81 protein-coding genes, 1 pseudogene and 1 riboswitch (1 of these 83 only partly in view) are annotated in these 115,343 nt (G+C 44.6%); of the genes and pseudogenes, 20 read left to right on the forward strand and 62 right to left on the reverse strand.

The genetic code is table 11. The annotated features are described in order from the left end of the window. From ccsA to FN831_RS20370, 6 genes are all read right to left on the reverse strand, one after another. On the reverse strand, positions 1-1,152 hold the start of the coding sequence (gene ccsA, locus FN831_RS20345) for a cytochrome c biogenesis protein (protein WP_246101647.1). 2,181 nt of this gene lie to the left of the window's left edge; the window shows 1,152 of its 3,333 coding nt (coding positions 1-1,152); it begins with the start codon at positions 1,150-1,152; its stop codon lies off the left edge, out of view. A gap of 131 nt (positions 1,153-1,283) precedes the next feature. Next, positions 1,284-2,459 carry an efflux RND transporter periplasmic adaptor subunit gene (locus FN831_RS20350; RefSeq protein ID WP_221931367.1) on the reverse strand — a complete coding sequence of 392 codons (1,176 nt, stop codon included), beginning with the start codon at positions 2,457-2,459 and terminating at the stop codon, positions 1,284-1,286. Positions 2,460-2,467: 8 nt separating this feature from the next. Next, complete coding sequence (locus FN831_RS20355; protein WP_142530041.1) at positions 2,468-6,907, reverse strand: CusA/CzcA family heavy metal efflux RND transporter; 4,440 nt, start codon at positions 6,905-6,907, stop codon at positions 2,468-2,470. A gap of 74 nt (positions 6,908-6,981) precedes the next feature. After that, on the reverse strand, positions 6,982-7,296 hold the full coding sequence (locus FN831_RS20360; RefSeq protein WP_142530042.1) for a DUF6660 family protein: 315 nt from the start codon (positions 7,294-7,296) through the stop codon (positions 6,982-6,984). Between the two features lie 61 nt (positions 7,297-7,357). After that, complete coding sequence (locus FN831_RS20365) at positions 7,358-8,257, reverse strand: EamA family transporter (RefSeq protein WP_142530043.1); 900 nt, start codon at positions 8,255-8,257, stop codon at positions 7,358-7,360. Positions 8,258-8,399: 142 nt separating this feature from the next. Next, complete coding sequence (locus FN831_RS20370) at positions 8,400-9,764, reverse strand: sensor histidine kinase (RefSeq protein WP_142530044.1); 1,365 nt, start codon at positions 9,762-9,764, stop codon at positions 8,400-8,402. Positions 9,765-9,898: 134 nt separating this feature from the next. On the opposite strand from FN831_RS20370, the gene FN831_RS20375 reads away from it, so the two are divergent. Then, positions 9,899-10,759, forward strand: coding sequence for an EamA family transporter (locus tag FN831_RS20375; protein ID WP_142530045.1), 861 nt, complete (start codon positions 9,899-9,901; stop codon positions 10,757-10,759). Positions 10,760-10,786: 27 nt separating this feature from the next. Here the strand turns inward: FN831_RS20375 and FN831_RS20380 are convergent, their stop codons facing one another. Next, positions 10,787-11,011, reverse strand: a complete 225-nt coding sequence (locus FN831_RS20380; RefSeq protein ID WP_142530046.1) for a hypothetical protein — start codon at positions 11,009-11,011, stop codon at positions 10,787-10,789. Positions 11,012-11,168: 157 nt separating this feature from the next. On the opposite strand from FN831_RS20380, the gene FN831_RS20385 reads away from it, so the two are divergent. After that, a complete protein-coding gene (locus tag FN831_RS20385; RefSeq protein WP_142530047.1) occupies positions 11,169-12,743 on the forward strand; it encodes a Na+/H+ antiporter in 1,575 nt (524 codons plus the stop codon). A gap of 83 nt (positions 12,744-12,826) precedes the next feature. Beyond that, on the forward strand, positions 12,827-14,029 hold the full coding sequence (locus tag FN831_RS20390; protein WP_142530048.1) for a sensor histidine kinase: 1,203 nt from the start codon (positions 12,827-12,829) through the stop codon (positions 14,027-14,029). A gap of 10 nt (positions 14,030-14,039) precedes the next feature. Here the strand turns inward: FN831_RS20390 and FN831_RS20395 are convergent, their stop codons facing one another. The 3 genes from FN831_RS20395 to FN831_RS27780 form a co-directional block, all read right to left on the reverse strand. Continuing rightward, positions 14,040-15,041 carry a family 43 glycosylhydrolase gene (locus FN831_RS20395; RefSeq protein WP_142530049.1) on the reverse strand — a complete coding sequence of 334 codons (1,002 nt, stop codon included), beginning with the start codon at positions 15,039-15,041 and terminating at the stop codon, positions 14,040-14,042. Positions 15,042-15,059: 18 nt separating this feature from the next. Further along, positions 15,060-17,528: a beta-galactosidase GalB gene (gene galB, locus FN831_RS20400; protein WP_142530050.1), complete on the reverse strand. Its 2,469-nt coding sequence runs from the start codon at positions 17,526-17,528 to the stop codon at positions 15,060-15,062. Positions 17,529-17,658: 130 nt separating this feature from the next. After that, positions 17,659-17,829 carry a hypothetical protein gene (locus FN831_RS27780; protein ID WP_185960554.1) on the reverse strand — a complete coding sequence of 57 codons (171 nt, stop codon included), beginning with the start codon at positions 17,827-17,829 and terminating at the stop codon, positions 17,659-17,661. Between the two features lie 373 nt (positions 17,830-18,202). Here FN831_RS27780 and FN831_RS20405 point away from each other — a divergent pair, with 373 nt between their 5' ends. Beyond that, the gene (locus tag FN831_RS20405; protein WP_221931368.1) at positions 18,203-19,570 is read left to right on the forward strand and encodes a sulfatase-like hydrolase/transferase; all 1,368 of its coding nucleotides are present in this window, start codon (positions 18,203-18,205) and stop codon (positions 19,568-19,570) included. A 165-nt stretch (positions 19,571-19,735) separates the two neighbouring features. Continuing rightward, entirely contained in the window at positions 19,736-20,554 is an 819-nt protein-coding gene (locus tag FN831_RS20410; RefSeq protein WP_142530052.1) for an alpha/beta fold hydrolase, read from the forward strand. 339 nt (positions 20,555-20,893) lie between these two features. On the opposite strand, the gene FN831_RS20415 is transcribed toward FN831_RS20410, so the two are convergent. From FN831_RS20415 to FN831_RS20435, 5 genes are all read right to left on the reverse strand, one after another. Continuing rightward, on the reverse strand, positions 20,894-22,129 hold the full coding sequence (locus FN831_RS20415; RefSeq protein ID WP_246101649.1) for a hypothetical protein: 1,236 nt from the start codon (positions 22,127-22,129) through the stop codon (positions 20,894-20,896). Positions 22,130-22,190: 61 nt separating this feature from the next. Beyond that, entirely contained in the window at positions 22,191-22,661 is a 471-nt protein-coding gene (locus FN831_RS20420; protein ID WP_142530054.1) for a DUF4625 domain-containing protein, read from the reverse strand. Between the two features lie 11 nt (positions 22,662-22,672). Further along, on the reverse strand, positions 22,673-23,161 hold the full coding sequence (locus FN831_RS20425; protein ID WP_142530055.1) for a DUF4625 domain-containing protein: 489 nt from the start codon (positions 23,159-23,161) through the stop codon (positions 22,673-22,675). 3 nt (positions 23,162-23,164) lie between these two features. Beyond that, entirely contained in the window at positions 23,165-25,594 is a 2,430-nt protein-coding gene (locus FN831_RS20430) for a TonB-dependent receptor (RefSeq protein WP_221931369.1), read from the reverse strand. Positions 25,595-25,755: 161 nt separating this feature from the next. Next, entirely contained in the window at positions 25,756-26,106 is a 351-nt protein-coding gene (locus FN831_RS20435) for a hypothetical protein (RefSeq protein WP_142530056.1), read from the reverse strand. Between the two features lie 204 nt (positions 26,107-26,310). On the opposite strand from FN831_RS20435, the gene FN831_RS20440 reads away from it, so the two are divergent. After that, positions 26,311-26,997 (forward strand): ATP-dependent Clp protease proteolytic subunit, encoded by a 687-nt coding sequence (locus FN831_RS20440; RefSeq protein WP_142530057.1) that lies wholly within the window; start codon positions 26,311-26,313, stop codon positions 26,995-26,997. Positions 26,998-27,653: 656 nt separating this feature from the next. Here the strand turns inward: FN831_RS20440 and FN831_RS20445 are convergent. The 6 genes from FN831_RS20445 to FN831_RS20470 all read right to left on the reverse strand — a co-directional run bounded on the left by FN831_RS20445 (position 27,654) and on the right by FN831_RS20470 (position 38,107). After that, a complete protein-coding gene (locus FN831_RS20445) occupies positions 27,654-28,847 on the reverse strand; it encodes an acyltransferase family protein (protein WP_246101651.1) in 1,194 nt (397 codons plus the stop codon). 10 nt (positions 28,848-28,857) lie between these two features. After that, positions 28,858-31,056, reverse strand: a complete 2,199-nt coding sequence (locus tag FN831_RS20450) for an alpha-N-acetylglucosaminidase (RefSeq protein WP_142530058.1) — start codon at positions 31,054-31,056, stop codon at positions 28,858-28,860. A 140-nt stretch (positions 31,057-31,196) separates the two neighbouring features. Then, positions 31,197-32,789 (reverse strand): RagB/SusD family nutrient uptake outer membrane protein, encoded by a 1,593-nt coding sequence (locus tag FN831_RS20455; protein WP_142530059.1) that lies wholly within the window; start codon positions 32,787-32,789, stop codon positions 31,197-31,199. A gap of 24 nt (positions 32,790-32,813) precedes the next feature. Next, entirely contained in the window at positions 32,814-36,032 is a 3,219-nt protein-coding gene (locus FN831_RS20460) for a TonB-dependent receptor (RefSeq protein ID WP_185960556.1), read from the reverse strand. A 282-nt stretch (positions 36,033-36,314) separates the two neighbouring features. Continuing rightward, entirely contained in the window at positions 36,315-37,451 is a 1,137-nt protein-coding gene (locus FN831_RS20465; protein WP_142530061.1) for a FecR family protein, read from the reverse strand. 77 nt (positions 37,452-37,528) lie between these two features. After that, the gene (locus FN831_RS20470; protein WP_142530062.1) at positions 37,529-38,107 is read right to left on the reverse strand and encodes an RNA polymerase sigma factor; all 579 of its coding nucleotides are present in this window, start codon (positions 38,105-38,107) and stop codon (positions 37,529-37,531) included. Between the two features lie 321 nt (positions 38,108-38,428). Between FN831_RS20470 and FN831_RS20475 the strand changes: the two genes are divergently transcribed. Next, positions 38,429-39,811, forward strand: coding sequence for an MFS transporter (locus tag FN831_RS20475; protein ID WP_142530063.1), 1,383 nt, complete (start codon positions 38,429-38,431; stop codon positions 39,809-39,811). Between the two features lie 231 nt (positions 39,812-40,042). Here FN831_RS20475 and FN831_RS20480 read toward each other — a convergent pair whose 3' ends face one another. From FN831_RS20480 to FN831_RS20490, 3 genes are all read right to left on the reverse strand, one after another. After that, complete coding sequence (locus FN831_RS20480) at positions 40,043-42,211, reverse strand: family 43 glycosylhydrolase (RefSeq protein WP_142530064.1); 2,169 nt, start codon at positions 42,209-42,211, stop codon at positions 40,043-40,045. Between the two features lie 33 nt (positions 42,212-42,244). Continuing rightward, a complete protein-coding gene (locus tag FN831_RS20485) occupies positions 42,245-44,170 on the reverse strand; it encodes a glycoside hydrolase family 97 protein (protein WP_142530065.1) in 1,926 nt (641 codons plus the stop codon). 345 nt (positions 44,171-44,515) lie between these two features. After that, on the reverse strand, positions 44,516-46,153 hold the full coding sequence (locus tag FN831_RS20490; RefSeq protein WP_142530066.1) for an ABC-F family ATP-binding cassette domain-containing protein: 1,638 nt from the start codon (positions 46,151-46,153) through the stop codon (positions 44,516-44,518). Positions 46,154-46,358: 205 nt separating this feature from the next. On the opposite strand from FN831_RS20490, the gene FN831_RS20495 reads away from it, so the two are divergent. From FN831_RS20495 to FN831_RS20515, 6 genes and pseudogenes are all read left to right on the forward strand, one after another. Further along, positions 46,359-48,059 (forward strand): GH39 family glycosyl hydrolase, encoded by a 1,701-nt coding sequence (locus tag FN831_RS20495; RefSeq protein ID WP_142530067.1) that lies wholly within the window; start codon positions 46,359-46,361, stop codon positions 48,057-48,059. 56 nt (positions 48,060-48,115) lie between these two features. Beyond that, positions 48,116-48,286 carry a hypothetical protein gene (locus FN831_RS27785; RefSeq protein WP_185960557.1) on the forward strand — a complete coding sequence of 57 codons (171 nt, stop codon included), beginning with the start codon at positions 48,116-48,118 and terminating at the stop codon, positions 48,284-48,286. 24 nt (positions 48,287-48,310) lie between these two features. Continuing rightward, positions 48,311-48,562: pseudogene (locus FN831_RS20500) on the forward strand (rhodanese-like domain-containing protein); the annotation flags it as partial. Next, positions 48,543-49,082, forward strand: coding sequence for a GNAT family N-acetyltransferase (locus FN831_RS20505; RefSeq protein ID WP_221931370.1), 540 nt, complete (start codon positions 48,543-48,545; stop codon positions 49,080-49,082). The pseudogene FN831_RS20500 and the gene FN831_RS20505, both read left to right, overlap by 20 nt. 171 nt (positions 49,083-49,253) lie before the next feature. After that, complete coding sequence (locus FN831_RS20510) at positions 49,254-50,219, forward strand: FKBP-type peptidyl-prolyl cis-trans isomerase (RefSeq protein WP_142530069.1); 966 nt, start codon at positions 49,254-49,256, stop codon at positions 50,217-50,219. A 34-nt stretch (positions 50,220-50,253) separates the two neighbouring features. Further along, the gene (locus FN831_RS20515) at positions 50,254-50,640 is read left to right on the forward strand and encodes a helix-turn-helix domain-containing protein (RefSeq protein WP_142530070.1); all 387 of its coding nucleotides are present in this window, start codon (positions 50,254-50,256) and stop codon (positions 50,638-50,640) included. A 38-nt stretch (positions 50,641-50,678) separates the two neighbouring features. On the opposite strand, the gene FN831_RS20520 is transcribed toward FN831_RS20515, so the two are convergent. Continuing rightward, positions 50,679-51,509 (reverse strand): sulfurtransferase, encoded by an 831-nt coding sequence (locus FN831_RS20520; protein WP_142530071.1) that lies wholly within the window; start codon positions 51,507-51,509, stop codon positions 50,679-50,681. Positions 51,510-51,835: 326 nt separating this feature from the next. Between FN831_RS20520 and FN831_RS20525 the strand changes: the two genes are divergently transcribed. Together FN831_RS20525 and FN831_RS20530 are read left to right on the forward strand one after the other, a co-directional pair. Then, a complete protein-coding gene (locus FN831_RS20525) occupies positions 51,836-54,319 on the forward strand; it encodes a TonB-dependent receptor (RefSeq protein ID WP_246101653.1) in 2,484 nt (827 codons plus the stop codon). 347 nt (positions 54,320-54,666) lie between these two features. After that, positions 54,667-56,583 carry an ATP-dependent DNA helicase gene (locus FN831_RS20530; RefSeq protein ID WP_142530072.1) on the forward strand — a complete coding sequence of 639 codons (1,917 nt, stop codon included), beginning with the start codon at positions 54,667-54,669 and terminating at the stop codon, positions 56,581-56,583. A 4-nt stretch (positions 56,584-56,587) separates the two neighbouring features. Here FN831_RS20530 and FN831_RS20535 read toward each other — a convergent pair whose 3' ends face one another. The 7 genes from FN831_RS20535 to FN831_RS20565 form a co-directional block, all read right to left on the reverse strand. Continuing rightward, a complete protein-coding gene (locus FN831_RS20535) occupies positions 56,588-58,846 on the reverse strand; it encodes a TonB-dependent receptor (protein ID WP_142530073.1) in 2,259 nt (752 codons plus the stop codon). Between the two features lie 177 nt (positions 58,847-59,023). Beyond that, positions 59,024-59,153: riboswitch (cobalamin riboswitch) on the reverse strand. Positions 59,154-59,339: 186 nt separating this feature from the next. Continuing rightward, complete coding sequence (locus tag FN831_RS20540) at positions 59,340-60,833, reverse strand: RagB/SusD family nutrient uptake outer membrane protein (RefSeq protein WP_142530074.1); 1,494 nt, start codon at positions 60,831-60,833, stop codon at positions 59,340-59,342. 16 nt (positions 60,834-60,849) lie between these two features. Beyond that, positions 60,850-64,371 (reverse strand): TonB-dependent receptor, encoded by a 3,522-nt coding sequence (locus FN831_RS20545; protein WP_246101655.1) that lies wholly within the window; start codon positions 64,369-64,371, stop codon positions 60,850-60,852. Positions 64,372-64,478: 107 nt separating this feature from the next. Further along, positions 64,479-65,423: a FecR family protein gene (locus tag FN831_RS20550; RefSeq protein ID WP_185960559.1), complete on the reverse strand. Its 945-nt coding sequence runs from the start codon at positions 65,421-65,423 to the stop codon at positions 64,479-64,481. Positions 65,424-65,508: 85 nt separating this feature from the next. Continuing rightward, positions 65,509-66,087 (reverse strand): RNA polymerase sigma factor, encoded by a 579-nt coding sequence (locus tag FN831_RS20555; protein ID WP_142530076.1) that lies wholly within the window; start codon positions 66,085-66,087, stop codon positions 65,509-65,511. A gap of 96 nt (positions 66,088-66,183) precedes the next feature. After that, complete coding sequence (locus tag FN831_RS20560) at positions 66,184-67,158, reverse strand: sulfite exporter TauE/SafE family protein (protein ID WP_246101657.1); 975 nt, start codon at positions 67,156-67,158, stop codon at positions 66,184-66,186. Between the two features lie 67 nt (positions 67,159-67,225). Further along, positions 67,226-67,936, reverse strand: coding sequence for a hypothetical protein (locus tag FN831_RS20565; RefSeq protein WP_142530077.1), 711 nt, complete (start codon positions 67,934-67,936; stop codon positions 67,226-67,228). Positions 67,937-68,478: 542 nt separating this feature from the next. On the opposite strand from FN831_RS20565, the gene FN831_RS20570 reads away from it, so the two are divergent. Continuing rightward, positions 68,479-68,826, forward strand: a complete 348-nt coding sequence (locus tag FN831_RS20570; RefSeq protein ID WP_185960560.1) for a helix-turn-helix domain-containing protein — start codon at positions 68,479-68,481, stop codon at positions 68,824-68,826. Between the two features lie 8 nt (positions 68,827-68,834). Here the strand turns inward: FN831_RS20570 and FN831_RS20575 are convergent, their stop codons facing one another. Next, complete coding sequence (locus tag FN831_RS20575; protein ID WP_142530079.1) at positions 68,835-69,350, reverse strand: DUF892 family protein; 516 nt, start codon at positions 69,348-69,350, stop codon at positions 68,835-68,837. 109 nt (positions 69,351-69,459) lie between these two features. Here FN831_RS20575 and FN831_RS20580 point away from each other — a divergent pair, with 109 nt between their 5' ends. Further along, positions 69,460-69,705: a hypothetical protein gene (locus FN831_RS20580; protein ID WP_142530080.1), complete on the forward strand. Its 246-nt coding sequence runs from the start codon at positions 69,460-69,462 to the stop codon at positions 69,703-69,705. Between the two features lie 97 nt (positions 69,706-69,802). Here FN831_RS20580 and FN831_RS20585 read toward each other — a convergent pair whose 3' ends face one another. The 5 genes from FN831_RS20585 to FN831_RS20605 all read right to left on the reverse strand — a co-directional run bounded on the left by FN831_RS20585 (position 69,803) and on the right by FN831_RS20605 (position 74,744). Then, the gene (locus tag FN831_RS20585) at positions 69,803-70,468 is read right to left on the reverse strand and encodes an HAD family hydrolase (RefSeq protein WP_142530081.1); all 666 of its coding nucleotides are present in this window, start codon (positions 70,466-70,468) and stop codon (positions 69,803-69,805) included. Positions 70,469-70,557: 89 nt separating this feature from the next. After that, the gene (locus FN831_RS20590; RefSeq protein WP_142530209.1) at positions 70,558-71,871 is read right to left on the reverse strand and encodes a DUF3887 domain-containing protein; all 1,314 of its coding nucleotides are present in this window, start codon (positions 71,869-71,871) and stop codon (positions 70,558-70,560) included. A gap of 415 nt (positions 71,872-72,286) precedes the next feature. Further along, a complete protein-coding gene (locus FN831_RS20595) occupies positions 72,287-73,162 on the reverse strand; it encodes a PfkB family carbohydrate kinase (protein WP_142530082.1) in 876 nt (291 codons plus the stop codon). A gap of 97 nt (positions 73,163-73,259) precedes the next feature. Next, positions 73,260-73,721 carry a DUF4268 domain-containing protein gene (locus FN831_RS20600; RefSeq protein WP_142530083.1) on the reverse strand — a complete coding sequence of 154 codons (462 nt, stop codon included), beginning with the start codon at positions 73,719-73,721 and terminating at the stop codon, positions 73,260-73,262. A 6-nt stretch (positions 73,722-73,727) separates the two neighbouring features. After that, positions 73,728-74,744, reverse strand: a complete 1,017-nt coding sequence (locus FN831_RS20605; protein ID WP_142530084.1) for a fatty acid desaturase — start codon at positions 74,742-74,744, stop codon at positions 73,728-73,730. A gap of 207 nt (positions 74,745-74,951) precedes the next feature. Between FN831_RS20605 and FN831_RS20610 the strand changes: the two genes are divergently transcribed. Continuing rightward, a complete protein-coding gene (locus FN831_RS20610) occupies positions 74,952-77,237 on the forward strand; it encodes an NADP-dependent malic enzyme (RefSeq protein ID WP_142530085.1) in 2,286 nt (761 codons plus the stop codon). 136 nt (positions 77,238-77,373) lie between these two features. On the opposite strand, the gene cysM is transcribed toward FN831_RS20610, so the two are convergent. The 21 genes from cysM to FN831_RS20715 all read right to left on the reverse strand — a co-directional run bounded on the left by cysM (position 77,374) and on the right by FN831_RS20715 (position 107,915). Then, positions 77,374-78,249, reverse strand: coding sequence for a cysteine synthase CysM (gene cysM / locus FN831_RS20615; protein WP_142530086.1), 876 nt, complete (start codon positions 78,247-78,249; stop codon positions 77,374-77,376). 2 nt (positions 78,250-78,251) lie between these two features. Then, positions 78,252-79,064 carry a serine O-acetyltransferase EpsC gene (epsC, locus tag FN831_RS20620; protein ID WP_142530087.1) on the reverse strand — a complete coding sequence of 271 codons (813 nt, stop codon included), beginning with the start codon at positions 79,062-79,064 and terminating at the stop codon, positions 78,252-78,254. Positions 79,065-79,081: 17 nt separating this feature from the next. Then, entirely contained in the window at positions 79,082-79,909 is an 828-nt protein-coding gene (locus FN831_RS20625; RefSeq protein WP_142530088.1) for a mechanosensitive ion channel family protein, read from the reverse strand. Between the two features lie 126 nt (positions 79,910-80,035). Beyond that, positions 80,036-80,728: a hypothetical protein gene (locus tag FN831_RS20630; RefSeq protein ID WP_142530089.1), complete on the reverse strand. Its 693-nt coding sequence runs from the start codon at positions 80,726-80,728 to the stop codon at positions 80,036-80,038. A gap of 94 nt (positions 80,729-80,822) precedes the next feature. Continuing rightward, entirely contained in the window at positions 80,823-82,730 is a 1,908-nt protein-coding gene (locus tag FN831_RS20635; protein WP_142530090.1) for an AAA domain-containing protein, read from the reverse strand. A 29-nt stretch (positions 82,731-82,759) separates the two neighbouring features. After that, positions 82,760-83,791, reverse strand: a complete 1,032-nt coding sequence (locus FN831_RS20640) for a GntR family transcriptional regulator (RefSeq protein ID WP_142530091.1) — start codon at positions 83,789-83,791, stop codon at positions 82,760-82,762. 155 nt (positions 83,792-83,946) lie between these two features. Then, positions 83,947-86,724, reverse strand: coding sequence for a glycosyl hydrolase (locus tag FN831_RS20645; protein ID WP_142530092.1), 2,778 nt, complete (start codon positions 86,722-86,724; stop codon positions 83,947-83,949). 9 nt (positions 86,725-86,733) lie between these two features. Continuing rightward, positions 86,734-87,042 (reverse strand): L-rhamnose mutarotase, encoded by a 309-nt coding sequence (gene rhaM, locus FN831_RS20650; RefSeq protein WP_142530093.1) that lies wholly within the window; start codon positions 87,040-87,042, stop codon positions 86,734-86,736. 3 nt (positions 87,043-87,045) lie between these two features. Then, entirely contained in the window at positions 87,046-88,182 is a 1,137-nt protein-coding gene (locus FN831_RS20655; protein WP_142530094.1) for a glycoside hydrolase family 88/105 protein, read from the reverse strand. Positions 88,183-88,216: 34 nt separating this feature from the next. After that, positions 88,217-91,162 (reverse strand): exo-beta-1,4-galactosidase, encoded by a 2,946-nt coding sequence (locus FN831_RS20660; protein ID WP_246101659.1) that lies wholly within the window; start codon positions 91,160-91,162, stop codon positions 88,217-88,219. Continuing rightward, entirely contained in the window at positions 91,123-93,201 is a 2,079-nt protein-coding gene (locus tag FN831_RS20665) for a hypothetical protein (RefSeq protein ID WP_221931371.1), read from the reverse strand. The genes FN831_RS20660 and FN831_RS20665 overlap by 40 nt, the downstream gene beginning before the upstream one ends. Positions 93,202-93,254: 53 nt before the next feature. Then, positions 93,255-94,325, reverse strand: coding sequence for a glycoside hydrolase family protein (locus FN831_RS20670; protein ID WP_142530095.1), 1,071 nt, complete (start codon positions 94,323-94,325; stop codon positions 93,255-93,257). A 27-nt stretch (positions 94,326-94,352) separates the two neighbouring features. Then, positions 94,353-95,144 (reverse strand): rhamnogalacturonan acetylesterase, encoded by a 792-nt coding sequence (locus tag FN831_RS20675; protein WP_142530096.1) that lies wholly within the window; start codon positions 95,142-95,144, stop codon positions 94,353-94,355. A 7-nt stretch (positions 95,145-95,151) separates the two neighbouring features. Then, positions 95,152-96,567 (reverse strand): glycoside hydrolase family 28 protein, encoded by a 1,416-nt coding sequence (locus FN831_RS20680; RefSeq protein ID WP_246101661.1) that lies wholly within the window; start codon positions 96,565-96,567, stop codon positions 95,152-95,154. Positions 96,568-96,569: 2 nt separating this feature from the next. After that, positions 96,570-100,193: a DUF4450 domain-containing protein gene (locus FN831_RS20685; protein WP_142530097.1), complete on the reverse strand. Its 3,624-nt coding sequence runs from the start codon at positions 100,191-100,193 to the stop codon at positions 96,570-96,572. A gap of 3 nt (positions 100,194-100,196) precedes the next feature. Next, positions 100,197-101,729, reverse strand: coding sequence for a RagB/SusD family nutrient uptake outer membrane protein (locus FN831_RS20690; protein ID WP_142530098.1), 1,533 nt, complete (start codon positions 101,727-101,729; stop codon positions 100,197-100,199). Between the two features lie 11 nt (positions 101,730-101,740). Next, entirely contained in the window at positions 101,741-104,941 is a 3,201-nt protein-coding gene (locus FN831_RS20695) for a SusC/RagA family TonB-linked outer membrane protein (protein WP_142530099.1), read from the reverse strand. Positions 104,942-105,017: 76 nt separating this feature from the next. Beyond that, positions 105,018-105,983 carry a Gfo/Idh/MocA family protein gene (locus tag FN831_RS20700; RefSeq protein ID WP_142530100.1) on the reverse strand — a complete coding sequence of 322 codons (966 nt, stop codon included), beginning with the start codon at positions 105,981-105,983 and terminating at the stop codon, positions 105,018-105,020. A gap of 59 nt (positions 105,984-106,042) precedes the next feature. Continuing rightward, positions 106,043-106,414 (reverse strand): hypothetical protein, encoded by a 372-nt coding sequence (locus FN831_RS20705; protein WP_142530101.1) that lies wholly within the window; start codon positions 106,412-106,414, stop codon positions 106,043-106,045. Positions 106,415-106,637: 223 nt separating this feature from the next. Continuing rightward, positions 106,638-107,567, reverse strand: coding sequence for a DUF6515 family protein (locus tag FN831_RS20710; RefSeq protein ID WP_142530102.1), 930 nt, complete (start codon positions 107,565-107,567; stop codon positions 106,638-106,640). Positions 107,568-107,666: 99 nt separating this feature from the next. Continuing rightward, the gene (locus FN831_RS20715) at positions 107,667-107,915 is read right to left on the reverse strand and encodes a hypothetical protein (protein ID WP_142530103.1); all 249 of its coding nucleotides are present in this window, start codon (positions 107,913-107,915) and stop codon (positions 107,667-107,669) included. A 197-nt stretch (positions 107,916-108,112) separates the two neighbouring features. Here FN831_RS20715 and FN831_RS20720 point away from each other — a divergent pair, with 197 nt between their 5' ends. After that, positions 108,113-109,972 (forward strand): alpha-L-fucosidase, encoded by a 1,860-nt coding sequence (locus FN831_RS20720; protein ID WP_142530104.1) that lies wholly within the window; start codon positions 108,113-108,115, stop codon positions 109,970-109,972. Positions 109,973-110,003: 31 nt separating this feature from the next. On the opposite strand, the gene FN831_RS20725 is transcribed toward FN831_RS20720, so the two are convergent. Continuing rightward, a complete protein-coding gene (locus tag FN831_RS20725) occupies positions 110,004-110,603 on the reverse strand; it encodes an RNA polymerase sigma factor (protein ID WP_221931372.1) in 600 nt (199 codons plus the stop codon). Positions 110,604-110,954: 351 nt separating this feature from the next. Between FN831_RS20725 and FN831_RS20730 the strand changes: the two genes are divergently transcribed. Then, the gene (locus FN831_RS20730) at positions 110,955-112,511 is read left to right on the forward strand and encodes a protein adenylyltransferase SelO (protein ID WP_142530105.1); all 1,557 of its coding nucleotides are present in this window, start codon (positions 110,955-110,957) and stop codon (positions 112,509-112,511) included. A 16-nt stretch (positions 112,512-112,527) separates the two neighbouring features. Here FN831_RS20730 and FN831_RS20735 read toward each other — a convergent pair whose 3' ends face one another. After that, positions 112,528-113,508, reverse strand: a complete 981-nt coding sequence (locus FN831_RS20735; protein WP_142530106.1) for a 2-hydroxyacid dehydrogenase — start codon at positions 113,506-113,508, stop codon at positions 112,528-112,530. Positions 113,509-113,588: 80 nt separating this feature from the next. Next, positions 113,589-115,019, reverse strand: coding sequence for a chromosomal replication initiator protein DnaA (gene dnaA / locus FN831_RS20740; protein ID WP_142530107.1), 1,431 nt, complete (start codon positions 115,017-115,019; stop codon positions 113,589-113,591). Between the last annotated feature and the right edge of the window lie 324 nt (positions 115,020-115,343).

Consider the following 115,343-nt stretch of genomic DNA (forward strand, 5'->3'; position numbering starts at 1 on the left):
AGACGAATATGCTGCAGGGCTGTTACTGCCCGGATATTTCTCCATTTTAAAGTACACAAGTTTTAGCGAAAACGGTGCTTTGTAAATCTTGGAGCCATAGGCCATTGCAATTGGCAGGCCACCTACTTCGCTCTGAAACTGGAAATTGGTCATCCCTTTGCCTCCGTAAAAAGATACAGTATCAACAGCATCCGGGGTAGTTACTTCTACTTTTACCAGATCCAGATCGTGTTCATGTGTACGCTTGTCGCCCTCATAATACATGATATGTCCATTGCGGGCAGGCTCCGGAACTACAAATGCGAGCGCCCCGTAGGTGTACAGGCTTCGGAGATGAAAATCCTGCTCCTGGTTGTCTGCAGTGACAGCTTTCCTTTCCTGAGTAGCCATGATCATGTAATTACCTTCATAGGGTGACGAGATCTTGTAACCTCCAAAACCATCGGCAAGATTGATCGCGCCCTGAGTAGGTTTGTTATAGCTGATGATCATATTGTTAATCAGCTTTACATTACCGCTCTCTATATATTTATTAACGCGTTTACCATTTTCAAGTACCACCAGATGCAACACAGGCTTTCCTGACTGGATAAGCACCAGGGAATCCTGCGCACGGGCATAGAAGTCTACTACTTTCATTTTTACCCTTTTGCCCTTGTAATCATATTGCTGGATAAATGTTTTTTTGAAAGATTTAAGATACCATGGAACGTTATTGGAAATCAGGATCGCAGGTTTGTCGTCGTAGGCCAGTGCCTGGTCATTCTGACCTATCTGTACCTTAAAAAACGTAGCGTCAGAAACCACATCATTGCTGCTCTCTCCCTCCCTGATATGCATCGAACCTTCAAAGCTGATATAGCGGGTCACATAACCACCGATAAATATGATGATAAATGCCAGGTGAAAAACCAGTAGCGGCAGTTTCTTCAACGATATCAATTGATACCTTTTGATATTCCCGATAAAATTGAGGATCAGGAAAAACATCACCAGCTCAAACCACCAGCAATTGTAGATCAGGGCTTTGGCAACAGCTGTTCCGTAGTCGTTTTCAACGAAAGTGGCCAGCGCCATTGAGAAAGCATAAACTAGTAAAAGGGTACCCATTGTACGGGTAGAGAAGAGAATCCTGCCTAATTGTGAAATCATTTGATGAACTTATTGTGCCTGTTTTTTTGAGACGGCCACATATTAGATATTTTTATGCAGTGGAAGGAAAATATCTAAAAAAAAGATAATGAGATGATATTTTCAATGCATCGCCATCTGGCTAAAATTGGTTAATCCTCATCCCCGGTGTTTATCATTTTAGCCAGTACAAAAAAGGTTTTACGGGTAACAATTGCTGCACCAGGTTTAAGATCCTGCACAGGTGTGATCTCCGTAAATCCCACATCTGATACTCCCCTGGCAATAGCTATACGCTCAAACACGGTCTCTTTGGAATCTTGTTTTTTAATGCTGAAAATGTAATCCTGACCGCCACTGCTCACTATTGCCTCAGTTGGAACGGCCGGCAGAACTGAATTACCTATGCTGATGATTGCTGTGATGTTCATCCCTTCGATCAAGCCTGCCTTATCACCCATTACAACAGCATGTACAGGGATCGTTTTGCTCTGATTGGCAAAGGCGGTGCCTATGGAGTAAATTTTTGCATCATACTCTTTGCCTGCACTATTGGTTAGCGTAAAATGGATCAGCTGCCCGGGTTTAACCTTGGGGAGGTCTTTTTCATAAACAAACAGGTCCAGGTGTAACTGCGAGTTGTTGACAATCTGCGCAATGGGCGTTGAAGCATCTACATTGGAACCAATCTGTGCAGATACTTCACTGATCGTACCGCTGATAGGGGCAACCACCGGAATACTGGTCACAATCTGGCCCCCACTTGCTGCACGGAGCGAGATACCGAGTGCACTGAGCTGTATTTGCTGAGATTTATAGGAGGCGGTTAAAGCCGCCAGTTCAGCCTCTGCTTTCTGCAGGTTCTTTAATGGTGCGGCATTACCCGCCACCAGCTCTTTTTGTCGCTGATATTCCTGTCTGGCAAGGTGCAGCTGCGCCTGGGTAGTTTGCGATTCCTGCTGTAACTGCGCAATTTGTGGATTGAATATAGTTGCAATAACCTGTCCTTTTTTAACATAATTTCCCGGTTGCACGGTAAGCGAACGAATTGTTCCGCTCGACACTGATGTCACCAGTGCTTTGTTCTGATTGGGCACCGATAACAAACCATTGGCTTTTATTGCGGTAGCAAGGTTCTTCATTTCAATCGTGCCAAATTGAATACCGGCAGTTTTTATCTGACTGGCGGTAAGGCTCACCTCGTTGCCAAGGGGAGCTGCAGCTTCTTTTTCTTCTGTATCTTCTTTGGGAGCAGACTGTTTACAGGAAGCCGCGGAAATGATAACGATGATCACTATAGATGCAAGAGGCTTGAAAATAAATTTCATGGATAACTTTATTTGGTAGTTGTATAATAATTTAGTTGGATAGCAGACTGGTTAAATTCATTCAGGACATCAAGATAATTGCGTTGAATATCAATAGCCTGTGTAAGGTATTGTGAAAGCTCGGCAAAACCGAGCTCACCAGAACGGTATGCCAGATTTGCGGCCTTGATTATGGCATCTGCCTGTTTTAAACCAGTACCTGTGTAGTAGGCTAACAGATCACTGTTTTTCTCCAGTTTTTCCATTTCCTGGCGATATGATGTGCTGAGCAGGAGCTGCTGATCCCTAAGCAGTGTTTGCTGGTAACTTTGTTCAAGCTGTGCGGCCCTGGAATTATGCCGGTACTGTCCCCGCCCAAACAGCGGTATCCCTACAGATACTGAAAATCCAGAGAAAGGCGGGCTGATCCCATATAAACGCTGAGAGAAAAAACGCCCTTCAAAGGTCGGCATTTGGCTCTGCCCCGCCACTTTGGCCTCTGCTCCTGCGATGCTAACATTTTGCTGCTGGATTTTTAAAAGCGGATGGCCGTCGGTTTCAAATTCCTTTCTGTCAAGCGGTACTTTTTGCAAAGGTAAACTGTCAGGCAATACATTCAGCTCTGTATTTAACAGACGTTTCATAGTTTCCTGCTCAGTACGAATATCTTTGAAGATCAAACGCAACTGTACCTCGGTTTCTTTAGCCCTGGCCTGTGCAGCAATACTGTCAAGACCAGCATTTTCGCCCGTCTTAACCTGCAGTACAGCAGCTTTGGCGAGTGTACCATAAATACTATCCAGCCTCTGCCACAAACGCTGTTTGCTTTGGTGATACCATAACCTGTAATAAGCACCAGCGATGTTCTTTTTAAGTTCGAGACCCTGTGCCTGCTTTGAATATTCCGCAGCACGTGTTTTTTGTTCCAGCAATCCTTTTCGGGCACTGTACAAGCCTGGCCAGTCCAGGCTTTGTGATACGCCAATCTTCAATATGCCTTTTCGATCTTCTGGATTGAGATCTTCATTCTCCACAAAAACACCGGTTTTTGGAAGTGTAAACGCAGTTTTCTCCAGCTCTTTTTGCTGGCTGATCTTAATCTCTGAAGATCGTAGCTGCAGATTATTCTGCACACCTATTTCATAAGCCTCACTGAGCGCAATGCGTTTTGAGGCAGGACTGGTTTGTGCAACAGATGAAGAAATACCAGAGCCCGCTAACACTAGCACGAGAAGGACTGGATTGATATTCCCTGAAGATTTTCCTGTCCCTGAGGAATCTGGTGTTCCAGGCGTATTTCTCATCGTAGCAGCCTCTGCACTGCCTGAAAGTCCCTCTTTATCTGAAGATGCTAAACTTCCTGAAGTTTTGTTTTTGTCAAAGATCAGATAGAGCAATGGCAAAACCACTAATGTGAGTAATGTTGCAGTGAGCAGTCCGCCAATCACTACAGTGGCCAGCGGCTTTTGCACCTCTGCCCCTGCACTCGTTGAAACCGCCATTGGAAGAAAGCCCAGCGACGCCACGGTTGCAGTCATCAGTACTGGCCTCAGTCTGTCTTTTGTACCCTGATAAACCCGTTCCAGGATGTCTTCTACCCCATCTTTGGCTAACTGGTTAAACGTTCCTATCAGGACAATCCCATTTAAAACTGCTACACCAAACAAAGCGATAAAGCCGACACCTGCCGAAATACTGAAAGGCATCCCTCTGAGCAGTAGTGCCAGTATGCCGCCTATGGCCGACATTGGTATTGCCGTAAAGATCAGTAAAGCCTGTTTGATGGATTTGAATGTGATATAGAGCAACATAAAGATGAGCAGCAGTGCTGCCGGAACGGCGATCATCAAGCGCTGGCTGGCCTGTCGTAAATTCTCAAATGTACCCCCGTAGGTGTAGTAGTAACCGGTTGGCAGGGGAACTTTTGCGTTCAGCTTTAACTGCACTTCCTTCACCACACTCTCTACATCTCTTCCAGTGACATTGAAGCTCACCACAATACGCCTTCGGGCATTTTCCCTGCTGATCTGCGCCGGCCCGGTTTCATAAGCTACAGTAGCGACCTGTGACAGCGGCACCTGGTTGCCATCGGGTGTAGGGATAAACAGTTCACTTACATTATCAATATTGCTCCTGTGGACAGAGTCAAGCCTGACAACCAGATCAAACCTGCGTTCATTCTCGTAAATGGAACCGGTACTGTTCCCTGCGAAGGCAGTGCTGATCACCTGGTTAACGTCTTCTATATTCAGCCCATAATTAGCCATTCTTGCACGGTCATACTTTATTGTAATTTGTGGTAAACCGCTCACGCGCTCAACCTGCGGCTGGGTCACTCCCTCAACTGGTTTGATAGCCTGTGCTACTTTTGCGGCCAACAGGTTAAGGGTATCCAGGTTTTCTCCAAAAATCTTGACGGCTACATCTTGTTTAACACCAGTCATCAATTCATTAAAGCGCATTTGGATAGGCTGACTGGGTTCAGCAATCACTCCCGGGATATCTGCAAGAGTTTTACGCATATCATCCGCCAGTTCATAAAAACCTTTGTCGTCCGGCCATTCTGATTTATCCTTGAGGATCACAATCAAATCAGATGCCTCAGGCGGCATCGGGTCGGTGGCCACGTCAGCACTTCCGGTTTTGCCCACCACCATTTTGACTTCAGGATATTTACGTAACATGCGTTCGGCCTGCATGATGGTTTCTGTAGTTTGCGACAAAGATGTTCCCTGGGGCAGTACAAATTCTATAGCGTAATCACCCTCCTCCAGCTGAGGAATAAACTCACCTCCCATTTGGGAGAAAACAAAACCGCTGGTTATAAGCAGAACGGCTGCCACAGTAACTACCTGGTATTTATAACGTATTGCGGCTTTTAGTACAGGCTCATATTTGCGCTGAAGAAAACCAACCATCCGGTCAGAGAGTGTTTTTTTTGGTTCGGCATTTTTGGAAAGGAACAGTGCAGATATCATTGGAATATAAGTTAATGACAAGATCAGGGCGCCCAAAATCGCAAAAGCTACCGTCTGTGCCATAGGCCTGAACATTTTACCTTCGGTTCCCGTCAGTGTAAGAATCGGGATGTAAACAACCAGAATGATAATTTCGCCAAATGCCGCACTACTTCTGATACGCGATGCAGACAGAAAAACCTCATCGTCCATTTCCTCCTGGGTAAAGCGACCAGCTGTTTTACGTTGTACCAGGTGGTGCATGGTAGCTTCAACAATAATAACTGCACCATCTACTATGAGACCAAAATCAATCGCTCCCAAAGACATCAGATTGGCAGAAACACCAAACAGGTTCATCAGGGAAAGCGCAAAAAGCAGGGATAAAGGTATTGCTGAGGCGACGACCAAACCTGCCCGCCAGTTACCGAGAAATAGCACCAATACAAATATGACGATCAGCGCACCTTCTGTTAAGTTACGTTCTACCGTGCTGATCGCTCTTTTTATTAAATTGGTACGGTCCAGAAAAGGCTCTATAATAACGTCCGCGGGAAGCGATTGCTGTACAATTTTCATCCGCTCTTTAACCAGGGCAACCACCTCTGCACTATTTGCGCCCTTGGTCATCAGTACAATTCCCCCCACCACTTCCTTTTCCCCATTGTAGGTCATTGCACCATAGCGTGGCGGCGAGCCCAGCTGAATCTTTGCCACATTTTTTATCAATATAGGGACGCCATTGGCCTGCCTTTTAATGATCGTATTTTCAATATCCGGGATACCGGACATCAAACCAACGCCTCTGATAAAATAGGCGTTCGGTTTTTTATCGATATACGCCCCACCGGTATTCTGATTGTTTTTTTCCAGCGCAGTAAAAACTTCGGGAATGGTCACTTCCATCGCTTTCAGCTTGTCGGGGTCCAGCGCTACTTCAAATTGTTTAGTGACGCCACCAAATGCAGTCACTTCGGCAACACCAGCTATGCCGTAGAGCTGCCTGATAACAATCCAGTCCTGAATTGTCCGCAGGTCCATTGCGGTATATTTTTTTTCACTGCCCTTTTTGGGATGGAGAATATACTGGTATATTTCACCGAGGCCCGTCGTAACAGGTGCCATTTCCGGTTTGCCTGTCCCCTTTGGGATTTGTTCCTGAACCTCGTTCAGCTTCTCGGAAATCAGCTGCCTGGCGAAGTATACATCAACCGACTCCTTGAACACGACCGTAATCACGCTGAGCCCAAATCTGGACATCGAACGCATTTCAATGATATTTGGCACATTAGACAGGGAACGTTCTACGGGATACGTGATGAACTGTTCAACTTCCTGCGCGGCTAATGTGGGTGCTTTGGTAATCACCTGCACCTGATTATTGGTGATATCTGGTAAAGCATCCACGGCGATCTGAGTTGTGCTCCATATCCCCCACACTACCAGTGCAAGGGTGAAAAAACCGATCACCAGTTTATTACGGATACTATACCGTATAATGGCATCTAACATAAAATTTCTGAATAAATAGATAAAGCATAAACCGCCTGATCAGGGGAAATGCACAATTAAAAAATCAGGAAAACTTATGCGGCCCGGGGAGGCTGCCAGATCTTTATCGGCTGTTCCAGCACAGGAAATACCACAACATCCGGGTACAGCAGCATAACGGGTTTTGAAAACACAGTTACGGTTAATTTCGAAGCAATATGCCTCACAGTAGAGCAGCAATAGCAGGAACAAAATGGAGGGCAACTTTCCTGCTCCTTTTGCTGATGAGAAGATTGATTTTTATAAATGGAGGTTACCACTTCGCTTGCGGGCGCATCATCTTTATCCTGGCAAGGCATGAGTGCCAGGAATGCAAAATAGATACCTATTACAAAAGCAAAGTATTTCATTAATTTCAAAAGTAAAGAATATAAACTACATATAAAAACCTGCCCTTGTTAACGCATAAGCTTATACCTGATAAGTGGTTTTCCTGCTAAATATCAACTGCGAATTGAAAACCAGAATGGCAAAGAAAATAATCCCGTAGGCGGCCATTTGGATATGGTCCAAATGTTCATGGTATACAAATGCCGCCAGGCAAAAAGCAATCAGTGGATTAATATTCAGCAGCATGCCCACAGTAGAAGAATTAATTCTTTTCAGCGCAAACAGATTGAGCAGCAGCGGAATGATCGTAAATGCGACGGCAATCAGTTCTATATAAAAATAGAATTTAAACGATACTGGCACAGGGCCGCTGTATACCGGGTAAAACGGCAGCAATATCAGCGCCGAAAGTACAATCTGAAAAGTTAAGCTGATAAACTTATCAAATCCTTTATTCTCTTTCTGGCTCACCAGGTACATTGCATATGACAACCCAATAATCATGCTGTAAGACATATCCAGGATACTGCTGTATGAAAGCAGCACACAACCGATGATGCTCAGCGCAACCGAAGCCCATTGTGCTTTGCTCAGTTTCTCCTTCAGTATAAAAAAAGCGAGTAAGGTAGTAAGTATCGGGCAAACCAGATAGGCCAGTGAAGTAGCCTTTACACTGATGTGGTTTAAAACGTAGATGAAAGAAAACCAGTTTGCGGTTAACAGCAGTCCGCCGCCAATATTCAGCCCCAGGGTTTTCAGCTTTCCCTTTACCGGCAAGGCCCTGAAAACTGCGGCATTTTCCATCAGTATGCTGCGCTTGAAAAGCAATACGATCAGCAGCATCAGCACTGCACAGGAGAAAACCCGATAGAACAGGATATCAATAGACGGATAGCTATGTATCGGCTTTAAAACAAGGCTGAAAAAGCCCCAGACAGTAAATGAAATAATAGCGGCGAGGTAATATTTAGTGTCTTTCAAGCGTACGGGTGTTTATTTGGTCAGTTTTAGGAAATCCTGTCAAATTTGACTGAGCTAATCTTCTCCAAAAATATAACATTGCGCAATATTGTTAAACATTTGCGCCATTAATTTTTTCAACTGGAAACAACTGAGGAATGATCTAAACTGATGCTGATGGTATGAAGATAAAAAAACTTGACCCAATTCCGATGCTGGTTTCAAATCCTATTCTCCCGCCCTGCCGCTCTGTAAATTCTTTGCACAGCACCAAACCTAAACCTACACCTTTTTCATTTCCCGTACCATATGCGGGCTCAGATTTAATGGAGAAGATATTAGCCTGTTTATCTTCTGGAACGCCATTCCCGTTATCGCTCACACTGATCCTGCATTCCTCATCCAGCAGATCTGCAGCTACCTTGATGGTGCCGCCGGGCGCAGTAAATTTTACCGCATTGCTGATCAGATTTCTGACTACCAGCTGCAGCATATTTGCATCGGCAATTACAGTCAATTGTGGTGAAATCTCGTAAATAAGGGAAATATCTTTTTTTGAAGCATGCATTTTCTCCATTTCGAGCGTGCCCAAAAGCACAGTAAGGAGATTAAGTTCTGCCAGGTTTACAGAAGGCCCTTCCATTTGCGATTTAGACCAGTACAATAAATTGGAAAGCATTTCCATAGCATTGTTTGTAGCTTTGAGCAGATATTTTTCCAGTTCTGGCCGTTCTGCACTGCTGAGCTCTTTCTGGTTAAGCAGTTCCAGATAGTTTTGTACATTCATCAGTGGCGTACGCAGATCATGTGATATGATAGACATGAGCTTGTTCTTTTCTACATTGCTTTTTTCCAGCTGATCCTTGTGCAGCAGGATTTGCTCTTTGCTGAGTTCCACAGCGATGGCCTTTTCCTCTGCCACTGTTTTCTCTTTATCGTAGCTGCGCCTGATAAACTTAATAATGATGTATATCGCTATCGCAGGGATAGGAAATGCCGTCACCCTGTCAATAAACTGCCCCCTGCCTACGGTAAAGGGGTATTTGACCAGCCATGGATAATATAATTCGGCAAGATGGACCCCCAGAAAGCACAACAGATAAACAATCAGCCATTTTACATGCTGGTTATATGGTGATATGGCAAAAACCAGCAAAAGATAAACCGGCCAGATCAGGTCTGTAGAACCGTTGATGCCTGAATTGGTAAAATAGTTAACCGAAAAAATCAGGATGCCGGTAAGGCCAAACAGCGTATTGCTATGTTGCCTGCCCTGAAACCTTGAATAATAGTATTGGTAAGAGAAGAACAAAGCGATGAGACAGGCAGAAAGGGAGCCTATATAGAGTCCTTCAAAAAAATTATAGGGGATATAAACACCGGCCAGAACAATCAGCCCAAGACTAATGGAATGAAATATCCTGGTCTCAAGAGGGAACATTGCAGAACTTCCTATTAAATCCGACCATAAAGTACCGGTCTTTTTTAAGGAAGAATAACTGATATTACTGAAATCGAATTTTAACATGGAGCGATTTAAAGGCCGGCAGACCGCGTAGCAAACTTAATACTTTAGTATAAAAATTCATCAACATTTCGAAACTAATTAAGACCGCCAGTCGAAGAAATTTATTATCTTTACAGTATTGTTTCCTGTTACTGATGTCTAAATTTAAATTAACTGTCCCTCCCTTTCCTGCCGTTATCCTTGCTATCCTCAGTGTACAGGTGGGTGCTGCATTTGCGAAAAGTCTTTTTCCCGTATTAGGAGCCACAGGAACCAGTACGGTACGAATCGGAATCTCTGCCCTCATCCTGATTATTTTTAACCGGCCAGATATCAGAAAACTATCTGCGGTACAGTGGAAAGCCGTTATTCCCTACGGCCTTTGCCTGGGGGCAATGAACGGAATATTTTACCTGGCCCTAACACGCATCCCCCTCGGGCTTGCGGTAGCCCTGGAATTTATCGGCCCGCTGATGCTCTCGGTGTTAACTTCAAAACGAAGGATAGATTATTTGTGGCCCCTGCTGGCAATCGCAGGTATTGGCCTCATTACGCCATGGAACGGAACAGGAGTTGATCTTTACGGCACAGTCCTTGCCTTACTGGCAGGAGTGTTCTGGGCAGGCTATATTGTTCTTGGACAGCGTACTTCTGTGGTGATCGACGGGGCACAGGCCGTAAGTATAGGGATGATCTTTGCCCTCCTTATTGTCCTGCCTTTTGGCATTGCCGAGGGCAACCTTACAAATTTTACGTTCGCAATGATTCCCGCTGCGATTGCACTGGGCCTGTTATGCAGCGCCATCCCTTTCTCGCTTGAAATAGGTGCGCTGAAACATATCCCGGCGAAAACGTTTAGTATCCTGATGAGCCTGGAACCCGCCGTTGCTGCCGTATGCGGCCTGATTTTCCTTAAAGAAGTGTTGTCCCTGCTGGAATGGCTGGCTATCGTACTGGTAGTTGCGGCAAGCCTCGGCGCTACGCTTACCGGTAAACCAGAGAAACATATTGCATGATAACGAAGCCTCTTATTCAGAGATTGGTTATGCGGTTTGTTTATTTTCGTAAACCAGCTCGTTTACGATGCTCCAATACAGATTATATTTCAGGCACTCAAACAGTGTCCTTTTGTGCTGGTAATCGTAAATGCAGATAATGATATATTTTGCAGAGGCAATCTCAAAAGCTGAGCGCTCCATCTCCATGGGGGTACCGGCATTTGAAATATTGAAGTTTCCGGCTAAGTCTTGGTAAAGGATGCGGTACATAATAGGTCGTTAAGTAATAATATACGAGAGTTTAAACATGCAGGATCATCCAAAACTATTTACTATCAAATAATTACACCGATAAGTGTACTGTCTTGAAATAAGCTGCCAGAAACATTAATACAATTGTATCTTAGTAACACCTAAATAACGATTAATGCTGCACGACTTTCCATTTTACCTCGGCCTGATAGTAGCCATTGTATTTCTCATCATGCTGGGCAACAGGATCAGGGTAGCCTATCCAGTGCTTCTTGTACTGTTTGGGTTAGCCATGAGTTTTGTTCCCGGTATTCCTTCGGTGCGCATTAACCCCGAGCTGATCTTTATCATATTTTTACCGCCCTTATTGTACGAGGCATCATGGGCTATATCGGGCAAGGAGTTGTGGCGCTGGCGGCGTATCATTGGCAGTTTTGCCTTTGTGGTTGTATTTCTCACCGCATTGGCCATTGCATTTGCCGCGAACCACTTTATCCCCGGTTTCTCACTGGCACTGGGCTTTTTACTTGGCGGAATAGTTTCGCCGCCTGATGCGGTAAGCGCTGGTGCGATTTTAAAGTTTGTAAAAGTACCAAAGCGAATGTCGTCCATCCTGGAGGGCGAAAGCCTGCTGAACGATGCATCCTCGCTGATTATTTTTCGTTTTGCGCTGATCGCTGTTGCCACCGGCCAGTTTATCTGGTATGACGCCACCTTAACTTTTTTCTGGATGCTCAGCGGCGGCGTAGCGATTGGGCTGGCCGTGGGATGGATATTTATCCTGATCCATAAACATCTCCCTACAGATACCAATATCGATATGGCACTGAGTATTGTAACACCCTATATGATGTACATGGCTGCGGAAGAAGCGCATACGTCGGGTGTGCTGGCCGTAGTGAGCGGGGGATTGTTGTTATCCAGCAAAAGACATGTTTTTCTCAGCAGCAGTTCGCGACTGCGTGGGATAAATGTCTGGGAAAGCCTGTGTTTTGTTTTAAATGGCCTGGTATTTACACTGATCGGATTAGACCTGCCAGAAATCACATCCGGGCTTGGCGATGTAAGTATCTCTGCCGCCATTGGATATGGTCTGCTGATTTCTGCGGTACTGATCCTGGGAAGACTTTTATCAGCCTATGGTGCAGTAGTAGTTACATTGATCGCAAGGAATTTTATCACTGTGGCAGACCGCAGCAACCCGGGGATGAAAGTGCCCTTTGTGCTGGGATGGACAGGAATGCGCGGAGTAGTTTCACTTGCTGCAGCATTATCCATCCCCGTACAGCTTGCAGACGGTACTCCCTTTCCGCAGCGCGATCTCATTCTGTTTATTACCTTCATTGTCATATTGGTAACGCTCCTGGTGCAGGGGCTTACATTGCCTTTCGTGATCAGGAAAATTGGCTTGCCGGATTTTGATCATCCGATCACAGAAGAACAGGCAGAAAGTGAGATCAGAAAGCAGCTGGCCGATCATGCGCTGCTGCATCTAAAAAACAATTACAGCGAAGAAGTAAGGAACCAGCCTTTTCTGCGGCAGATGGCAAACAAATGGGAGGAAAAAATCCTGTTAAAAGATGAAACCATGCTGCCAGACGATGTTAAAATTGTTTACCTCGATATCCTTGATCAGCAAAGACAATGGTTGCTGACAAAAAATAGTGAAGAGGAAACCCTTAACGAAGAAATTATCCGTAAACATCTAAAATATCTTGATCTGGAAGAGGAAAAATTATTGTTTATATAAAGCATCCGTGTAATAGTCTTGATGTTTAACCGTTTAATCACACAAATGAGTTATCTTTGCTACTACCTGAGTAAATCAATTTAATGAGCAATTCCACGCTGGATCTTCACGAACTTCAAAGACAAAATGCCTTAGAGTCCTATCATATTTTTGATACTGAAAGTGAAAAGGAATTTGATGAACTGGCTTCCCTGGCATCAACAATCTGTAATGTTCCTATCGCACTGATCACTTTTATCGATGCCGACAGGCAGGCATTTAAATCGCATCACGGAACAGACATGACAGAAAACAGAAGGGAACTGTCTTTTTGTACCCACGCGATTGCTTCGTCTGATGAGATCATGATCGTTGATGATGCCCGGTTAGATGCGCGGTTTTCTGACAACCCCGTGGTAACCGGCCCTGCACACATCACATTTTATGCAGGAGTGCCGCTGATCAATGAAGACGGTTATGCCCTTGGAACAATCTGCGTGTTTGATCAAAAGGCAAACAGCATATCACAAAATCAGATCAGTGCCCTAAAAACTCTTGCTAAACAGGTGATTGATAAACTTGAACTGCGCAGGAAAGTACGCCAGCTGGAGAAAACAAATCAGGACCTGCTCAATTCCAATGTCCTGATCCAGAAATTTGCTTCGATGGCCGCACATGACATCAAGAACCCGCTGAGCAATATTTTATTAAGCTCGCAGGCATTAAAGATGCGCCATGAAAAACAGCAGTATGAAGGATGTTTAAAGTTAATAGACTTGAGCATATCTTCTACACACGGCCTGCTTGACCTGGTAAACGAAATGCTGGAATATTCAAAATCGCCCACCTCCCTGCTGGCCAACAAGCAGCGCTTTAGCCTCAACAGCCTGATCAAAAAGATCAAAGACATGCTGCTGATCCCGAAAGGGATCAGGATTAAATTTCCGGATGAACGCTACGAGATGTATACATCTTTAATTGCGGTAGATCAGATTATCCTTAACCTTCTGAACAATGCCATCAGATATAATGACAAAGATGAAGGATTGGTAGAGATCCGCTTTCAACAGGATGATACGCATTACAGGTTTGAAGTTGAAGACAACGGTATTGGAATAGCAGAAGAGCATTTCGAAAAGATATTTGTAAGCAACTTCACACTCGGACATACAGACCGGACCAATACCAAGGGAACCGGCATCGGGCTGTCTATAGTGAAAGACCTGGTGACTGCACTTGATGGAACAATAACTATAAAATCTGCTGTAGGTATTGGCACCACATTCTTTGTGTCTTTAAAGAAATAGGATCCTGCAATTATTTTGTTCCCTGCCCTAGCGGCCTGATACCCTTTGTGCTTACTTTCAATATATTTCCCTTTTTGTCAAAATTAAGGCTGTCCAGGCACAGTTGCCTCAGCACATAAGCCTTATCCTGCGGTAAAATCCTGTGGTATAAAATATAATCCTGGTTTTTTTCGCGGAAGGTAGTATGATGCCCCGGTCCGTATACAACACTATCTGCGGATGTATTCAGGATCACCCGGTGTGCATCTTCTTTGAATGGCCCCATCGGGCTGCTGCCAACTGCATACCCCACCTGATACGTAGGATCAATTGCCTTTCCTTCTGAGAACATCAGGTAGTATTTTCTGTTTCTTTTGAGCATATGTGCCCCTTCAAAAAAATGAGGCGTAGTTACTTCTACAGGTTTACCATCAAAGCTGTGCATATCCTTTTTCAGTTTTACCACCATGCAATGCCCATTGATCCAGTGAAAACCAGATCCCCAGTACAGATAGGCTTGTCCGTCTTCATCAATAAAACAGTCAGGATCGATATTATGGACGCCCGGGTATTCATCGCCTTTAATCAGCGGGCTCTGGTCTGCCTTGATATTTTTCCATGGTCCCAGCGGTGTTTCTCCCACTCCTGCCCACACTTCGCTGCCTACCGCTACATACATATAAAATTTATTGTCCCGGCCTTTAACCACTGACGGTGCCCATACCATAGAATTTTTTGAAGTGGGACTGGTACAGTCTTTCTTGGTAGGCCAGTTAAGGTGTTTCTGCTCAAAGCTGATAAAATCTTTGGTCTCAAAAACGGCCAGTTCTTCTTTGCCCCAGGGATCTATTGTTGCATAAATATACCAGGTGTCTTTGTCTTTAACGATTGCAGGATCAGCATAATAACCGGGAAGTATTGGATTGCTGATGGTTTTTTTTGTCTGCTGTGCACTGGATTGCAGCAGCATTGAGCAGGTAAACAATAAACTAAGGGCTATTTTTATCCCTGAAGCGCGCAGTTGGTTCATCATGATATGCTTTGGTTCAGTCTATTTGGTCTGTATGGTCAGGCTGTTCTTCTTTAATTTTTTGCCGGTAACGCCCAGTGTCAGTTCTCCTGCTTTAAGGGACGACTGAACGGTAACCACCAGCATTCCGTGAAAGGCTTTCATATGGTTAAGGTGGAACATCTCCAGGCTGGTAGCATCGCCATTGGCTACTACTTTATAGCTGCCTGCACCAGAAACATTGAAAGTTAGCTCATTTTCTGCATCCGGACAAAGGTTTCCGTCTTTATCAACGATTTTTGCAGTGATATAACTCAAATCCCTGCCATCTGCAGTCAGCTCCCTTCTGTCGGCCTCCAAAACAAGGTGATCTGGTTTGCCCGCTGTATGAACAGTTTCTTCAGCTGCTGCTTTTCCGTTCTGGTCATAGGCTATCACCTTTATTGTACCAGCCTCGTATTTTACATCCTTCCACATCAGTCTGTATTTGCTGGTATTGGAACTTTTATTCTTGCTCAGCCTGCCCATGCTTTTGCCATTGATAAAAAGTTCTGCTGAGGGATAGCTGGTATAGGCAAAAACGGGTGTCACCTGCCCTTCCCTGCCCGGAAATGTCCAGTGTGGCAGGATATGAAGGGTAGGTTTTTCTGTATTCCATTTGCTTCTGTACAGGTAATACCTGTCTTTGGGCAAGCCTGCAAGGTCCAGGATCCCAAAGTAAGAACTGTGTGAAGGCCAGACCTCATCGTAAGGGGTAGGTTCTCCAAGATAATCAAAGCCCGTCCATACAAATTCGCCGGTTACAAATTCCAGTGAATCCTGTTTTGCAAATTCATCATCAGGAACCTGAGACCATTCGCAAAACTCAAAATCGTAAGAGGAGCTCTGGCGATCCGGATACAGTTTCATGGCAGCAAACGCAACAGGAAATTTGTATACGCCTCTTGAACTTACAGTTGATACAGTCTCTGTACCCAATAAAAATCCCTGCGGTAAGCGGGTATTTGCACTTTCGTACAGGTTGGGTTTATAGTTGAACCCCGGAATATCTACCGCCGAGGCAAAGTTGTTGTTCATTACATTGTCGTAATGGTTCATGCCCATGGTTACCTGGCGCGTAGGATCTTCACGGTGACAGATGTCCTGCAGGAAAGTAATGAGCTTATTCCCATTAACTGCATCCTGGTCGCGGACTTCGTTGCCAATGCTCCACATGATTACCGATGGATTGTTCCTGTCGCGGTGCACCATATTAACGATATCTTTCTCTGCCCATTCGTCAAAGAGTACATGATAACCGTTTTTCACCTTTGGCGTTTTCCATTCGTCGAATGATTCGATCATCACCATAAAGCCCATTTCGTCACATAGCTTTACCAGTTCCGGTGCAGGCATGTTGTGCGACGTGCGGATGGCATCGCAGCCCATATCCTTAAGAATGGTAAGCTGTCTGCGCAGGGCGGATACATTCATTGCAGCGCCCAGAGGACCAAGGTCATGGTGGTTGCACACGCCTTTAAACTTGCGGTATTTGCCGTTCAGCGAAAAGCCTTTTACAGGTTCAAATTTTATCGTGCGGAAACCAAAAGTAGTTTCATACTGGTCTTTTAAATCGTTGCCCGCATAGAGCCTGGAAACTGCGGTGTACAAAACCGGTGTCTCGGGCGACCACAAGGCCGGGGTTTTCACAATCAACTGCTGCTCAAACTGTGACTGATCTGTTTCTGCAAGGACTGAACTCATAGTACTAACGATTTTTCCCGAAGCATCTTTAATGTCTGTAACGAGCTTTAAACCTGCCAGCGCAGCGGTAGAACTTTCCACTTTTGTTTTGATGTTTACTTTGGCAAAAGCGTCATTGATCACAGGTGTAGTCACATAGGTTCCCCAAACAGGAATGTGCACATCATCTGTTACAATCAGATGCACATTTCTGTACAAGCCTGCTCCAGGGTACCATCTTGAGGCTTCGGGCAGGTTTTCTAAGCGTACAGCAAGGCTGTTATCCTCACCGGGTTTAAGAAAGGATGTGATATCTATTGAAAAAGAGCTGTAGCCATAAGCCCAGTGCCCGGCTTCTTTACCGTTAACAAATACTTTTGGATAACTCATTGCTCCGTCAAAAAGCAATACGGCACGCTGACCGGCCTTAAAATATGAGGCGCTAAGGTTTCTGCGGTACCAGGCTGTGCCGATAAAGGGCAACCCGCCGGTACGCCCCAGTTTTTTATGCATGGTTTTTTCCAGGTTCTCTATAACCTGTACATACTGGACATCATTGTTCCCATCAAAGGGGCCTTTTATTGCCCAGTCGTGGGGAATGCTGATGTTCTCCCATGCTTTAGCATTAAATTCAGGGTTTGCTGCATTCGCAGGATCTCCCTTTGTGAATTTCCAGTTGTCCTGTAAAAGGTATTCTTTACGGGTTTGTGAAGATGTTTGAAGAGTAAACAGCAGAACAGAAACAGAGCTGATGAATAGCGTTTTTTTGAGAGCGCGCAGTATATACATAAGGTGATTGGTATTTTGTAAGTATAATAAAATAAAGCCGGTACCGTATGTCTAAACGAATTAATTGCCGGCCTTTGCTTTTATAAAAGTAAGACGGTTCAGCAAAAGAGGTTAGGGATATCAAATTAAATTAAAAGGAATTTCTTTCTGAGATTCTAATGGCCGCATGGCCAACGGCCAGCTCGATATCCTTGATGGCCAGTTTACCTGGCATTTCGGGATTATCCATTGCTGCCCGCCGGATGCAAATGATCTGCTCCCCCAGGCCTGATTTCAAGACATCAATTGCCTGTGAACTCAAAGCAAGATCATGAAAATCAATGAAATTTTAATATAAGTTAAGACAAATATCAGCGGAAAAGGTCGCAACTATATTGATCGACGCAGGCCCATCGTCCAACGTGGAAATTATTACAGGAATTTGTTTACGATTACGTCCTATTGAGGCTGCATCATTGTGATATTGAGCCTCTGAGAATTGAATATTTGAAAGTGCTCCCTTAGGGGGGTACAAGTAAAAATAGCAAAAAAGAAGCTGATCACGATTTGTGATACAGCCTCATCATACTCTCCAATTATGGCTATATTTGGGGGATAGGTATCAGTTACTAGCGCGATATTTATTAAAGTTATGTTTCTCATGCGAATTGCAGCGGAAGCTATATAGATATATGATGAAAAAGTATAAAAAAATACTGGCAGTGGCAATAGCGGCGCTTATAGCCAACAGCGCTGATGCGCAGACCAAAGGCGAACCAACGAAAAAGCCTAATGTTATCGTTATCTATTCAGATGACCAGGGTTCTCTGGATTTGAATATTTATGGTGCAAAAGATCTGATGACCCCCAACCTGGACCGTTTGGCACACAGCGGCACGCGATTTAGTAATTTTCATGCCGCATCTCCCGTTTGTTCACCCTCAAGGGCATCGTTACTGACCGGCCGCTATCCGCAAAGAGCGGGACTGGATAATAACGCGCCCAGTGTTTATGGCGGTAGTGGCGGGATGCCCGGCAGCCAGTTTACAATGGCAGAACTGTTTAAAAGCGGCGGATATAAAACCGCGCATATCGGTAAATGGCATATCGGTTATTCGCCAGAAAACATGCCTAATCAACAAGGTTTCGACTATTCTTTTGGCTTTATGGGCGGCTGCATCGACAGCTACTCGCACTTCTTTTACTGGAACGGGCCAAACAGACACGACCTCTGGAGAAACGGTACCGAAATATGGGAAGACGGCAAGTACTTTCCTGACCTGATGGTTGACGAAGCAGGTAAGTTCCTCGAAGAAAACAAGAGCAGTCCTTTCTTTATGTACTTCGCGGTGAATATGCCGCACTACCCTCTGCAGGGCGAACAGAAATGGCGCGACTACTACAAAGACCTCCCGGCACCCAGAAGAATGTATGCTGCGGCGGTTTCTACCATGGATGAAAAGATTGGTTTACTATTAAAAAAAGTTGATGAACTGGGACTTACCGATAATACCATCATTATTTTCCAGGCCGATCAGGGACATTCAAAGGAAGAGCGCACATTTGGCGGCGGCGGATATGCCGGTGCACACCGGGGTTCAAAATTCAGTGTATTCGAAGGCGGCATCCTGGCGCCGGCAGTGATCAGCTGGCCGGGCCATATCCCTGCAGATGCTGTTCGGGATCAGTTCTCCACGAATATAGACTGGTTCCCTACCCTGGCTGAGTATTGCCATATCAGTTTGCCTCAGCGCAAGATTGACGGGCAAAGCCTGGTAAAGGTGATTGCGTCTGCAAAAGCTAAACCAGCACATCAGGAGTTTTACTGGCAGTTTGAAGGAACAAAGGATAATCCTCAGTGGGCTGTCATGGAGGGCGACTGGAAACTGCTGCACAGCCCGCGGGAATCAAAACCTGAGGACCTGGATGCAAATCAGTTTATGCTGGTGAATATGAAAACCGGCAGTGATGAAAGCAAAAACGTTGCAGCAGCGCATCCGGATATTGTGCAGCGTCTGAAAACTAAGTACCAGAAATGGATCAGCGAGGTGTTCACACAGTAATCAAAACTAAGGTACCACTCACAACTTCTTGCAGACTTGTTATATCCTCCTGGATCTATTTGGGACATACAATTATACAGCCTTGCTATTAAATTCATCTAGTTGTAAATTAAGTAATGAGAATATTAAATAAGAGTTTTTAAAAGATCATGGTCATACCTTTACGTGAAAAAGAAAATGGCTGAACGCGTCACTACTATATTGAATGAAGTTAATGTAATCAGAACTGGCCCGCGTGGCGGAACACCAGTTGTATTCCTGCATGGTGTTGGCTTAGACCTTACCTCATGGTCAGATCAAATTGAAAAACTACACCATGAATTTGACGTCATTGCCTTTGATTTTCCAGCGCACGGACTGTCAAAGCCTCTTGAAGGTGAACTGACATTTGTGAAATTTGCAAATGTTCTTTTCCAGCTGATTGAAGAATTGTCACTTGGCCCAGTCCATCTGGTAGGTATCTCTTTCGGTGGTATGGTCGCTCAGACAGCGGCCGGCATGCGTCCAGATCTGGTACGTTCCATTGCACTGCTGGGCAGTGCATGTGACTTTGCTGAGAACGTAAGGGGAATTTTAAGAGAGCGGGCAGAATTTGTAAAAAATCAAGGAATGCTGCCCTTACTACCGATTTCTCTTGAGCGCTATTTTACTGCAGATTTTCATCAGAAACGCCCCGATGTGATAGACCGGATTAAAAAATTGATCTACCAGCAGGACCCGCTCGTTCACGCGGCAATGTGGAATATGATTTCTATACTGGATACAAAACGGGAATTGCAGGAGATCTCTCTGCCAGCACTCATCATTGTAGGAAGTGAGGATACAAGTACACCAGTAGCTGCTGCACAGGACTTAGCTGAGGCTCTTCGTACTGAATTGTTGCATGTGGTACCAAATGTATCACATATGTTAAACCTTGAAGCACCGGAGGCAATTAATAATTTACTGCTGGACTTTTTAAGATCCCACAGAAAAGCCTTTTAACCTGCGCCTACCGTCTGCTCGCTGACAAAAAGTTCAACATCAACGAAGTATCTTACCTGGGATTTACAGATACTGATTACTTCAGGAAATGTTTTAAAGCAGAGTTTGGGCTGTCTCCTACTGAGAATGTTAAAAGTGCCGAGCAGGTACACAATATCTTTCCATAGATCAATGTGCGGATTTATTTAAACAAAAACGGCTTCTATGTATATTTAGAAGCCGTTTTGAGGATGGATCATTTACCGGAAAGCGCTAAATACCCTGGTGCCGGTTGTTGTGCCCGCTATGGATCAAAATGGTCAATACGGGAGGAGAGCGCCATAAAACGGGCCAGTGGGTTTAATCGTTATGCCCTTCACTACTTTCAAATCCCAGCAAGGCCAGCCTCACAGGTCTGGAAGAAACTTTATGCTTAATCACTTTATTAAAATCATCGAGACTGATCTGATGCACTTCTCCAGCTGCCGGAACGGCAACATAAGCAAACCTGGCAGTAGATTCGAGCACTGGCTTATATGTATCGGTTGAAGCTACAGCAGAAATCACTGTACCTTCTTTCTTCAAGGTCCCTGTTACCAGGTCATAGATACGCAATTTACCATCCAGGGTAAGAACCATCAGGTTTTTACCTGCATAATCAACTTTGCACTGATAAGCATCAGTTCCGCTATAAATCGTGGTGATTTTATTCCCGGTAACATCTATGAGGTAAGCACCCTTGGTAGCTACATAACCAATAAACTTTTTAGCTGATTCCGCATAGTAAATACTGGCCAAACGAAATGCACCAAATCCATCAGGGTTAGGGATCAGGCGTTGCTCACCGGAAGCATTAACCACCAGCACGCCGCCTGCAGTTGCAGCTCCAGAGGTAAAACCACCGAACACAGCTACATTGCCATCACCGGCATTACCATGGATAGCGCCAATTTCTAAAGTAGAAGCATGTACCAGCCCGCCTGTTTTACTAATTACCTTTACCCGGTTTGGGGAGGCTCCGCTGGTTGCTGCAACCGTTACAGCATAGTTGCCGTTTGCAAACTGTGCCATGGCACCGTGGTGAGGCAATAAACCCGCATTAACTACGCCGAATTTTGTACCTAGCACGTTAAAATTGGCTTCCTCTCCTACGCTTAAGGTTCCATCACCATCGTTAAAAATCAACGATTCTGTGCCTTTGCTTTTGAAATGGGTTGGTTTGGTGCCAGTAGCAGTAATCACAGACCATTGCGCTGCACGATCTACATCAACATGGTCTTCATGTGAAAGCAGACCGGAGTCAAATACTTCTGCCAGGTTCTGGCTGCCGTACAGTACCGCGGCGTACCGTCCTGATGCTGTAGGGTAAAGATTTGCTAAAGGATATTTTGCATTAAAGGAGGTGATGCTGGCTGCAAAGGGATCCAACAAGTTAAGCTGTGTACTCAATTCATCAGCCACCATCACGCGTACGTATTTGTATTCCTTTGCTGCCTCATCCTCTTCCGGAGCAACAACGTCATTGTCTTTTTTACAGGCTGTAAACGCCAGACCAAGGGTTAATAGCAGGGCTAATTTCTTTAAGTTGTGTTTCATGTTCATAATTGTTTGAATGTTTAAATTGGCCCCTTTAGAGCCGGCTGAGTGATATGGAATTTTATATGATTTTGATGCTTAAGCCTTTGATAGTTTGCCAGCCTTCCTTATCGGTGAGGCGGATCATAAAATGATAATCACCCGGATCAACACTCGCGGGTACGGCGATTTCCTGTTGCACTTCATAGCTGCTCAGGCCTGCAGCTATAGGATAACTTTGTATCAGCAAAAAGGGTGTAACAGGTGTTTTTACAGTTTCCATATCGCATGTGGCCAATTCAGTACTATGCGTATGATGATCAAAGTTGTGATGAATGTCTATGCTGACAGATCCAAGAGTTGTATTATCGCTCATTTGAGCACGGAAGATGAACGTTTCGCCACGCTTAACCGTGCTGCATTGTTTAGGGAAGGCAGTTGCGCTTTCAATATTGATGACCGGGTATTCGGTGTCGATTTCTGAGGTACTGTCTTTCTTACAACCGGTAAAAAACAATAGGATCAGTGAGATAAAGAGTAATGGCTTTTTCATTGCAGGAATTATTAATGGGAAATTATCGTGTTAACCGGGACATTGGCTTCGGCATAAATGGTGATGCTCTTTTTTACTTCCAGCTTGCTGCCGTTCTGGTCGTTAACAACCACCACAAAATCATATTTACCCTCAGCAGCATCCGTAGGGATATAAAAGTGCTTATGAACGGTGGTATTCTTTGCATCTTTGTAGGTATCCCATGTAATTTCATGGCTCCATGCTTTCACATAGGTTTCGCCGGTACGGGGTAAAATTTTAACCTGTACATTTTCGATCTTCCCGCTTACCAGTACGTCGGCATTTAAATGGAAGTCTTTGCCAATTACGCCTATCTCGTTATTGTTTATTCCTATCTCCAGGTTTTGGATAGTAGGCTGTACCCGTTCAGGTTCGTCGCCGGCATCCTTCTTACATGCCGTAATGCCAATGGCGATAAAAAAGCATACGAACATCGTGCTTCTCATTTTCATGAATTTTGAGTGTTGAGATTTCATCATTGATTAATTGTTTTGTTGTTTATGCGTTTGTGACTGAACGTTAAATGGCACTTTGAGCGATAGAACAATGTTCCTCCCCGCTTCTGGCAATTCTATCAGCCGGTAGAAACTGGTATGATTGAGATATCTGGTATTGAGCAGGTTCTGCGCCTGCAGACTGATCATCACAGCTTGTTTATGAATACGAACCTTTGATCCCGCCTGCAGATTGATTATCTGGTAACCAGGTGTTTTCTTTTCTGGTGGTACGATATTATTCTGCGCAGCAGTAATGCAGTAATCAATGGAGAAGTAGCTGTCCTCAAAACGGCCTTTCAGTTTAGGGGACCATGTTAAATTAAACAAGGCCGAAGCCGGAGGCGAGAAAGGCAGCGTATATCCCTTTTTCTCACCGGATAACTGCTTTGCATACAGGTATTCTGCCAGTACTTCTGTAGTCAGGTTTTTAAGCAGCTGATATTTCAGCTGCAGCTCCCCGCCGTAACGCTCCACCCGGCTCTGTGCATATTGAAATACCTGATTCCCTGCGCCATAAAAGTAGTCGTGTGCTGCTGTTGGGTTTAGATAGATATAATTTGGAAAGTAGTTATAGAAAGGGCTGAGCTGTACAGACCAGCCTGGGGCAGCCCAGGCTAAACTTAAATCTGCCTGGTAGGATTGCTCCGGAGATAATGCCGGGTTGCCGCGCTCATAACTGAAATAATGATAGTTCACACCATTGGCGGCCAGCTCTTTTGCAATCGGCATCCTAAAACTTTTGCCCACATTGGCTTTTAAGCTAAAGCCACCCGCCGGGTTGTAATTCAATCCGGCAGACCATACCAGGCTATTAAATACCCGGCTAAGATCTTCCGCCCGGGTTAACTTCTCCATAGCAGTTACCCCATCAGTAGTTACTGTAGAGTTAAACCAATCCTGGTAGGCAAACATATTGATCTGCCCGTAATCATACCTCAGAGCTCCGTGCAGCAATACTGTTTCGCTCAGTTTATACTTGTCATAAACAAAAGCGCCGGTACTGCTCTGTTTGAAGGAAGGGACCAAAAAACTCCAGCCATATATATCATTGTTTTGCCGTTCCAGATTGGCACCCAGTTTAACTTCATGCCTGCCCAATGAGATATTGTCCCGCAGGTTAATGCTATATACCCGCTTATCAAACTCCCTTTCAAGACTGGCGGGAATTTGCAGGTCTGCGGGATAAACCGGCGGCATGTATCCATGATTTACATACGGGCTAAATTCCTGTCTGAAATTATGCTGATAGCCCAGTTCCATTTCCAGGCGGTTCCCTGGCAATTGGTACTCCGTATGGTTGATTAACTTCAGATGATTTACCTTTTGGTTGGGCATAAGAAGATCTCTGCTGGATGCATCATGTAATACTTCGTCTACGCGCCTGGGCTCAAGGCCGTGGGCATTGGCGAAAAAACCACTTTTGCTATATGTATTGCTTAAATAAAATATTGAACGAAAACGATCATTTATATAACCTGTGTTCAGGTGTAAGCCTGTTTCTGTACCTGCTGTGTTCCTCAGCTGGTTATTGTGCAGATTAACCGCATAATCATACACATAGACTTTATCATTAGGTACACGGTAATCGCCATAATCCTGGTAAGTAACCCTGGCATCAAAAAACCAATCCCGTTTTCTTCCATACAGATTTACCGAAGTGCCATAGAGATTATTGTTGGTTTTGCCGATCAGGTCTACTGATCCGCCCAAAGTATAGGGCGCCGGTACCCTCGCCGGCTCGATATCTATAGCACCGCCAATCGCATCAGATCCATACACAAAAGATGCCGCCCCTTTAATCAGTTCTACCTCTCCCGCAGCAAACTGGTCGATCTCTAATCCATGATCGGCACCCCATTGCTGTCCCTCGTGCTTTACCCCTTTATCCACTACGACTACCCGGTTAAAGCCCAGTCCCCTGATTAATGGTTTAGACTGCCCCGAACCAATACCTATAGTTTTGATACCCGGTAAACGTTCAAGCGTTTTCATCAGACTGCCCCCCAGGTTCCGCTGGATAAAGTCGGCCGTTACCACTTCTACATTGAGTGACTCCTCCTGCCTGCGTGAGGCGATATGTTTGTCTTTCACTGTTACTTCGGCCAACTGATGCGGTAAACGATGTAAGATGAATGGGAAATGTAGATTTCCGGAGCGCAGCTCAGATTTAAATTGTAGCGCTTTGAAACTTTCGTGACCCGTTTGGATTTCGAATGCACCGGCACTGAGGTTGTTAAAAACAAAATAACCCTTCACATCTGTGGTGGCTTGCCTGGATGCAGGATATAGATAAATTACTATACCTTTTAGCGGTTGGCCCTGTTCATCTTTGATAATACCAGACAAACGAAGATTTTGCGCCTGCATTTCTATAGATGGCAGGACGAATGATAATACAATAAATAGTTTCTTCACGTAGAATGAAGTTTAGCGCATGGGAACTAACATGGGCGATAACTGCGTAATAAAACGCAATAAAGCCAATGATAACCCCTTAGATGAATAGCTGGAAAATAATCGTAAAAGAAGCTACGCCAGTAGAGCGCAGCGCGAGCAATCAATCAGGAAAAGATTGATTAAGCAAACAGTACCGGGGGACCTTTATTGGTAAAACCCTGCAGGGTGAATTTATAGTTACCGACAAATACCCCTGTTGAATACCTGATCGGCTCAGGCAGCGAAAATATGATAACCGGCGGATAAGAAAAGAACAGGTGCTTCCCCTGTTTATGCATCAGATAGTCACATATTTTACAGTCGTCTGTGCTGGAGATTGTATCCTCATCGCTGGAAGTTTGCTCAGTTTTAACTACCTGGCTATGCCTGTGGAAAATCTGAACGACAGTGATGGAAAGAAAAAGCAAGACCAGCAAGACTGCGCCCAACTGGTGAAATTTCTGAATGATATATTTGCCCTGGTTTTTCAATTCGCATCAAAGTTGCATTAAAACATTTAATAAATCAAATATTTTATGCCACAATATTTACACCACCGGCGATGGTGATATCAAGGCGCCAGGAATGCCATGATTGTGCATCGATGCGTTAAATACACGTAAGCGTGGTAGTTTTTAAAATTGATGGGTGATAATTCCTGTTTTTGAAACACATAATTTTAAAAAGGATTAGCAATGAAGATCAATCAAAACGAATTTAGAACGTACGCCGTAAAACATCATCGCATAGGTAGCCTGCATGTTGATGGATACATAGGCCGTGCCAGTGGCATTATCAAAAACATGACACCCTACATCACAGAAGAACGCCAGCTCAATGTGGCACAAATGGACGTTTTTTCCCGTCTGATGATGGACCGGATCATTTTTTTAGGTGAGCCTGTCGCAGCGCCAATGGCAAATATTATTCAGGCACAATTACTGTTCCTACAATCTGTGGATGCAAAAAAGGATATTCAGCTTTACATCAATTCACCTGGCGGAGACGTTTATTCAGGCATGGGCATTTATGACACTATGCACCTGATCACACCTGATGTTGGAACAATCTGCATTGGCATGGCTGCATCCATGAGTGCCACATTGCTTTGCGCAGGCGCCGCAGGAAAGCGTGCCGCGCTACAGCATTCACGGGTGATGATCCATCAGCCTTCAGGTGGTGTACAAGGTGTTTCAGCAGATATCGAAATCACCGCGCAACAGGTAATAAAGGTTAGGGAGGATCTGTATAATATCATCGCCAAACATAGCGGACAAACTTACGACTGGGTGCATAAGGCATCTGACCGGGACTATTGGATGACCGGGCAGGAAGCAAAAGCACATGGAATGGTAGATGAGGTACTGGGACAAACAGATTAACATCCATTTTAACTACAGCAATCATACTTAAACTGTAATAGCACCATCATAAGCTAATGTGGTGCTATTATCTTCATAAATCAATGCTCAGTTTTTCTCCAAAGAGATCGGATTCGATCAAGTATCATATTCCACCCACTACTGTACACAATTTTTCAGAATGCTGGAGGGACTGATATACATTTGTTGCGTCTCCTGATCAGCTAGCTTTGAGCTACCCTTCAGCTACCTTTCGCCTAGCTCCATCCTGTCCTTTGGGTATCTTTCTACTACCTCATCCCCAACTGAAAATTAAGCGACTGAAACGATATCCCAAGCCCCATGTATTGCGCTAATTCTATTACTGCTGTGCGGGGGAAGAGTAAATATTTGTTGCGCCGATGGCCGACTAATTGGGCTTTTAGGTCCTGGTAATTGGATTACGGCAGATTTAAGTTGTTAGCAGTATATCATGAATTCTTCTTGCTTTTTAAGGCCATTAGCCTAGAAACATAAAGCCGTACCACAAACCGTGATACGTCTTTTACTGCAGAAACATTAACAATAATCCCCTATAGGATCCAAACGAAAAAAGTGTCGGTTTAAGTTTGGATGGTCGCCTTTGCATGAAGCCAGCTATTTGATGTTCAGTTCTCGTTGAAATCACGGACTCTATTTTAAATTTTCAGGAAGATTTTATTTTTATACAAGAGGTATAATAATGCAAGCTGGGTTAATACAACACCAATAGCCGCCAAAGTTTCCTGCCAGTTGACCGAGGCAAGGTGGATCAATCCACCAAAAACAAAATTGCTGGTATATTTAAAATCTACTATTCCTTCTGCTGCCAGATAGATTAATATAGAATTTACACCAATGAGCATAAAAGGATACGTCCACTTTTTATATCCCGCTACATCGATGATCAGGTAAAAGACCGATAAAAATAATAAGCTCCAACCGCCTACAAACAGCACAAAGGAACTGCTCCATAAACGCTTGTTAATCGGAAAATTAAGATCCCATAAACTGCCCAGGGCAATCAGTACAAGTCCGGTTGCAAACAATGCAATACCTTTTTTATACATCGGCCATTTGTCTGAATTAAGTTTAAGAAACTGGCCGGTAAATACCCCCAGTAAAGCAGAGCCGATCGCAGGTATGGTAGACAAAATGCCTTCCGGATCATGACCGGGATCGTGCAGCCTGCCGGGCAACAATAACTGGTCTACATATGATTCCAGGCTGCCCTGCATTGTGAGTACACCCGCGCCATATCCCGGAACCGGGATGAACATCATTGCTGCCCAGTAACCAATCAATATTCCTGCAAAACACCATAACTGTCCGCGCAGGTCAAAGTTCAGAAAAATAATTCCTGCAAAGAACCATGCCAGGCCAATTCTGCCCAGCACGCTGGCAAAACGGGTATGCTCATAGCCATCAAATCTGAACAGGCCATTAACTACTACTCCCAGGAAAAGCAGGATCAGTGTGCGCCGGATCATTGAAATATAAATCTTTTTTTTCTCTGCTCCCGGCAAGTCCATGGGATTGCTCACTCCTGCTTTCTCCATTTTATTATGGAAAGAATAAGGCATGGATACTCCGGCTATAAAGAGAAAAAGCGGGAAGATCATATCGTAAAAAGTGATTCCGTTCCATTCTGTATGGTGCAGCTGGCCCGACATCCATAACAGTACCGGCCAACCCGTTGCTTTGGCCATTGCATGAATCACGTGTTCGCCGCTCATGATCCAGAACATGTCAAAGCCACGCAGGGCATCCAGTGATAAAAGGCGTGCAGGTTTAGCGGGAAGTACTTTACCCCCTGCTGCTGCCTGCTGCATTGGTGTGCTAATCTTTTCCAATATACAGTGGTTATAAATTCTGTCCGATTGTGGTTCTGTATTTTCTATAGAATTGCTGTGCAACAGCTACGCTGTTTCCTTTCGCTTCAACAGGATATGCTTTTTTTGTTTTTACCCAGTTCCATTCCCATTTGCTGATCGTTTGCTCAAAAGCTTTCAGGTCCATTTCTTTATTAGCTTTTAGAGCTATCGAAGCTGAACTGAAGAATTTCTGCCAGCGTACTTTGTAAAAATCATTGAGTAATCCGCTCCATTGACGGCATGAATATTCGCGCAGCGGGCTGTTCTCGCCGCCCCATAAGGTTACCAGGTCACGCGCATTCTGCTCATACAAGGCTTTTTCTGCCGCCGTTGTACCACATTTACGCGCATCCGCAATCCATGGCCCTAACAGAAAGTCTTTTCTCGTGGCCAGCAGGGCATCCATATCGGAGATTAGTTGCAGATATTCTGCTGAGTACTTTGTAAAGTCTGCAGCGTTTTTATCATGGTAAGCCTTAACCCATTTCTTCTGTAAAGGACCAGCATAATTCGCCATCGCCTGCCTGGTCACATCTACCAGATCATACTGGAACCCATCGCTTTTAGCATTTGAGGGAGCCGCTTTGATCAGCTCATCCCAAGCAGGGAGAAAATCTTTACGCTCGTAATTCAAACGCGTTTTTGTCCATACTGTAGCAGAATCGAAAGTCGGCCTTCCGGTGATGATTGATTCTGCTCCGTCACGAATGGTTTTACCATTGAAGGCTGTTTTCTTAAGCACATCCCAGGCTTTAACAGCGTGGGGATTTACGTTGCCGTATCGGTTAAGGATATATTTTTTGAGCCACTGGTCAAGATTGATCTCTTTATCCTGCCAAACATTCTCCATCATTAGTTCATACAATACAGGAGTTTGTTCAATCGCTTCCATCGTGAGGCCAATTCCTTTCAGTTTTCCGGCATTAGGATCATGTAAAGCCTGTGCGGGACCAGAGGCCACTCCTTCTATCCGGCCGAACATCGAGATATTACCTCCAAAGTTATGCAGCATATTCCAAATCCAGGGCTTACCGTAATAGGCCTCGGTGCGTTTCCATACCGGCTCAATTTCCGAAGCCAGGTCCAGCATAATCATATGATCATTTGGAACTGCATCCAGCAGGGCTTTAATCTGTGGCGTTTTCCAAAATTTACGGTCGCTGTAAAACAACCAGCCCTGCATCACCCACACGGCTTTTGGATCAGCTTTGCTCATTGCCTGATAAATCCTAGCACTCAGCGCTGTTAAATAGGCAGGATCATCAGTTGGCGGCTCATTTTCATTAAAAGTATCGGCTGAATAGAGATGATCCGTGCCATATAGTTTGGTTTGAACTTCGAGAAACTTGCGCCCGATCTGTTCAAACATTGGGTCTTCCGTGTCGAGGATATAAGTATCATCAAAGCCGTTAGTCCAGTTGGTTTGTTTAAGTTTAGATGTTGGGAAGCGCTGTTTAAAAGCAGAAGGTACGTGGCCGGTAAAAGATTGTAAAACAGGCTTCATACCCAGTTCGCGTTCTCTTTTTAAAATCTGCTGCTGCAGATCGCGGTGGCTGGTCATCCAGCTCATAGGCAGAGGACCGCCCCAGCCATCCAGGTTGCCCATCCAGAACCAGCCAAAATAAGCAGGTCCGCAGAAAAATGTGCTCAGGTCCTGATCAGTAAAGCCCATGCCTTTGTATACCTCATACCAGGTATATTCCTGTCCTGTAAGTGCCAGTGGCATGTTGATCCCGTGAAGGGCCATCCAGTCGATCTCTTTTTCCCAGCGTTTCCAGTCCCACCAGCTCATGCTATAATTATAGGTGCAGTAGTTCAGGTAATAACGATATTCGTATGGGGTTGTTTTGTGTACTTTCTCTTTAACAACAGGAAGCACAGCAGGTATATTTAAATTGGTACCATTCCAGGTGATCTGGCAATGGACATATTCGGTAAGGTAATGATACAATGCCGAGGCTACGGCTACGCCGTTGTTGCCACGCAGGATAATTTTCCCTTTAGCGCTTTCAACTTCAAAAACATCCTTTGGTGCATCAGCGGGCAGTTCTTCTACAATAAAAGAACCTGCGCGTGCAGGGACAACGCGCTTGATCAGGGCGTAGGATGTAGCGGTTTTAAATTGTGCGAATGCCAGTACCGGTAAAAAACAAACCAGTAAAAACACCAACTTCTTTACTTCTTTCATATGGATATATTGGTTGATTGGGCAAAAAAGACCGTCCAGTTTCAACTGTGGTTCATTCCGAAACAGGTGTCCTGCCGGAATGTAATTTAGGCAGTAAAAGCATCCTCTGCAAATATGTTTTGCAGAGGATGGAGTTTATTTTAATATCCTGGGTTTTGCACCAGTTTTGGATTGAGCTGAATTTCACTTTTTGGAATCGGAAAAATACGGCGCTGAGGATCAGCATTAGTTTTTATACCCCATGGCTTTTCATACTGACCAAATCTGATCAGATCGTTCCTGCGCCACATTTCCATAGCTAACTCACGGCCTCTTTCGTCTAAAATATCAGCAAGGGTGACTGTTGTAAATGGCGAAGCCTGCGCACGTGCGCGTACCAGATTAACCAGCGACAAGGCCGTTGCGCCGTTTGTTGCCGTTGCGCCGCGCAGAATGGCTTCAGCTTTTGTGAGCAGGATATCTGCATAGCGGAACATTGGAAGGTCGTTACTCTGATCTCTCACTGTAGAAGTACTATCAGGATAAAATTTAATATTTCTGTACCCCTGCTCATTGGCTAACTCATCATTTCCGATGTCAAAGGTGGCGTTGTTTCTCCAGATAATATCAGGAGTAAACTCTAGTTGATGGACAACTGATCCTGTAGGATTACTGCCGGTATAGTTATCATCAAGCCCCTTATTGGTTGTGGTTATCATGATCGGCACACCGGTGTGAGTATACTGCTTACCTGTTAAATATTGTCTTCGTCTGATATCTTTGGTATCATTGTATAGCGCATAATAACTTGCGTAAGAATAAATTGGTCCGGCAGGAGAATAAGGCATACTATACTTGGCACGCAGGGCCGGATGCATCGTAAACCTCGCATAATATTGGCCCAGAGCCTGCACATTGTCAAAAGGTACCGCAAAGATAAAGTCTTTGATCTGCGGACCATTATTGGGCTTAAACATGCCAATATAATCTGCATCCAGCGCATACTTGCCAGCATTGATAATATTATCACACATCTTTACTGCATCGGCATTTCTGTCTGTACCGATATAATATGACGCATTAATGTACATTTTAGCAAGTATTGCATACGCCAGGTATTTTGTAGGCCTTCCGTAAGTAGTTGCATCAACAGTTGTACTCAGGTTTGGAATCTGCTCCAGCAGTTCAGTCTCGATGAAGGCAAATACCTGGGCGCGTGGCTGTGTAGCAAGATTAGTAGTGTCGCCAAAAGTTTTAGAGACAGGAATGTTTCCATATAAATCCATCATATAGAAGTAGGACATCGCCCTCATGGTTTTGATCTCTGCCACGGTTTGAGCTTTAGCCGTACTTTCAGCCACAGCGCTGAAGAGAGATAAAACCTGGTTGCAGGTACTGATGGTGCCAAATCCCCAGGTCCAGTTGTTCAGTACCAGGGAATTGTCCTGATTGTAGGTATGCAGGTTCATGGCGGCATAAATACCGCCGTCAAACCAGTTACCACCTCTGGCAACCATCACGTTTTCATCCGCCGCGATATTTGCTGTTATCCAGTAAGACCGGTCCGGTCCACCGCGGAATTTTGTATAAATGGGTCCTGTAGCAGCTATAAACTGGGCAGGTGTTTCAGGAAAGGTTGCCGGCGTGAGTGAAGAAACCGGGGTAACGTCAAGCTTAGTACATCCTGTAATACCTGATATTCCTGCTGTGAGGGCTAAAATCCCTATAACTATATGTTTTTTGAAACGAGTCATTGTGTTTAATTTTAAAAGATTCAACTATAAATCCAACTGAATACCTGCTAAGAAACTTCTGGTTTTTGGATAGAAGTTATTGCTGTCCACCCCGATAAACTGCCCGCTGGCCTGGTTATTCAGGCTCAGATTAAGTTCAGGATCTACGCCTTTATACTTCGTGATCAGGAATAAATTAGTACCCGTCAGATAAAAACGAATGCCATGGACATAATTTCCAGCGAGCTTAAATTTATAGGCAAGCGTTGCATTACTTAAACGCACAAATGCGCCATTTTCCAGGTATCTTGTAGAATAAAGGTGTGCATTGATATCGGTTACAGGTTCAGACAATGTTAACACGGGCACATTATGGGTAGTTACCTGGGTAGGCTGATTATAACTTGCCAGTGAAGCATTCATAATCTTATTGCCACCCTGCCCGCGGAAGAAGAAATTAAGGCTGAAGTTCTTATAAGTGAAATTATTTCCCCAACCAAAGATATAGGTGGGCTGTGCATTTCCTGCGTAGGTCTGGTCTGTACTTTTCGGAGTAGTAGTAGGATTACCATCTGCGCCTAAATACGTAGACACACCATTAGTTAAACCTAAATATTGAAGTGTGTAAAATTGGCCGAGAGGATAACCTGCTTCAATGATAGAGACAGTTACACCGCTTTGCCCGGGGCCTTCAGGAACGCCGGCATAGATTTTTGAGAGGTTAGTTCCCAATGAAGTAATCTTGTTTTTATTGAAAGAGATATTTCCATAAGTTTCCCAGGCAAAATTGGCAGCTTTCACAGGCGTTGCATTCAAACTGATTTCCACGCCTTTATTATCCATACTACCTACATTAGCTGTTAGTGTAGACACCAGGTTTGTTACTGTAGAAACCGGGATAACGGAGATCATATCGGTAGTTTTCTTCTGGTATACATCTACCGAGCCACCTAATCTTCCTTTCAGGAACGAGAAATCAACTCCGGCATTTACTGTACCTGTAGTTTCCCATTTCAAGTCTGGATTGGGGTTCTGAGTTGGGCCAATGGCACCGATAAATGCGCTGTTGTAATAAAAATTTCCTGTTGTACCATACTGTGTGAGCGGGGTGTATGCAGGAAATCCTTGTGAGTTACCAGTTTTACCATAACCGATACGCAGCTTCAGGTCGTCAAAAATAGTTTGCGATTTCATGAAAGACTCATCAATAATTCTCCAGGCTGCAGAACCTGCAGGGAAATAGCCCCACCTGTTATTTGCACCAAAGGCATTTGATCCGTCACGACGTACCGAAGCCTGGAAGATATACTTGCCTTTGTAGCTATAGTTCAGGCGCGAATAAAAGGATATCAGGCGTAATGTTTCTACCTGCACTGTACCGTAATTTACACGATATCCTGATGGCGCAGTACCTAAAGCAAGGTTATTGTAGCTGGTTTCATCAGAAATAAAATTCTGGTTTGTTGACTGGAAGCCATTACCGGTAGTGGTTTCATCATAAGAATAACCCGCTAATGCTTTAAAGTCATGATCACTGCCCCATTTATGCGAATAGCTCAGATAGTTTTCAAATAATTTCTTGGTATCCTGATAGGTAGAACGGATGGCCGAACCATTAAGGTTTTGCGCAATTTCTGATTTCGAATTGTAATAGGTATCGTTAAAAGTAGTCCTGTTTTGATAAGCAAGATTAAAATTATAGAATATGCCAGCGGGTAAGGTGAGTTCTCCCTTTACGTTGCCCAGCAGCAAATTAATCTTTTGCTTATAGGTATCATTTGTAATCAGACCCAATGGGTTATAACCTAATACGAGCGTAGGATCTACATATAGTGAACCATCCGCATTATAGACGGTCCGCGTAGGAAGGTACTGAATAATGGATTTGAAAAATCCGGGGTCCTTACCGTTAACACTTGTCAAAGGAATATCGTTCACCAGCAAGTCAGAGTTGGTCACAGAGTTACTTAACGAAAAGTCCAGCTTCAATTTATCATTCAATGTCTTTTGAGATAGATTTAAACGGCCTACAAAGCGGTCGAACCCGGTATTTTTAATAATCCCCCTGTTCTCGAGGTAATTCAGACTTCCTCCAAAAACTGTTTTTTCTGTACCGCCGCCAAAGGAAAGGTTATGGTTTTGGGCAAAGCCACTGTTACGCTGTGTTACTTTCTGCCAGTCGGTATTACCACCATTGTCATTCTCCGGAGTAAAACTTTGTCCTGTTGCTGCAGCATAAGTCCTCAGCTGATCAGCAGTTGCCAGCTCAAACTGGTTGGCGATTTTTTCCATTGAAGCATAGGCGTCGTAATTCATCCTCAGCTGACCAGGTTTTGCTTTTTTTGTGGTAACGATAATTACTCCATTTGTAGCCCTTGTACCATAAATAGCTGATGCGGAAGCATCTTTTAACACATCAATCGATGCGATGTCTGATGGTGCTACAAGATTGAAATCTGCTCCTGGTACTCCGTCAATGATATAAAACGGTGAAGATGCTGCACCAGCCCTCAATGAGGAAGGGCCTCTCAGTGTAACAGTTGCCGTTCCGTTCGGATTTCCATCACTGGTAATATTCAGACCTGCAACTTTACCTTCCAGCAATGCTGCAGGACTGGTTACCACACCCGCATTAAAATCTTCCGCTTTTATTGTAGTAATAGCACTGGTCAGTTCCTTCTTTGTAGAGGTGCCGTATCCCACTACAACCACCTCGTTCAAAGCCTTTTGATCTTCTCTCAGTGTTACCTTAATATTATTCTCAGTGCCAATTACAACTTCCTTTGCCTCAAATCCGATATAACGAAAAACTAATGTTGCACCTTTATCTGCGTTAATGGAAAAAGTTCCAGTGCCGGAAGTAGCTACGGTTTTGGCTGTGCCTTTTACCTGAACAGATACACCTGGTAAAGGCACACCTTTTTCATCTACAACTGTTCCCGTAATGGTAACCGCATTCATATATTCTTTTATACGGTCAAAAATGGTTTTCTCTTTCTCTTTGATGACGACACTCTTATCATCTATAGAGTATTCCAATGGCTGATCTTTAAAGCAAATCTGCAACGCTTCTTCCAAAGAGGCATTTTTAAGGCTGACCGTAACTGGCTTAGCCTTCTCCAGTGTTTTCGCATCCACCAGGAAGTCATAACCGGTTTGCTTAGCCAGCTCGTTGAACACAGCCTTTAACGGTGCGTTTTTTTTATCGAGATTAACTTTCTGTGCCAGTGAAGCGGCACTTACATGAAATAAAGCAATGGTCATTATGAGCATGGTTATCTTCATAATTCGCAATAATTGTTTGGGACAGCAGATATTATATCTACTACCTTGATGGTTGTAAAATTTCATTACCTTTGATTGGTTTTGGGTTGAGATTGAGTTAGTTCACATCATAATTTTATACGCCCGGACTTTTACCGGATTGCTTCGACTCAATCCGGTATTCATTTTTCAGGAGCGTATTCCGGTGGCAATTATGAACCCTTTTTGTAGATTTTCTTCATGTTGGTTAGGTTTGGTTGATAATTCTGTAAATTGGTTAGTTTATGGTTGTTTAAGGACGGTTATTTTTTTGCCCTCTATTTTAAAATGCACCTTTCCGGTACGCTCCATTAATTTGAGTACTCCTGAGATATTTCTTGTGCTGGATACCACACCTACAAACTGGACATCTGCGGGTTCTCCTTCATATACGACCTCAACATCATACCATCTGGCCAATCTGCGCATCACTACCTGAAGGTCTTCGTCATTGAGGATAAACTGTTTGTTTTTCCAGTCCAGTTCTTCATCTACATCTACCTGCTTCACATTGAGGCTGTTTCCTTTGCTCAGGCCCTGCTGACCGGGTTTAAGGATTGTTGAGCCATTCAGCCGTACACTGCCTTCCAGTAAAGTTGTTTTGGTAACGGGTTCGTCTGCATAAGATTTTACGTCAAAATGTGTCCCCAATACTTCTACATCCTGTCTGTTGGTTTTCACAATAAAGGGCTGCTGTTTGTTGTGTGCAACTTCAAAGTAAGCCTCGCCCTCCAGTTCAACCTTACGCTGTTTGCTGTTGCTGAAAGAAACCGGGAATTTAAGTGATGACGCCGCATTGAGCCATACCTCAGTACCATCTGGTAGCCGCACCTGATACTGGCCACCTTTAGGTGTTGAAATTGTGTTAAAGGCAAATGCATTTTTAGATTTTGAATCTGACACGGTATAAATGAGTTGCCCGTCTGCAGCTTTGGTAATGGTTATTCCGGTTTCCTGTGCAAGGGCACCATTTTTGGCACCGTCTAAAGTAATCTTGCGGCCATCAGCCAGGGTTAAGGTTGCTTTTACGCCACCCGGGGCGATATCATTTTTGTAAATGGATGTTTTGGCAAGTTTAGGCATTGAAGGGGCTTGATCAGCTTTGTAAAAGAATAAGCCTGTACCAAGTACAAGCAGTACCGACGCCGCAGCGGCAATCCTGGGCCATAATTTTGTGGAAGTGATTTCATGGGTTTGATTTTCAACCGCTGCCCAGATGGCTGATCGTTCTTCATCCAGCTCAGTTCTGGATAAGCTGGCTTTGTCTTTTTCATTCAACTGCAGATACCATGATTCAAGCCAGGCGATCTCTTCCTGAGTGCATATACCCTGGTTATATTTTTGCAGTAAAGCCCTGAATTTTTTTTCGTCCCGTTCCATTAATTACCTGGTCTATAGAAGTAAGACTTTTCAGGAAAACAGATCGGGGATAGGAAAGTAAAAAATAATAATCGTTTTTATCTGATGAAATGAAGGGCAACAAATAGAACCAGACCTATACGTAATCTGAGTACCCGCAACGCCTTTTTTATCTGGTCTGCCACAGTAAATTCCGACAGGCCCAGTCTCTCGGCAATTTGCCTGTTGCTGAGGTTTTCTTTTCTGCTCAGCTCAAACACTTCACGCATTCGGGGAGGAAGGGCTGCAATTTCAGTTTCGATTATTGCTGCCAGCTGTTTTTCTCTGACCAGATGATCAGTTATCGGCTCTCCATTGTATTTGAACTGGTTGAATGATGTTGCATACTGGTTAACCACATTTTTATGGCTGATCAGGGAAAAAATGCTGTTTCTTACCATTACATATAAGTAACCTGAAAGGTTGCTTTTTAATTCTATCTGCTCACGCTTGTTCCAGAATCTGACGAATACATCCTGCACAATATCCCGTGCTTCTTCTTTATTTCGCAGTTTGTTATAAGCATGTGCAAATAACACGTCGTTATAGCGCTCAAAAATCTCTGCAAAAGCATCTCTATCGCCTTCTTTGAAGAAAACAGCAAGTTCCGCATCACTAAATGAACTATGAGATGACATGTTTAACAGATTTTATCTACAGAAGATGTAATTATAGTAATAATCTTATGACATACTTAGAAAAAATGAAATAAAATTCGCGATTTAATGAAAAAGAGTGAAATTAAAGTGAGCATTTATTCGGATTTGCGCAATAAATTAAAATAATTGACCGCATATTCATCAATATGACTTCATCCTTATAGATAAAGGTATACCAGTGGATCAACGCTGCTCGAAAGTTATCATCACTACGAAGTCAAAATCCAGGCGATTTCACAATGCTGGTTGAGGGTCTGGATAATTATGCACAATTTGGCTTCATCAGTAATTCAGACGTCAATGACATTATCCGCCCCTGCAGCAAAATCCAGTGAATCCACAAGTTTCGGCTGGATTGTCACTGTGACCAGTCTTGCCTTTGTAATGGCTCAATTGGATGTATCAATTGTCAACATTGCAATGCCCCAGATCGCGCAAACCTACCAGATTACAATCAGTACACTGCAATGGGTGATCGATGCATATACACTGGCCTTTGCTGTACTGATGTTGTCAGCAGGAAGTTTAAGCGATATGCTTGGTGCAAAGCGGATCTTCCAGATCGGCATTGGTATTTTCTGCATCGCTTCGATAGGTTGCGGACTGGCGCAAAGCGCTACCATGCTGATTTGCTTCCGCGCATTACAGGGCCTTGGTGCGGCCACGATGATCCCCAGTTCCCTGGCGATACTTAACCAGTCTTTTGCCCATGATACGGCTAAAAGGGTACGTGCCGTGGGGCTCTGGACCGCGGCAGGAAGTTCAGCGATTGCAGCCGGGCCGATTATTGGCGGGCTGCTCATCCAGGTCAGCAGTTGGCGCTATATCTTTTATGTGAATGTGCCGCTTTGCCTGGCAGCCCTGATCTTTAGTCTCAGATTAAAAAAGGATCAGGCTGCAGGAAATAGAAACTTTGACATTCCCGGACAAGTTACCTGGATGTTATGCATCACCACGATCATTTGGGCTATTATAGAATGGCCACAGCTGGGAGCTAACAGTCCGGTTATTCTGATCAGTATCATTTTTAGTCTGATCATGTTATGCTTGTTTCTGCTGACTGAAAGTAAGGTTAAATTTCCCATGCTGCCCCTGCATCTCTTCAAATCGGCGGACTTTAATGTCCTGCTTCTGCTGGGAGGACTGCTAAATGGCGCATATTACGGCACTATCTTTATCCTGAGCCTTTATCTGCAGAATGTCCTGCACTATTCGTCACTCAATGCCGGACTGGCTTTTCTTCCTTTAACTGTAGGCTTTGTCATTTCAAATGTTGCCAGCGGTAAAATCATCAATAAGTATGGTATCCGCCTTCCCATTATGATTGGTTTGGTCATGTTTGCACTTGGTTTCGCAGGTTTATACCTTGCCGGCGAGCATACGCAGTACTGGAAATTGTTTTTACCTTTCCTGACTATCTCTATGGGGATGGGGCTTGCCGTACCCTCTATGATTAATGGCATACTCGCGAGCGTGGACAAGTCCCTGTCCGGAACAGCATCCGCGGCATTAAATACAGTAAGACAGTCGGCCGGGGCCATTGGTGTTGCCATAATTGGAACAATTGCATCTGGTGGAAACCTCAGGATCATCCATGCTATCAGTGTCAGTGCAACCTTTACTGTGATATTTACAGCGATTACCTTAATTTTAATTTTGAAACTGCTGAAATTGAAAGTATAAGCGCTCGAAAGGACGGCTGTATTCAGCAAATAATTTTAAATATGCTGAGCAAATTGTGTTAAAATATGCTCAGCGATTTTTCAAAAAATAAACTTGTACAATTACTTATGCTGAGCATAATTGTTAAAATATGCTCAGCGATTTTTTAAAAAATAAACTGGTACAATTATTTTATGCTGAGCAAATTGTGTTAAAATATGCTCAGCGATTTTTTAACATACTTAGTACAATTTACTTCAGTTTTACAGGTGAAATACCTTCATGCGTCGGGATCACTTCTCTGATACTGCCATCTTCATTAAAGGTTAACCGATCAATACAGATCTCCCGGTTGTAGCCCGCTGCCTCGCCCATTGAGATCCCGGCAGGATAATTAAACCGGTGATAGACAATGTACCATTCATCAGTTCCGGGGATCTGAATGACCGAATGATGCCCCGTACCGTAGATGCCAGCCTTTGGGTTCTTTGCAATAACCACATTATTCTTTGGTACGCTGATTTCTCCAAGCGCTGAATCTGATGTACCGTAATGTACCGTATAGTTGGGATTTCTGGTGTCGCTTTCTGACCACATGAAATAATAGATCCCTTTCCTGAAGGCTACATATGTTCCCTCTTTAAAATTATCCTTTGGAGTCAGTACTTTGGTCGTACCGGATTTTAATGAGATCATGTCCTCATTCAGCTCTGCTCCTGCCATATACCCGTTACCCCAGTAGAGGTAAGTTTTTCCTGTCTTTGGGTCACTGAATACATCCGGGTCGATCTGTTGTCCACCTTTGATACCATCCGGAAATTTATCAATCAGGGCTTTGCCAGAATCTACAAAAGGTCCTGCAGGATTATCCGAAATGGCTACTCCAATTTTCGCACCTGCTGTGAAATAAAAGAAATATTTGTAGCTGCCATTGATTTTTTTCTCGATGATACAGGGGGCCCAGGCATTTTTCTTTGCCCAGCTTACATCTTTCGGCAGATCAAGGATCACGCCTTCATCTTTCCAGTTGACCAGATCGGCAGAAGAGAAAGTTTTAAAATAGTTGCCCGACCAGTTATTGTATCCGTCACTGGTTGGATAGATATAGAATTTACCAGTTTTTTCAGCATATAGGATATCAGGATCGGCATAATAGCCGGGAATAGCTGCATTATGGTTTTCCTGTAGAAATACATCATAACTTTGCTTTTTACCATTGATGTCTACAGTATATTTTACCGGTCCATGAGTAAAATCCTGTGCTTTTCCAGGGCTGATGATGATACCCGGAAATGTTGTAAACTGAGGATCAAAAGCATTCAATTTTGTGCCTGGCATTACAGGTATGTAAGCCTTTTTACTGGCCGTATCAAAAGATATATTGATTTTCTTCACCTCTTTTGCCTGAGCAGCAAGGATCATATCATCCGGGTTCATCCACTGGGCGGCAAGCTTTTTAGCTTCGTCTGTGGTGACCGGCATGATTGTACCATGTCTGGGACGGAAGTTCATTGCAATTTCATCATCTATAGCTTTGAAATTTACCAGGTCTTTGCTTCTTGTAAATTGATATTTGCCCTCGGTATATCTGTCGTACATCAAGATATAGTCATCACTGTTATTCAGTTTATAAGTACCTGAACCTTCAACAGGTGATGTGGTTTGCTGCACATATTTATCCAGCAGCACATAGCCTTTTGTTAACTGATCTGAAACAGCAATCTTAATACCGGCACCTGAACCTTCGGTTTTGAAAAACAGATGATACCTGCCGTCTTTATACACGATGTCACCATCTATACAAGCACCACCATCCGCTTTATAAAAAAGCTGTTTAGGTGCAGAATCCAGCCCTGTGAAGTCCTTGTTCGCATAGGCATAATAAATTTTATCTGCATCTTTCCCTGTGCGCATCGACCAGTAGATCATGTATTTCTTCTGCTGTGGGTCGTAAATCGTCTGTGGCGCCCACACTCTGTTCACACCGGCAAATTCCTTAAACAAGGCAGGTATGTTCACTACATGCGATGACCAGTTGATCAGGTCTCTCGACTTCATCAGTACCATGCCCGAATCAGGGGTGTCCCATCCGTATTTTTCTGTGTTCATATCGGTAGCTACCATATAAAACGTCTTGCCATCGGCACCGCGCAGGATGTGAGGATCGCGAACGCCGCCGGTAGCACTCGTTTTTGCAGGATTAAGCACCGGCTTGTTCTGGTTTAAAGCCCGGTAATGATAACCGTCATTGCTCAGTGCAAAGCGGATGCTCTCGCCGCCTTTACCGCCTACGAAATAGGTAAACAAGTATGCAGTATTATCCTTCCCAGGATTTTGTATGTTCTGGGCATCAGCTGTACTGAGGCTGCACAGCGCAACAGACAAACAGGCAATTGGCCTTAGCCACTCTTTTTTAAACATCGTATCTATATTATTATTTGATCAGTTGGATGACTATTCTATTACGATTACAAAGCCTCCCTGCGGCGGCATCATTATCTTTTGCGCATTGCTTGTTTTGCCCGTTTCTTTACGGAAGTCCAGCTGCCCGTCGCCATTGGCAATCAGCGTCGCTTTTTTTCCAAAAGGAAGGGTATTGAAAGTAACAGATTTTTCTGCGCTTTCGCTGTTGATACCTGCGATGTACCATTTGCTGCCAGACCTGCGCGCCAATACCAGGTATTTTCCTGGATAGCCATCAATGAACTTTACGTCATCCCACCTTGCGGGCAGGACGCGAAGGAATTGCTGTACATTTTCAGGTACATGAGCCATGCCTTCGGCCGACTCAGCATAATGCTGGATACCACTCACAAAAAGCACCGAAAGTGCCAGTTCAAAGGCACTGCTGGTTTTCCGTTTGATCTTGTTGTTAATTTTATACAGGTTCATTGGTGTATAATCCATGGGATCGAAAAGGTTCCGCGCGAAAGGAACCGTTGCACATATTTCTGCTTCACGGTCGGCCTCTGCCTGCTGAAAACTCACATTCTCGAAACCACGTACGGCCTCTGTGGTCATCAGATGGGGATAAGTACGTGCCCAGCCCCTCGGCAGGGTAGCGCCATGGAAGTTTACCATCAGCTCATACTTTGCCGCATCCTGCAGGATGTCAATATAATACTGCATCACAGACTGTCCGTCACCTCCAAAGAAATCAATCTTTACACCTTTGATCCCCATCTCATGAATTCTTGAAAATTCCTTTCTGCGGCTTTCCTGTGTAAGCAGCAGGTTTTTGGGTGTGTATTTCACTGTGTTCCAGTCGCCCGCAGAGTTGTACCACAACAGGACGCCTACATTTTTAGACTTCGCATAATCCGCCAGTTCTTTTATTTTTTCATATCCGATCTTACGGTCCCAGTCGGCATCAATCAGACAATATTCCCAGTGCATGTCCGCAGCAAAATCTATATATTTTTTCTGCTCGTCGTAAACAATGTAGTCATCTTTGGACATGATCCAGCTCCATGAAGCTTTCCCTGGTTTAATAAACCCCGTATTTGCAATTGCTGCTTTTGCTGAAAAATCTGTACCCGCAGTTGATTCCATGATGGTTTTCAGGCTTCCCAGCGCGATCACCCGCCAGGGAGTAGAAAAAGGCATTTTGCCAGTGGGCAGGTATCCCCGTCCGGTAAATATCTCCCTCGGATCCGGAAAGCCTACGCTAAATTTGCTTTCTGTCGGATGAGCAATCAAACGGGTGGCACAGTATGTTCCATCGATACCGGCTTCGGTAATCGCCAGCCAGTTCTCCCCCGTTTTTAGTAAAGCCGGGTAAACCCATCCCCTGTTTACCGAATCTGGAATATCTTTGATCATAACTTCCTGACGATAATGTTCCTCATAGGCCGGATTACTTTTCTCCCAGCCAGATTTTGCTTCCTGCATTGGTTGCAGCCAACTGAGGGTATTTACAGGTAACTTATATTCAGTTTTTTCTTCATTGATGGTAATCGTTTCCGAAGCCTTTCCCAGTAAGTCATATTTAAAAGCCACGGCATCGTTGCTGATGCGGAAAGTAATAACGAGCGGTTGCTGCTGCTTGTTAACGAGCTGTACTACACCTGTATTTTGTACCGAACTGATATCAGATTTTTTACCGGAGTAAAGCGTATATTGTATCTTTTGTCCTTTGATTTCCGTGTGCGTACTGATCTTCATACTTTCATAAAAATCACCCTTGCTGGTACTCAAGCCTAAAAGTGAAGGGAGCACAACAGGTTTTTTATTCCTGGAAATCTCATAAAAAAATTTTCCTTTGTCGGAAAAGACTTTTACAGCAAGCTTCCCGTCAGGACTATCAAACACAACCTGCGCAGCGGCCTTTTCAAACAATGGCCCAAGCAGCACAAAAATCACCAGCATTTTTTTTATCATACCTATATCTTATTATACGTCAATAAGACGTTTAAGATAGGTGGATTAGGGATATAAAACAAAAATAAATAATTTGATTAGAGGAGATTTTGAATAATGGACATGTAATTTCTTTATATGGCCTCAGAGGAGAAAATATTTAAGGCTTTTTTAGCCGGGGTTTATTCGGAATGACTGGGCAATAATAGCACATTGCCTGCGGTATGTGAGCGCTGAATTTAACTAGTTAAACCAAGCGCTCAGATATCGCAGGCATACGGCATGCAAAACGCATTCATACCGAGCAAACCCGCCCCTGAGCTTGTTTAAGCCAGCATTATCAATCCTTTTGTTACGGGGTCACTATCAGGAAGATTGCTCAATATCTTTCAGACTGGCCATTTTCTTGTACGCAAGAAAACCTTTGATATCTTCAAAATGCTCACGCACCCGTTTATTCCCAAATTCAAATACCTTTTTAGCCAGTCCGTCAAGGAAATCCCTGTCGTGAGAAACTAAAATCAATGTGCCGTCAAAATCCTGCAATGCGTCTTTGATGATATCCTTTGTCTTCATGTCCAAATGGTTGGTCGGCTCATCCAGGATCAATACATTTACCGGCTCCAGCAATAGTTTAATCATTGCCAGACGGGTTTTCTCACCGCCTGATAGCACCTTCACCTTTTTAGTCGTATCATCACCGCTAAACATAAAAGCACCCAGAAGGTCTTTTATCTTTATACTTCCATCGGTTAATGGAATCTGATCAATAGTTTCAAACACGGTTAAGCTCTCATCCAGCAATGCAGCCTGATTTTGCGCAAAATAGCCGATTTTGGCATTATGGCCCACTTTTAAACCTCCTTCAATATCAATCTCGCCCATAATGGCTTTGATCATTGTGGATTTACCTTCACCATTTTTCCCTACAAAGGCTACCTTTTCTCCCCTTTCGATTACCATTGACGCTTTTTCGAATACCACATGGTCGCCATAAGCTTTGGTCATCTCTTCTACAATCACAGGATACTGGCCTGAGCGCGGAGACGGTGGAAACTTGAGGCGCAAGGCCGAGGTATCCACTTCATCGATTTCGATAATAGGCAGTTTTTCGAGCATCTTAACTCGCGACTGCACCTGTAATGTTTTTGAATATGTGCCTCTGAAGCGATCAATAAATTCTTGATTGTCTGCAATAAAGCGCTGCTGTTCTTCATAAGCTTTTAGCTGATGTACCCGGCGGTCGGCACGCAGCTGCAGGTAATGGGTATATTTTGCTTTATAATCATAGATCCTGCCCATCGTCACCTCAATCGTACGGTTAGTAATGTTATCTACGAAGGTACGGTCGTGCGAAATCACAATCACTGCCTTAGCTGAACTGATCAGAAAATCTTCCAGCCATTGGATACTTTCGATATCCATGTGGTTGGTAGGCTCATCCAGCAAAATCAGATCAGGTTTTTTGAGGAGGATTTTTGCCAGCTCAATCCGCATACGCCATCCGCCCGAGAATTCTGAAGTTGGGCGGTTAAAGTCTTTACGTTCAAAGCCGAGTCCTTTAAGTACCTTTTCTACCTCAGCATCGTAATTGACTTCTTCTACCGAATAGAATGTTTCGCTCAGCTCAGACACACGCTCAATCAGCTTCATGTAATCATCGCTTTCGTAGTCGGTTCTTATAGTCAGTTGCTCATTCAGCTCGTCCAGTTCCTTTTGCATGTGCTGCATTTCCTGAAAAGCTTTTGAGGTTTCTTCGAATACGGTAACGTTGTCCTGGGTAAGCAAGTGCTGTGGCAAATAGGCGATCACAGCATCTTTTGGGCCGCTCACACTGCCAGAAGTAGGCTTTGTTGCACCAGCTATGATTTTTAACATGGTAGACTTGCCGGCACCATTTTTACCCATCAGGGCTATTTTGTCATTTTCGTTGATCGAAAAGGTTACATCACTAAACAGGTTGGTTCCACCAAAAGAAACGGAGATATTATTTACATTAAACACGAAATGCGGATATTAGGTTAAGCTGCAAAGATAGTTGAATTTGATAAAATTTTGTTTGAATTTGCCAACAGCCTTGTCTGCAGGCCGGGCCTTAAAACCTGTCTCAACAAAATTACAGCTGATTTAGGTACCTATATGATAATCAGTAGCTAAACAATATTATATTAGTATACCCCTATTACTGACCGTACCTTAAAAAAACCAAATGAAATCTCCCGCTATCCGAATTTTCACTGCAATCCTTTTGATATCATGCGCTGTCCACTATAGCTTTGGACAAAGTACAAACCCGCAACCTGCAAAGATTACGGTAGATCTGGCCCGGAAGAAAGCACCGATGAAACCTGTATGGGCCTGGTTTGGATATGATGAACCCAATTATACCTATATGAAAGATGGAAAAAAGCTGCTGACAGAGATTGCCGCTTTAAGCGAGGGGCCGAAATATGTACGCGCGCACAGTCTTTTGGTTACTGGAGATGGTGAAGCCGCGTTAAAATGGGGATCTACAAATGCCTATACAGAAGATGTTCATGGAAATCCCATTTATAACTGGAAGATTATAGACAGTATTTTTGATACTTATGTAAAACGCGGAATGAAGCCTTTTGCACAAATTGGGTTTATGCCACAGGCATTGTCCACTCATCCGGAGCCCTATAAGCATCACTGGAAGCCAGGCGACAATTACGACCTGATTATGACCGGCTGGGCCTACCCTCCAAAAGATTACAACAAATGGGGCGAGCTGGTTTACCAGTGGGTAAAACACAGCGTGGAGCGTTATGGAAAAGCAGAAGTGGAAAGCTGGTACTGGGAGGTATGGAATGAGCCTGCCTATTACTTTAAAGGTACACGGGAGGAGTTTTTTAAACTGTACGACTATGCTGCTGCTGGCCTGAAAAGGGCGCTGCCTACCGCTAAAATTGGCGGGATGAATGTTGCCGGCACTAAATCCAAAAAATCGCAGGAGTACTTAAATGAATTTATACAGCATTGCTTAACAGGAACCAACTATGCGACTGGTAAAACCGGATCCCCGCTGGAACTCCTTAGCTTTCATGCCAAAGGCGAACCTAAGCTGATCAATGGTGTTGTACTGATGGACCCCGCCCCGCAGCTGAGAGATATTGCTACAGGGTTCAGGATTGCAGCCTCCTATCCGGAGACTAAAAACCTTCCCCTGATCATCGGAGAATCTGATCCGGAGGGCTGTGCGGCATGCGGCATGGCTACGAACCCGGAGAATGCTTACCGTAACGGCACCATGTATTCCAGTTATACAGCGGCAACCTTTGCCCGCAAATATGAACTGGAAGACCAATATGGTATCAACTTTAAAGGTGCAGTTTCCTGGTCATTTGAATTTGAGAACCAGCCCTGGTTTTATGGCTTCCGTGACCTGGCAACCAATGGTGTAGACAAGCCTGTGCTGAATGTTTTCAGGATGTTCGGTAAGATGAGCGGCGACCGGGTTGCAGTTCAAAGTAACCGAATGTATTCGCTAAAAACCGTCATGGATTCCAGTATCCGCGGGCCGCAAACTGATATCGGAGCTTTAGCGTCAAAAGATAATGAGACCGCAGCTGTGATGATCTGGAATTATCATGACGAGGACAAACAAGGTCCTGCAGAGGCTGTTAACTTAGTCATAGAACATGTTCCAGCTAAACTGGTAACCATGACCCATTACCGGATCGACAGCAATCATAGTAACTCATACGAGGTATGGAAGAAAATGGGATCACCTCAAAGTCCATCAAAAACCCAAATAGCAACACTGGAGAAGGCAGGTCAACTGGAAACGATGGGTAAAGACCAAAAGCTTACAGTGAAAGAAAACCAGCTTTCCATCAATATCAATCTGCCCAGGCAAGGGGTCTCATTAATCAAACTGGACTGGTAAATCACGGAAGCAAGGTTTGATCCTGTAGGTGTATAATCAAAGATAAATACGATGATGTGGGCAGTGTGGTTAGTCCTTCTTCTGCGTTTTCCCTGGTTGCCCAAGATGAAAGCACATTGCGCGGGCTGATCGCGAAAACCGGAAAATCGGCTACGAAGCCCAATATCAAAGGGGCATTCGTGTATGATGCAACCAATGGCAAACAATTTGCGCAATGTAAACCATAGGATTTCAATCCCGAGGAAGGCAGGTATACCATCATTGATGTGCGGAGAGAGGCCGAAGTAAAGAACGAAGCTATCTTTAAAAATGCGATCAACATTCCGCTGCAGGACCTGTCCGGCAGAATAGCTGAAATTCCCACAGATAAACCGATACTGATTAACTGCGCATCTGGCTACAGATCGGCCACTGGAAGCAGTATCCTGAAGAGATATTTGCCTGAAGCGGAGAATCTGGACCCTGGTGCTGCGGTGACAAAATATGAGAAGACAAAACATTGACCGCGGGGGGTACAAATTTCAGATTCCGGCAAAAAGTAATGATCATCTGAGTACATTTGTATGGATGAAAACAATAACTCTGCGACGAACCAACAGTGACAATCCTGATTTCAGGGCGTTGATTACCGAACTTGATGCTGATCTTCGTTTACGTAACGGTGATTTGATGAATATATATGATCAGCACAATGTGATTGAAAAAATTGATACAGTAGTAGTTGCATACATTGATGAAGTCCCTGCCGGCTGCGGCTGTTTCAAGACTTACGACAACGAAACCGTAGAAATTAAAAGAATGTTTGTGCGGCCACAGGCCAGGGGAAACGGCATCAGCAGAAAAGTTCTCACTGAACTTGAAGCCTGGGCCAGGGAATTAAAGACTACCTATGCTGTGCTTGAAACAGGTTCCAAACAGCTGGAAGCATTGAGCTTATATCCCAAAGCCGGCTATCTGCCCATTCCCAAGTATGGCCCTTACATAGATCTGCCTGAAAGCATCTGTTTCAAAAAAGTTTTATAATCTCCCCTTCGCACCGGCAAATAGAAAAGTTTAACAATTTTTAACAGGATATGAGCCTTTAAAGAAATAACTTGAGCCTCTCATGAAAACAAGAGGACAAAATAAGCGCCAACTTTGTACAATCGCTACGATTATTTAATCGTAAAAAAAGACAAAGGGAGGAAACAAGTTATGTTAAAGCAACTATCCGGATACATACTTGCACTGGCAAGCCTGGTCATGAATGTATCATGCAGGAAAGACTATGAATCAGTTAAAGATGCGGAGGCCAGAAGGATTACGGAATATATTGTCCGCAATAACCTGAGTCTGATGGTTGAAGATGGTGATCATACGGGCTATTATTACCAGGTATTAAATCCGGGCTTGGGTGAAGCCCTGAAAAACACAGATTCGGTGCTCTATAATATTCAGATGAAGGGTATAGATAATGGAATTATCTATTATGATTTGCCGGCATTTACAAACCGGGGTACCTATGTAGGTTACACGGATGTAGTATCACATGAATATGTGATCAATACAATTCCCAAAAAAGTAATATCCGAAGCCAGGTCTATCCCGGCAATCCGTAATACCATCCTGAAATTAAAAAGAGGAGGTGCTGCAAGGATACTGCTGCCTTCATCCCTGGCTTTTGGCAGAAACGAAGTTGGAGAGATCCCTGCAAAACAGGATATGGATGTGATGATTACCATTCATCCTGATACAACACAACAGCAGCGCGACGACCGGCTGATACAGGATTTTATGATCAGCAAAGGGCTGGTGATGACTAAAGATCCCTCAGGAGTTTGGTATAGCATATCAAATCCCGGAAACGATACATCGCCAATTGCTGAAACCTCAACCATACAGACATCCTACACGGGCAGATTCCTGAACGGAGCTGTATTTCAAATTGGTACGGGGACATCTTTTGACCTCAGCCCTAATACCCGCAACCTGCATTCCTGGATCAATGGCTGGCGAAAAGTTATACCCGGGAAATTGCGCAAAGGTGGTAAGATGCGGATGATTATCCCCTCCCGGCTCGGCACCGGCAAATCGGAATTGAGGAACGAATTTAACTACATCCTTCTTCCCGGAAATGCTGTACTGGACTTTGATATAGAAATCCAGTCTGTACAACTTTAGTAAAACATATTTGAGGGCATCATCAGATTAGCTTATGAAAACAGAAGAATTGTGGTTTAAAAAACCCCGCCTTAACCAGGCCGGGAAAGCAGACCTTGAGAATTTTATGCAGGAAAACTTCCGGCTAAACCTGGAGGTAAAAGAACTGGCATTATTAACAGGCCGTAGCCTGGCTACATTCAAAAGGGATTTTGAAAAAACCTTTCGTACTTCCCCAAAGCGATGGATACAGCAAAGACGGCTTGAAGAGGCATTTATTATGATAAAAGAACAGGGCAAACGGCCTTCGGAAGTTTATGATGAATTAGGCTTTGAATCCTTTTCTCACTTTTCATTTTCATTTAAACAATACTTCGGGACCAACCCTTCCAATATACAATCTTCGCGCTTTATACCTGTCATGTTAAACCAAAACAAATAATCTTTAGCTAATAACTGCCATCGATAGCACTTTTTCCTTCAGGCTATTGGCCTGCTTTTGTCCGCGATCCACTCACTCCAGGAACCCGCGTACAGTTTTGGGAAAACTTTGCGCGAATGGACAAAAAGCAGGATGTTAAATGCAGCTGTAACGCCCGAACCGCAATAAAACACGGCTTCTCCTGGTGTATCCTTAAAGTAATCTCCTAATTTAGCATCGTCACCAATCATCCCTTCCGGATTCAGGAGGCTGTTAAATGGCTTTGAAATTGCCGTAGGAATATGGCCGGCAACAGGATCTATGCTTTCATTCTGCCCCTGATAACGGTCATTTGTCCGGGAATCGATGATGCAGCTGCCGGTCTGTTCGATCTCCTTCAGCACATCGTCAGACTGAACAAGAAAATCGTCATTAAAACTGGCTTTATATTGTTTTGGAGTTCTTTCCGTTTGTAAGCCGGCAAGTGGAAATCCCTTTTTTTCCCAGTAACTTTTACCTCCTGAAAGGACGGCTACATTTTGATGACCGCTCCATTGTAAAAGCCACCACAGCCTTGCTGCTGCCATTGCGCCCGACTGCATATCATAAGCTACTACCTGAGTATTTTCATCAATACCAAGCTTTGAAAAGGTAGCAGTTAAGCTTTCCTTTGAGGGAAGCGGGTGACGGCCGGTCGTTCCGGAAATAATTGTTCCTGACAGATCATCATGCAAATCTGCATATACTGCATTTGGTATATGGCTTTTCTCATACTCTGCTCTTCCCCACTGCGGGTCAGCTAATGCGTAGGAACACTCAATAAAAAGAAAACCACTATTATTCAGATTTTGTGAGGCTTCTTCTGCCGTAATGAAAGTTGCGTATTTCATCGTCATTTATGATTTACCTGTTTGTTAATCTATACTTTGTAAACGGTTTGAAAGCAAATTTAATATTTAGCAAGGCATCGGCAACAGAAAACATGTATTGTCTTTTTAAGTATACACAAGTTATCCTTTCGCAGTGCAATTAACTAATAACATATATATATTTTAACATCACATCATATATTATGAAAAATAAAACAACAAAAACCAATTAAACAGCTAAAGAGTATCCTAAAAGTAAAGGTTACAACATTAAGATGTTGTAACTCCAATTATTTTTATTTAGTATTGCGGCTCACAATTTAGACTGATTAAGAATAACGATGAGAATGAGAACCGTATTTATGAAGCTCCTCACCATTGCAGGGATTATCTTTGGAATGTTGAGTGAAAACGCACAGGCACAGGTGACAGAGGATTTTGTCATTGAAGGCAGAATTGAAGACGAACAGGGAAAACCAATCCCAAATGTATCCGTAAAGGTAGACGATCTGAAGATCAGTACCTCAACAGATGCAAACGGACATTATATATTAAAATTAAAACCAGGAAAATACGCAGTCAGGTTTAGTTTTATCGGTTATCAGTTTCTGGTAAAGAAAGCCGATCTGACAGGCGGGAGTTTACACAACTTTAATGCAGAGCTGACTGAAGATAGCGGTCAGCTTCAAAACGTAGAGATTACAGGGAGAAAAGAGAGATCTTACAGAGCAGCCGGTACCTTTTCAGGATCAAAAACCGAAACTGCACTGAGGGATATCCCACAAGCCATCAGTTATGTAACTAAGGAGGTAATCGAAGACCAGCAGGCCTTCAGAACGATTGACCTGATCAAAAACATGAGCGGAGTAAATGCATTCTCCACCTATGACAACGACATCGTAATCAGAGGATTCCGGGCATCGAATTCATTGATAAATGGACTGAGAACAATCTCAAGCGGATGGAGTTCTTCGCTCCTGCCTTATGTAGAAAAGATGGAAGTGATCAAGGGACCGGCATCAGCATTATTTGCCAATACCGATCCGGGCGGTACTGTAAATATCATTACTAAAAAACCGCTGAATGAAGACAGAAAATCGGTGATGCTTTCTACAGGAAGTTACAATACGACAAGGATCGCGACCGACTTCACCGGCCCCATAGACAGTGCTAAAACATTCCTGTACCGGTTAAACGTGGCCTACCAGAATGCAGGTTCATTCCGTGTGTTACAGGGCAGTGAAGATATTGTGATCGCACCATCATTCTCGTTTATACCAGACGATAAAACCAAGGTGAATTTTGAGCTCGTTTATTCCAGAACCAACGGCAGGCTGGATCGCGGCCAACCGATCTTTGGTGCTGCTGCAGGATCAGGAGCAGAATTACTATACAGCACTCCCATTTCTTTTGCTATCGGAAAAGACAATGATTTCCTGAAACAGACAAATTTATTCTCCACGATCTCTGTACAGCGAAAAATTTCGGATAAGCTTAGCCTGAATGCTTCATACATGAAGTTTATGTATAAGGAAGATTTACTGGAGCACAGAACATCCAACAATTATGCTGTAGATGCTGATGGTGTTTCTATACCAACTTTAATGGAAATGCGCACTACCCGCCGTAACACACAAAATAATACGGATAACCTGACGCTCTATGGGGCTTATGATTTAAAAACGGGCGCTGTTACACATAAAGTACTGCTGGGATATGATTATATTCAAAGTGTATTTCCAAAGGATAATAATTCGGCTTTTAATGCCAGAGGGTACCGTAATGCGGCAAATGACGGTACAATCAACAGCTATAATCCGGCAAACCGCGACAGGTACCTGATCGTAAATAACAGGCCCGTTCCTAACGTACCGCATTTCGATCTGACCAATCCTGATTATTCCTTCTCCGAAATCAGTGAATATTTCAGCAAATCAGAAGCCAATGAAAATACGCCGAGCAAATATTATGTTAACGGTGTATATGTACAGGATCAGATGAAATGGAAGAACTTCCAGGTTTTACTGGCCCTGCGCAAGGAGTATTATGTTGATCTGATCAACGCAGGAGAGAGTGATGAACAAAAAGTAGATCAGTCGGCCCTGTTGCCAAGGGTTGGTTTAGTTTATACTCCTATAGCGCCACTGAGCATTTATGGAACGTATACGGAAAGCTATCAGCCTCAGGGGGCTTCAACAGTAGGCAACGTTGCAGTTTATGGCGGACCATTTGATCCTTTGCAGGGAAAGATGATTGAAGGTGGCGTAAAAATGGAATTGTTTGAAAAACGACTGGCGATCAATATTGCGGCATACCGCATTGAAGAAAAAAATATTTTGATCAATGCCAATAATGGCGAAAATCCCGATCTGTTGCGTCAGGTTGGTGAACAGCGCTCTACAGGAGTTGAAACAGACATCTACGGTTCAGTAAATCCAAACTTAAGTATCATCGCAAACTTTTCTTACAATAAAGCAGTTATTACAGAGAGCGACATTACTTCAGAGATTGGGACATTAGTGCCAAACGCTCCACGCTCCCAGGGAAACATTTGGGCCAAGTATGTATTTACAGGCGGAGAAGCTAAAGGTTTGGGTATCGCCCTTGGCAGTAACTACGTAACCAAACGCAATACCCTGAACCAGGCCTTGCAGCTGCCGGGTTATACCTTGGTGAATGCTGCATTATCTTATACCGTTAAAAAATTCAAGATGGCCGTTAACTTTAATAATATCTTTGACAAAACACACTGGATTGGAGGATATGATTTTAACAGGTTATTCCCCGGTACTCCAAGGAACTACATGACCAGTATTGGATATATGTTCTAGTAGACAACGCATATGGCTTCGTTCGGGCTTTGCTCTGGATGTCTGCGGTACATTCAGTGTTTATGTTTAGTACTCGTAGTGTTTTTGCTCAATATACAAGGGCAGTTTGCAAGACATCGGCAGGGGGTTGACAGGCAAAAAAAGGCATTTGAGCCTGTCAACCCCCTGTCAACAGCCTGTTAACAGCCTGTTAATACCTAATGGAAACTAAAGGAAAACTATACCAAGGGTTGACATGCCAAGTACACTACCCAAATCAGTCCCGAACATATGATGATGGGCCAAAAGGCATTGGAATAAAAGCAATGTTTCAGGAATATGAAGGTCAAATTCCTTAAATTTGCAGTATGAGTACTGCGACTACTGCCACTTCTATATTTGACAAAATACTAAATTTTATTGACTATACCAATCAAAATATTTTTCTTACAGGAAAGGCAGGAACTGGAAAAACCACGCTTTTAAAGAAGATAAAAGAGACAAGTTCAAAAAAAATGGTAATCGTGGCTCCTACCGGAGTAGCAGCGATGAACGCCAAAGGCACTACGATCAACTCATTTTTCCAGCTGCCGACGGGCTCTTTCTTTCCCGGCGATATTAGTCTGCAAAATCTGCAGGCAGGCTTTATGTCCATTCAGTCACTGGTTTCAGATTCTAGCTATAACAGGGAAAAGATGAACCTTTTTCTGGAACTTGAGCTGCTGGTCATTGATGAAGTATCGATGGTACGCTGTGACCTGATGGATGTGATCGATTCAATATTGCGTTTTGTAAGGAAGAACAATGCTCCTTTCGGGGGTGTCCAGCTCTTATTAATCGGGGATCTGTATCAGTTGCCCCCGGTGATCAGAAGAGAAGAATGGTCATTCCTGAAAACGGCTTATCGTTCGCCTTATTTCTTTGACAGCCATGTCATCAGCAGGCATCCCCTTTTGCAGGTTGAGCTCACTACCGTATTCCGCCAGACTGAACCGGAATTTATCAATATCCTGAATTCAATCAGGAATAACCAGATCGATGAAAGCACGCTCAGGTTGTTAAATCAGCGTTTTGATCCTCAGTTTACAGCTTCTGAAGAATTAAACCCCATTATTATCACTTCGCACAATGCGGAAGCAACAGCGATCAACAAAGAAAAACTGGATGCCCTCCCGGGAGAAGAATATACCTTTAATGGTGAACTGAGCGGTGAATTCAGGGAAGCGGGACTGCAGGCTGAGCAGGTCCTGAAACTTAAAGAAGGTGCGCAGGTCATGTTCATCAAGAACGACACAGGCGATGACCGGAAATTCTATAACGGAAAGATCGGTAAGGTAAAATCCATCCGGGATGGCGAGATCTGTATCTCCTTTCCTGATGATGAAGATCTGATGCTGGAACGGACCTCCTGGCAGTCTTTTGAGTACAAAACTGACCCGGAACAAACCATTGTACAGCAACAGGTGGGAGAGTTCTCTCAGTACCCTATTAAACTGGCCTGGGCGGTGACCATACATAAAAGCCAGGGTTTAACATTCGACAGCGCTATTATTGACGCAGGAAAATCCTTTGTTGCCGGTCAGGTCTATGTGGCCTTGAGTCGTGTAAGAACACTTAACGGACTGATCCTCCGCTCCAAAATCAATACTGAAAGCTTAAGGTCTAATCCGGAAGTAATCGCTTATATGAACCCTGCAACTGAGGAAGATATGAATGGGATTATGGTGATTGAGCAGGAAAAGTTTATTCTGCAGCTGGTGCTGCACCATTTTACCTTCAACCAGATGCTGATCGGGCTGGAGGCTATCCTTTCGAATGCCGAAATTGTAAAAACCAATCTTCCCGAATTCAGGACTTTACTGGCACAGCTTAAAAAATCAGTAACAGATCTGATGGGCCTGTCGGAACGTTTCCAGAATCAGGTAAAGAATTTGCACAGGGAAAGTGGCTTTGCAGACCAGGAAGCCTTGCAAACCAGGATTGAATCTGCCGTGACTTATTTCAGCAAAGAAATCAATTCCTTACTGCTCACGCATGTCAATAAGAATATCCGGATCAAACCAAAAAACAAGTCGGAACAGCAGATCCAGCATTCCTTTCAGAAGTACAGGCAAATTATCGAAAACAGGATCAACCTTTTGCAGGTAGCTTCGGGTTTGCTGAAAATGCCGGTTAAGCCTGAAGATTATACTGCCTGGATCAGTAAACATAAATCACAATTACTGATCAAACCGGATTCATCCAGAGGAGGTCAGCAGGCGGCAAATAATCTTCAGTTGTTTTAAGAGCTTACTTAAAGAAGTAGCTCACATGAAACAGTGAAGCGAATTTAGTTCCGGGGGTAAATGCAATGCCATCAACAGCGGCCTGTCCTTTTAACCGCGTTACAGTCTCAAACTGCGTTTCTTTCCATTTCACGTTAAAAAGGTTGCTTACCGTTAATCCAATTTCATATCTCGCTTTGGTATAGTTCAGCACCAGATCGTTGATAAAATATCCTTTTGCCACCAGGCTGTTATCTTCATTTGCCGGTCGGTGTGCCAGGTAACGGTAACGCAGGCTGCCGTTAAAGCCCTTTTTCAGAATATACGTTAGTCCGCCCGTACTGCTCCATACCGGTGCCAGTGGAATATAGTTTTCTCCTTTGGGATCATCCATTGATCTGCCATGTGCATAGTTAAGATCTACATCAAAATATAAAGTACTGGCCGGCTGATAACGCGTAGATAAATCAAAGCCCACACGGCGGGTACGCCCGCTGAAATCTACCGTACCGCCATCGCCGGAATACACGTACTCTTTTTCCAGATAACTATACCATACCGCAGCATTTACGATCAGGTTTTTTACAGGTTTGAATACTGTTCCCAGATCCGCACCATATAATGCAGGCAGCTTTTTGTAGCCTGTCTCTGCTACAACCACACGGGCATCGTTGGAATGGAAGCCTTTGCCCAGTGACAGATAAAACTGGCTTTTATCAGATGCCTGGTAATAAAAATTAACCTTGGGGCTTACTGTATTATTGTTTGCTTTATAGAGCCCTGCTCCATTCAGCGTAATGTCTGAAGCAAGTTTGTTGTTATACTGATAATAAAACTGATCAAACCTCAGCCCCGCATTGACAGTAAATTTTTCTGTAAACCTGAAAGTTTCACTGATATAGGCGCCAGCGCTCAGCTCTTTGATATCGCCCAGTTTAACAGGGTTGATCAGGGTATAACGGTTGATCGTATGTGAAAGTTCTGAATCGGTTGTTTCGTCCAGTCGGGCGTTGAGTCCAAAGTCGGTACTTACTTTGATACTTCCGAGGTAACTTTCATGCTGGTAACTGCCTTTGTAGCCATATAAATTGCGTGCTTCACGCTGCCTGATTTCATCTCCGTTTAAACTATCTACGAGGAAAAACGTAAAGTTTGTATGCAGGTCGAACTTGTACTTTGAATAATACAGCTGATTCTTAATGATATCATGATTGGCCAGTGTAGTTAACAACTGTGCATTTACATTGCTGCGCGATGTTACGCCGCCTTCATTGGGATCCAGCGCCCCGTAATAGGGTACCACTCCGGCATCAACGGCACTTTCAGGGATTTGTCCTGATGCATCCCATTTGCTGTACATCGTGGATGCTGAAACAGTTAACCAGGTTCTTTCAGATAAAGCCCCGTGATATTTCGTAAAGAAATTGAAACGGTTGAAATGCTGCGGATTTACAAAATAACTGTCACTGTAACGGTACTCAGAAGCAGCATACCAGGACTGGCCACTGGTCTTTGCCTTTTCACTCAGCAGGTCCATCATTCCCAAGATGCGATAGGTATTAAACTGACCGCCCTCAACTTTCAGCACATTGTTACTGATAGCATTTGCGGTATGGAAGTCGACAAAGCCTGTGGTAGCGAAATCTGCTTTTTCTGCATCGTAAGGGCCTTTTTTATAGGTAGTACCGGCGATAGTTTCGGGAATAATAAAATGGCTGTCGGCATACCCCTGCCCATGTGCATGTGAGACCATATTAACAGGCATACCGTCAACATTTAAACTGATGTCGGTACCATGATCGTTGTCAAAGCCCCGCAAAAAAATCTGCTCTGCCTTTCCTCCACCCTGGTGCTGACCGATGAATAAGCCTGGCACAATGCGCAGTACTTCCTGCGAGTTGGAGATATTCCTCATTTTAATATCTGATTCACTGATCATTTTATAAGGATTGGTAGAATTTGCAGTAATGATTACGTCAGAAAGCTGGGTTTGCTTCGGAACGAGGCTAAATAACTGTCCGTTCATGAAATTAGTGGTTACCAGCTTTTGATAACCTACTCCTGTGATGACGACCGACTTCACAACACCAGGAATATTTTTAAACTGAAACTTCCCGTTTTCATCTGTAATGTCTGTGCGGTTTGAGGGAAACAGCAGCACGGTAACCCCATTAACTGGCAGATGCGACGCACTATCTGTCACTTTACCGGAGAAATCTTTTTGTTGTGCAAGCAGCGGGCTGAAAGGTAAGATCAGAAATAAAAATGGTAACAGTTTGTTCATGTATTCTTCGCGGTTTGTTTTTAAAGCTGCATTTCAAATGCAGCGCAATCATTTTGATCAGCGCTCCGCTAAAACCAGATGCAAACACAGGAAAAACGGGTATGATGTACAGGACGCAGGTATCCGGCTGGATTGCGTTCTTAATATAACCTGACCCAAGCTTCAAACCGCGAAAGCATTGTCAATTCAGTAAGGGCAGGTATCTGACTTATAACTTTACAGTTACTTACAGTTGCGCGACAGCCCATGATTTACACATGGTTCCCTTTGGTATACAGCTATGTATACCCCTACTGGTTGAATAATTTTAGTGAAGAACTCATCATGTTCAAGCATCAGCCTGAACAATATGCCGCGAATGTACAATAAAATATGATACTTAGAGAGATTTCTATTTCCTGGTCAGTCTCTTCGCTTGACTACACTTTCCTGCAAACAAAAAAACCGTACCAGGAAAACTGATACGGCTTGAATAAGGTATTCCACGAAATTCCTATTGATAACCCGGATTCTGGATATACAATCCTGCCGTAGTCTGCAATTCTGCAGCCGGCACCGGATAGATCACATAATTAGGAACAATCTCATTGATTTTGGTGATTGCATCAGCTGTACGCCATGTATTCATTTGCGTAACAGCCAACCCTTCTCTAACCAGGTCGTTCCAGCGAAGCCCTTCACCAAGGAACTCGCGCTGACGCTCCGCCATCAGTGTAGCCAGCGTAACATTTGATAAAGAACCCACACCTGCCCTTGTGCGTACTTTGTTCACGATAGCATCCACATCCGCCTGCGAACCTGCTGCCCCGTGAAGGATACATTCCGCTTTCATCATCAGCACATCAGTATACCGCAGCACAATAAAGTTGATCGGCCAGTCTGTACCTGCAGTTCCCTTTTTAGTAACATCAATATATTTTTTAATAAAGGGGCTGGCCGTGTAAGTTGTTGCCACGTTAAACGGATAACGCAGATCAGTACCACTCACGGTGTTGGTCGTATACGAATTCTTCAGGCTCGTAGTTACCGGAAAAGTACTTGTACCATAGCCGTTACCAAATGTATTAGAGATTCCCAAGCTCACCCAGTACGCTACAGGTACAAGGTGCGACGGAAAACTTGCGCCATTCAGACTACTTGCAAACTGAACATCAAATACTACCTCGCTGTTGTTCTCATTGGTATAGGAGAAGATTGAGCTGTAGCTGCTGCCAAAGCTGTAAGGACTACCTGTGATGATCTCATCAAACAGCGCCGATGCTTTACTGTACTCATTACTGTTTAATCCCGGACCCTCAACACCATAGGTTGGTCCGGATTTAGTCAGGTATACTAAGCCAAGAATACCTTTTGCTGCATAGGATGTTGCCCGTCCGAGATCAGTACCGGTAAAACTGGCGGGCAGGTTTGCCGCAGCGTAAGTAAGATCAGACTCTATCAGCGCATATATATCGGCAACGGGACTTCTCGGAATAGTATTTACCTCAGTTGCTGTTTTCGGCGTAGAGATCAAAGGCACTTTTCCATAGAAACGTACCAGCTGGAAATAATAGAAAGCGCGCAGGAACCTGCATTCTGCGGTATAGCGCGTTACCAGTGCGGCACTGCCGATGACACTGCCCTTGGTTTCAAGGGCCTGCAGCACACTGTTTACATTGAATATTCCGTTGAAATTATTCTTCCAGGCATTGGTGATGAAACCAACTGTGGTAATGTTAGGTGAAAAGTTATTGATCCCGTCCCAGTCCCTGTTACCATCAGAGGTAGCATTGATGTTATCGCTTCTCATCTCCCCCAGCCATAAAGCCTGGCTCGGATAAGCGCTGAGCTGTGAATAGGCACCATTTACGGCCTGCAGAAAATCGTTATTGTTGGTATAGAAATTTTCAGTAGTTACACTTGATACCGGAGTTTGATCCAGTTGTTTTTCGCAGCTGCCCAAAAGGATGAGCAGTGGAAGTAAGAGTAAGTATATTTTCGTTTTCATGTTCTTGTTTTTAATATTAGAAGCCAAAGTTTACACCGATGGAGGCTGTTTTACTCAATGGCATAGAGCCATAATCTCCGGCAACGGCATAACTGGTATTCCCGCTCACATTGGTATTCTGTGCTTCTGGGTTTGCCCCACCGGTATATTTATCATGTGAGAAATAGTTTTCCAGTGAGATGTAAATCCTGGCAGAGCCTATAGATGGCGTTTTAAATAACTTTTTAAGGTTATAACCCAGTGTAATATTCTGTACACGGAAGAAATCGGTAGAGTAAATCCAGTCTGACGTTACATTGGGATAGGTATATGCAGCACCTAGCTTACCTCTGGCAGCATCTGCATCAGGATTAGCTGTAGTCCAGCGGTCCCTGTAAACCCCCAGGATATTTGCAGTGGTACTTCCCGAAACATCTACTGCGCGGCCTAAGTACGACAGGATTGAACCACCATGCTGTCCATACAATTGTACGCCCAGGTCAAAGTCCTTGTATTTAAAAGTGTTTGTCCATCCCCAGGTGTATTTGGGAGTAGGCTGGCCACCGATGACCCTGTCGGCCGCAGTGATTTTTCCATCGCCATTGGCATCGTAATATTTTTCATCACCCACCGTTTGGCCACTCACCTTGGCTACTTTCGCATCTGCAATGTCTGCTGCTGTCAGGATCCCTGTAACTTTGGTTACATAGTAACTGAATGCAGGCAAACCTTCTCTCAGCAGGTATGGCGCATTACTGCCGCTATATGCCGAAGCAATTTCGATATCAGCATGTGTAGGGCCAAGATCAGTAACGGTATTTTTATTAAAAGCGATATTGGCATTCATCGACCACTGGAAATCCGGGGTCCTTACGTTGACCGTATTTAAGCTGAATTCCAGTCCTTTATTCACTACAGCACCTATATTCTGAAGACTGGTACTAAATCCACTCGCGGTAAGCACAGGAAGGTTTAACAACAGGTCTGTGTTCTTTTTATGGTACGCATCAAAGGTAAAATTGACACGGTTTCCGAACAAGCCCAAGTCTAGGCCTGCGTCATAGGTACTTGAGGTTTCCCATTTCAATCCTTTGTTCGCTAAACCAGAGACTACCTGTCCTGTAGCGCTCGTTGGCGTATTTCCGCCAAACACATAGCCTGTACTGGTTAAAGTAGGAATGGAGGCATAATCGCCGATGTTGTTGTTACCGGATTTACCCCAGCTTAATCTGAGCTTTAAATCACTGATCTGTCTGATGTTTTTCAGGAAGGACTCTTCCGACACTTTCCATCCTGCAGAAACCGAAGGGAAAGTACCCCAACGATTGTCTGAACCAAATTTGGAAGAGGCGTCTCTTCTGATCGTACCCGACAACAGGTATTTGTCTTTGAAGGCATATTGTAACCTGCTGTAATACGAAAACAGGGTATTGTTGGTTTCTGATGATGTACCTGTAGTGGTAACCCCTGCGGCATTGGCTATCGCATTGTTTAAGGTAGTAACCAGGTCGTTGGCAAAGCCTCCGGCCGTTGCCAGACTCACGCCTTCTGTGTGAACGATGTTGTATGATACACCGGCTACTGCAGAGATCGTATGATCATTTGCAATGGTTGTGGTATAGTTTACAGTATTCTCGTTTAAGAAATTCTGTTTTTTCTGTACAAGGTACGCTCCTGTAGAGTACAGGCCGGGATTGGTGGCTAAAGCCGCAGCAGCACCTACGGTAGCCTGGTCTGAAGTATATTGTTTGGTGTTCCTGTCTACATTATCATAGTTGACCGTTGATTTAACTGATAATCCTTTCAAAATCTGATAATCTGCATAAACAGAAGTAAGCAGCCTTGATGTTTTTACCGTGTTGATTGCCGTCTCCAGGTAAGCATATGGGCTGATCAGTTTCGGACTGGCCCAGGTATAAGTGCTGGTACCGTACGCACCTGAATTGATCCCTGTAGAACTTTCTACAATTGGTACCATCTGGGCGAGTTTCATCAGCTGGTTATCCTTACCTTCTGCCGGGGGAGCATTATTAATTGAATACGAAGGCGCAAGATTTATACCGAATTTCAGCTTTTTAGTGGCATTGGCCTCGATGTTTGCACGTATCCCATAGTTTTTAAAGTTGGAATTGATCAGCGTTCCATTTTGGTTGAGGTAATTACCGGAGATAAAGTAATGTACATTTTCTGAACCCCCACTGGCAGACATTTCGTAGTTCTGATATACTGCAGCGCGGTAAACCTCATCCTGCCAGTCTACATAATCCAGTCCGGGGTGACCTGCTATGGCCCATCTCGGATCTGTCATATAGGTTGTATTGATTATTCCGGGAGTACCCAGGATTGCTGCCCGCTCTGCATTGGTTTGCGTGGCAGTTCTGCCGGTACCCGAGGCTACCCATGCAGAATTTGCCAGTTCTGTTGCCTGGGCCACCCATTCGTCTGCACTTAACAAATCCAGTTTCCTGGAAACTTCTGCCACACCGGTATTGGCGTTGAAGCTGATTTTGGCTTTTCCGGCAACGCCTCGTTTGGTGGTGATGATCACCACACCATTTGCCGCGCGTGATCCATAGATTGCACCGGCAGCGGCATCTTTTAAGACCTGTACACTTTCAATATCATTAGGGTTCAGGTTGTCCAGCGGACTGTTGGTGATGCCTCCGGATGAGGACTGACTGGCGACATCCAGCGGAAATCCATCCAGCACGTACAGCGGTTCATTTCCTGCCGTGATGGAACCTGTTCCGCGCACCTGGATACTCAATCCGGCACCCGGCATTCCACTTTGCTGTCTTACCTGCACACCTGCCATCTGGCCGATCAGTGCCTGTTCTACTCTTGCTATTGGTTTTTCTTCAACATTTTTAGCGTCGAAAGAGGCAACTGATCCTAATACATTCCCTTTCTTCTGCGTACCATAGCCCACTACCACCACCTCATTGAGATCGCTCTGATCCGGTGCCAGCTTAACCGCCAGGGGCTGCCCGCTGTATACTACTTCTTTAGTTTTGTAACCAATATAAGTAAATACCAATGTTGGCTGATCCTCGGCAGAAACGATCTGGAACTCCCCGTTACTGTTGGTAGAAACTACCTGTTTGGCACCTTTAACACGGATACTTACGCCCGGCAGCGGAAGGTTTTTCTCATCGGTTACCGTTCCCTGAATGGTTACTGCGCTGCTTGCACTTGTTTTGGAGATGGCTACCAGGTTTCCTTCCATCACCCTGAAAGTAAAACTGTGGGGTGCCAGAATAGTATTCAGCACTTCTTCCAATGAAGCATCTGTAACATTGATATTAATCTTTTGGGCTGTAGGAAAGAGGTTATTACTATAAACAAATTTATAGTCTGATTTTTTCTCAATAGCTCTCAGCACGATATCAGGACTGGCATTCTTTAGTGCAATGCTGATCCTGTTCACCTGAGCGGTAACGTTTGCCGAAACCTGGACCAATGAAGTAAGTGTAAATATTGTGGTAAGCCTGAGCAAAAGAAAAGTTTTTGACAGCGTCAGGCCATAGTGGTCCTTACCGGACTTTCCGGTTATTTTCATAAATTTAACATGATTAAGTGAATTATTATTCCGGATGCAACGCCAATTGATCTCCGGTTATATGATCGAAATCGGGGAAATACTATAGTATTTCCCTTTTTTGAAGGTTAATAGATAATGATCGTTTCTTCCCCCTCCTTTCTGTACTCAAATTCATTGCTGAACTGAAGTGCATTTAGTACTGTGCTGATGCTGGCATTATCAAAAGTGCCTGTAAACCTTTCGTCCTTATATGCTGGATTCTGAATGATAATTTTAATACCGTAAACTTTTTCAAGTTTGGTGGTGATAGACTGCAGGCTTTCATTTCTGAAACTGAAGGCCTGTTTTGTCCAGGCTGTTTCTGCAATAAATGCCTGATGTTCTTCATGGGCTATGCGCTCAACTGTAATTTCTTGTTTTGCATCAGGCCCATTCCTGTCGGCTGTGATCAGTTTTTGGAAAGGTTTAAGTATAACTTTCTTTTTTGCCCCCTGATTGACTGTTACTTCTACCGAACCTTTGAGCAGGGAAGCTTCAGTTTTATCATTGGGATAGGCTTTCAGGTTAAAAACAGTACCTAATACTTTAACATCAATATGATGGGTATGCACGATGAAAGGCCTGCCTGAATCGTGTTTCACTTCGAAATACCCTTCGCCGCTAAGCCAAAGTTCCCTTTTGCTGCTGCTGAACAGGGCAGGATATTCCAGTTTACTTTCTGCATTGAGCCACACAAGGCTGCCATCGGGCAGTGTAACATGGTGCTTTTTATCTTTTTGGGTAACGATGCTCAGCAGTTGAGCTGCAGGGCCGGCAGCCTCTTTTTTTAAGATCAGCCATGTGCTCAGCAAGATAAATACCAGGGCTGCAGCAATGCCAGGCCAATAAAAATAGGTCTTGATGGGGCTTGATGCGGTACTGATCTGAGCATTAATCTTCTGCAGCAATTCAGCATTTCCCGGAGCGCTAAGTTGCCCGTCTTCAATGGATTTTTGCTGAAAAGAATCATACCAATCAAAGAGTTCCTGCTCTTCTTCCGGGCTGGCTGATCCATTAAGGTGCTTATCCATCAATTTATTAAATTGTTGCTTAGTCATTAGTAGTAAGTGTTGAAAAGAGAACGTTGCCCCCAAAGGGTGATGCTAATAAATCAGCCTATTTGCAACAACAGAGAAAGACAATAAAAAAGACAGGTAAAAAATCGCTGAGGCCGGTACGAAGTTTACGTATGGCGATGGTAATCTGATTTTCCACTGTTTTTGGAGAAATTGATAACTGCAGGCTGATCTCACGGTTAGTGAGGCATTCTACACGGCTTAAAGTAAAAATTGTTCTGCACTTTTCCGGCAGTTCAGAAAGACCCGAAAAAAAAGCAGTGGAGACTTCCCTTTCTGCCAGTGCATATTCAGTATTCCTGCATAAAGGAAGTTCGTGTTCAACCTCAAATATATCCGTATGATTTTTGCCTGAGCGCAATACTTTAAACACCTGAAATCTGGTAATGGCATAGAGATATGCATTTAAAGATTCGATTTGCTGGGTGCCGCGCTTGCTCCAGAGCTGAAGAAAAACTTCCTGGATAACGTCCTTACTCTGAACATCGTCCTTCAGCATTTTAAAGGCCTGTAAATACAGGCGGTTTGCGTACTTATGATACAATTCGCCAAAGGCGGCTTTATCATCCTCTCTTAGCAATCCGAGCAGCTCCTGATCTGTACGAGTTGCAGTTTCCATATCTTATTTTGTTTGTCTGCGCCAAATATACAATAAGTTCTATATAATTAGTAGACTTTACAAAAATGTTTAAATATTTCTGCTAAATTGTATTAGCTAAATTGCTCCCAGCGTTTTGAGCAGGGTTCCGGCGCTCGAAATAATAACCAGTATACCCACAGCGATCAGAATTGTTTTTGTATTGAGTTTGCCGGCAAGTTTCGCAGCGATGGGCGCGGCAAGCACTCCGCCAATGATCAGGCCTGCAATTGTTTGAATATGGCTGGTGCCTAAAATGATGAAAAATGTGACTGCGCTTCCCAATGTCACAAAAAATTCCGTGAGGCTTACTGTTCCGATAATATACCGCGGGGTTTTCCCTTTCGCAATGAGCGTACTGGTAACCAATGGGCCCCAGCCTCCGCCTCCAAAAGAATCAAGAAAACCGCCCGCTCCGGCAAGCCAGCCGGCATGTTTAACCTTTCGCGATTCATTCTTCTTTTTAAAAGCATTCAATAAGATCCTTGCCCCCAGCAATAAGGTGTATACCGATAAGACAGGCCTGAGCCAGCTTCCATATGCTTCGCCGAGATAACACAGCAATACTGCTCCTATGATTGCGCCAAGGACACCCGGTAAGAGCAGGGTTTTAAAAAGTTTCTTATTGATATTGCCAAACCTGTAATGACTAAAACCGGAAGCTCCGCTTGAAAACATTTCGGCAGTATGAATGCTGCCGCTGATGGCGGCGGGATTTAATCCGGTGGACAGCAGGACAGTTGTTGAGATCACACCATATCCCATTCCCAGTGCCCCGTCTACCAGTTGTGCAATAAAGCCGGCAAGCAACATCCAGCCAAAAGCCTGCTCCAATCCTAAAGTTTTCCCAAACGCACTGAAAGCATTGATCAGGCTGGTCATCGGGTAAAATGAAGCAATCAGGTGCCCGATAATCATGAATGCGAGCGCAAATAAACATCTTCCGGCAACAATTCGCCAGTACTTTTCATCCTTGCGGACATCATTTCCTATTACAGGTCCCTGTTGTTCCTTTATAATTTTATCCTGAGCCGCGCCTTTATGATCCTGCATATTTTACCGGTAAATCCTGGGAGCAAATATAAAAGAATTAATTAAAGACTACTGATTTAGTAGTGTATTAATGTGAATTGCCCGGTTGTTGCCTGAAGCGCACTGTGTATTGTATCCTCAGCACCCTTTCCAAAGATTTCCAGTAGAATGTAGACATGATCTCTTCCACCCTGTGTATCACTTCATTGAGATCATGGCCTTGCACGATATAGTTTTCTCTTCTGAAAAACCTGAAGAATAATCTTTGTTTGCGTTCATTCAATTTGCGTGTTCCCTGGTCACTGGTCAGCATATTGTGCATTGCATAATTCTCCACCAGATCAGCAGTGATCTTGCCGGAAACCGGATCTTTCAGCACCAGGATCTCCCTTGAATTCATCAGGGACGAAAAGCAGAAATAACTATACAGATTGGGCTGTAATCTTGCCTGATATTTAGACAGGAACGCGCTGAGATCGATAGACAGCTCAAAATCCCCCTCAGGGAAATACTTTACAAATTCCTCTTTAAAGCAGACAAATAAATTTTCGGCAAGCCTTTCTTCACGAAAGATAGATAAGCAAATCGTTAATGCGGTGGTGAACAATCTGTTTCCCCCCTGCTCTCCCCAGCCAAATGCACATTCATAGAATGGCCGCAGCCCGAAGCCCATTTCAGGAAGGATTTCAATTCCATTTACCCAGAGCCTCCCGATGGTCTCAGTGCCTGAATGTGCAGGGCTGACTGTAAAGAGACGGCCTGTAATTAAATGTATATTGGTAAGGCAGGCTTTTTGCATAGCGCAACTACTTCGCATTTAAGATTACTAAAAGGCTGGCAGCCGGCAAGAGATGATTAATCGCCAAGTTTCCGAGCCGACCGCTCAGCCAGTTTTTATTGGTGTGTGATACCTGTTTGCGAGCGGATGGCTGATAAGAAATATAGGGCCGGCCACTTGCTTGTTTAATGTAACAGAGGTTCTGGTAAACCTACATGCTTTTTTCAAAGCATGCCCCTACAATAAACATAAGCAAGCAACCGACCCTATATTTATAGGGTCCAGCTGCCTGACTTATCTCGCAGGGTATTGAAATTTACCAGATTTCTGTTACGAGGTTCGTCAAGCTTAATCATTCAATCTGAAAAAGCTAAATTATAAATTTTGATTCAATCGTTAATTCATTACATATCTATTTGGTTAGTTATCTTAATTAATGTAGAGTTATTTAATGCACAAATCATCACAATTCTACATAATAAAAACAAATATCTACATTTATGTAGATTAATAAAAATAAAATGTAGAAAATTTTCAAACATTAAACTTTTACCTTGTTTATAGTGAAAAACGAGGATTTTAAGAAACACAAAGGCGAATATCTAAATGAGCTGGTCCGTAAAAAAGGGATCAAGATTAAAGTATTGACCGAGGCCGCAGGCTTCGACCGGTCTACTTTTTACAATCATATCAAAAGGCGGAACCTTCCGTTTGGGATACTTTCAAAGTACGGCCAGGTGCTTAACCATGATTTTGCCGAACTATTTCCGGAAATGGATACTGAAGCAAATACCACCCTTCAGCCGGCGATGAGCTATGACGAGGTGGTACAGGACAGGGATATCTGGAAAGAAAAGTATTTTCAGGTGGCCGAACTTTACCATGAGTGCATGCGGCAGCAGAAGCGTTGATCCTGAGGTTAGACGGATTCTTTTTTTGCTGCCGGATTAATCACATTCATAGCAAGCCGGGCAAGACTGGCATCTGTATGTTTTTCTTCTGCCAAACACCTTTCAAGCAGCACCTGGGCGCTGTCCTGCTCAATTTCTTCCAGCAGGGAGATCAAGCTTCCGTAACAGGCAATCTTGTAATGTGCAATAAGCTGTACCGCATAGATTATCGCGGCATCGCGTAAAGCAGTCCCGGTTTCAACTGTTTTTACAATGTCGGCAGATTTATCGCTCAGGATCTCTATGATTTTACATTTTCCCTCCCCGGGTTTTAGTCCGAGGAGTTTAAATACCGTTTCCAGACGTTCCAGATGTGTTTCCGACTCATGCGACTGAGAGAGCAAAGCAGCCTGGAGCTCCCCGGTATAGGCAGCAATTGATAAAGCCGCCGCACATTTTACAAATTTCTTCTCAGCGTTATACAAATCCTGTAAACATTCTGTGAAGAATTTAAACAATCCCCCCTCATTCAATTGATCTGCCATAAACTTAAATTTAATGAACAATCCAATAATCAATGTGATATAAACAATTGGTCTGCATAAAAGTTTAGCTAAACAAATAAGTGTAACTTTACAGGATTAAAGAATCATCATGGCAGTATTGCATAAAAAAGAAGAGAAGATAGAAGTTGTGCTGAGCAAGCTTCCGAAAGATTATACCGATAAACAGTTTGTAGAAACTTTCATACAGTTATATTCAAAAGACTGGGGAAAGATTAAAGCAAACTACATTAAACAATCACAGGATAAAGAGCCTGGTACAGTGATCAATATGCCTAAGCCGGAGCTCTATTTAAAAAGTATTTTAACAGTATACCTGGAAAATCTGAAAAAATAATCAGCACTAGTATAATAAACTGATCAAATCAGCGTCTTTATATGGAGAGCGTTAATTTAGATGACGGGGATAGGCTTCAGGCTTATCCCCGTTTCTTTTAGATCAGCTCATTCTCCACCAGGAATTCTTTTACGATCTGGAAATCAAGGAAAATTTTATCCGCAGCATATAGCTTGGTATGGTCATCTGTATTGGCCTGTATAGCGAAACAGGTTAAGCCTGCAGCTTTAGCGGCACGCAAACCGTTTAGCGTATCTTCGAAGACCAGGCATTCAGATTTCTGCAAGCCCAGTTTCTCCACCGCAAGGTTGTAAGATTCCGGATCGGGCTTACTGTTAACCACATCGCTCCGGGTAATCAGTAAACTGAAATATTTATCCAGTCCGTTCTTTTTAAACATTTCATCCACATCAGGCCTTTTACTCGCTGTAACCAGCGCCATGGTGACACCTTTGCTTTTAAAAAAATCGAGCGTATCCTGAACATGGGGCATCAGGTCAATCACGCTGGTTTTCAAGCGCTCAACTGTTAGATCTTCTTTACGCGAAATCAGCAGTTCAAGCGGCGATTCGATCTGATACAGTTCTTTTAATCTTGCCGCATTACCAGGCAAGGGAATACCGGCGTAATTTTTAAGGAAGTCTGAGTATTCCAGCTGAATATCAGATTCGGCCAGAAGCTCATTCCAGGTATTGAAATGAAAGTGTTCTGAGTCAACCAGAGTGCCATCAAGATCGAATAGCAGTGCTTTAAATTTTGTCATCGGTACAAAGTAAAAAAAAATGAGGGCCTGCCCTCATTTGTCGTGTATATTTTACACCATCCTGATTTAGTCGGGATGGTTTTATCGTTTTATTTCTGTTTGATCCAGGCTACGATATCGTTGATCAGTGGCTGCGACACGCTGGCTGCCTGCTGGTACTGGGCAACAGTGCCTTTTTCGAGTTGTGAACTGAGCAAATGGTTGAGATCAGGATAGGATTTTAGTGTAACATTGTTTTTTTTGCCCAGAGCAGCCGTCCAGATATCGAAATCTGCCTGAGAAACCTGAAAGTCGTTGCCGCCCTGTATGATCAGCATACGTTTATTTAATTTTTTTGCTGCATCAACCTGATTGTAATTATTCAGGTCTACCCAGTAAGATACGGGAATTCCCAGGATACTTGAGTCTGGCTTCATGGTTCCGGCCTGCGTGATTCTTGTCCTGTCCAGTTCTTTAATCACATCAGCCAGCTGTTTTTTTCCAGCCTGTGTAGTATCTTTTGCAGCAGCGAACATATAGTTATTCTGTTCAACCATCAGGTCTGTGAATTTTCTTGCCGGAGCTTCTGCAAGGATCAAACCCTTTAAAGATGGTGTTAGTGCAGCAATCTTGGGGGTCAGCATACCGCCAAGGCTGTGTCCAAAAAGATAGATTTGTTTCTTGTCTGCTCCCGGTACAGTTTCTGCAAGGGCAACTGCAGCCTGTGCATCGTCTATAGTCTCTTCCTTTACGGTAAATGCGCCGCCGAACTCACCCGAATAAATCATCGTTCTTTTTACATAGCGGATGCTGGCAATTCCATTTGCTGCCAAACCTGCTGCGAGATCTTTAAAAGGCTTGTTGGGGCCAACTGTTTCATCCATATCACTTGGCCCGGAACCATGTACCAGCACTACGATAGGGTAATTGGCAGCCTTCTTTGGTGTGGTCAGCAATCCAACCAGGCTATGGCCGGGAGTTTTCACATAAATTTCTTTCTCGCTGTACAGGGTTGTATCGGCATAGGCCGGGTTGAGGTATACCGCTGCAGTAGATTTAGGCCTGAGGAAAAAGCCTGCTATCTTCTCCGTTTTGTCGAAACCCATGATAAATGATTGGGTATCATTTGCAAATTTGGCATCTATAACCACTGTAAAATATTCACCCTGGGCTTTTCCCTGTACCGTTGCCGCAGATTCAAACTTGCCGTATCTCGAGTTTAATTCTCCCCAGAGCTTTTGCAGTTCTGTGGCAGGAACTTTTGTCTGTAAGTTAGCATCAAAAAAAGCATGGGCTTCTGCAAACTTTTGCTTGTCCATGAGGTCAAAAAAATCATTTGCACGGCCAAAGAGATTTAACATCCCCTGTGAAAATGATGCTGTGGTAATGAACAGCAAAAATATTAGTAGCGTAGCTTTCTTCATATTAATCATGTGCTAAATTATATAGCGTATGACCAAAGTTAATATTAATTCATTCAGATAAAATTGTTGTAATGGGATTCTGATAAAAAAAATTCCGGAAAAATGATTGTGATGTCTGGGGAGAAGAGAATTTGGGATGGGTATAAAAAAAAGAAAGGGTTGATCCATCCAGACTCATCCCTATTCTAACCAAATATAAACCTGTATGAACGGGTTTTCTCTTAAATTTCAAAGTTACTAAAATGTTTTAGCAACAAATTGAAAGTGTTTATCTCTTGTTGTTGATACAAATATACAAACTATTTAATAGTGTACAAACTACACTATAGATTTTTTTTCAAAAAAACATTTCCATGACGAATGAAAGAGCTGAAAATCTCTAAAAACCAGCCTTAAAAGGCTCAGAACGCAGTTTTTAATCTTTATTGACAAATAATTTTTTTTTCACATCTTCTTCAGTTCCGTTGAAAGGACCAGAAGATTCAATTTTAAGACTGGCCATGGCGGCACCAAACTCTCCGGCTTCCTGGATACCGGCTCCTTTTACGCGCTGATATAAATAACCAGCGATATAAGTATCACCGCAGCCGGTGGCGTCGGTCTCCACAGCAGGTTTGTAGGCTGGGATATCATAAAAAATACCATCCGCATAGATCATCGAGCCCAGACTGGCTAAGGTGACCACTACTTCCTTTACTCCCCAGCTGGCAAGTTCCATGGCACCTTCTTCTATACCTTTAATACCTGTGAGCACTTCCAGTTCAGCATCATCCGCTTTTACGGTATGTACATACTGGAGGGCTTCCTTCTTCTCAAACCAGTCTACCGCGCAAACCCTCTGGCCACTTACTTCCCGCAAATAACCCTGTACATCCAGGGAAACTTTGCCACGGTTGGAAAGGTCACGGATCAGTTCAACCGGAATATCGTTTGCCAAAAGTGGCCCCAGATGAAATATTTTTGCATTAATGTCACTCAGCTGTTCAACTGTAAAAGCATCTGCTTCCTGTAACACCCGTTGCGTCCGGTGATCAAGGTTTGCTGAATATATGTTTTCGAAATAAACGGTTTTAGCACTTGGAAAGACAATCACATCGGTACCATTGCTGCGCAGTTCGTTTACGAAAGGCATTTCAGTTTCCGCAATCGCTGTCACCAGGCCATAGTCTACATCCATCTGGCGGAGTGCGTTCGAAAAATAAAAAGAAGTCCCGCCGGCCATATGTTTTTCGGCAATGCTGGTTACTATTCTGTCTAATGTAATGTGTCCTATGCAGCAAATATCGTACATCTGTCCTTGTTTATAGTTTAACAGCTGAATAATAGAGCTGAGCTGCAAAGGTAGATAATAGCTGCTTTATCGCAAGTTTTATCTGAAGAGGCCAAAATTATCTGAACAGGTCGAAACTGTGACTGGCGTCGTTCCAGAAGTCATCAAGTGCAATGATCCTGGGTTTAAAAAACGAAATCATCGCCGGCCAGTCTTCTTCTTTAAATATACTTACGCCTTCCAGTGTTTTATAGATCCGGCTGATTGTTCTGTGGTTTTCGTCCGTTGTATGCAACTGCCATTCCCATTCTTCATGAAGGTAAGATGAAAGAATCTTCGTGAATTCCCTGAACTGTTCGAAAATCAGCTCCTGAATTCCCGGATCAGAATGTGACAGCTCTACCGCTATAGAAGCGGACCGGTGATCAGCCTGCATTTTAAAGTGCAGGTACCTGATACCGGTCTTGTAGTTTATCCAGTTTATTTTGAGCCCTTCGGCCGATGGATGAGGGGCGATATATTGTCCGAATGTGGTCCAGAAAGCTTCCTTTAATTTCGAAGCCTGCTCCTTAGAATACATAGAGATTTATTTTTTATTGTAGTGATGCTCAAGAAACTCTTCTTTGGAATCCTTGAAACTTTTAACGGGTCCTAAGGTGTACATTAAACGAATATAACACCAGGCAAGGTCAAACTGATGAGGCAGGAAGCCTGTTCTTGCGCTCACAGGATACAAATGGTGGTTATTGTGCCATTCACCTGCAACATAGCCCGGCCATAACTGGTTGATAGACATGTCCTCCCGGCTAAAATCGTAGTTGTCCCTGCGCATGTCTTTACCTTTTCCGTGTCCTTCATAGTTAAAGGTCCTTACCCCTACTGCCCAAACACCTGCTGCACCAAATACCGCGCAAACCATTCCGAAACCGCCAATCAGGAAGAATACTGCAGCCCAGAATCCCCAGTTAAGCAACCAGGAAAGCAATGTGCGGTATGGGTTGGCAATAGAGCCCCATTTCTGATATTGTTCGTAGGTATTGGGCGTTATACCCGTGTTTACCATTAGCTTAACGGCCCGCTGATAATCAGCTTCGCTTAGGTCTTTGGCTATCGGCTGATGGTTTACATCTGCCAGAAAACAGTACAGGAAGCCGCCTGAAGCATTATAGGGATCGCCCGGCATATCTGATTTCTCATGATGCACATGGTGCGAAACTACATAGATCTCTTCAGGGATCATGGATATCGTAAGGTTCTGGGTAAAAAAGCGCCAGAATTTATTTCTGAAAGTGTATGAATTGTGCGTACAGTACCTGTGGTGCCAGATAGTGCCATGTGTACCCATGATGATCATACTGTAAACAAATGCTACAGCAAGCAAACTCCAGCTGAAATACTGAAAGATGAAAAGCATCAGAAAAGGAACGGATATCAGCACCTTGGACCAGCTGTAGAAAGGCAGCCAGTTTTTCTTGTTTTTGAAGATATTGAGTCTGCTGAAAAACTCAGTAAAGATCTGTTTAGGAGTGGGTTTAGAGAGATTACCATTTGTGTCTGACCAGCCGTAAGCAGGAGGATCTAACACCACATTTAGGAATGTCATAAAAATGCAATTATTTGAATGTGTGAAAGTACGATAGTTTATTGATATATCGTGTACTATTTGGATTAAATGTTAATACATATAATGTTATTTCGGAAAATCCGCCCCCGATGCTAGTATTATTTTAAACATATGCCTACTTTCGACCTTTTATTTGAATTTCTAAAGGCGAAGGCCTTTTAGCAAAACCACGAATCCATATACAAGATGAGTAACACAACAAACCGCAAGCGGGACGCATTAGATTATCACTCGAATGGCAGGCCAGGTAAAATCGAGGTCGTGCCTTCCAAACCTACCAATTCACAACGAGATTTAGCCCTTGCCTATTCGCCCGGCGTTGCTGAACCCTGTATGGAGATATTCAGAAATCCCGAAGATGTGTATAAGTACACTGCCAAAGGGAACCTGGTAGCAGTGATCAGTAATGGTACCGCTGTTCTTGGATTAGGTAATATCGGCCCTGCGGCCAGTAAACCTGTAATGGAAGGTAAAGGATTGTTATTCAAGATATTTGCCGACATCGATGTATTTGACCTTGAAGTAAATGCTGCCAGTGTGGATGAGTTCATCACGGTAGTTAAAGCCCTGGAACCTACATTCGGAGGGGTAAACCTGGAAGATATTGCGGCACCGATGTGTTTTGAAATTGAGCGCCGCCTGAAGGAAGAGATGAACATCCCGGTGATGCACGACGATCAGCATGGTACTGCCATCATTACGAGCGCCGCCCTGATGAATGCCTGTGAACTGCAAAACAAAAAACTGGAAAAAATAAAACTGGTGGTGAGCGGTGCCGGTGCCGCTGCAGTATCCTGTATCAAATTATATTTAAAACTGGGGGTCAAAAAAGAAAACATGCTGGTTTTTGACAAGGACGGTATTGTGAATACTGACCGTACTGACCTTGACCCCATCCGTATGGATTTCGCCACGCCGAGAAAAGACGTGACAACGCTTGCACAGGCAATGAAAGGTGCCGACGTATTTCTGGGTCTTTCTGCAGCCAATGTGGTATCGGCGGAAATGGTACAGTCTATGGCCAGGAACCCAATCGTTTTTGCGCTGGCCAATCCAGATCCTGAAATTGCTTATGACATTGCAATCAACTGCCGCAAGGACATTATCATGGCAACGGGACGTTCAGACTTCCCTAACCAGGTAAACAATGTACTGGGATTTCCCTACATTTTCAGGGGAGCGCTCGATGTGCGTGCTACTTCTATTAATGAGGAGATGAAGATTGCTGCTGTTAAAGCTATAGCTGAACTTACAAAACTACCCGTACCGGAAATCGTAAACCTGGCGTACAAAGCCAAGAACCTGAAATTCGGTAAAGATTATATTATTCCTAAACCAATTGATTCAAGGCTGATCAGCCTTGTTTCATCGGCAGTAGCCAAAGCAGCAATAGATTCTGGTGTAGCCCGCAAGACCATCACAGACTGGCCTGCCTATGAGGAAGAGCTGCGCGTAAGACTGGGCGCGGATGATAAGATACTGAGAAACCTGGCCAACAAAGCTAAATCTGCCCCTAAACGTATTGTATTTGCGGAGGCAGATAACTACAAGATCTTAAAGGCAGCACAGATCGTGAAGGACGAGGGTATTGCTACCCCTATCCTGCTGGGCAGTGTAGCCAGAATCCAGCAAATTATTATTGAACACGGTATTGAACTGGGAGATATTGAGATTATCGATCCATGGCAGGGAACGGATGATTCTGAAAAATTCGCGGAACATCTTTACCAGAGACGCCAGAGACGTGGTATCACCTTGTATGAGGCCAGAAAGCTGGTGCGCGACCGGAACTATTATGGTGCAAGCATGATCCAGTTTGGCTCGGCAGATGCCCTCATCTCCGGTTTAACCAAAAACTACAAGTCTACGTTAAAACCTGCGTTACAAGTGATCGGCACCAAACCGGGCGTAAAGAAAATAGCGGGCATGTACCTGATGCTGACCAAGAAAGGGCCGGTATTTTTAGGCGATACAACGGTAAATCCTGATCCTACAGCACAGGATATGGTTGACATCACTGCAATGATCCATGAAACCGTTAAAGGTTTCAATGTTACGCCAAGGGTGGCACTGCTGTCCTACTCTAACTTTGGTTCCAACAATGGTACCGTTCCTGAGAAAACGCGGATCGCCACAGCAATGCTGAAGGAAAAATATCCAACGATGATCGTTGATGGCGAGATGCAGGCTAACTTTGCCATGAACTCAGAACTGCTGCAAGGCAACTATCCTTTCTCATCATTAAAGGGCAGCCCTGCAAATACGCTGATCTTCCCTAATCTGGAATCTGGTAACATTGCCTACAAATTATTGCAGGAACTGGGGAATGTTGAAGCTGTAGGCCCTATTCTGATTGGATTGGACAAACCGGTGCATGTACTGCAAATGGACAGTTCAGTTCGTGAGATCGTGAATATGGTGACGATTGCTGTAGTAGATGCGCAGTTGTACAGCGCTGCGAAGAAGAAATAAGATTCTTTTAAAGAAGAGGCTGTACGATCAGCCTCTTCTTTGTTATCTTTACTTGTCCCCCCTAAGGGAGCACTTTCAAATATTCAATTCTCAGAGGCTCAATATCATCAATGATACAGCCTCATCCTTTGTTTAATTAACCGATAAAGAGATCGCTGCTCAGGTACCTGTCTCCCCTGTCGCAGGCGATAAATACAATCAGGCCTGATGACAGTTCAGCAGCAAGCTTCACCGAGCAGGCCAGCGCACCGCCGCTGCTCATCCCTGCAAAGATCCCCTCTGATCTGGCCATTAACCTCGCATAATGAGAAGCTTCCTCCTGGGAAACATCCATGGTACGGTCTACCCTTTTTGCATCAAATATTTTTGGCAGATAAGCTGCAGGCCATCTTCTGATGCCCGGAATAGAAGATTCTTCTGTTGGCTGGCAGCCTACAATCTGTATTTCGGGGTTCTGTTCTTTCAGGAACAAAGAATTGCCCATGATACTTCCGGTAGTGCCCATAGAACTTACAAAGTGCGTAATCTGATGTTCGGTATCCCTCCAGATTTCAGGCCCTGTGGTTTTATAGTGCGCCAGGTAATTGTCTTTATTGGCAAACTGGTCCAGCAAAAAATAGCCTGGCTGGGCGCCCTTTTCTTCTGCATAATCCCTGCAGACTTCAATAGATTCCAGCAAGGTTACTTTTGCGCCATAAGCCTCCATGGTTAAAGTTCGTTCCCGGGTAGAATTTGAAGGCATTACCAATTCAATATCGAGACCGTAGATACCAGCGATCATCGCAAGTGCAATACCCGTATTTCCACTGGTGGCTTCAATCAGCTTGCTGCCTTTGGTAATCTCCCCGCGTTCCATCGCACTGCGGATCATATTCAGGGCTGCCCTGTCCTTCACGCTTCCTCCGGGATTGTTCCCTTCCAGCTTGGCATAGATCTTTACGCCAGGGTTTGGGTTTAGCTTTTGTATTTCCACCAGGGGCGTATTTCCGATACAATCTATAATATTTCCCATGTTTAAATCTTGTTTTTTGTTTCTATGACCTTCATGGCCGACTGATGATAAACGGTAGAGTCTGGCAGAACGCTTTTTGTGAGCCATACATTACCGCCGATGACACTGTTTTCACCGATAAAGGTATCGCCCCCCAAAATTGTAGCTCCGGAATAAATGATCACATGATCGCCTATAGTGGGGTGTCTTTTTGTGTTTGCCATAAACTTATCTACGCTGAGCGCGCCCAGGGTAACACCCTGATACAATTTTACGTGGTTGCCAATGACAGTTGTTTCGCCGATAACGATACCCGTACCATGGTCTATAAACAAGAATTCACCGATCTCAGCGCCGGGATGGATATCTATGCCCGTTACCGAATGTGCATATTCCGTTAAAATCCTTGGGATCAGCGGAATGCCCAGCTTAAACAAATGATGGGCAACCCGGTAAAAGGAAACTGCTAAAAAACCCGGGTAACTTCTGATAATCTCAAACTCACTTTGCGCCGCGGGATCGCCGTTCAACGTAGCACTGATATCAGTATTCATCTTACGGTATAACTCCGGCAGATCTTTATAAAAAATTGCGGCAACCTGCTCTTTGCTGCATTGCGTACAGGCTTTTGTGGCATTTAGTATATTCAGCAGTTCCCGGTGCGACTGGCCAAACCTTTCTTCGATCTGCTCAAGACTACATTCGGGAAACGTTAACCGCTCCGGATAAATCAAATTGAGCAGGTTTACTGCCCAGTCTGATATCACATTATTGGAAGGGATTGGTTCCAGCTGCTTTTGTCTGCTAAATATATTGCGGTAAAATTCTTCGTTCATTGTTGTAGGGTGAGGGATTATTGGGATGGCTGGTTCAGCAGGGTGATCTGCGGAGTTGTGTTAGGCAGTTTGATATCACTTCTATCAAGTACCTCAATGAGTTTTTGATAGTTGGAATAGTAAACCGGCCAGAAGTTAGTGTTATCAATCCAGGCCCTCACAATCAGCACGATACCGGTTTCACCTAGAGAGCCTACCAGCACCGCCGGTTTTGGGTCTTTAAGTACCAGTTCATCATTCTCCAATATAGCCAAAATAGCTTTGCGTGCATGGTCTATATTTGTGTCATAAGCCACATTTAATTTATACTCTGCCTGTCTGGTTTCATTGTCAGAAACATTGTTGATCACCGCATTGGCCAGGGGACCGTTTGGAGCATAGATCGTAGTGCCGTTGCCCGCTTTAAGCGTAGTGTATAAAATATCAATCTTCAGCACCAGACCGGATACATTATTGCTGGAACTGATATTATGCCCCACCCTGAAGGGCTTAAACAACAAGATCAATACGCCGCCGGCAAAGTTGGAAAGGCTGCCCTGAAGGGCCAGGCCAACTGCCAGGCCTGCTGCACCTACAACCGCTACAAAAGAGCTCGTTGGGATGCCGATCATGGAGGCACAGGCAATGACCAGCACCACGTATAGTACCACATTGATGATACTGATCAAAAATTCACTAAGGGATATATCTATACTGTTTTTATGGAAACGACGGTGCAGAAACCTTACAAAACGCTTGATCAGCCAGATACCCGCCAGCAGCAGGAAGACAGCCAGAAAGAAATTCGGCAGCCGGTCAATAAACTGAACTGTAAACTTATCTGCGGAAAGTTGTAATTTATTCATCTGTATCATTCCAAAATGACCTCTAAAATGGCCCGTTAAGATTTTTTAAAGATACAGATCTATTCTTTTGTTCAAAATGAATGGATGTAATCACTTTGTCAAGGATTATCGCCCACAATAACAAGATTACACGGTAAATTCCACTTCAAAAGATGTCCCCGGATTAAGCACATAAAAATGCTGCCGGTTTTTTTGATCCGCCGCAGCATCGATCCTTGTCCAGTCGAACTCCAGTACTGTGAGATCAGAAGGCACCTGCGTCATCCCGCTTTTAAAGATCATTTCCTTTTCAGAAAACAAGGGGACAAACTCCCGGCCATTCCTTATAAAAGTCTGAAAATTAAGGACATTGCTCGTCGGATCAAAATCCTTAAACAGGGAGGTAATCTTTCCTGTCCGTACCTGGTAGATAAAGTTATTCCTGTAGGATGCGGGGTCAAACCATTGGTTCATAATCGCCATGTTCAGCGGAAGCGACCTGTTTTTGATGTAAAAGGGAAAGTTACTTTGCTCTATGACGCCGTACAGCTCGGGCTGAAAACCGGTGGAAGCAAAAAAAATCTCCTGGCCGGGGAGAAAAGTCTGCCTTACGATATCTGTCATATTTTGAATTTCTTCTGCCGGGCCGCGGTGCTCTATGCCGAGGAAAAGGTCTTCAGCTTCCTTTTGCTCATTATACAACAATCCAAAATACCCTTTCTCAATTGCCGGGTTGGCGGCAAGGACCCGCACAAGATTATCTATAAAACTTTTATTCGTCTTTTTTGAAGATGCAGAATAGTGGTCGTCGCCACTACCTGAAAAATCGGATACTTCCATGTGTTAAAGTTTTATGGCTAAAAACATTAACACTAATATAAGGAATTATACAAAATCAAAGAAACCAGCCGACTGATTACCTGTAATTTTATCGTTAAGCTTCAATATATTCCCAGGCGCTGCTCCAGGCATCATTTGCCTCTGCATAACTGATAAATTCCGAATAGAACTGAGAGCGGGAAAGTGTTGCGCTGTCGCCGATCACCACTAGTTTCTTCCTGGCGCGGGTCATCGCTACATTCATTCTCCTGATATCAGAAAGAAAACCTATAGTGCCCTCAGCATTGCTCCGGGTAAGACTGATATATACGATATCGCGTTCCTGTCCCTGAAAGCTGTCGATGGTATTTACCGATATTTTATCTGCATATACCTGCAGGTCCGGAGCGTTCAGCAACAAATCTTTAAGGATATACACCTGCTGCTTATAGGGTGAGATAATTGCAACTGAGGGAAAATCCCCCGTCTCAAAAAGAGGTGCCAGCTGACGAACAAGCTGCGTAAGGTGCCTCATTAAGAATACGGCCTCCTCCGGGTTTGTGCTGCTCGTACCTTCAACGCGCTCATCAAAACCACAGCCTGCGGTATCAATGAAGGCCAAAGGGGCCTCACCGGGAAATAACACCCTTTGTGCCACCGAGGGATGTGCTATGAGTTTATCTTCATAAAAAACTTTTGAAGAATAGCCCATGATCATTTCGTTCATCCGGTATTGTTCTTCAAGCAAGGTTACGGCATGCGGGTGCAGGGCGACGCACTTTTCGAGCAGCGTCGTACTTAAGCCATTTTTTGCCGCAACATTTGATTTAATGGTGGGCGATAACTGGCAGTGATCTCCGGCAAACACTACCTTTTTTGCTTTCAGCAGTGGTATCCAGCAGGCGGGCTCCAGGGCCTGACCAGCCTCATCGATCACTACGGTATGAAATTCGCGGCCTCTTACCGTATAGTGGTTTGATCCTACCAGCGTGGCGGTAATCACCTCTGCGCGGTTTACCAGATCGTCAATGATATACTGTTCTGTATTTCCTACCTCCTTCATGATCTTGTAGGCCTCATTAAAGAGGGCTTTGCGCTGCTCCTGTTCGGCCCTGCCAAAATTCCGCTTATACTTATGAGCCATTTTTTTATACTCATTTGCCTGCTTCTTCAGGTTCTTCAGCTCTTTCATACTATGATGACCGGCCATTTTGCTATCCAGCGTAAGCGACATCAGGCGCTCAGAAACACGGGCAGGATTACCTACCCGCAATACATTCAGTCCTTCATCGGCCAGTTTTTCACTGAGCAGGTCAACCGCGGTATTACTTGGCGCAACAACAAGGATCTGCCGGTGGTCTTTTTTGATCAGGGCTTTGATTGCCTGTACGAGTGTAGTGGTTTTGCCTGTGCCCGGCGGGCCGTGAACAATCGCGAGATCGCTGGCAGCCAAAATCTGCTCAACCGCCTGCTGCTGCATCGTATTGAGCTGTGGTATGGAGTATGTAAAAGTTCCGCTGTTGAAAGAAGGCGATGCAGCGCCGGTAAGTATCCTGGCCAGATGGCCCTCTTCTTTCTGGCCAAGGCGGGCATCAGCATTTTTAAGGGCGTTCTGCATCTCGTCATAACTATTGTTATCAAAGAGCACATCCACACCCAGTTTACCATCCCGCGCCCAGTCGGGCAGCTCATCTGTACGCAGCGTTATTTTAAGTTTATTGCCGCTGGAATGTGCAATTACACCTTCCAGCCGGTCATTCTGAGGATCGTGGTTAGAAAACAGCACGGCTGCCGCACCAAAACGCAGCTGGTGACTGATATCCTGGTGTGAAGTACGTTCAAGTTCTACCGTAAGATAATCGCCCCTGCTCATTTCAGAACCCCGGATGGCAATGGGGTACCAGGTTAATCCGTTGGCCCTGCGTTCTGCAACGGTAGATGATTCAGTAAGTTTCAGGTACGCGTTCTGGTCTTCTTCCTTCTCTGTTTTTAAAAGATCAAGAAGCTTTTTGAAATATTCCATTTCTGCAAAGGTAGCAGTTTAAGACAAGATCAGAGCGAGTCTCTCAGCGTTAAATAAAAGGGTACCTCCACCTGTTCCCTTGAATTTCTGAGGATCAGATCTGCAGCAATGCGGCCCATTTGCTGGAAATCAGTAGAGATGGTGGTGATACCATTTAAAATAATCTTTTTCCAGGGAGTTTCATTGTACGAGATCAGACCTACCTGTTCGCCGATTTTAAAGTTGAGCATCTTAATCCTTTCAATCAGGGTAACAAGGTCATCTTCCATCAGGTTGATAAACACTTCGCCCTCGCTGATCGGTTCATTTACCACATCAGTCACTACTTTCTCAATAAATCCATATTCCCGGCAGAATTTGGAGAAACCTTTTTTGATTTCTTCGGGAAAATAGGTTTGCTCCGGAAAGATCAGTTTTAGCGTATGGTATTTATGTAAAGGTTCAAGTGCTTTTTCCAGCGCCTGAAAGATATCTTTTTCGAAATTTTCGTACGCAGACCCGAACTCGCCGTCAATGCCCGGGATCATTTTGTCCATCAGGATCAGCTTGCTTTTGGGGATCGTATTTAATATTTCATATTCATCTACGCTGGCTTCGATAAAATGAGGAATGATCACATAGTGTGAATATTGCTCATTCTTGGTGGTCAGCAACTCCTTAAATAATGCAAAGTCATTATTATAAATATAAAAATCTATTGCTACGTGTTCACCAATCGCATCTACAAAGGCGTCATAAATGATTTTCTTGTGATTGCTCAGCTTGTTGAACATCAGGCAAATTTTGAGCCGCTGATTGTAGTCTTCGTTCAAAACATAGTATCCTTTCCCGGGGATGGAACCCAGGATGCCCAGATTTTTGAGATGTTTATATCCTTTTTCTGCCGTGTCACGTGAGATCTCCAGCTCATAACTTACCTCATTGATAGAGGGAAGCGTATCGTTCTTTTTTAATTTACCAACTTCAATCGCCGCTAAAACGGATTTGGTTAGCTGTAGGTATTTAGGAATGGCAGAATATCCGTCAACCTGTATATAGGTAAAAAAATCATTTAGTTTCATCTGCTCGTCTTGTTTGGTCAATTCTCAGATGAATGCCCAAAATTATGCCGGGCTGCATCCTTTAAATTGTCCGATCAAAGTACAAAGTTTAGCTAAAACCGACCAGCTAAACTTTGTACAAAGTACGCAAACGATTGCGTAAAACGAATAATACACTAATGATACCCTGTAATCTTCACCGGCCCAAGCAAGCCGGATGGCATGGGTTCCCAGGCCGAAGCATCAAAAGGCTTGTAGTTGATATTCACAAAATTGATCTCATGGTAATTTCTCCATGGGATGCCCTTCTGATCCATATACCTGATGCGGTTGGCCATTAAGTTGGCAACTTCTATCCTGATGGTGTTCTGGCCGGGACGGAGAAACTTACCTATTCGTGCCTGAAAAGGAATACTCCAGATAATTCCGGCATCCTTACCGTTGATCCATACATGGGCACTTTCATCAACTTTACCTAAATTTAACAGGTACTCGCCCTGCAATTGCCGGGGCATCGTAAATGTACGCGTATAAGCGCCCGTGCCTGAAAATGACGTTGCCAGCGAATCATTCAGTTTAGTCCAGGATATCAGTTTGTCCAAATGTTTGTCCGCAGGCAGTACAGGTCCTCCCTGGGTAAAATGCAAGTCCCAATGATCATCTAATACTAATGTTTCAGCAGGTTTAGCCAGGTACGTCCATGGTTTTCGTATTATGGGAGAACTTCCTGTTTGTAAGAAGAACGTTTCTCCCGGCTGCAGATGTACTTTCACCCAGGTTTTTCCCTCTTTGGTTTGTGTCTGGGCACGTCCATAATCTCCGGACAGCGGATCAAGCAGCGTAACTAAAGGACTACTGCTATTCAGCGGGATATATTCATCGATGGTTTTTGCGGTATGGTTTACGAGAAAATAGTATTTACCGTTAGTCAGTTTCCGGCGGATAAACTTTAAACCGGTTTCAGTAAGCTTCTCTCCGTCAAGTTTTTTAAAGGCAAGGGCCTTTTGTATTTCTTTTGCCAGCAAAATCTGGCCGGATCCGTAGGCGGTACCTTTAACACCAGCGGATAATGATTTTAAATCAAGCCCGGCAATGAGGCTTTTGAATGCCGACCTGTTTTTTTCCAGATCAGCCAATCCAGGCACATCTTCCGGGAATTGCTGGAAAATCACCGTAGCCCCATTGCGTGCCAGCGCAAGAATGTCCTCCAATGTTTTGAGGGGCATCAGCTTAGCAGCAGGAATAATCAGTGTCTGGTACGGGCTCGCCTTGGGCGAAGTCACCAGTAAACCTTTCTCTGCCCTGGCTCCGGCAAGCATATGGTCGGATGCAAAATCAAACGAATATCCAAGGCCCGCGAGTTTTAAGCTCTGCCTGTAAAATTCTGAGGGATAAAGCCATACATCCACATCATGTACCTTCATCGGCATATCCATACCTTTTGGATTGCTCCAGGCATCATAAACAGGCCAGTAAATCAGCAGTTCATTGTCAGACCTGCCGGATTGGAGGAGCGACTGGCAACGGGTGAAGTAATCGTCCATACCTTTCAGCTGAGGCCAGAGGCTATTTGCAGGCACCATATTGGTGGATGCATAAAAAAGCCATCCCGGAAAGGGGATCTCCGCGGGAGAAAAGGTTGTTCCGTGGTAAAAGATATGATTGATCCCTGAGAGAAAAAGCTGTTCGGCTTCTGGCTTTGCCTGTGAAAATGAAGTTTTAAAATGTTCTGTCAGCCAGGTAAAAGTTTCAGAGGATACCAGGGTTTTACCAGTGGTATGTGCTGCAGAACTCGCAAATTTGCTCATGACCGGGTCCGGGTCAACATTGCGGATATCTGCACTGTCGCGTCTTACACCAGGAATATCAAAATGACTGGAACCAAAGGTTTCCGTTTCGGGGATATCCACTGTTGCATAGAGGTCCAGCAGATTACCCGGAGAACCGTGGGATTGGTTTTTCGTCAGGCTTTTGTACCGGTGCGCCCAGCTGGTCCAGTTTTGTGTAAAGTTTTCCAGCAGCAGCTTGCTCATCGTTTCCCGGTAATCAGACTTTAACCTGCCGGCTTCTGTGCTGGTAGAGTCTTTGCCTGTAAGCGCCCTGATATGTGTACTCAGGTCATAACCTTTCAGCTGCTTAAACGCTTTCAGAAATGTTGGCGTCCAGTTGGCGCCATAAACCTCGTAACTGTCATTAAAGAATGATCTTACACCAGGAGATTTGCCTTTAAAGGCCTGATCAAACCTTTCCAGATAGACATCTACCGATGCCTTGTCGAGGTGGTCCAAAGTATAGCCCTCACCTGATGGTGCTGCTCTTTTCACCTGCTGTAATGTTCTTCCGGAGAAGATGGCATAAATTTCTACATCCGACGCCGGTGCAGTCCACTGCAGCTGCCCTTTGGCATCTACCTTGTCAAACAGGCTAAAAACCTGCCCGTCTGCCGCATATGCCGTTACGGCCTGCAGTACCGCGCCTGCTTTCCGCTGCTTTTCATCTTTGATGGTAATCGATTCTTTGAGCGACTCCCCTTTAGGGATCAGATACCGCTGCAACACCAGTTTGGAAGCAGCAAATTGCGGAGTAATTTGCGGGCCGCCAAACGGCCATCCTGTGCCGGTGTTCATGTCTACGCCCATGCCCAGTGCTTTTGCCTTGTTTACAGTAAAGCTGAGCATGCTCATCCATCTTGGAGAAAGGAAATCGATGTAGCGGTCTTCAAAACCTTTGGCGCCATAAATGGGCGTTATTTCTACCCCTCCTATGCCTGCGGCAGCATATGCAGAAAGCGCTGAAGCCAGATTTTTCTCGTCAACGGCGTTGCCCATCCACCACCATCGTGTCCATGGGCGCATTTGCTGCTGCACCAGAGGCCAGGGACTATCCGCTTTTTTTACTTGTCCTTCAGCGCTGATGACAGCCAGCAGCGACAAGATCAATATATATCTTTTCATTTTATCCCCTTAATCCATATGAAATACTTCCTTCAGTGCAACAGAAACGGGTGAATGATCAGCATTTGTTTCCATAATATCTGCCATATATGCCCACCATTGCTGTACAATCTCCTGCTGTCCGAGCTCCTGTGAGCCTTGTCCGCTTAGCTGCTGCACTGCAAACAGTGTATCCGTTTCTTCATCCAGGAAGATCGTATAATCACTGATACCTTGATCTTTCAGCAATGCTGATATTTCGGGCCAGATTTCATCATGCCGTTTTTTATATTCTGCCGCAAATCCCGGCTTGAGTTTCATTTTAAAAGCTGCCTTCATGTTTTATTTTTTCAGTTTATAAACCTCTGTACCTGCCAGCAGGAAACAGCCCAGTCCGTAATCTTCAAAATCGGGTCTGCTCGTAAAGGTTACAGGCTGGCCATCTTTAGGCTCTTTACCTGTTCCCTGTACAAAACCCAGTGAACCATCCGCATTCAGGGCATCCTTGGCCATCGCATTCCATGCTTTAACAAGCACTGGTTGATATACTTTGGCATTAATAAAACCATTGTTGATGCCCCAGGCCATTCCATAAACAAATAAAGCTGTTCCTGAAGTTTCCTTTCCGCCAAAATGATCTGCATCATGCAGGCTGACGTTCCAGAATCCATCCGGACGTTGTAAAGGTACCAGCGCGGTAAGCATTTCCCTGTATGTTTTCAGGTATTCCTCACGGTGCGGCGCATTTTTAGGCATGATATCTAGCACCCTCACCAGCGCTGCGATTACCCAGCCATTGCCGCGCGACCAGTAGCAGTCTTTGCGGTTTGGCTCTTTGTAAGGCGGTACAAATGATTTATCACGCCACCATAATCCGTCTTTCAGGTTGTATAAACCACCGCCTTCGGAAGTTTTGGTATGCATGTACATCTGGTACATATATTCATAATATGCATTATCTTTATATAAGGCGCCAAGTTTGGCAAAAACAGGCATTCCCATCTGCAGGGCATCAACCCAGGTCCAGTCGTCAATCTTACCGGATTGCATCATAAGGTCTACAGATGCTTTGATGTCTTTGATCCGCTCAGGCTGTTTATCAATATTATACAGGTCGATATACGTTTGTCCGCATGCCTGGTTATCACCATTGCTTGTACTGATTCCGCCACGCAGGCCCCATTGATGTTTCTGGCCCCAATCTACGGCATAATCATAATATGCTTTTGAAGGTTGCACGGTATACAATGCCATCAGCCCTTCATAATACACTGCCCTCGTCCAGATATTGCTGGGCCGGGTGGTATTTGTGGTGATTGTAGCACCAGGGTCAGGCCATTTTTTCATAAAGTACGCATTTGCAGATGTCATTGCGGTCAGCACCGATTTTTTTGCGGGGACTTTTTGTGCATAGCTGTTCATGAAAGTGATCATTAGGGCCATGAAAAGCGTGCCGTTTAATTTTATTGTGTTCTTCATATGGGAATATTTTTAATGAGTAGTGTTTATCTTTTTACGGTTTTGCAGGTTTGGGTTTCAGTTCATCAGGGCTGTCCCTGGTGTAAGTTTTAAATACAATTTTAGAGCCCGTCAGAAAAACATCTTTCACCACGCTCAGGTCAACCTGAAATTGAGGATCAAAGGCGTCCGACTTCATATATTTCTGCAGGCTGTAAAATAACTGTCTTGCAGCAGGCCCCTTTTCTGCCGCCAGGCTGGCACTGGAAACCATTAGTTTACCCTCACCTACCTTCGCCTCGTAGACAATTGCCAGCTTCCGGTTCAGGAACCAGGTATCAACAGACTGCACCAGCGGCCTGAAGCCTGCCGGAAAATCTTCCAGGTTCATCACCTGTGAGTTGTTCACAATCTCCCACCATTGCATATCGCTGTGAAATGATGTAGGGAAATTTGCAAAAGCCGCAGCTTTGGGCTCAACTAAAATTCCCAGTGTGTGCGGAGGGCGCATCTTAAACCAGGAGGTATTCCAGAAAACCGGCTGAAAGGTTTGTACTACCTCTTTGCCTTTGACCACTTTTCCTGAAGCATCCAGGAACACTTTCCCGCCTTTTCCAAGTATCTCTTCCGCTTTTTTATCCAGCGCTGTACAATAGTAAATATCTGTTTTAACAGCTGGTAACTTTGCCGGGTACACCCAAAAATCCCAGCCATTGGCAAATTCTGTTCCTTTAATATTTACTTCAAGATGCAGCTGTGCTGCTGACTTGACGGACAACAGCGCAAAGCTGATTTTGCCAAGGGAAAAACAGTTCCCCAGGGGGATGTCTTTAGGGTCAAAATCGCCCGAAGCAAGAACCCTGGATGAGGCATTGGTAATTTTCCATGATACTACAGCCTGCTGAAGAGCGGATTTTCCATAGTGCGCCACCTCCAGTGCTGCTGCAAAAGACTCATCATTCTGGTAGACAAATTTGGGGATCCTTGCCAGCAGCACCGTACTGTTGGAGAATCTGCGGAACTCTGCCGGGCTGATATATCCCTTTTCATCCCAGAAAGCGTTTAGCACCCCTACCAGGGCTGTGCCCTGGCCGGGATAATCATTCAGTGACAGCAGCTGATATCCGCTGTAGCCGGGTGTCCGCAAAGCTTTTTCAATTTCATTCTTGTAGGCCAGTGCCTGTAATTTACCTGAAGCCATCAGAAAGCGCTCGGCCTCGTCGGCCATATCATGGTCTTTCAGGTCTTCCTCAAAAAGCTCAAAATTCTTTGCCCGGTATACGCCGGTATATTTTTTAATCTCTTTAAAATCCGGGAATACACAGTACTGTCCCATCTCATGCGCCACAAAAGGAACAGTAAATTTGGCAATCAGCGCACTGTAGTCGCCTATAGTTTCCGGTCTGTCGTTCCAGCTCAGCCCCCTTGCCCCGCCCCTGACCATATATTCATTGTTGGGAATTACCGGCCAGCTGCCACCCACAGAAGCGCCTGTATATAATCTTCTGGAATCCTTATTTTTCCAGTAATCATTAAATTTCGACAGATATTCTACCTGTTTGCCCCTCGGCTCATTTCCATAGGCCAGCATACAGTAGGAAGCATAATTGCCATACGCTTTCTCCATCCGGTTAGTTTCATCATAGATAAACTGGTCGATTGGTTTGTTATCGCCGATAGATGTACCATGGTTGGCCCAGCTTGGCCCTTCAGGCTGCAGATAAAAACCTGCTTTGTCTGCGGCGATAAAAGCAGCTTCGGGTGGGCACCAGGAATGAAAACGCATATGGTTCAGGCCATGTGCTTTTGCAATTTTAAATATTCTTGCCCAGGCGGCTTCATCCATCGCAGGATATCCGGTTAAGGGAAATTCGCAGTTATTAACCGTTCCGCGCAAAAAAACAGGGCGCCCGTTGATCTCAAACTGCCGACCGGCAGCTTTAAATTCGCGCATGCCAAAGCTGAGTTCCTTTTGTACATTCTCAGCCCGTTTAGCTTTCCCTGTTGTAAGTACGGCAGTCAACTGATACAAGACAGGATCAAACTCATCCCAGGTCTGCATCTTATCACCCATCGGAAGATTGATCTCCAGCTTGCCCGATCCGTTACGGATTTCAAAATCTGCACTTACAGCGGGTACCTGCTGACTTACACCAGAATTAAAACTGTGTGCATTTAAGCGGATCCTGCCACTGCAGTCGGGCCCTTTGAGCAGGACGGAAACCCTGGCTGTTTTGTTCTTCAGGTCCGGATAAACCTGGATATCATCAAATACGATGGCCGGGCCCGCAGTTAACTGGATTTTCCCCACAATGCCATTCCAGTTTCCCTGGGTATGGTCGGTCAGGCTATGAGAATCCTGCCCTACATTGATCGCCTTGATCCGGTTATCAATCCTGATGGTGATCACATGTCGTCCGGGCTTCAATATTGAGCTCAGGTCATATTTCTGTGCCGTAACAAAAGTATACTGAGATCCCGCCTCCTTCTGGTCTACCCATACCGTTGTTTCAGAATGTGCATATTCCAGTTCGAGAACGATCCTTTTCCCTTTCCATCCTGCCGGTATGATCACTTCACGCTGGTACCAGGCGGCACCTACATAATGTTTGGCCGGCGTAAGCCAGAATGGGATCTTGATATTGCCCGGCTGACGGTATTTTGCAAGCCGGGGATTAAAATAATATGAACTGTCGTAAATACTGCCTGTCCATTTTGTCTGCAGTGTGATATCGTCTCCTTTGAGGTTTTCTGCCATAGATCCCGGCAAGGTTATTTCATCAGATAAAGGCACACTATACCATTTCCGGGTGATGCCTTCATCTGCTGCATCAGTTTGGAAACGCCATTTGCCGGCAAGAGAAATTGTTTGTGCGCCGGCCATCCCGCCATGGAGCAGCATCATTAAAAGCCCTGTAAAAAATAGTCGGTTGATCTTGTTCATATCAGTTGCTGCTATATTTACGGCATCCTTTTTAAGCCTTCCCACTTCACCTTCCATGTCCCGTCTTTCGGAAAGCCGGGATTTTGGTCCGCAGCTCCGTCCCAACCTGCGCACATCATGGCTACGGCAGTAAGCAGGCCCCCGTTTCCGGGCAGATAAAGGCGCAGGCGTTCATCCTGGTAATTATGGCCATTGTCCAGATAAGTATTCGTCTTTACGTTCATCATCAGGGCATCAATGGCCTTATCCGGTAATCCGAGCCGCGCTGCAGTCATGGCCGTCATCGGGAAGTCCCAGCCCCAGGTTTTATCCCAGCTCCAGGATTTCCATACCAGATCAAATGTTTTGCGCATCACCTGCTTGTCCAGCAGGCTGGTTTCAGGCAGCATGCCATAGGCACCCAGTACCGAGGGATGATCAGTTTTATATTCAGGATTGGTATATGAATCTTTAGCGCTTTCGGCAGCAAGGTACACACCATCCTGCAGTGGCAGCGGAGAAAGCTTAGCCAGGATATCGTCCCATTTCTTTTCCCTGGGCAGCTCCAGGCGTTCTCTCCATGCCTGCGCAGTTTTTAACGCCCAGTTCCAGTAGGCCAGTTCGTAGGTTGGGTTAAAGGTCTCTTCGGCTTTAAATCTTTCCTGTGCAGGGATCAGTCCCGGCCCAAGCACATAACGGTCTTTTGCCTGGTCGTAATGTGCAAAAGAAGCCATAAACTCCGCGGTGCCAAAAACAACGTCCTTATATTTCTCAAGTGTCTGCCGGTTGGGATGTGCCCGGTAATCCATTTCTGCAAAGGTGATGATATGCGGCTGTTGCCAGATCAGTAGTGCACCTACAGATGAAGGACTTTCGTTCCCGTTGTTATCGGTCATCTTCTGCCAGCGCAGGCCCTCAAAACCCTGGCGTTCTGCCAGCTTCTTCGCGCCCGATGCCACTTTAAAATACCAGTCGGCACTCTTTTCCAGCAGTTCCGGGCGGCCCCACATACCAAAATGCAGCATATGCCACCAGGTCATCTCCAGGTGAGGTTTTCCAAACCAGCTGTTATAGGTTAACCCTGTTTCCTGCGGAGGGGTTGAACCGGCACACTGGATCCTGGTAAGATACTGTGACAGTACAATACGGCGCTCCAGTTCTTTTGCACGGGGATCGCTGCTTCCTGCAAGGTCTACGGCACCACCGCTTTGCCAGAATGATTTCCAGGCCAGAATGCTGTTGCTTTCTGTAGCAGCAAACAGCGGAATCGCCTTTGCCGGTTTTTGAGGTGTGAACCAAACACTCAGGTCAATACCCCCCATGCTTTTGTCAGGCCTTAGCACAAATGAATGTTTTTCTTTGGAAGAGAGCAAAGCTTTCCCTGTCCAGTTTAAAGCAGCAAAATAGGCCGCAGAATCCAGCTGGTGACTGATCAGGGCCTCATTGGCCTGAGCCTTTACAATCGCAGAGCGGTGTTTACCGGCCGAAGCGAAGTTATCTCCCACGTCTGCCCATTCGCCGGTAGGATATGGAAAGCGGAGCCTGATCCTTAAACGTCCCTGACTGATCAGGGCTGATTTTACCCTGACAGAAACAATATCATCGGTCTGGTCACAAACGGTTAACACTTCAACAGGGATATTTTCTATCGTGAACGAACTTTTGATCTCCCCTTTCCACAGGTCAAGCTCCTGGTGGATATTTTTAATATCTGAAGGACCTGCAGCTTTGCCATTTTTAAGATCTATCTCAAAACCCAGGCAACCCAGCTGTAAGCGGTGCACATTCTGGCGGAACCAGTCAGACGCCTTCTTACTTCTTTCGGGTTTTTTGATCTGCACAACATAGCTCACCTTACGACCATATTGCTGATAATCCCTGAGGGATTCAGAGATGCGGTAACCCGCGGTATCTTTAAAGGTATCCCAGCCCCATTCAGACTGCGTGCCCAGAGGGATGCCCGTCCTGTAGCTTTCCGGGAAAGTCTGCAGCCCTGTAGCATCTGCTGTAAAAGCAAATTTCCCATTGCCTACCGACAATGAGGAGAGTGAATCAATCTTGTCCACGTGTACGTTATGCCGGCTGACCAGCGCAGGGCGGTCAATTTTTTGCGCCATTATACTGCTGTAACATAGCAGCAAACACATTGTCAGTGGTCCTGTCTTTAACTTCATGTGATCTTAAATATAAATGGTGAAGCAGTCATATATTTCCCTCCCTGCGAGGTAGTAAACAGGTAGGTAGCCTTTCCCTTTTGAAAAAGCAGCTGCGGGCGTTCAAACCGTCCGTATTTTTTAAGGTAAGAAGGAGGAGGCGGTTGTGTAATATGATAATGAGCTGCGTCAAAATAGGCGATCTGCGGAGCCGACCATTTAATGCCATCCCGGGATTCCATGATCAGCCCATCCTCATGGTTGAAAATTCCCATGTCCCGGGCTATAATTTTAAATTTCCCTTTTTCGCGCCATACAAAAGCATCTTCAAACTGCTTGTTGCCTCCTTTTGATGAAAAATCAATGACCGGATTGCCCTGGTATTTTTTGTAGGGCCCCTCCAGCTTGTCGGCAATCGCAAGCCCGTATTTTCTGTTGCCACGGATTACCGGATCGGTTGAATTTTCATACTCGCTGGTATTCCAGGATTTATAGTACAACCAGTACTGCCCGTTGGGATGTTTGATAAAGGCAGGATTTGTGGTACAATGATCGTCCCAGGCACCGGTTTCGCCTGCCTGGAGCAAGGGCTGATCCGGTCTGGTCCAGGGGCCATCCAAAGAATCCGCAGTGGCCAGGCCAATCCTTTTGGTATTGGTTTTGCCATTGGAGTTGCCCATAAAGAAAAGGCAGTATTTGCCGTCCACCTTTTTGATCAGCGGGTTATGGCAGGTAGTGGCATCCCAGAAACCCGGGCCACGCGGTGCCAGGATCACTTCATTAAACTTAAATTCTGATTCCGGGGAATCCGCAACTGCATGGCAGATTTCAGATCCATTGATCCATCCGCCCATTTTCTTTGTTGCTACCCACCGCGAAAAGAACAGATGTATTTTTCCGTCCTCTCCCTCAACAGGGCTGTTGCACCATACATAATAACCTTCCATTTCCAATGCCCTGCCCACTGGTTTGAGATGTTTGGAAAACTCAGAAACATCAGGATTATTTTCGGCAGCAGGTGCCGTATCCGGCAGCAGGCCGGCAGCTGTGAGCAATGCCATTCCAGAAATAAAGTCTCTTCTCTTCATGTAGTGTTGATGATTGATCGTCAATAGTTACTTCCTAATCATGTAACGTGTGAGGGGGCATTTCTTCAGTACCTGCAGTCCCTCTGCAACAGAGGCCGCATTGATCTTTGCTCCTTCAGTATTGGTATGCGTATGGTCGGAAGGAAAATAAGCCTTAACCACAGACTCGCCCGCAGCATCGTATTTATCTGCGGTGATCCTGTTGAGGTCCACAAAATAAACTCCAGCCGATTTTGCCACCTGCTCTGCCCAGCCGCCATAGCCCTGCTCGCTGCGCAGCACCTTGCCATCCTTCCAGTCGCTTCTCGGGATCGGGGAGCAAACAATTGCAGTTGCCCCTTTTGCTTTGGCCTCGCTGATGATTTTGCGGAGATACCATCCATAAGTATAAACTACTTCCTGCTTTTTGGTGATCGGGTTATAAATATCTTTACTTTCTGTGCCTACGCCTTTGATGGTGCCGCGGGCCCGTGCGGTATCATCGAGGGGACTGCCGTCATTGTGGCCAAACTGCATCATTACAAAATCACCAGGCTTTAGCCTCACCAGCACACTGTCCCAGAGCCCCTTGCTGATAAATGTTCTTGAGCTTGTGCCCCCAAGTGCATGGTTCTCGATGTTAATTTTGCCTTTATCAAAATAATCGCCAATGAAATCACCCCATCCCCACATGTTGCCGGCACCTTTTCCTGATCCGTTCTTTACCGTAGAATCGCCGATCACAAACAGTGTAGGTTTATCTTTCAGCAGGGTAAATGCTGTAGAAAAGGATAAAACAGCAAGAAGTGCCAAACCCAGGTATTTTTTTTGTGTGCTCATATTTTGATCATTTAATATTCATATCTGATGCATCTTTCAGAACAGGTTTGCCCTGATCATCCGCAGTAATCTTTACATTTTTAAAATTCCAGCCCCTGGCATGGTCAATCAGCCCTGCTGATTCGGCAGTTACGTTAACATTCTGTAAATTGTAGTTGATCAGTTTTGATTGTTCCGTCCCATTTGCATTGATGGCCACCTTGGCCCCTTTAATATTGATATTGGAGATATATACATCTTTAAAAACCGGAATTCCTTTCTCTGCCGGCTCCACTTTGGTCAGCAGTTTTTTCCAGTGTGCAGGCAGGCTGGCCTCGTTGTAGCCCTCCGGTAATTTAGAATAACTGTAGGACGGGTTCCAGTTCATATTGATCTGTAAAAACGTGCCTATACTGTCCATCGCTATATTTTCAAAATAAATATCCTCCACTGTCCCGCCTCTGGTAACGGCCGACTTCATATTGAGTGCGTTTTTTGTGCCCTTGCCCCTAAGGTCTGTGGCCAGAATATGCCGGATACCACCGGAAGTCTCGCTTCCAAGCGTGAGCAGCCCCCCTCCCTTACGGGCAAGGCATTTGCGGATCACCACATATTCTGTGGGACGGTTTACCCTTAGCCCGTCCCAGTCGCGGCCAGACTTGATACAAAAGTTATCATCATTACAGTCGATATCACAGTTTTCTACCAGTACCCATGAGGATGAATCAATATCTACACCATCAGTACTTGGCCCATGGCCGCCCACATTATTCTGGATCAGCAGGCCATCCACGGTAACGTGGTCAGAATACAGGACCTGGACAGTCCAGAAACCAGCCTGCTGCAGCGTGAGGCCCTTCAGGGTAACATCGGCAGAGCCGGAAATCAATACTGTCCGCGGTCTTTTTGCATCATAATCGATGATCCAGCGCAAGCCTTTGGCATCATACTCTTTCCTCATTTTCCAGTACATGTCCCAGAAAACTCTCCCCTGTGCATGTACCAGTCCATCGCCGGAAACGGCCACATTTTTACTGCCGATCACATTGATCAGCGCTGCCGGCCACTTCATTTCAATACCGGCGATACGGGTTTCCATTTCAGGATAATCTTTGATATCCTGGCTGCCTTTCAGTTTCACCCCTTTGGCTATTTTTAAATGAACGCCGTCTTTCAGAAAAATGGAACCTGTAAGGTAAACCCCGGGTTCAAAAGTAACCACGCCGCCGCCGGCAGCGGCACATTCGTCGATTGCTTTCTGAATGGCGCCGGTATGCAGCACCGCACTGTCTTTAGCCAAAGCAACTTTGAAAATCTGCTTTTTGGAGGGCTGTATTCTTGCTCCAACCTTTTTTACCCATTCATCTTTTGTTTGTGCCTTTCCGATTTGGGCAGCAGCCATCATCAGCAGGAAACAGCAGAGGATATATTTGTTCTTCATCATAATTATAACGTTAAGGTAAGCCCCATCAGTCCGATCACTACATCATTGGCGAGGGTAACCAGCCGCAGGCTTTTTAAATCTTTTGTTTGATCAAGGGGCAGGTCAAGCACTGTTGCCGCACCGCCCGGTATTGCCTGCTGATCTGCTGCTCTTCTTTTTAGCCCGCTCTCTGTCAAACCTGTCTTCAGATGAATCCTCGGCGGCCTCGGCTGTTTAAGACCGAATGCAAAATCATCAGTATAATAATCTTCCTGAATTGGCCACCAGCTTTCAGGGTTACGCAATATCAGCACTGATGAAGAGCCATCGGTATACGTAATAATAACTTTACCATTATCAAACTGGCTTTGCATCGGATTTGTAGATCCTGCCATCAGTAAATACGCATGGCCTGCTTTACCCGACAGCGGGATTTCCTTTTCTGCGGGGTAATTATCCCAGCGGGAGCTAAAGAGGATATTCAACGAATCCATGTTTCCGGGTGTTCTGAATTGAATGCCCTGCGGCAGGCTGATCTGGTTGGCACTACCGGCCAGTTTACGCAAGCCTGTATCATCAATATCAGGATTTTCCAGCGAATGCGGCCAGTCGCCGATTCCCTGCCATGGTATTTGCAGTGTCGGGCCCTCCTGCGGGCGCGGCGATAAGTATTTGTTTTTAAAAATTTGCGTGACGCCTGCGTTAAAATAAGAAGACAGGTCTACAGACCGCTGGTGTATATCCTTATGATCTACATTCCAGTTGATCAGCTGATCGCTGAACACTTCTTCATTTCCGCTTACAAAGCTCACTGTATTTGTCCCTGTTCTCACAAATCTTTCGCTAATACTAATCTGTACAGGTTCGTTTGAAGGAAGAACTATTTCTTTTTCAAAGCCATTTACTTTTAAAAACCCTTTAACCGCTGTTCCCCTGTGATTAACTGCAGCAAATAACAGCTTGTTTTTTTCCTGCACAACTGCCGGAACAAAAGACACGGGCTGCAGCAGCTCAAAACAGAGGGGGTACCACCAGCTAAGGCCATTCATTTTAAGCTGGATAAAAGCTGTTTTGCTGCCCCTTGCACCGCCGAGCCTGGCAGTAAAAGATGAGCCTTTAAACTTTACGTCAGAGAGCATTTTCTGCGGATCATTTACACCGGTAACTGAGATATTTGCACCTGCATCCAGCTGAAGCCGATCGCCAATGGCATATTGTTTCCTGACCGCCAATGTTTTAAAAGCTTCGCCCTTCCATACAATTTCTAACGATATTTTCTTGACCGTATTGGCAGGGATTTTGATTTCAATTACCGGCATGCCAATGGCAGCAGGCATAACTTGCCAGTCTATCCTGGATCCATTTAATTTCAGGCTGCTGACAGACTGTGCCAGCGCTTTTACCCGTAATTTGACAGTCATTGCTTTCCCAAATTCGGGCATGATGGTATACTGCTCTGTTTTTCCCTTTCTCTTAAAACTAAAGAAGATATCCGGAGTGCTGATCGAAGCGTGGTCCCATGCTGCAGGAAAACCAGGACTGATCACCAGGCTGTGATCCAGCGCATCGGGCACAATACCAAATAAACCTTCTACCAGTGCCCTTGAAGAGATGCCGACAGGATCTGCAAAATCACGGTAGGCTTCGCCCCTCACAGCATCATAATGAGAGATCTGCACAAAATTACCGGGGCTTCCGCCCAGGTACATATCTGCCAGCAGTTCACTCTTAAAAAGTTTAAATCCTTCTTCATTTCTGCCGGCCTGCCAGTTGGCCAGGGCGGTATGCATCGATTCGGCCATCACCACATTATTGAGCGACCAGGTATAGGGCATCCAGCTGGTGGTAGATAAAGTATAGTACTGCCCCTTGTCCAAACCTTTTGCATTTACCGGAATATGAGGAATGGATTCGTCAACGTAGCGTAAGCTCTGGTAGGCCTGGAAAGCATCAGGAACGTTTGAGTCGATACTGTGATATACCGTCCATAATGCTGCCGAAGGATGTACCTGTTTTAGCCCCAGTGCATCCTTATATTCTGCAAATACACCGGAGCCTGGCAGCCAGAGGCTGGTGTTCATGGCCTTTAATATTTTTGAGGCTTCAGTTTGATAAGGCCGGGGCGATTCTCCTATCAGTGCCGCAATTCTTGCAGCCATGACATTGGCCCTGTAATTATAGGCTGATGAATGGGTAACTGCACCACCGCTGTAATACAGCGCATCACTAGCCCATATTACGGCGTAGGCATCATATAATCCATCATTATCAGGATCGAAATTGCGCTTTTCCCAGGCAAGATGGCGCTGGATTACCGGCCACATTTCCTTTGCGAATTTCAGGTCTCCCGTCCAGTTGAAATGCCAGAGCAGCTCATCTATATAAACGAGGTTCATATCATAATGATGCGGGCGGATAGATTTACCATCGGGATCACGGCTGATATAACCGGAACTGAACATGGATGTTCCCATTTTCTCCTGATGCCGGGCCAGATGGAAAGCCGTGTCCGGGATTACCGGTCCGGATAGAGGAGATAAAACCTGGGATTTTGCATATGCCCGAAAGTGTGTTTTTGCGCGGTCATGCCATCCCAGCGGATCTGCCGTATATGGACCGCGCCAGCCATTCAGCCGCATTCTCCAGCCTACGGCACCGTGCATATAGGAAGGTTCTTCCCAGATCGCATCAGATGCAATGCTGATGGCGGCACCAATGGTATTGATGTATGGGTCTGGCGTATTGATTTTGATGCGCCCTGCAATTTTCTCCCTGGATGCTTCCGAAGCATCAAATAGGGCGGCAAGACTGTTATATTTTGGTGATGATGATCCTTCCCTGATCAGTACATACTGCTCTTCTCCTGCTGTGAGGGTTTTGGTACTGCTGACTGCAGGTTGTGTGACAGCATCGCTTTGCTGAAATAAGGAAGGGCTGCCCAACTGCCCTGCATCTGAAAGTTTTAATTTTGCGGGGAAAACCCCGGATAAAGCCGAGGCCTTAGCATATTTTAAATTGAAAGCGCCTGCATTCAGACTGTACTGGTTGCCAGTACAATCTTCAGGCTTCAGGTAGAAACTTGATTCGGGATCCGGTCCCATATCGCCGGAACGGCTGAACTTTTTGCCGCTTGCCCCTCCAAATGCGTAGACCAGCTGAAGATCTTTTACCGGCCCATCTATCCAGGCTTTTAAAATCAACCCTTCGGCATCGGCCAAGGCGAGAACAACCACGTGCAATGCAGCTTTCCCCAATAAAGGGTCATGGACAACATAACTCATTTTTCCGGGGGTGTACCTTGCAATAATATCCTGCGCTTTGATCAGCCAGAGGCTCTTTGTACCGCGGGACAATCCAATCTGAAGGTTTCCGCCCATTCCGGGCATGTACAGTGCAAATTCCGGCAGGTCGCCTGCCTCAACGCGAAATGCGGTGTGGCTCCCATAAATGGCGCGGTTAAACCTCCGGCTGCCGTTGCGGATCACGAAATCCGCACCTTCAGGGTGGTAGCGCAGCGAACGTTCTTCACCATGCCAGGGCTGTTGCTTAAGCATAACCGGGTAGAGCTCTTGTGCCGCTGCAGTACAGCCACACAAGAGCAATGCGGTCAGGAATTGGCCTAACAGTTTTCCCTGTTGGAAGCCCATGTTTTAATATCCGTTATTCTGAGTATATAAACCCGTTTTCACGTCCAGCTGACTCTGAGGCACGGGATAGATTACATAATTATTTGTAAATGGCTGAATCTGTTTTCTCACATCGTCTGCCGCAATCCATGCAGGCATAACAGTAGTAACCAGTCCGCTCCGTACCAGGTCGTTCCAGCGTGAGCCTTCAGCGGCAAATTCTTTTCTGCGTTCTTCCATTAACTGCGGAAGTGTCACATTCACCCTGTTGCCTGCAAGTCCGGCCCTGATGCGCACATTATTTACCACAGCATCTACATCTGTAGTCTGCGAACCCGCAGCACCATGCAGTACGCATTCTGCTTTAAGCAGCAGGATATCCGTGTAGCGAAGCACGATGAAATTGATCGGCCAGTCTGTTCTTGAGGCCGGCACCTTGGTGATATCAATATATTTCTTATAAAAAGATCTGATTTCAGTTACACCTTTAGGAATAACATAACCCGCCTGAATGGTAAATGCTTTACGAACATCACCTGCTTCATAAGAAGCCAGCAGATTGTTTGATATCGGCCTGATTTCCAAACCGCCCTGATTAGGCTGTCCCAGCGACTGGAAATAACCGTCCGGAACCAGTAACCATGGAAATGTAGCACCCAGCTGCGGATTAGATCCTGTAGCATACTCCACATCAAAAACTACTTCTTTATTATTTTCATTGGTATAAGCAAAGATACTGCTGTAGGCAGTTGTGGCTGTTCCTGTATTGGTAAGGAAAGCATACTGTCCGCTGCTGATCACGTCATTCAGCTGGGCTGCCGCGAGGCTCCATTCATCCAAGCCCAGGCCAGGCCCATCAATACTGTATGTTGGGCCAGAACGTGTCATGTATACCAATGCCAGCAATGATTTGGCCGCATGTTTTGAGGCTCTTCCCTTATCAGCGGCAGCATATGCTGTAGCCAGCGGCAGGTTATCTGAGGCGAACTGAAGATCAGAAATAATCAGTTTATATACATCTGCCACAGGGCTTCTTGGAATAGTCAAAGCTTCATCGGTCAGTACAGGATGATCAAACACAGGAACCTTTCCGAAAAGCCTTACCAGGTCGAAATAGTAAAAAGCCCTCAGGAATTTTGCTTCCGCCTCGTACCTGCTTCTGAGCGCTGCATCAGGAATAACTGCTGCGCCGTTTTTCGTCAACTGATCCAGCAGCGTGTTCGCTCTTGAAATACCGTTAAAATCTTTCAGCCAGGCTTCTTCCACATATGGATTTGAAGCGATAGTCCTGAAAAAGCTGTTGATGCCTTCCCAGTCGCGTACTCCCCCTTCTGATACAGCATATAAATTATCGGAACGCGTTTCCGATAAATTCAGCAGTCTGTCGGGATAGGTCCGCAGGTCGTTGTACACGGCATTGATACCCTGTAAAAAGTCATTTGGTGCGGCAAAGTAAGTATCAGTTGTATTATTTGATATCGGCTGCTGATCAAGAGATTTCTTGCAGGAAGTGATCAGTGCAGTACCAGCCAGTAGTATATATATTAATTTCTTCATGATTTCTTTCGTTAAAATGTAAAGTTCAGTCCCAGGATTAATGATTTTGGCAAAGGAAGTCCGCCGTAATCTCCTGCTTCAGGGAAGGTATCACTTCCGCTCAGGTTGGTGTTGCTCGCTTCCGGGTTAAAACCACCTTTGTAGCTATCGTGCCCAAAGTAATTTTCTGCCGTCACATAGATCCTTGCACCTTTAACCGCCTTGCTTTTAAACTGTTTGCCCAGGTCATAACCCAAAGTGATATTGCGGACCCGCACATAATTTGAAGAATACAACCAGTCTGTATTGATGATACGTCCGAACGTAGAGTAGGCTTTTCCAACTTCACCTGCTCCCGGATTATCAGGTGAACGCCAGCGGTCCCTGAAAAATCCCAGCGCATTATCAGGTACACCCTGTCCTGTTCTTCCCAGGGCACGTCCAAGCAGTGAGTAGATAGAGCCACCTGTCTGTCCCTGTACAAGTACCGTCAGGTCAAATCCTTTATAACGAAAAGTGTTGGTTACACCATAAGTCCAGTCAGGGTTGGGTTTACCTACAATCTCGCGGTCGTTAGCGTCAATCACCCCGTCACCATTTGCGTCCTTGTATTTAGGGTCACCTACTGTCTGTGTTCCAAAAAGTGCTGCTTTATTATCGATATCCTGCTGTGAAAGAATGCCCAGCTGACGTACAGCATAGATTGCATACATCGGCTCGCCCACTTTTAAGATACTGTGCGATACATCAAAGCTCGAAGGGATCAGGATTTGCGACTGTCCTGCTGCCAGCGACACCACTTTATTGGAGTTATGACTTGCATTTAATGAGGTATTCCACTGGAAGCTGCCGGTTAAATTCCTGGTGCTTACTTCAAATTCAAGGCCTTTATTTCTCACGCTGCCTGTATTGCTCAGCTGCGTTCCAAACCCTGTTACTTCCGGGATAGGCACATTCAGCAGTAAGTCTGTATTGAGTTTATTGTAATAGTCTACAGATGCTGTGATCCGGTTCTGGAAGAATCCCATATCCAGGCCAATGTCTGTAGTTTTAGACTTTTCCCAGCTCAGATTAGGGTTAGCTACACCAATAAGTGCCTGCCCATAAGCGGGCACACCATTAAAAGTGTAGTTACTGCTTCCAAGAAGCGCACGGCTGCTGTAATCACCAATATTATAGTTGCCGGATTCACCGTAACTTACTCTCAGTTTCAATTCACTGATTTTCTTGCTGTCTTTCAAAAAGTTTTCTTTGGCAATGTTCCATCCGGCAGATACCGAAGGGAAAACTCCGTACTGATTATTGATACCGAAACGGGATGAACCATCTCTCCTGATACTGGCAGAGAACAAATATTTTTGATCAAAGCTGTACTGTAACCTTCCAAAATAAGAAAGCAGTACATTCATGGCCTCACTTGTGCTGCCATTCACGACAGATGCACTTCCCAGCGTGGTGATACCGCCGACTCCAAATCCGCCTACTGATGATAGCGATACATTTTCAAGTTTGTCGGAGTTGTATGCCTGTCCTACTAAAACTGAAAAGTCATGTTTTTCATGGAATGTTTTTACATATGATAAAGTGTTCTCATTTACAAAAGTACGTTTGCGGTAGCCCCCGTAAGAACCGGATGTACCAACATTTGGTGAAGTTGTCCTTGTGCTCAGGGAACCTGTTACAGTATAGGGCGTATAACTTTTTGAGGTGTTGTCTGTGTTATCAAGGTTGACAGTAGTCTTAAACGTAAGGCCGTCAAGAATTTTATATTCTCCGAATACTGTTCCCAGCGTACGGAATTTTTTAGTCATCCCGATAGTGTTGTTGAGTTTGGCCAATGGATCATTTGTTGTTACAGACCAGATATACTGGGTATTGTTAAACACGTTTACATTTCCTGGCAGGTCCTGCTGAATGGGCGACATAGACAAGGCCTGATGCAGGATATTGTCTTTTCCTTCTACTCCCGGATCATTGGTCACAGAATAAGTTGGTGCCAGATTAACGCCAAACTTTAATTTGTCATTTGCCTTGATCTCTACATTTGCCCTTGCAGAATACGACTCATAGTCCATTCCTACAACCATACCCTGCTGCTTCACGTAGTTACCTGAAACATAATAATTTACAGTTTCTGTGGCGCCGCTGGCACCCAGCTGATAATTTTGTGTTATCCCTGTTCTGAAGATCTCATCCTGCCAGTCTACCACGTTCAGTCCGCCGTAACCCGGCTGCGTCCATCGGTCGTCGAGCATATAGGTAACGTTAAAGGCACCCGGCGCAAGGCCTAAGATCGCGCGTCGCTGATCGGTAGTCTGGCTGGCCGTTCTGCCGGTTCCCGAAGCTACCCACTGGGCATTGATCATTTCAGTAGCCCTGTCGATCCACTCCGCACCGTTTAACATGTCGAGTTTTTTACTGCGCTCAACTGTACCTGCATAGGTATTTAATGTAATTGTTGGTTTGCCGCTTTTACCCCTCTTTGTGGTAATGAGGACAACACCATTTGCGGCCCTTGATCCGTAGATCGCTGATGCCGAGGCATCTTTTAAAACCTGTATAGATTCAATATCGTTTGGATTGATGTTATCCAGCGGGTTTCCTGTGGCAAAGTTTCCTGATCCGTTAGGGCTTGCCGATGCAAGAGGGAAACCATCAAGTACATACAGGGGTTCATTCCCTGCAGAAATAGATCCTGTACCCCTTACCTGGATGCTGAAAGCTTTCCCGGGCGTTCCGCTGGTTTGTTTGACAGAAACACCGGCCATCTGCCCTACCAGTGCCTGATCCACTCTGAGGATCGGACGTTCGTCGAGCTTGTCGGCCTTAAATGTAGCGATGGCGCCTGTTACGTTGCCTTTCTTCTGCGTACCGTAACCAACCACCACAACTTCTTCAAGTTTGGTATTGGATTCAACAAGTTTGATATTGATCATGCCAGCCTTGCTGACAACAACTTCCTGGGCGTTATAACTCAGGTACTGGAATACGAGGGTTGACCCGATCGTAGTTTTGATGGCATAAATACCATTTGCATCGGTAGACACGCCTTGTGTGGTACCTTTAATTTTGATAGAAACAGCTGGCATAGCGAGTCCCTTTTCATCAGTTACTTTTCCTGTAACGTTAACACTCTCCTGTGCGAACAGCGTGCTTATACTAAAAAGAGAAAAGAGAAAGAGGATAAATAATTTTTTGCCAGAAATAGAGCTAAAAAGTAGTTTTTTGGACATAGGACACTGGTTTATTATTTGGTGTGCTAAAACTAATTTTAATGTTTAGCACTCGCAACCTGTAGTGTCCTGCCCCCTATTTGATAAATCCGTCCATGATTTCCATTGTGCCTGTTGCTTCTTCTATAGAACATGGATTGTCCTGCAGGGCATTAAAGTAATTCACTGCCTGTGAAATCATCGGCTGTTCGATATGCTGCGGATGAACAAATGTTTCTGTTATTTCTTCCTCAGTGGTTTTCCAGGTTACATATTTCCCGAAAAAGGCGAATTTTATGCTGCCTGCTGTTCCGATGATCTCACAGAGGTCTTCCTGCTGCCCCTCTCCTACGCTAAAACACCAGGATCCGTTCACTACCACATGATTACGAAAAACAATCTGCCCGCAAACATGATCGTCTGCCTGGCTCAAACCGGATTGATTGAGTGCATAGCCCTGATACTTCTCGGGCTTTCCGAAATAAAACAGCAGCAGGTCTACCTGGTGTGGTGCCAGGTCATGAAAGTAACCTCCTCCGGAAAGACCGGGCTGCAGGCGCCAGTTATTTTCGGTATCCGCAATCAGTGCCGGATGAGCGGATTGCCACATCCTGATCTGCACCGTCCTGATCTCACCGATAATGCCGGTATCAATCAGTTCTTTGATCCTCAGGAATAAAGGAACAGCACGGCGGTAATGTGCCACCACTAAACGGGCACTGCTTTCTTTTACTGCCTTAGCCAGTTCTACGGCTTCTGTTGCATTTAAAGTTACAGGTTTCTCTACATATACATGCAGGCCCTTCTTCAATGCAGCAATGGCATAAGATAAATGAAATGCGGGTGGTGTAGCGATATAGATGGCATTGATTTCAGGATCATTCATCAGTTCATCAGCATCGTTGTACCATTTGGGAACCTGATGCCGCCTGGCATAGTCTTCTGCCTTGACAGCGTCCCGTCGCATTACTGCTACCAGCCTGCTGCCCGTTACTTTATTAAAAGCCGGTCCGCTCTTTACCTCTGTTACATCCCCGCATCCGATTATTCCCCAGTTGATCATATCCTTATTTTAAAACCGGAATAATATAGATTTTTTTTGTCAGAAAGCCATATAAGGCTTTAGTCTTTTGAGATCGAAGATGCTTTCACTATTTTTAAATTTGAATTGTTAGCTGTCATCTCTGAATATCCTGTCACATCATTAATCTTGATTATTTCTGCTTTCAGATCGTCCAGTTTATTCTCCACGATTTCCATAGTCACAGTTGAGTTTCCTCGCAGGGAATCGATTTTGCCATTAACAGTGTTAAATTTGTCTTCGATAATGCTAAAGTTCCTTTGAATAATGCTAAAATTACCGTCAATAATGCTGAAATTTTTTTCAAGCTTTTCAAATCCTGTTGCGATGCTGTGATTTATATCCTGCATATGATGCACCAGCAGACTCATTGATTTTTCCAATTCTGTGACTCTTTGTTTTAGTGGTTTCATATCTATCGGCTTTGTTAATCAAAAGTACGACTAAGTTTCAGTATCAACAAGAAAAACCACACATAAAAATTAATTAGTTAACTAAATAGAACTATTATCATCCCACAACTAATTATGAATATTGGCAGACAAAAAAAAGTGTTAAGATACTGATGTCTTTACTGCGTTTCAGCAGCAAAAGGCATCAGTATCTTAACACTTTTTGATCTTTAAGAAGATCTGACTAGATCCCTACAACTTTGTAAGTGATCTTATCACCGTCCTGTACCGCTTCATAGTAAACACCATCTTCAGATACATACAATTTTTCACCTCTTACCGTTACTTCTCTTGTATTTTCAGGCAGCTGATCAACTACATCGCCAAGCCTGGCACCGTTTCCTGCATTGATATCTCCGTTTTCAGTGTTTAAAACACCGTCTTTACCTGAAATAATATAGGCGGTTTTACCATCGGCTTTTTCAACAGGGCTGTAATAAACTCCTTTATATTCATAATAGGTTTGGCCGTTGATTGTTACTTCCTGCGCATCTTCCGGCAGGTTTGGCACTTCTGCACCTACAGGAGGTACAACAACTTTATATTCATTATCATATTGTCTGTAATACAGACCGCTTGAATAGTAGTACTGCGCATCACCATAAAAGAAAGGATAATATCCAAAAGGTAAAATACTAAGGCTAAAACCTAAATATGGCCTGTAGTAATTATAGTATCCATAATATGGCCTGCCAAAACCGTGTCCGTAATATCCATGAACACCAAAGCGTGATCCGCCGTAAAATCCGCCGCGGCCACCTCTGCCGGCATATACCCTTGAACCGCCAAAGCCTCTGTTTCCGCCACGGAAAGCACCGCCACCCCTGATTGCTGAGTTTCCACGTACTCCGTTACCACGAAATGCTGAAGCCCCACCGCCCCGTGATCCGCTGTACGCACTGGTATTACCCCTTGATCCGCCGAAAGAACTGGCACCACCACGTGATCCGCCGCCGCTGCTGATATGTGCGCCGCCGCCGCCGCCACGGGAACCGCCACCACCTCCGCCGCCGCGACCACCACGGCCTTGTGCCAAAACACTTTCTGTAGAAAATCCGCTGATGATCAGCAGACCTGCCAGGATAATTACCGATTTAAACCTTAGAGTTTTCATAATAAATTTCATTTGTGCCTATATGACAATCTACAAATGAAAAGGATTATTCATGTTCAGGATATTCGCAGAAAGCTGACAAATAAATGATAATCCGGGCTAAGGTTTTGCAGGAACTGATTTCCCTGCGCTTACGCTGTCAGTACCCCGGTCGTTCCTGAATGAATGTGTACTGTCTGCAGGTTTTACACTGCTGTCCGCACTTAAGGTTGTATCTCCTGCAGCACTGTCTGTAACACCAGTAGTTGCGGAAGAGTCAGCGCTAGACTTTTCTTTATTATTTCCGCTGCAGGCGATAAAAAACATTGCCGCCAGGGCCAGCGTAATCAGTGATTTGCTATTTTTCATAAGGATATATTTGAATTGTTTTAACAACTTCAGCGAGAATAAGTTTTAATTCCCCTGTTAAATCTGCAGTATGGTCTCCAGGGCATCATTAATCTGCATGGGCAATTATAAAACCCTGAAGCGGTTTTTATCTACTATTTTAATGGAAATAAAAAAATGAATTGTACTTTCGGAGCGTTAACACTATAAATCTTAAAATGAACTTATTTACAAGGACTAATCTATTATTGGTACCCGCAATGCTTGTTTCAGCTGTTGCCACGTACGCACAGGTTTCAGCTCCCGCAGCTTATGGGGCATTGCCAAGCGCAAGACAGCTGAAATGGCAGGAAACGGAAATGTATTGCATTATTCATTTTACACCCACCACGTTCCAGAATAAAGAGTGGGGCTACGGAGATGCCGATCCTTCAATTTTTAATCCTGCTAAATTTAACGCAGACCAGATTGTTGCTGCGGCAAAATCGGGAGGTTTTAAAGGGATCGTATATGTTGCCAAGCATCATGACGGCTTTGCACTATGGCCTACAAAAACATCAAAATACAATATCAGCGAAAGCCCATGGAAAAACGGCAAAGGAGATATGGTGAAAGAGTTCCAGCTCGCTGCACAGCAGGAAGGGATGAAATTCGGGATCTACTGCTCTCCATGGGACAGAAGCAATACCACTTACGGAACTCCGGAATATGTAAAAGTTTACCGTCAGCAAATCACCGAACTGTATAGCAATTATGGCGATCTGTTCATGAGCTGGCATGATGGCGCCAATGGCGGCGACGGGTTTTACGGCGGAAAGAACGAAAAAAGAAAGGTTGACCAGTCTAATTATTACGACTGGATGAACACCTGGGCCATTACCAGGAAACTTCAGCCAAATGCTTCCATATTTAGTGATATCGGCCTGGATGTAAGATGGGTGGGAAATGAAAAAGGGCTTGCGCCTGAAACAAGCTGGTCTACCATCACTATTAAAGGCAAGGACGGACATACACCTATGCCGGGATATATGGACGATTACAATCTTGGCAGCGGTACCAGGGGCGGAGAAAAATGGATTCCTTTTGAAGGTGACGTAGCGCTAAGACCGGGCTGGTTTTATCATCCTGAGCAAGACAACCAGTTAAAAACTACAGCGCAACTGTTCAATATCTACTGTAACTCTGTAGGCCGCGGCGGAGCACTTGACCTTGGCCTTTCGCCAACAGCAGAGGGTATCCTGCATCCCAATGATGTGGCAGCGCTGGCGGCATTTGGTAAATATCTGAAAGAGGTATTTGCAGTTAATCTGGCGAAACAGGCAATTTTCAGTGTAAGTAATGTACGTGGTAAACAACAAAAAGCATATGGCACAGCAAATCTGACAGATGCAGACCGCTACAGCTACTGGGCAACAGATGATAACGTTCACCAGGCAACAGTAAACCTGTCCTTTAAACAGCCTGTCCGTTTCTCTATCATACAGCTCCGTGAAAACATTAAACTCGGTCAGCGTATCGACAGCGTGGAGGTAGAAGCCTTTCAAAATAACCAGTGGATCAATATCGCAAAAGCGTCCAGCATCGGTGCCAACAGGATTATCCGACTGGCAGAAGAGCAAACTGCAGCTAAAATCCGCATCAGGGTATATGCCCCGGTAAGTATTGCCCTGAGTGAGGCCGGCCTTTATCTCGCCCCAAAAATTAAAGAAGTAAGTACCGCTAAAAGCGATAATGTATTTGATAAAAGCTCATGGAAGGTTGTAAATGATAACAATTCTATCACCATTGACATGGGTTATCCTCTGATTTTTTCTGCACTCAGCTATCTGCCTGATCAGGAAAAATCTTCTGCAGGTGCCATTCAGAAATATGAGCTGCTAACCAGTGAGGATGGCACTGCATGGAAAAGCATCAGCAGTGGCGAGTTCTCCAATATCGCGGCCAACCCTATCCTGCAGCGGATCAGCCTGCCGCAACCAGTGGCTGCGAGATATATCAGACTGATCTCTAAACAGGCTGTTCCCGGCAACGGCGGAAAAGTACAGCTGGATGCTGCACAAATTGAAATTTATAAATAGGTAATAACAGTATAATATATTTAAGATCAGGCTACACGAAGTAACCACGGAGTTCCTTTACGGCGAGCCTGATCTTAGATTTAACGGTTCCTAGCGGGATTTGAAGCTCATCAGATACTTCAGCCTGGGTATACCCATGAAAGTAGACCAGATCAAGTATCTGCTTTTGCGACGCTGTAAGTACACACATCAGCTCCCTCACTCCTATGGAGTCTGTCCTGTCCGGCACATAGTGATAAGAATCAACCTGGCAAAAGACACTGTCAATATCCTCATTGCGGGTGCTCTTGGAAAAAGTCTTTCCCCTCTTATAATCGATTGCAGAATTACGCGCCAGGCGTGCCATCCAGGTAAAGAGTTTGCCCTTTTCAGGATCAAACGTTTCAATGGATTTCCAAATTTTCACAAAGGAATCCTGAAGGATATCTTCTGCGATCTCCCGTGCAGGCACTACCCTAAGGATAATTCCTAACAGTGGCGAAGCATAGAGATGATATAATCTTCTAAATGATAAGTTATTGCGATCCTGAAGATCACGAACAAATTTAGCTTCCAGGCTATCAAGACAATCCTGATTGTCAAAATGCGCTGTAGTTTCGGGAATAGTCTCAAGTTCTGCTAGCATCATCATATTAAAGTATTAATTAAATTAGCTCTAGTAAAATTAGCCCCTAAACATGTGATTACAAAAGGAATTTGCCGTTCATTCCATTCACTTTTCGCTTCCAGAGAATAAGACCTGAAGACGCTTATTTTCAGCACGATAAGTATTTTGTGGACATTAATTTTTGCGATTATTTGTTGAAACAGGATTGATAGAATAGAATATCTTTTTCAAAGCACTGAAAAATCAGATGGATTTCCCGGCCCTGCGGAGCATGAACAAAAGGAACAGTTGAAAACATCTTGCGTTATTGCAGACGCTTATCCGATTTGACAGTAAAATAACCCTTTGGCCGCAAAATGGACTTATCTTCGCAGTATGGATAACTTAAGTACCAAGGCTTTTGAAAAAGTATTTGTCTCTACCTTTGAAGGCGACCATAGCGGTGACCTGCAGCCGAGACAAACTCCCGGCGTTTTCTACAGCAAAGCAATACCTACTCCGGTTAAACAACCGGAATTACTGGCCTGGTCTGATGAGCTTGCCGCTGAACTGGGGATAAGCGCACCAAATGAACAGGACATCAGCATCCTGGGCGGAAATCTGGTTACTCCTACCATGTATCCCTATGCCAATTGTTATGCCGGCCATCAGTTTGGGAACTGGGCAGGTCAACTGGGCGACGGACGTGCAATTACCCTTGGAGAATGGACTTCAGCTGCTAAAGGAAGTTTTGAACTGCAGCTTAAAGGTGCCGGCCCCACCCCCTATTCCCGCAGGGGCGATGGCCGTGCAGTACTGCGCTCCTCGATCCGTGAATACCTGATGAGTGAGGCCATGCACCACCTGGGAGTGCCCACAACCCGGGCGCTGGCACTGGTAGCTACGGGCGACCAGGTTTTGCGCGATATGTTTTATGACGGCAGAACAGCCTATGAGCCCGGCGCTGTGGTCATGCGCAGTGCGCCAAGCTTTTTACGTTTCGGAAGTTTTGAAATGCTGGCTGCACGACAGGAAACTGCACAATTACAAAAACTTACAGACTGGACAATAGAAAAATTCTATCCCCACATTACCGGAGAGCATAAAACGATCACCTGGTTTAAGGAAGTGATGGACAGGACTGCCGCACTGATTGTAGAATGGCTGAGAGTTGGCTTTGTACACGGTGTAATGAATACCGACAACATGTCTGTCCTCGGGCTTACAATAGATTACGGGCCATATTCTTTTCTCGATGACTATGATCCGGGCTTTACCCCAAATACCACCGACCTGCCCGGACGCAGGTATGCATTTGGCCGTCAGCATACGGTAGCTTACTGGAACCTGGGCTGTCTGGCAAGTGCCATAGCGCCTTTGTTTGAAAATACTGAAGAACTTTCTGCCGCACTGGAGGACTTTAAAATTATCTACCTGGAAAAATATTATGCTATGATGGGCAAAAAGCTGGGCCTTGATGAAGTACAGGAGGATGATCACCAGCTGATTGACGACCTGGAAGAAACGCTTGACAGGATTAAACCTGATATGACCATCTTTTTCCAGTTGCTGATCTCGCTTCCTGCAGCTCCACAAAACGCGGAAAGTATAATGCAGCATTTCAGTCCTTCATTTTACCGGGAGCCGGACACCGCATCACTGGAGAAGTTAAGCCATATGCTGCAAACCTATCAGAACAGGTTTGGGAAGAACAAAATAACAGAAGATGCCGCCAAATCAATGATGAAATTAAATAATCCTCGTTTCATCCTCAGGAACTATCTGCTGCACCAGGCGATACAGGAAATGGAAAAGGGAGAAAGTACTCTCTTCAATAACCTTGAGGAGGCAATGAAAACCCCATATTCAGCTGATCATGATGAATTCTTTAAACTGCGGCCTGAATGGGCTGCTACACAGCCGGGCAGCTCTACACTTTCCTGCAGTTCTTGATCAGAACTGCAGTTAGCTACAGCTGGTTCTGGTTTAAGCTCCCCTTTTCGGCATCTGTAAGGTTCTGCAGGGTGGTCTCGGCAATCTCTGTGAGCGCTTCCGTAGTGAAAAATCCCTGGTGTGCGGTGATCAGCACATTTGGAAAACTCATCAGCCGCAGAATCTGTTCATCAGCAATCAGGCTTTCTGACAGGTCCCTGAAAAAGAGTTTGTCTTCCTGTTCGTAAACATCAATTCCAAGATACCCCAGTTTACCGCGTTTCAAAGCTTCAATTGCGTCGTTGCTGTCCAGTATTGCCCCCCTGCTGGTATTGATCAGCATTACCCCATCTTTCATTTTATCAAAGCTCTGATGATTGACCATATGCTTTGTATGCTCATTTAAAGGACAGTGAATGGAAATTACGTCGGCCGTGGAAATCAGGGTATCGTAATCCTGGAGCTGAATATAGGAAGGAACGTCTTTTGGCATAGGGTCGTATGCAAAAACCGCTGTACCAAAGCCCTGCATAATTTTCGCAAAGGCCAGGCCAATCTGCCCCAGTCCAATGAGGCCCACCTTTTTACCATGCAGGTTAAAACCGGTAAGGCGTTCCAGTGAAAAATTCCCCTCCCTGATCCTGTTATAGGCTTTGTGGGTCTTACGGTTAAGCGTCATGATCATCGCTACCGCATGTTCAGCAACAGCTTCGGGCGAATAGGACGATACACGGAAAACACTGATGTGTAAGTCTTTTGCCGCCTGCAGGTCAACCTGGTTAAACCCCGCACACCTTAAAACCAGGGTTGAGATGCCCAGATGCCGCAGCGCTTTTAAGGTTTCCGCGTCTGCCACATCGTTTACAAATACGCAAACCGCATTACAGCCATCGGCCAGTATTGCTGTTGCAGCATTTAAAGCGGGTTCCAGAAACAAAAGATCATGCCCGAAATCGGCATTCACCCTGTTAAAAGATTCCCTGTCGTAAGACTGTGTACTAAAAATAGCGACTTTCATCTTTGAATTTTTCTAAAGATAAACTTTAAAAATCCAAAAAGACCTGAAGAAGATCAGTGATTCAGATGATGAAGATCATTTTAGCCGAGTTTCAGTTTTTTCTGGATATCTGTTACATATCCTTTAAATTTTTTGTCGGTATCAATCAGGTCTTCAACAGTCTGGCAGGCATAGATTACTGTTGAGTGGTCCCTGCCACCATAAAATGCACCGATACTCTTTAAGGACGACTTGGTGAGGCTTTTAGAAAGATACATGGAGATCTGGCGTGCCTGAACAATCTCGCGTTTGCGTGTAGGGGATTTAACCATATCAACAGGAACTTCAAAATATTCACATACCAGTTTCTGGATGTAATCCATTGAAATTTCCTTTGTGGTATTTTTAATAAAATTCTTCAGCATAGACTTAGCCAGAGAAAGGTCGATATCTTTTCTGTTTAATGTAGACTGGGCAAGCAGGGAAACCATGGCTCCCTCCAGTTCACGCACGTTATTGTCGATATTATTTGCCACGTACTCAACTACCTCTGCAGGAAGTTCAATACCGTCAGCGTACATCTTTTTTCTCAGGATGGCGATTCTTGTTTCCAGATCAGGAATCTGCAGATCTGCAGAAAGCCCCCATTTGAAACGGCTGAGCAAACGCTCCTCTAATCCCAAAAGATCTTTAGGCGGCTTATCAGAAGTGATAATAATCTGTTTGCCCGACTGGTGCAGGTGGTTAAAAATATGGAAAAAGATATCCTGTGTTTTCTCTTTTCCTGCAAAATTATGTACATCATCCATGATGATCACATCCATGGCCTGATAAAAGTTCACAAAATCGTTAATCGTATTGTTTTTTAAGGACTCTACAAACTGCTGGCAGAATTTTTCGCATGACACAAAAATAACCAGTTTGTCTGGCTGGCTGCGCCTGATCTCATTTCCAATTGCCTGTGCCAGGTGGGTTTTCCCCAATCCTACGGCACCATATATCATCAGCGGATTGAATGATGTTGCGCCGGGTTTTGCGGCCACAGCGAAGCCCGCAGAGCGCGCCAGACGGTTGCAGTCACCTTCAACGTAACTCTCAAACGTGTAATTTGTATTGAGCTGGGGGTCTACATTCAGCTTTTTTAAGCCCGGAATGATAAACGGGTTTTTGATATCCTTATTGATAGAAACAGGAACCGGCATCGACTGAATCTTGGAAGCAGCTCCGTTACCGTTTGAGGGCATGCTTGTGGTATAGGGCGAGCCACTGTTAGAGGACTGGTCAACCACAATATTGTATTCGAGACGGCCTTCTTCGCCCAGCTGCTGTTTAACGGTCTTGCGCAGCAGCCCAACATAATGTTCTTCCAGCCATTCGTAAAAGAATAAACTCGGCACTTGTACGGTTAATACATTGCCTTCCAGTTTTAAAGCAGAGATAGGTTCGAACCAGGTTTTAAAACTTTGGACCGGGATATTATCCTTGATAATCTGGAGACAGTTATTCCATACTTCAGTACAAGTTTTTTCCATATTTCTTTTAATAAACTAGAGGTTTTCAGATTAAATCACGGCCTAATATTCTGCCGTTTTGGGAGGGCGAAGATCCAAAAAATTACTAACAAAAAAAGATTAAATTTCATCTATTTCGTAAGTCGTTAACAGGCAAACCAATACAATGACGAATTTTAAAATTTCTGTTAATAACTTATAAACAACGGGAAAGTAGTGTTTAAAAGTATGTGTATAAACATACAATCAAAGATCCGGGGAACCTGGTAAAAGGTAAGGATGGCTGAGATAACATCTATATATATTTATCTGAAAGGATTAGCTCTGTCTGTCATCAACAGAGCT

The sequence above is a fragment of the Pedobacter westerhofensis genome (assembly GCF_900182595.1).
In the GTDB taxonomy this organism is placed as follows: Bacteria; Bacteroidota; Bacteroidia; order Sphingobacteriales; family Sphingobacteriaceae; genus Pedobacter; species Pedobacter westerhofensis.

Bases quoted from the DNA above. Each gene is read 5' to 3' on its own strand.
- FN831_RS20700 (WP_142530100.1), bottom strand. From the start codon at position 105,983: ATGATCAACTGGGGAATAATCGGATGCGGGGATGTAACAGAGGTAAAG.
- FN831_RS20555 (WP_142530076.1), bottom strand. From the start codon at position 66,087: ATGGAAACTGCAACTCGTACAGATCAGGAGCTGCTCGGATTGCTAAGA.
- FN831_RS20675 (WP_142530096.1), bottom strand. From the start codon at position 95,144: ATGAGCACACAAAAAAAATACCTGGGTTTGGCACTTCTTGCTGTTTTA.
- FN831_RS20405 (WP_221931368.1), top strand. From the start codon at position 18,203: ATGAAAAAGTATAAAAAAATACTGGCAGTGGCAATAGCGGCGCTTATA.
- FN831_RS20370 (WP_142530044.1), bottom strand. From the start codon at position 9,764: ATGTTAAAATTCGATTTCAGTAATATCAGTTATTCTTCCTTAAAAAAG.
- FN831_RS20580 (WP_142530080.1), top strand. From the start codon at position 69,460: ATGGCAGTATTGCATAAAAAAGAAGAGAAGATAGAAGTTGTGCTGAGC.
- FN831_RS20655 (WP_142530094.1), bottom strand. From the start codon at position 88,182: ATGAAGAACACAATAAAATTAAACGGCACGCTTTTCATGGCCCTAATG.
- FN831_RS20495 (WP_142530067.1), top strand. From the start codon at position 46,359: ATGAAATCTCCCGCTATCCGAATTTTCACTGCAATCCTTTTGATATCA.
- FN831_RS20735 (WP_142530106.1), bottom strand. From the start codon at position 113,508: ATGAAAGTCGCTATTTTTAGTACACAGTCTTACGACAGGGAATCTTTT.
- FN831_RS20375 (WP_142530045.1), top strand. From the start codon at position 9,899: ATGTCTAAATTTAAATTAACTGTCCCTCCCTTTCCTGCCGTTATCCTT.
- FN831_RS20540 (WP_142530074.1), bottom strand. From the start codon at position 60,833: ATGAAAACGAAAATATACTTACTCTTACTTCCACTGCTCATCCTTTTG.
- FN831_RS20525 (WP_246101653.1), top strand. From the start codon at position 51,836: ATGAGAACCGTATTTATGAAGCTCCTCACCATTGCAGGGATTATCTTT.
- FN831_RS20350 (WP_221931367.1), bottom strand. From the start codon at position 2,459: ATGAAATTTATTTTCAAGCCTCTTGCATCTATAGTGATCATCGTTATC.
- FN831_RS20610 (WP_142530085.1), top strand. From the start codon at position 74,952: ATGAGTAACACAACAAACCGCAAGCGGGACGCATTAGATTATCACTCG.
- FN831_RS20455 (WP_142530059.1), bottom strand. From the start codon at position 32,789: ATGACTCGTTTCAAAAAACATATAGTTATAGGGATTTTAGCCCTCACA.
- FN831_RS20465 (WP_142530061.1), bottom strand. From the start codon at position 37,451: ATGGAACGGGACGAAAAAAAATTCAGGGCTTTACTGCAAAAATATAAC.
- FN831_RS20385 (WP_142530047.1), top strand. From the start codon at position 11,169: ATGCTGCACGACTTTCCATTTTACCTCGGCCTGATAGTAGCCATTGTA.
- FN831_RS20380 (WP_142530046.1), bottom strand. From the start codon at position 11,011: ATGTACCGCATCCTTTACCAAGACTTAGCCGGAAACTTCAATATTTCA.
- FN831_RS20460 (WP_185960556.1), bottom strand. From the start codon at position 36,032: ATGACCATTGCTTTATTTCATGTAAGTGCCGCTTCACTGGCACAGAAA.
- FN831_RS20530 (WP_142530072.1), top strand. From the start codon at position 54,667: ATGAGTACTGCGACTACTGCCACTTCTATATTTGACAAAATACTAAAT.
- FN831_RS20425 (WP_142530055.1), bottom strand. From the start codon at position 23,161: ATGATGAAATCTCAACACTCAAAATTCATGAAAATGAGAAGCACGATG.
- FN831_RS20355 (WP_142530041.1), bottom strand. From the start codon at position 6,907: ATGTTAGATGCCATTATACGGTATAGTATCCGTAATAAACTGGTGATC.
- FN831_RS20730 (WP_142530105.1), top strand. From the start codon at position 110,955: ATGGATAACTTAAGTACCAAGGCTTTTGAAAAAGTATTTGTCTCTACC.
- FN831_RS20640 (WP_142530091.1), bottom strand. From the start codon at position 83,791: ATGAAACTAAATGATTTTTTTACCTATATACAGGTTGACGGATATTCT.
- FN831_RS20705 (WP_142530101.1), bottom strand. From the start codon at position 106,414: ATGAAACCACTAAAACAAAGAGTCACAGAATTGGAAAAATCAATGAGT.
- epsC (WP_142530087.1), bottom strand. From the start codon at position 79,064: ATGAACGAAGAATTTTACCGCAATATATTTAGCAGACAAAAGCAGCTG.
- galB (WP_142530050.1), bottom strand. From the start codon at position 17,528: ATGTATATACTGCGCGCTCTCAAAAAAACGCTATTCATCAGCTCTGTT.
- FN831_RS20590 (WP_142530209.1), bottom strand. From the start codon at position 71,871: ATGAAGAAAGCTACGCTACTAATATTTTTGCTGTTCATTACCACAGCA.
- FN831_RS20625 (WP_142530088.1), bottom strand. From the start codon at position 79,909: ATGAATAAATTACAACTTTCCGCAGATAAGTTTACAGTTCAGTTTATT.
- FN831_RS20635 (WP_142530090.1), bottom strand. From the start codon at position 82,730: ATGGAATATTTCAAAAAGCTTCTTGATCTTTTAAAAACAGAGAAGGAA.
- FN831_RS20550 (WP_185960559.1), bottom strand. From the start codon at position 65,423: ATGGATAAGCACCTTAATGGATCAGCCAGCCCGGAAGAAGAGCAGGAA.
- FN831_RS20720 (WP_142530104.1), top strand. From the start codon at position 108,113: ATGAACTTATTTACAAGGACTAATCTATTATTGGTACCCGCAATGCTT.
- FN831_RS20545 (WP_246101655.1), bottom strand. From the start codon at position 64,371: ATGAAAATAACCGGAAAGTCCGGTAAGGACCACTATGGCCTGACGCTG.
- FN831_RS20665 (WP_221931371.1), bottom strand. From the start codon at position 93,201: ATGGCGCAAAAAATTGACCGCCCTGCGCTGGTCAGCCGGCATAACGTA.
- FN831_RS20670 (WP_142530095.1), bottom strand. From the start codon at position 94,325: ATGAAGAGAAGAGACTTTATTTCTGGAATGGCATTGCTCACAGCTGCC.
- FN831_RS20725 (WP_221931372.1), bottom strand. From the start codon at position 110,603: ATGATGATGCTAGCAGAACTTGAGACTATTCCCGAAACTACAGCGCAT.
- FN831_RS20715 (WP_142530103.1), bottom strand. From the start codon at position 107,915: ATGAAAAATAGCAAATCACTGATTACGCTGGCCCTGGCGGCAATGTTT.
- dnaA (WP_142530107.1), bottom strand. From the start codon at position 115,019: ATGGAAAAAACTTGTACTGAAGTATGGAATAACTGTCTCCAGATTATC.
- FN831_RS20630 (WP_142530089.1), bottom strand. From the start codon at position 80,728: ATGGAAGTATCCGATTTTTCAGGTAGTGGCGACGACCACTATTCTGCA.
- FN831_RS20470 (WP_142530062.1), bottom strand. From the start codon at position 38,107: ATGTCATCTCATAGTTCATTTAGTGATGCGGAACTTGCTGTTTTCTTC.
- FN831_RS20515 (WP_142530070.1), top strand. From the start codon at position 50,254: ATGAAAACAGAAGAATTGTGGTTTAAAAAACCCCGCCTTAACCAGGCC.
- FN831_RS20645 (WP_142530092.1), bottom strand. From the start codon at position 86,724: ATGAAAAGATATATATTGATCTTGTCGCTGCTGGCTGTCATCAGCGCT.
- FN831_RS20390 (WP_142530048.1), top strand. From the start codon at position 12,827: ATGAGCAATTCCACGCTGGATCTTCACGAACTTCAAAGACAAAATGCC.
- FN831_RS20360 (WP_142530042.1), bottom strand. From the start codon at position 7,296: ATGAAATACTTTGCTTTTGTAATAGGTATCTATTTTGCATTCCTGGCA.
- FN831_RS20680 (WP_246101661.1), bottom strand. From the start codon at position 96,567: ATGATGAAGAACAAATATATCCTCTGCTGTTTCCTGCTGATGATGGCT.
- FN831_RS20690 (WP_142530098.1), bottom strand. From the start codon at position 101,729: ATGAAGAAATTAATATATATACTACTGGCTGGTACTGCACTGATCACT.
- FN831_RS20695 (WP_142530099.1), bottom strand. From the start codon at position 104,941: ATGTCCAAAAAACTACTTTTTAGCTCTATTTCTGGCAAAAAATTATTT.
- FN831_RS20535 (WP_142530073.1), bottom strand. From the start codon at position 58,846: ATGAACAAACTGTTACCATTTTTATTTCTGATCTTACCTTTCAGCCCG.
- FN831_RS20480 (WP_142530064.1), bottom strand. From the start codon at position 42,211: ATGTTTAAAAAAGAGTGGCTAAGGCCAATTGCCTGTTTGTCTGTTGCG.
- FN831_RS20485 (WP_142530065.1), bottom strand. From the start codon at position 44,170: ATGATAAAAAAAATGCTGGTGATTTTTGTGCTGCTTGGGCCATTGTTT.
- FN831_RS20595 (WP_142530082.1), bottom strand. From the start codon at position 73,162: ATGTACGATATTTGCTGCATAGGACACATTACATTAGACAGAATAGTA.
- FN831_RS20660 (WP_246101659.1), bottom strand. From the start codon at position 91,162: ATGGAAGGTGAAGTGGGAAGGCTTAAAAAGGATGCCGTAAATATAGCA.
- FN831_RS20575 (WP_142530079.1), bottom strand. From the start codon at position 69,350: ATGGCAGATCAATTGAATGAGGGGGGATTGTTTAAATTCTTCACAGAA.
- cysM (WP_142530086.1), bottom strand. From the start codon at position 78,249: ATGGGAAATATTATAGATTGTATCGGAAATACGCCCCTGGTGGAAATA.
- FN831_RS20475 (WP_142530063.1), top strand. From the start codon at position 38,429: ATGACATTATCCGCCCCTGCAGCAAAATCCAGTGAATCCACAAGTTTC.
- FN831_RS20415 (WP_246101649.1), bottom strand. From the start codon at position 22,129: ATGAAACACAACTTAAAGAAATTAGCCCTGCTATTAACCCTTGGTCTG.
- FN831_RS20520 (WP_142530071.1), bottom strand. From the start codon at position 51,509: ATGAAATACGCAACTTTCATTACGGCAGAAGAAGCCTCACAAAATCTG.
- FN831_RS20685 (WP_142530097.1), bottom strand. From the start codon at position 100,193: ATGGGCTTCCAACAGGGAAAACTGTTAGGCCAATTCCTGACCGCATTG.
- FN831_RS20560 (WP_246101657.1), bottom strand. From the start codon at position 67,158: ATGCAGGATCATAAAGGCGCGGCTCAGGATAAAATTATAAAGGAACAA.
- FN831_RS20440 (WP_142530057.1), top strand. From the start codon at position 26,311: ATGAAGATCAATCAAAACGAATTTAGAACGTACGCCGTAAAACATCAT.
- rhaM (WP_142530093.1), bottom strand. From the start codon at position 87,042: ATGAAGGCAGCTTTTAAAATGAAACTCAAGCCGGGATTTGCGGCAGAA.
- FN831_RS20420 (WP_142530054.1), bottom strand. From the start codon at position 22,661: ATGAAAAAGCCATTACTCTTTATCTCACTGATCCTATTGTTTTTTACC.
- FN831_RS20505 (WP_221931370.1), top strand. From the start codon at position 48,543: ATGAGAAGACAAAACATTGACCGCGGGGGGTACAAATTTCAGATTCCG.
- FN831_RS20600 (WP_142530083.1), bottom strand. From the start codon at position 73,721: ATGTATTCTAAGGAGCAGGCTTCGAAATTAAAGGAAGCTTTCTGGACC.
- FN831_RS20585 (WP_142530081.1), bottom strand. From the start codon at position 70,468: ATGACAAAATTTAAAGCACTGCTATTCGATCTTGATGGCACTCTGGTT.
- FN831_RS20510 (WP_142530069.1), top strand. From the start codon at position 49,254: ATGTTAAAGCAACTATCCGGATACATACTTGCACTGGCAAGCCTGGTC.
- FN831_RS20710 (WP_142530102.1), bottom strand. From the start codon at position 107,567: ATGAAAACTCTAAGGTTTAAATCGGTAATTATCCTGGCAGGTCTGCTG.
- FN831_RS20395 (WP_142530049.1), bottom strand. From the start codon at position 15,041: ATGATGAACCAACTGCGCGCTTCAGGGATAAAAATAGCCCTTAGTTTA.
- FN831_RS20565 (WP_142530077.1), bottom strand. From the start codon at position 67,936: ATGCAAAAAGCCTGCCTTACCAATATACATTTAATTACAGGCCGTCTC.
- FN831_RS20450 (WP_142530058.1), bottom strand. From the start codon at position 31,056: ATGAAAGAAGTAAAGAAGTTGGTGTTTTTACTGGTTTGTTTTTTACCG.
- FN831_RS20605 (WP_142530084.1), bottom strand. From the start codon at position 74,744: ATGACATTCCTAAATGTGGTGTTAGATCCTCCTGCTTACGGCTGGTCA.